The sequence below is a fragment of the Vibrio amylolyticus genome, assembly GCF_023145695.1.
Taxonomy (GTDB): Bacteria; Pseudomonadota; Gammaproteobacteria; order Enterobacterales; family Vibrionaceae; genus Vibrio; species Vibrio amylolyticus.
In genome coordinates this window covers 1-115343 of sequence record NZ_JAJHVV010000009.1, presented here as the reverse complement: position 1 = coordinate 115343, position 115343 = coordinate 1, and the positions used below count along the sequence as shown (strand labels likewise).

General features: G+C 42.4%; 107 protein-coding genes and 3 pseudogenes (1 of these 110 running past the window's edge). 43 read left to right on the top strand and 67 right to left on the bottom strand.

Features of this window, described 5'->3' with window-relative positions; genetic code table 11:
• Window positions 1-276, bottom strand: the start of a protein-coding gene (locus KP803_RS15170) for a serine hydrolase domain-containing protein (RefSeq protein WP_248009806.1). It extends 675 nt beyond the left edge of the window; only the first 276 of its 951 coding nucleotides appear in the window; the start codon lies at window positions 274-276; its stop codon lies beyond the left edge, outside the window.
• A gap of 582 nt (window positions 277-858) precedes the next feature.
• On the bottom strand, window positions 859-1137 hold the full coding sequence (gene ppiC, locus KP803_RS15165) for a peptidylprolyl isomerase PpiC (protein ID WP_248009694.1): 279 nt from the start codon (window positions 1135-1137) through the stop codon (window positions 859-861).
• 193 nt (window positions 1138-1330) lie between these two features.
• On the opposite strand from ppiC, the gene KP803_RS15160 reads away from it, so the two are divergent.
• Entirely contained in the window at window positions 1331-2248 is a 918-nt protein-coding gene (locus KP803_RS15160; protein ID WP_248009693.1) for a chemotaxis protein, read from the top strand.
• A 137-nt stretch (window positions 2249-2385) separates the two neighbouring features.
• On the opposite strand, the gene KP803_RS15155 is transcribed toward KP803_RS15160, so the two are convergent.
• Together KP803_RS15155 and KP803_RS15150 are read right to left on the bottom strand one after the other, a co-directional pair.
• A complete protein-coding gene (locus KP803_RS15155) occupies window positions 2386-2745 on the bottom strand; it encodes an MmcQ/YjbR family DNA-binding protein (RefSeq protein ID WP_248009692.1) in 360 nt (119 codons plus the stop codon).
• A 103-nt stretch (window positions 2746-2848) separates the two neighbouring features.
• Complete coding sequence (locus tag KP803_RS15150; protein WP_248009691.1) at window positions 2849-3334, bottom strand: MarR family winged helix-turn-helix transcriptional regulator; 486 nt, start codon at window positions 3332-3334, stop codon at window positions 2849-2851.
• Window positions 3335-3457: 123 nt separating this feature from the next.
• Here KP803_RS15150 and KP803_RS15145 point away from each other — a divergent pair, with 123 nt between their 5' ends.
• Together KP803_RS15145 and KP803_RS15140 are read left to right on the top strand one after the other, a co-directional pair.
• Window positions 3458-4354 (top strand): EamA family transporter, encoded by an 897-nt coding sequence (locus KP803_RS15145; RefSeq protein ID WP_248009690.1) that lies wholly within the window; start codon window positions 3458-3460, stop codon window positions 4352-4354.
• A gap of 131 nt (window positions 4355-4485) precedes the next feature.
• Window positions 4486-5502, top strand: a complete 1017-nt coding sequence (locus tag KP803_RS15140) for a GGDEF domain-containing protein (protein ID WP_248009805.1) — start codon at window positions 4486-4488, stop codon at window positions 5500-5502.
• A 181-nt stretch (window positions 5503-5683) separates the two neighbouring features.
• On the opposite strand, the gene KP803_RS15135 is transcribed toward KP803_RS15140, so the two are convergent.
• Window positions 5684-6616 carry an exopolyphosphatase gene (locus KP803_RS15135; protein ID WP_248009689.1) on the bottom strand — a complete coding sequence of 311 codons (933 nt, stop codon included), beginning with the start codon at window positions 6614-6616 and terminating at the stop codon, window positions 5684-5686.
• A gap of 185 nt (window positions 6617-6801) precedes the next feature.
• Between KP803_RS15135 and KP803_RS15130 the strand changes: the two genes are divergently transcribed.
• Window positions 6802-7062 carry a putative hemolysin gene (locus tag KP803_RS15130; RefSeq protein ID WP_248009688.1) on the top strand — a complete coding sequence of 87 codons (261 nt, stop codon included), beginning with the start codon at window positions 6802-6804 and terminating at the stop codon, window positions 7060-7062.
• A gap of 13 nt (window positions 7063-7075) precedes the next feature.
• On the opposite strand, the gene KP803_RS15125 is transcribed toward KP803_RS15130, so the two are convergent.
• The 3 genes from KP803_RS15125 to KP803_RS15115 all read right to left on the bottom strand — a co-directional run bounded on the left by KP803_RS15125 (window position 7076) and on the right by KP803_RS15115 (window position 10799).
• A complete protein-coding gene (locus tag KP803_RS15125; protein WP_248009687.1) occupies window positions 7076-7936 on the bottom strand; it encodes a YdcF family protein in 861 nt (286 codons plus the stop codon).
• A 269-nt stretch (window positions 7937-8205) separates the two neighbouring features.
• The gene (gene nfsA / locus KP803_RS15120; RefSeq protein WP_248009686.1) at window positions 8206-8928 is read right to left on the bottom strand and encodes an oxygen-insensitive NADPH nitroreductase; all 723 of its coding nucleotides are present in this window, start codon (window positions 8926-8928) and stop codon (window positions 8206-8208) included.
• A gap of 263 nt (window positions 8929-9191) precedes the next feature.
• A complete protein-coding gene (locus KP803_RS15115; protein WP_248009804.1) occupies window positions 9192-10799 on the bottom strand; it encodes a BCCT family transporter in 1608 nt (535 codons plus the stop codon).
• A gap of 461 nt (window positions 10800-11260) precedes the next feature.
• Between KP803_RS15115 and KP803_RS15110 the strand changes: the two genes are divergently transcribed.
• Both KP803_RS15110 and KP803_RS15105 read left to right on the top strand, forming a co-directional pair.
• Entirely contained in the window at window positions 11261-11755 is a 495-nt protein-coding gene (locus tag KP803_RS15110) for a DUF2867 domain-containing protein (RefSeq protein WP_248009685.1), read from the top strand.
• Between the two features lie 96 nt (window positions 11756-11851).
• Complete coding sequence (locus KP803_RS15105) at window positions 11852-12103, top strand: DUF3297 family protein (RefSeq protein ID WP_248009684.1); 252 nt, start codon at window positions 11852-11854, stop codon at window positions 12101-12103.
• A gap of 73 nt (window positions 12104-12176) precedes the next feature.
• Here KP803_RS15105 and KP803_RS15100 read toward each other — a convergent pair whose 3' ends face one another.
• Entirely contained in the window at window positions 12177-12776 is a 600-nt protein-coding gene (locus tag KP803_RS15100) for a DUF1294 domain-containing protein (protein ID WP_248009683.1), read from the bottom strand.
• A 290-nt stretch (window positions 12777-13066) separates the two neighbouring features.
• On the opposite strand from KP803_RS15100, the gene KP803_RS15095 reads away from it, so the two are divergent.
• Window positions 13067-13378 carry a hypothetical protein gene (locus KP803_RS15095; RefSeq protein WP_248009682.1) on the top strand — a complete coding sequence of 104 codons (312 nt, stop codon included), beginning with the start codon at window positions 13067-13069 and terminating at the stop codon, window positions 13376-13378.
• Between the two features lie 33 nt (window positions 13379-13411).
• Entirely contained in the window at window positions 13412-14098 is a 687-nt protein-coding gene (locus tag KP803_RS15090) for a helix-turn-helix transcriptional regulator (protein ID WP_248009681.1), read from the top strand.
• Window positions 14099-14100: 2 nt separating this feature from the next.
• Here KP803_RS15090 and KP803_RS15085 read toward each other — a convergent pair whose 3' ends face one another.
• A complete protein-coding gene (locus KP803_RS15085) occupies window positions 14101-15198 on the bottom strand; it encodes a hypothetical protein (protein WP_248009680.1) in 1098 nt (365 codons plus the stop codon).
• 511 nt (window positions 15199-15709) lie between these two features.
• On the opposite strand from KP803_RS15085, the pseudogene traF reads away from it, so the two are divergent.
• Window positions 15710-16714, top strand: a pseudogene (gene traF / locus KP803_RS15080) (conjugal transfer protein TraF); the annotation flags it as partial.
• 70 nt (window positions 16715-16784) lie between these two features.
• Here the strand turns inward: traF and yjjG are convergent.
• Entirely contained in the window at window positions 16785-17459 is a 675-nt protein-coding gene (yjjG, locus tag KP803_RS15075) for a pyrimidine 5'-nucleotidase (protein WP_248009679.1), read from the bottom strand.
• A gap of 211 nt (window positions 17460-17670) precedes the next feature.
• On the opposite strand from yjjG, the gene KP803_RS15070 reads away from it, so the two are divergent.
• On the top strand, window positions 17671-18717 hold the full coding sequence (locus KP803_RS15070; protein WP_427916959.1) for a sensor domain-containing diguanylate cyclase: 1047 nt from the start codon (window positions 17671-17673) through the stop codon (window positions 18715-18717).
• Here KP803_RS15070 and KP803_RS15065 read toward each other — a convergent pair.
• The 8 genes from KP803_RS15065 to KP803_RS15030 form a co-directional block, all read right to left on the bottom strand.
• On the bottom strand, window positions 18712-19650 hold the full coding sequence (locus KP803_RS15065) for an AEC family transporter (RefSeq protein WP_248009677.1): 939 nt from the start codon (window positions 19648-19650) through the stop codon (window positions 18712-18714). The genes KP803_RS15070 and KP803_RS15065 overlap by 6 nt on opposite strands.
• A gap of 111 nt (window positions 19651-19761) precedes the next feature.
• Window positions 19762-20535 (bottom strand): DeoR/GlpR family DNA-binding transcription regulator, encoded by a 774-nt coding sequence (locus KP803_RS15060; protein ID WP_248009676.1) that lies wholly within the window; start codon window positions 20533-20535, stop codon window positions 19762-19764.
• A 137-nt stretch (window positions 20536-20672) separates the two neighbouring features.
• Window positions 20673-21695 carry an aldo/keto reductase gene (locus KP803_RS15055; RefSeq protein ID WP_248009675.1) on the bottom strand — a complete coding sequence of 341 codons (1023 nt, stop codon included), beginning with the start codon at window positions 21693-21695 and terminating at the stop codon, window positions 20673-20675.
• Window positions 21696-21744: 49 nt separating this feature from the next.
• Window positions 21745-23745 (bottom strand): substrate-binding domain-containing protein, encoded by a 2001-nt coding sequence (locus KP803_RS15050; protein ID WP_248009674.1) that lies wholly within the window; start codon window positions 23743-23745, stop codon window positions 21745-21747.
• Window positions 23745-25268: a sugar ABC transporter ATP-binding protein gene (locus tag KP803_RS15045; RefSeq protein ID WP_248009673.1), complete on the bottom strand. Its 1524-nt coding sequence runs from the start codon at window positions 25266-25268 to the stop codon at window positions 23745-23747. Before KP803_RS15045 ends, KP803_RS15050 begins: the two co-directional genes overlap by 1 nt.
• Before the next feature lie 9 nt (window positions 25269-25277).
• Window positions 25278-25700, bottom strand: coding sequence for an L-fucose mutarotase (fucU, locus tag KP803_RS15040; RefSeq protein WP_248009672.1), 423 nt, complete (start codon window positions 25698-25700; stop codon window positions 25278-25280).
• Window positions 25701-25712: 12 nt separating this feature from the next.
• Window positions 25713-26567, bottom strand: a complete 855-nt coding sequence (gatY, locus tag KP803_RS15035) for a tagatose-bisphosphate aldolase subunit GatY (protein ID WP_248009671.1) — start codon at window positions 26565-26567, stop codon at window positions 25713-25715.
• On the bottom strand, window positions 26567-27613 hold the full coding sequence (locus KP803_RS15030) for an alcohol dehydrogenase catalytic domain-containing protein (protein WP_248009670.1): 1047 nt from the start codon (window positions 27611-27613) through the stop codon (window positions 26567-26569). Before KP803_RS15030 ends, gatY begins: the two co-directional genes overlap by 1 nt.
• Before the next feature lie 162 nt (window positions 27614-27775).
• Between KP803_RS15030 and xylB the strand changes: the two genes are divergently transcribed.
• Window positions 27776-29263 (top strand): xylulokinase, encoded by a 1488-nt coding sequence (gene xylB / locus KP803_RS15025; RefSeq protein WP_248009669.1) that lies wholly within the window; start codon window positions 27776-27778, stop codon window positions 29261-29263.
• A gap of 146 nt (window positions 29264-29409) precedes the next feature.
• Here xylB and gatZ read toward each other — a convergent pair whose 3' ends face one another.
• The 4 genes from gatZ to KP803_RS15005 form a co-directional block, all read right to left on the bottom strand.
• Window positions 29410-30684 (bottom strand): tagatose-bisphosphate aldolase subunit GatZ, encoded by a 1275-nt coding sequence (gene gatZ, locus KP803_RS15020; RefSeq protein WP_248009668.1) that lies wholly within the window; start codon window positions 30682-30684, stop codon window positions 29410-29412.
• Window positions 30685-31000: 316 nt separating this feature from the next.
• Complete coding sequence (gene secF / locus KP803_RS15015; protein ID WP_248009802.1) at window positions 31001-31921, bottom strand: protein translocase subunit SecF; 921 nt, start codon at window positions 31919-31921, stop codon at window positions 31001-31003.
• A 74-nt stretch (window positions 31922-31995) separates the two neighbouring features.
• Window positions 31996-33867: a protein translocase subunit SecD gene (secD, locus tag KP803_RS15010; RefSeq protein ID WP_248009667.1), complete on the bottom strand. Its 1872-nt coding sequence runs from the start codon at window positions 33865-33867 to the stop codon at window positions 31996-31998.
• 134 nt (window positions 33868-34001) lie between these two features.
• Window positions 34002-34400, bottom strand: coding sequence for a hypothetical protein (locus tag KP803_RS15005; protein ID WP_248009666.1), 399 nt, complete (start codon window positions 34398-34400; stop codon window positions 34002-34004).
• A gap of 343 nt (window positions 34401-34743) precedes the next feature.
• Between KP803_RS15005 and KP803_RS15000 the strand changes: the two genes are divergently transcribed.
• The 5 genes from KP803_RS15000 (at window position 34744) to KP803_RS14980 (ending at window position 38505) form a co-directional block, all read left to right on the top strand.
• Window positions 34744-35376: an HD domain-containing protein gene (locus tag KP803_RS15000; RefSeq protein WP_248009665.1), complete on the top strand. Its 633-nt coding sequence runs from the start codon at window positions 34744-34746 to the stop codon at window positions 35374-35376.
• 240 nt (window positions 35377-35616) lie between these two features.
• Entirely contained in the window at window positions 35617-36399 is a 783-nt protein-coding gene (locus tag KP803_RS14995) for an alpha/beta hydrolase (protein ID WP_248009664.1), read from the top strand.
• Between the two features lie 152 nt (window positions 36400-36551).
• Window positions 36552-37046 carry a P-loop nucleotide/nucleoside kinase family protein gene (locus KP803_RS14990; protein WP_248009663.1) on the top strand — a complete coding sequence of 165 codons (495 nt, stop codon included), beginning with the start codon at window positions 36552-36554 and terminating at the stop codon, window positions 37044-37046.
• Between the two features lie 40 nt (window positions 37047-37086).
• Window positions 37087-37506, top strand: a complete 420-nt coding sequence (locus KP803_RS14985; RefSeq protein WP_248009662.1) for a GFA family protein — start codon at window positions 37087-37089, stop codon at window positions 37504-37506.
• Between the two features lie 54 nt (window positions 37507-37560).
• Window positions 37561-38505, top strand: coding sequence for an alpha/beta hydrolase family protein (locus tag KP803_RS14980; RefSeq protein ID WP_248009661.1), 945 nt, complete (start codon window positions 37561-37563; stop codon window positions 38503-38505).
• A 239-nt stretch (window positions 38506-38744) separates the two neighbouring features.
• On the opposite strand, the gene KP803_RS14975 is transcribed toward KP803_RS14980, so the two are convergent.
• The 3 genes from KP803_RS14975 to KP803_RS14965 all read right to left on the bottom strand — a co-directional run bounded on the left by KP803_RS14975 (window position 38745) and on the right by KP803_RS14965 (window position 43289).
• Window positions 38745-41405 (bottom strand): cellulose-binding domain-containing protein, encoded by a 2661-nt coding sequence (locus KP803_RS14975; protein ID WP_248009660.1) that lies wholly within the window; start codon window positions 41403-41405, stop codon window positions 38745-38747.
• A gap of 480 nt (window positions 41406-41885) precedes the next feature.
• On the bottom strand, window positions 41886-42329 hold the full coding sequence (locus KP803_RS14970; RefSeq protein WP_282437300.1) for a hypothetical protein: 444 nt from the start codon (window positions 42327-42329) through the stop codon (window positions 41886-41888).
• Window positions 42330-42365: 36 nt separating this feature from the next.
• Window positions 42366-43289 carry an arginase family protein gene (locus KP803_RS14965; RefSeq protein WP_248009659.1) on the bottom strand — a complete coding sequence of 308 codons (924 nt, stop codon included), beginning with the start codon at window positions 43287-43289 and terminating at the stop codon, window positions 42366-42368.
• Between the two features lie 136 nt (window positions 43290-43425).
• Between KP803_RS14965 and KP803_RS14960 the strand changes: the two genes are divergently transcribed.
• Window positions 43426-44046 (top strand): 3'-5' exonuclease, encoded by a 621-nt coding sequence (locus tag KP803_RS14960; RefSeq protein WP_248009658.1) that lies wholly within the window; start codon window positions 43426-43428, stop codon window positions 44044-44046.
• Between the two features lie 208 nt (window positions 44047-44254).
• A complete protein-coding gene (locus tag KP803_RS14955; RefSeq protein WP_248009657.1) occupies window positions 44255-45448 on the top strand; it encodes a DEAD/DEAH box helicase in 1194 nt (397 codons plus the stop codon).
• An 87-nt stretch (window positions 45449-45535) separates the two neighbouring features.
• Here the strand turns inward: KP803_RS14955 and KP803_RS14950 are convergent, their stop codons facing one another.
• Window positions 45536-46555, bottom strand: a complete 1020-nt coding sequence (locus tag KP803_RS14950) for a lactonase family protein (protein WP_248009656.1) — start codon at window positions 46553-46555, stop codon at window positions 45536-45538.
• A gap of 845 nt (window positions 46556-47400) precedes the next feature.
• Here KP803_RS14950 and KP803_RS14945 point away from each other — a divergent pair.
• A complete protein-coding gene (locus KP803_RS14945) occupies window positions 47401-47844 on the top strand; it encodes a dCMP deaminase family protein (protein ID WP_248009655.1) in 444 nt (147 codons plus the stop codon).
• Window positions 47845-47944: 100 nt separating this feature from the next.
• Here the strand turns inward: KP803_RS14945 and KP803_RS14940 are convergent, their stop codons facing one another.
• Window positions 47945-50590, bottom strand: a complete 2646-nt coding sequence (locus KP803_RS14940; protein WP_248009654.1) for an ATP-binding protein — start codon at window positions 50588-50590, stop codon at window positions 47945-47947.
• Between the two features lie 204 nt (window positions 50591-50794).
• Here KP803_RS14940 and KP803_RS14935 point away from each other — a divergent pair, with 204 nt between their 5' ends.
• From KP803_RS14935 to KP803_RS14925, 3 genes are all read left to right on the top strand, one after another.
• Window positions 50795-51145, top strand: a complete 351-nt coding sequence (locus KP803_RS14935; RefSeq protein WP_248009653.1) for a hypothetical protein — start codon at window positions 50795-50797, stop codon at window positions 51143-51145.
• 9 nt (window positions 51146-51154) lie between these two features.
• Window positions 51155-52198, top strand: a complete 1044-nt coding sequence (locus KP803_RS14930; RefSeq protein WP_248009652.1) for a sulfate ABC transporter permease — start codon at window positions 51155-51157, stop codon at window positions 52196-52198.
• 385 nt (window positions 52199-52583) lie between these two features.
• Complete coding sequence (locus KP803_RS14925; protein ID WP_248009651.1) at window positions 52584-54035, top strand: glyceraldehyde-3-phosphate dehydrogenase; 1452 nt, start codon at window positions 52584-52586, stop codon at window positions 54033-54035.
• Window positions 54036-54215: 180 nt separating this feature from the next.
• On the opposite strand, the gene KP803_RS14920 is transcribed toward KP803_RS14925, so the two are convergent.
• From KP803_RS14920 to KP803_RS14890, 7 genes are all read right to left on the bottom strand, one after another.
• Entirely contained in the window at window positions 54216-56666 is a 2451-nt protein-coding gene (locus KP803_RS14920) for a family 20 glycosylhydrolase (protein WP_248009650.1), read from the bottom strand.
• Between the two features lie 92 nt (window positions 56667-56758).
• A complete protein-coding gene (locus KP803_RS14915; RefSeq protein ID WP_248009649.1) occupies window positions 56759-57451 on the bottom strand; it encodes an oligogalacturonate-specific porin KdgM family protein in 693 nt (230 codons plus the stop codon).
• A 170-nt stretch (window positions 57452-57621) separates the two neighbouring features.
• Window positions 57622-58251 (bottom strand): bifunctional 4-hydroxy-2-oxoglutarate aldolase/2-dehydro-3-deoxy-phosphogluconate aldolase, encoded by a 630-nt coding sequence (locus KP803_RS14910; protein ID WP_248009648.1) that lies wholly within the window; start codon window positions 58249-58251, stop codon window positions 57622-57624.
• Between the two features lie 88 nt (window positions 58252-58339).
• A complete protein-coding gene (locus tag KP803_RS14905) occupies window positions 58340-59293 on the bottom strand; it encodes a sugar kinase (RefSeq protein WP_248009647.1) in 954 nt (317 codons plus the stop codon).
• A gap of 90 nt (window positions 59294-59383) precedes the next feature.
• Complete coding sequence (locus tag KP803_RS14900) at window positions 59384-60895, bottom strand: sodium:solute symporter family protein (RefSeq protein ID WP_248009646.1); 1512 nt, start codon at window positions 60893-60895, stop codon at window positions 59384-59386.
• Window positions 60896-61102: 207 nt separating this feature from the next.
• Complete coding sequence (locus KP803_RS14895) at window positions 61103-61495, bottom strand: RidA family protein (protein ID WP_017038696.1); 393 nt, start codon at window positions 61493-61495, stop codon at window positions 61103-61105.
• Window positions 61496-61564: 69 nt separating this feature from the next.
• Entirely contained in the window at window positions 61565-63001 is a 1437-nt protein-coding gene (locus KP803_RS14890; protein ID WP_248009645.1) for an N-acyl-D-amino-acid deacylase family protein, read from the bottom strand.
• A gap of 196 nt (window positions 63002-63197) precedes the next feature.
• Between KP803_RS14890 and KP803_RS14885 the strand changes: the two genes are divergently transcribed.
• Entirely contained in the window at window positions 63198-64451 is a 1254-nt protein-coding gene (locus tag KP803_RS14885) for an amino acid deaminase (protein WP_248009644.1), read from the top strand.
• A 79-nt stretch (window positions 64452-64530) separates the two neighbouring features.
• Entirely contained in the window at window positions 64531-65394 is an 864-nt protein-coding gene (locus tag KP803_RS14880; protein ID WP_248009643.1) for a MurR/RpiR family transcriptional regulator, read from the top strand.
• 100 nt (window positions 65395-65494) lie between these two features.
• Here the strand turns inward: KP803_RS14880 and KP803_RS14875 are convergent, their stop codons facing one another.
• Together KP803_RS14875 and hcp are read right to left on the bottom strand one after the other, a co-directional pair.
• Window positions 65495-66538 carry an FAD-binding oxidoreductase gene (locus KP803_RS14875; RefSeq protein ID WP_248009642.1) on the bottom strand — a complete coding sequence of 348 codons (1044 nt, stop codon included), beginning with the start codon at window positions 66536-66538 and terminating at the stop codon, window positions 65495-65497.
• Window positions 66539-66615: 77 nt separating this feature from the next.
• Window positions 66616-68283 carry a hydroxylamine reductase gene (gene hcp, locus KP803_RS14870; protein ID WP_248009641.1) on the bottom strand — a complete coding sequence of 556 codons (1668 nt, stop codon included), beginning with the start codon at window positions 68281-68283 and terminating at the stop codon, window positions 66616-66618.
• Window positions 68284-68576: 293 nt separating this feature from the next.
• On the opposite strand from hcp, the gene KP803_RS14865 reads away from it, so the two are divergent.
• The 3 genes from KP803_RS14865 to KP803_RS14855 all read left to right on the top strand — a co-directional run bounded on the left by KP803_RS14865 (window position 68577) and on the right by KP803_RS14855 (window position 70062).
• Entirely contained in the window at window positions 68577-68834 is a 258-nt protein-coding gene (locus KP803_RS14865) for an FxsA family protein (RefSeq protein ID WP_248009640.1), read from the top strand.
• A 309-nt stretch (window positions 68835-69143) separates the two neighbouring features.
• Complete coding sequence (locus KP803_RS14860; RefSeq protein ID WP_248009639.1) at window positions 69144-69629, top strand: acyl-CoA thioesterase; 486 nt, start codon at window positions 69144-69146, stop codon at window positions 69627-69629.
• Between the two features lie 187 nt (window positions 69630-69816).
• Window positions 69817-70062 (top strand): hypothetical protein, encoded by a 246-nt coding sequence (locus tag KP803_RS14855; RefSeq protein WP_248009638.1) that lies wholly within the window; start codon window positions 69817-69819, stop codon window positions 70060-70062.
• A 399-nt stretch (window positions 70063-70461) separates the two neighbouring features.
• Here the strand turns inward: KP803_RS14855 and malG are convergent, their stop codons facing one another.
• The 3 genes from malG to malE form a co-directional block, all read right to left on the bottom strand.
• Window positions 70462-71352: a maltose ABC transporter permease MalG gene (gene malG, locus KP803_RS14850; RefSeq protein WP_248009637.1), complete on the bottom strand. Its 891-nt coding sequence runs from the start codon at window positions 71350-71352 to the stop codon at window positions 70462-70464.
• Window positions 71353-71363: 11 nt separating this feature from the next.
• Entirely contained in the window at window positions 71364-72938 is a 1575-nt protein-coding gene (gene malF, locus KP803_RS14845; RefSeq protein WP_248009636.1) for a maltose ABC transporter permease MalF, read from the bottom strand.
• Window positions 72939-73020: 82 nt separating this feature from the next.
• Complete coding sequence (gene malE / locus KP803_RS14840) at window positions 73021-74202, bottom strand: maltose/maltodextrin ABC transporter substrate-binding protein MalE (RefSeq protein WP_248009635.1); 1182 nt, start codon at window positions 74200-74202, stop codon at window positions 73021-73023.
• A 784-nt stretch (window positions 74203-74986) separates the two neighbouring features.
• Between malE and malK the strand changes: the two genes are divergently transcribed.
• On the top strand, window positions 74987-76108 hold the full coding sequence (malK, locus tag KP803_RS14835; RefSeq protein ID WP_248009634.1) for a maltose/maltodextrin ABC transporter ATP-binding protein MalK: 1122 nt from the start codon (window positions 74987-74989) through the stop codon (window positions 76106-76108).
• Between the two features lie 117 nt (window positions 76109-76225).
• On the opposite strand, the gene KP803_RS14830 is transcribed toward malK, so the two are convergent.
• Complete coding sequence (locus KP803_RS14830; RefSeq protein WP_248009633.1) at window positions 76226-76759, bottom strand: ATP:cob(I)alamin adenosyltransferase; 534 nt, start codon at window positions 76757-76759, stop codon at window positions 76226-76228.
• A gap of 91 nt (window positions 76760-76850) precedes the next feature.
• Window positions 76851-77411: an aldolase/citrate lyase/malate synthase family protein gene (locus tag KP803_RS14825; protein ID WP_248009632.1), complete on the bottom strand. Its 561-nt coding sequence runs from the start codon at window positions 77409-77411 to the stop codon at window positions 76851-76853.
• Window positions 77412-77654: 243 nt separating this feature from the next.
• Between KP803_RS14825 and KP803_RS14820 the strand changes: the two genes are divergently transcribed.
• The 4 genes from KP803_RS14820 to KP803_RS14805 all read left to right on the top strand — a co-directional run bounded on the left by KP803_RS14820 (window position 77655) and on the right by KP803_RS14805 (window position 82771).
• Window positions 77655-79175 carry a DUF3612 domain-containing protein gene (locus KP803_RS14820; RefSeq protein ID WP_248009631.1) on the top strand — a complete coding sequence of 507 codons (1521 nt, stop codon included), beginning with the start codon at window positions 77655-77657 and terminating at the stop codon, window positions 79173-79175.
• 352 nt (window positions 79176-79527) lie between these two features.
• Window positions 79528-80064 carry a GNAT family N-acetyltransferase gene (locus KP803_RS14815; RefSeq protein ID WP_248009630.1) on the top strand — a complete coding sequence of 179 codons (537 nt, stop codon included), beginning with the start codon at window positions 79528-79530 and terminating at the stop codon, window positions 80062-80064.
• 102 nt (window positions 80065-80166) lie between these two features.
• The gene (locus tag KP803_RS14810; protein ID WP_248009629.1) at window positions 80167-81318 is read left to right on the top strand and encodes a DUF3541 domain-containing protein; all 1152 of its coding nucleotides are present in this window, start codon (window positions 80167-80169) and stop codon (window positions 81316-81318) included.
• A 280-nt stretch (window positions 81319-81598) separates the two neighbouring features.
• Window positions 81599-82771 carry a GGDEF domain-containing protein gene (locus tag KP803_RS14805; RefSeq protein WP_248009628.1) on the top strand — a complete coding sequence of 391 codons (1173 nt, stop codon included), beginning with the start codon at window positions 81599-81601 and terminating at the stop codon, window positions 82769-82771.
• Here KP803_RS14805 and KP803_RS14800 read toward each other — a convergent pair.
• Together KP803_RS14800 and ppnP are read right to left on the bottom strand one after the other, a co-directional pair.
• Window positions 82752-83027: a hypothetical protein gene (locus tag KP803_RS14800; protein WP_248009627.1), complete on the bottom strand. Its 276-nt coding sequence runs from the start codon at window positions 83025-83027 to the stop codon at window positions 82752-82754. The genes KP803_RS14805 and KP803_RS14800 overlap by 20 nt on opposite strands.
• A gap of 266 nt (window positions 83028-83293) precedes the next feature.
• Window positions 83294-83575, bottom strand: a complete 282-nt coding sequence (ppnP, locus tag KP803_RS14795) for a pyrimidine/purine nucleoside phosphorylase (RefSeq protein WP_248009626.1) — start codon at window positions 83573-83575, stop codon at window positions 83294-83296.
• Between the two features lie 362 nt (window positions 83576-83937).
• Between ppnP and KP803_RS14790 the strand changes: the two genes are divergently transcribed.
• Window positions 83938-84384: a DUF2850 domain-containing protein gene (locus KP803_RS14790; protein ID WP_248009800.1), complete on the top strand. Its 447-nt coding sequence runs from the start codon at window positions 83938-83940 to the stop codon at window positions 84382-84384.
• 150 nt (window positions 84385-84534) lie between these two features.
• On the top strand, window positions 84535-85632 hold the full coding sequence (locus KP803_RS14785) for a mechanosensitive ion channel family protein (protein ID WP_248009625.1): 1098 nt from the start codon (window positions 84535-84537) through the stop codon (window positions 85630-85632).
• Window positions 85633-85697: 65 nt separating this feature from the next.
• Here the strand turns inward: KP803_RS14785 and KP803_RS14780 are convergent, their stop codons facing one another.
• Window positions 85698-87434, bottom strand: coding sequence for an Ig-like domain-containing protein (locus KP803_RS14780; protein ID WP_248009624.1), 1737 nt, complete (start codon window positions 87432-87434; stop codon window positions 85698-85700).
• 687 nt (window positions 87435-88121) lie between these two features.
• On the bottom strand, window positions 88122-88325 hold the full coding sequence (locus KP803_RS21940) for a DUF1289 domain-containing protein (RefSeq protein WP_282437298.1): 204 nt from the start codon (window positions 88323-88325) through the stop codon (window positions 88122-88124).
• Window positions 88326-88503: 178 nt separating this feature from the next.
• On the opposite strand from KP803_RS21940, the pseudogene KP803_RS14770 reads away from it, so the two are divergent.
• Window positions 88504-88755: pseudogene (locus KP803_RS14770) on the top strand (hypothetical protein).
• Between the two features lie 279 nt (window positions 88756-89034).
• Here KP803_RS14770 and KP803_RS14765 read toward each other — a convergent pair.
• From KP803_RS14765 to thrS, 6 genes are all read right to left on the bottom strand, one after another.
• Window positions 89035-89343: a YkgJ family cysteine cluster protein gene (locus tag KP803_RS14765; RefSeq protein ID WP_248009623.1), complete on the bottom strand. Its 309-nt coding sequence runs from the start codon at window positions 89341-89343 to the stop codon at window positions 89035-89037.
• A gap of 93 nt (window positions 89344-89436) precedes the next feature.
• Window positions 89437-90129, bottom strand: a complete 693-nt coding sequence (locus KP803_RS14760; protein ID WP_248009622.1) for a pseudouridine synthase — start codon at window positions 90127-90129, stop codon at window positions 89437-89439.
• Between the two features lie 107 nt (window positions 90130-90236).
• A complete protein-coding gene (gene rplT, locus KP803_RS14755; RefSeq protein ID WP_017034714.1) occupies window positions 90237-90590 on the bottom strand; it encodes a 50S ribosomal protein L20 in 354 nt (117 codons plus the stop codon).
• A gap of 40 nt (window positions 90591-90630) precedes the next feature.
• Window positions 90631-90825, bottom strand: coding sequence for a 50S ribosomal protein L35 (gene rpmI / locus KP803_RS14750; RefSeq protein WP_017034715.1), 195 nt, complete (start codon window positions 90823-90825; stop codon window positions 90631-90633).
• 107 nt (window positions 90826-90932) lie between these two features.
• Window positions 90933-91421: a translation initiation factor IF-3 gene (infC, locus tag KP803_RS14745; RefSeq protein ID WP_427916962.1), complete on the bottom strand. Its 489-nt coding sequence runs from the start codon at window positions 91419-91421 to the stop codon at window positions 90933-90935.
• Window positions 91422-91486: 65 nt separating this feature from the next.
• Window positions 91487-93415, bottom strand: coding sequence for a threonine--tRNA ligase (gene thrS, locus KP803_RS14740; RefSeq protein WP_248009621.1), 1929 nt, complete (start codon window positions 93413-93415; stop codon window positions 91487-91489).
• Between the two features lie 506 nt (window positions 93416-93921).
• Here thrS and KP803_RS14735 point away from each other — a divergent pair.
• Entirely contained in the window at window positions 93922-94272 is a 351-nt protein-coding gene (locus KP803_RS14735) for a DUF3316 domain-containing protein (protein ID WP_248009620.1), read from the top strand.
• 66 nt (window positions 94273-94338) lie between these two features.
• On the opposite strand, the gene KP803_RS14730 is transcribed toward KP803_RS14735, so the two are convergent.
• Together KP803_RS14730 and KP803_RS14725 are read right to left on the bottom strand one after the other, a co-directional pair.
• Window positions 94339-94557: a hypothetical protein gene (locus KP803_RS14730; RefSeq protein WP_248009619.1), complete on the bottom strand. Its 219-nt coding sequence runs from the start codon at window positions 94555-94557 to the stop codon at window positions 94339-94341.
• A gap of 236 nt (window positions 94558-94793) precedes the next feature.
• Window positions 94794-95303: an RNA methyltransferase gene (locus KP803_RS14725; protein WP_248009618.1), complete on the bottom strand. Its 510-nt coding sequence runs from the start codon at window positions 95301-95303 to the stop codon at window positions 94794-94796.
• A gap of 316 nt (window positions 95304-95619) precedes the next feature.
• Between KP803_RS14725 and KP803_RS14720 the strand changes: the two genes are divergently transcribed.
• From KP803_RS14720 to KP803_RS14710, 3 genes are all read left to right on the top strand, one after another.
• Entirely contained in the window at window positions 95620-96870 is a 1251-nt protein-coding gene (locus KP803_RS14720) for a hypothetical protein (protein WP_248009617.1), read from the top strand.
• A gap of 150 nt (window positions 96871-97020) precedes the next feature.
• Window positions 97021-97176: a DUF3012 domain-containing protein gene (locus tag KP803_RS14715; RefSeq protein WP_248009616.1), complete on the top strand. Its 156-nt coding sequence runs from the start codon at window positions 97021-97023 to the stop codon at window positions 97174-97176.
• Window positions 97177-97740: 564 nt separating this feature from the next.
• Entirely contained in the window at window positions 97741-98235 is a 495-nt protein-coding gene (locus tag KP803_RS14710; protein WP_248009615.1) for a peptidylprolyl isomerase, read from the top strand.
• 30 nt (window positions 98236-98265) lie between these two features.
• Here KP803_RS14710 and KP803_RS14705 read toward each other — a convergent pair whose 3' ends face one another.
• The 7 genes from KP803_RS14705 to KP803_RS14675 all read right to left on the bottom strand — a co-directional run bounded on the left by KP803_RS14705 (window position 98266) and on the right by KP803_RS14675 (window position 105149).
• Complete coding sequence (locus tag KP803_RS14705) at window positions 98266-99270, bottom strand: substrate-binding domain-containing protein (protein ID WP_248009614.1); 1005 nt, start codon at window positions 99268-99270, stop codon at window positions 98266-98268.
• 67 nt (window positions 99271-99337) lie between these two features.
• On the bottom strand, window positions 99338-100273 hold the full coding sequence (gene rbsK, locus KP803_RS14700; RefSeq protein WP_248009613.1) for a ribokinase: 936 nt from the start codon (window positions 100271-100273) through the stop codon (window positions 99338-99340).
• 211 nt (window positions 100274-100484) lie between these two features.
• Complete coding sequence (gene rbsB / locus KP803_RS14695; RefSeq protein WP_248009612.1) at window positions 100485-101363, bottom strand: ribose ABC transporter substrate-binding protein RbsB; 879 nt, start codon at window positions 101361-101363, stop codon at window positions 100485-100487.
• A 171-nt stretch (window positions 101364-101534) separates the two neighbouring features.
• Complete coding sequence (gene rbsC / locus KP803_RS14690; protein WP_427916958.1) at window positions 101535-102539, bottom strand: ribose ABC transporter permease; 1005 nt, start codon at window positions 102537-102539, stop codon at window positions 101535-101537.
• Window positions 102536-104041 carry a ribose ABC transporter ATP-binding protein RbsA gene (gene rbsA, locus KP803_RS14685; protein WP_248009611.1) on the bottom strand — a complete coding sequence of 502 codons (1506 nt, stop codon included), beginning with the start codon at window positions 104039-104041 and terminating at the stop codon, window positions 102536-102538. The genes rbsC and rbsA overlap by 4 nt, the downstream gene beginning before the upstream one ends.
• A gap of 42 nt (window positions 104042-104083) precedes the next feature.
• Complete coding sequence (rbsD, locus tag KP803_RS14680; protein ID WP_248009610.1) at window positions 104084-104503, bottom strand: D-ribose pyranase; 420 nt, start codon at window positions 104501-104503, stop codon at window positions 104084-104086.
• Window positions 104504-104717: 214 nt separating this feature from the next.
• Complete coding sequence (locus tag KP803_RS14675) at window positions 104718-105149, bottom strand: ribosome recycling factor family protein (protein ID WP_248009609.1); 432 nt, start codon at window positions 105147-105149, stop codon at window positions 104718-104720.
• Between the two features lie 250 nt (window positions 105150-105399).
• Here KP803_RS14675 and KP803_RS14670 point away from each other — a divergent pair, with 250 nt between their 5' ends.
• The 3 genes from KP803_RS14670 (at window position 105400) to KP803_RS14660 (ending at window position 108679) form a co-directional block, all read left to right on the top strand.
• Complete coding sequence (locus KP803_RS14670; RefSeq protein ID WP_248009608.1) at window positions 105400-107346, top strand: alkyl sulfatase dimerization domain-containing protein; 1947 nt, start codon at window positions 105400-105402, stop codon at window positions 107344-107346.
• Between the two features lie 15 nt (window positions 107347-107361).
• Complete coding sequence (locus tag KP803_RS14665; protein ID WP_248009607.1) at window positions 107362-107640, top strand: hypothetical protein; 279 nt, start codon at window positions 107362-107364, stop codon at window positions 107638-107640.
• Window positions 107641-107854: 214 nt separating this feature from the next.
• Complete coding sequence (locus KP803_RS14660; RefSeq protein ID WP_248009606.1) at window positions 107855-108679, top strand: LysR family transcriptional regulator; 825 nt, start codon at window positions 107855-107857, stop codon at window positions 108677-108679.
• A gap of 43 nt (window positions 108680-108722) precedes the next feature.
• Here the strand turns inward: KP803_RS14660 and KP803_RS14655 are convergent, their stop codons facing one another.
• The 5 genes from KP803_RS14655 to KP803_RS14635 all read right to left on the bottom strand — a co-directional run bounded on the left by KP803_RS14655 (window position 108723) and on the right by KP803_RS14635 (window position 113902).
• On the bottom strand, window positions 108723-109376 hold the full coding sequence (locus tag KP803_RS14655; RefSeq protein ID WP_248009605.1) for a DedA family protein: 654 nt from the start codon (window positions 109374-109376) through the stop codon (window positions 108723-108725).
• Between the two features lie 72 nt (window positions 109377-109448).
• Window positions 109449-110540, bottom strand: a complete 1092-nt coding sequence (locus KP803_RS14650; protein WP_248009604.1) for a calcium:cation antiporter — start codon at window positions 110538-110540, stop codon at window positions 109449-109451.
• Entirely contained in the window at window positions 110537-111439 is a 903-nt protein-coding gene (gene secF, locus KP803_RS14645; RefSeq protein WP_248009603.1) for a protein translocase subunit SecF, read from the bottom strand. The genes KP803_RS14650 and secF (KP803_RS14645) overlap by 4 nt, the downstream gene beginning before the upstream one ends.
• Window positions 111440-111441: 2 nt before the next feature.
• The gene (gene secD, locus KP803_RS14640) at window positions 111442-113235 is read right to left on the bottom strand and encodes a protein translocase subunit SecD (protein WP_248009602.1); all 1794 of its coding nucleotides are present in this window, start codon (window positions 113233-113235) and stop codon (window positions 111442-111444) included.
• Between the two features lie 172 nt (window positions 113236-113407).
• Window positions 113408-113902, bottom strand: coding sequence for a hypothetical protein (locus tag KP803_RS14635; RefSeq protein ID WP_248009601.1), 495 nt, complete (start codon window positions 113900-113902; stop codon window positions 113408-113410).
• Between the two features lie 653 nt (window positions 113903-114555).
• Between KP803_RS14635 and KP803_RS14630 the strand changes: the two genes are divergently transcribed.
• Window positions 114556-114918, top strand: coding sequence for a NirD/YgiW/YdeI family stress tolerance protein (locus KP803_RS14630; protein WP_248009600.1), 363 nt, complete (start codon window positions 114556-114558; stop codon window positions 114916-114918).
• A gap of 244 nt (window positions 114919-115162) precedes the next feature.
• Here KP803_RS14630 and KP803_RS14625 read toward each other — a convergent pair.
• Window positions 115163-115279: pseudogene (locus KP803_RS14625) on the bottom strand (putative quorum-sensing-regulated virulence factor); the annotation flags it as partial.
• Window positions 115280-115343 lie beyond the last annotated feature (64 nt).

Genomic DNA, 115343 nt, shown 5'->3' with positions numbered 1-115343 from the left:
AAGCGCATGCTTTATAAGGATATCTGCCTTGGAATCAATGTTGGGGACATTATCATCTTGGTAGTAGTCAAATATAGGAGTATCAACGCTAGCGATGGAGTTTTGATATAATAAATTGCCAATCAGAGTTGCAGTGACTGTCTTCGTTACAGACTTCATATGATGAAATGTATCTGGAGCCGGCGGATATGGGTCTGGCATCGGAGTTCCATCAGGGGAGCTTCTATTCAGATAATATCGTTCGAAAATAAGATTACCATTTCGAACTATTAACATTGATTGAACTTTTTTAGCTGAGTTTTGTGTTACGTTTTTGTGTAACTTGATAAGTTCACTTGGGTTAAAACCTTGTTGTTCCGGTGAACTGACGACCCAATCACTTTGTTTCCCTTCTTGTGTCCAACTGAAAGTCTTTTCATTCAATAAACTCTCATGATAGACATTCAATAGCATAGTTAATGAGGCTGCAACCACCGCCCAACTGAACATATGGATTAATAGTCTGTTTTTTATCATAACGAAATTTAAGTAAGTTCATCGTAGAGGTCAGTACCCCCACGTTAAACCATCGATCAGATTATTTTCGCGAGTCATAACTAAAAAGTTCACCCGCATCCGTTAAATTTAGATTTAGATTTAGATTTAGATAAAGCATGAACGGGGTTAGCACTGCTCGTGCCGAGTATTATGATTAGGGAATAGGATACTAAAAGAGGGTCACTTGATATGCTCAGCATATACTCTCAAATGGCTAGGAGCACAAATAACTCACTCAAGGCAGATCAGAATGCATCTGCCATCGAGTAATATTTAAGGCTCTAGCAATTCATCTCACAATGTGTGTAAAGACTCCAAGCCTTATGTCCTGTAAAGCACTTTCACGACATGCCAGCCAAATTTCGTTTTTACTAAGTGAGGCACGAGTGTTTCACCACTAAAACAAACTTTATCGAATTGAGGCACCATTTGACCTTTGCGAAACTCCCCTAAATCACCGCCTTTTTTACCTGATGGACAGTTAGAGTACTTCTTCGCTAGCGTTTGAAATTTTGCGCCTTTTTTCAGCTGCTTGATAATGTCTTCTGCTTGCTCTTTGTGCTTAACTAAAATGTGAAGCGCTGCTGCGGTACTTGCCATGTTTATTCTCTGCTCTGATATCTAACGACTCAATGCCCGAGATTCTACCTGAACCAAGTGGGATCTTCATCTAACTTGCATACCTTGTCAGATCAATAAATATATTACTCGTAACATTTTCGATACGGTGCGGCATTGATAGCAAGGTAAAATAGGTTAGTATTATTATAGATAGTTTATTTTGAGAGACGTCATGGCTAAAACTCCCAGTAAAGCAAACCAGTCACAAGGTATGCTAATGTTCACCCTTAACGCACAGCAACAACTGTTTGCTATAGGGACTCTAAAGGTAAGGGAAATTGTTCCCTATATGCCGACGACTCAAATACCCTACTCTCACCATCACGTTGTGGGTACAGTGACCATTCGCGATTTGACCGTTCCTGTTATCGACATGGCAGCCGCCATCGGATTTCGACCAATTCAACCTGAAGAGTATGACAGCTGCTACTTAATCGTAACCGACTGTTTGCGCACCATTGTGGCGTTTATGGTTCGCTCTATTGAGAAAATTATTGAATGTAACTGGCGCTCTATTGAATCAGCACCAGAGACGACAGGTAAAGATGTCTTTGTTACAGGAATCACCCGTCACAATGAGCAAATCGTACAGATGCTCGATGTCGAATTACTACTTTCTAAGATTTACCCTCAATATGAATCAGCCAATATTCCAATGCTCACTGATATAGAGCGTGAACGCCTAAAAGTTCTCAACATATTACTTGTTGATGACTCCTCAATTGCCAGAAAGCAACTTTCCGACGCGCTCGATCGAATCAATATTCCTTATCAGATCTGTAAAAATGGATTAGACGCCTTAGAGCTGATGAAAAAACAATCCTCTTCAGACATGGCGATTGATCTTCTCGTGAGTGATATTGAAATGCCAGGACTTGATGGTTATGAGCTTGCTTTTGAAGTACAAAATTCTCCCGATTTAGACAGTGCATACTGTATTTTGCATACTTCACTGTCGAGTGAAATCTGTATTGAACGCGCACACCAAGTCGGCGCTCATGAGGCTCTGGAAAAGTTTAATGCGGGTGAGTTAATTAGCGCCATGCTGAAAGGTGCAAAACATATTGAAGAGAGTAAGCAAACGGCGTAGTGACTAAATTTACTAAGAAGTCACTCCTTCACTGATAGAAATATGCTGAGCTCGTTGCTCAGCATATTTAGTTTTTCATGTCATGTAATGACAACCTAACTCTCTATAGGTAACTCAAACGGGTTAACTTCAAAGGGTTAAACCGACGGATTTAGCATTTCCCTATCTGACTTCTTAAGCTTACTGACCACCAATTGATAAGATCGCTCACAGAGATCTTTGATCATCGACACTTCAACATCATGGCTAAGATCAACGGTTATCCAATGGCGTTTATTCATGTGATAGCCAGGACTAATCCCCGAAAACTGGCTGGCAAGAACTTCTCCATCTTCAGGAGAACACTTTAAGTTAACGGAATAACGGCCGTTTCGCTCACCAAGCAGTGCGAACATCTTCCCTTTGACTTTAAAGACCATTACTTCTGGGCCAAAAGGAAAGTCTTGTTCTGCCGCGACAAACTGCATCAAAAACTCTTCTAACTGGCGACTCTCCATATCTTATTCTTCCTCATCCACTTCTGGGGTGTTAACTATTATCTATGGCATCGACAATCAGTCACATCAACAACTCAAAACACAGCGGCAATGACAAGCAAGATCAAGACTCAAACCGTGCCAGCCAAGTTGTTAACAGCTGATTCATCTGTTTCATTTGAGTCTTAGATAAAGAGTCTACTAATTGAGTCTGAACCGCAACATGCTCAGTCATCATTTCATCAATAAGTACTAGGCCATCTCTGGTTAGCTTTACAAATACACTGCGACGATCTTCTTTACTGTGAGTTCGTTCGATCAAGCCTTTCTTTTCGAGTTTATCTAGACGATTTGTCATCGCACCAGAGGTCAACATCATCGAATCGATCAATTCAGAAGGCGTTAAGCTGAAGGGTTTGCCACTTCGCCTTAGCGTTGCAAGTACATCAAACTCTCCAAGCTTCAGATCATACTGCTTATGTTTGTCAGCCACATGAGTTTCCAAGTGCTTTGAAACACGGAGTAAGCGCCCTAGCATCGCCATTGGTTGAGTATCCAGTTCTGGCTTTTCTTTTGCCCATTGCTCTACAACACGTTCAATTGCATCCATAATTACTCTATCCGTAAAGAAAATTGTTCACCTTAAAAATACCTTAACATAAAGATACTTTACAAGCCGTGATTTTAAGCGTAAATTCCCATAAAAATATCTTAACGTGAAGATAGTTAAATAATGAATATACTTTTAGCAATGATCCCAGCTTTTTTTTGGGGCACAACCTATGCCGTCACGCAGTACACGCTGCCGAACTGGCCTCCCCTGCTGCTAGGTGCTTTGCGAGCGCTTCCTGCAGGTTTATTACTGCTAATGGTTAAGCCAACCTTGCCTAAAAAAGGAGAGTGGCAAGTTCTTTTTAGCCTTGGGCTGATCAACATTGCAACGTTCTTCGGATTAATCTTTGTGATGGCGCTGACGCTTCCCTCTGCTATTTCTGGCGTCGGTATGGTCTCTGTTCCCGTCGTTGCTATGGTGTTTCATTGGCTAGTGGGGAAAAAACGCCCCAATGTTTTTCAGGCATTCTCAGGTATCACTTTAGTCATTTTGGCTTGGCTACTTTTTGATCCAAACTCAATTAGCCTCAACCCCATTGGCTTAGGGGCAATGTTGGCAGCCATCATGTGTATTGTTGTTGGAAGTACCATTACAAAGTCATTGGGTAATAAAATGGATTGGTGGGGAGTATTAACATGGCAGCTCGTGATAGGTGGTGTCATTTTGTCTCTCGCGTCACTATTTCACTTCTTTATCGATTCAACACCGTATATTGATGTATACAACAATTTTAATGGTAATAACTTTGCAGGTTTACTGTGGGTGGTTGGCTTTAACACGGCACTGAGTTATGGCATGTATGTTTGGTTACTACAGAAAATGTCGGTCGTTGATTTCACGTTTGGTAGCATCGCGAATCCTATTGCTGGAATCGTCAGTGGTCTGCTACTAATAGGTGACTCATTTACTACCTATCAATATGCGCTAATGTTTGGCATGATTGTAATGTCTCTACTACCGCAGATTATTATAGCAATTCGACAGGTTAAATCTCCAACCGCAATTAAAGTTGGCTAAAGCTTGATTTTATTGGCTATTCATCGTGATCACAATTGCTAAAATAGGCGGACAGTTTTGAAGCAAACATTCAATTAATCAACTAATCTTAGGTTTATAAGTATTTGTTAGCTATGGCAGCAAAAATAGAAATGACGAGCGACGACTTCAAGAAATCGACTGCAAATTTGAAAAAAGCAGTGCCATTGATGATGAAAAATCACGTTGCTGCAACGCCTGCAAATTATGCAGTATGGTACACCTACGTCGATGAAAGTAACCCTGAACTCAATCAGGAGCTCGACATGCTTGTCGAGAATTATGGCCTGTGCCCTCCAGCAGCTGGAAAAGAGCTGTATAATAATTATGTCGCTGATAAGGCTGAAACGGACCTCACTAATCTTAGAGAAAATATTGAAGTGTTGGTGAACGAAGTTGCCAGTTCAATGACGGATACTCTTTCTGATACTTCCTCATTCTCTCAGTTCATAGACAAAAGCTTTACCGATCTTAGTCGCGTAGAGAAAGAAGGTTTATCGATTGATGAAGTCATGGGGGTCATCCGCCAATTGGTTTCTGAATCTCGAGAGATTCGAAATTCAACTGACTTTTTGAACGGGCAACTCAGTACGGCAACACAAGAAATCTCTCGGCTAAAGTCTCAGCTTGCTGAAGTTCAGCAAGACGCACTGTTTGATAGTCTATCAAGCCTTTACAATCGCAGAGCATTTGATGCAGACCTTTTTTCTCTTTGTCATGCAGAGCAACCTATGTGCCTTATTTTGCTTGATATCGATCACTTTAAGAGCTTTAACGATAACTATGGGCACTTATTTGGCGATACCGTCATTAGGGCGTTAGCGAAAAGGCTACAGACAAGTTGTAGAGAAGGCATAACAGCCTATCGATTTGGCGGAGAAGAGTTTGCTTTAGTTGTACCCAATAAATCTATTAGAATTGCACGACAGTTCGCCGAAACACTTCGTCGAGGCCTTGAAAAGCTCTCAATCAAAGATCGCCGCTCTGGTAAGCAGATTGCGAATATTACCGCTTCATTCGGAGTAGCAGAGTTCCAAAAAGGGGACTCCGTTGAAATGCTGGTTGATCGAACTGATGCACTACTGTACGAAGCAAAGCAACTAGGTAGAAACCGTGTAATGCCACTTTAAGGCCCAATCATCGAACGCCAAATCACCGTGATGTTCCTAGGTGCACTTGAGTCAAAACAGTCAAACTAATAGAGGCACAATACTAGTATATTGTGCCTCTCTAATTTATCGCTGAAGCGTTTATAACGGAACAGTTTATTCCTCAACCATTTATGCCTGAATCCAACGCCTAGTTATAGTGTTAACCATCCCCTGTTATTCTTTCAATCAATTCTTGCTCTACTTCGGTGGCTTTTTCAATGCTAATTTGGCAAGTACCTGCAGCTTTATGCCCACCCCCACCATGTTTGAGCATGAGTTCGCCTACATTGGTTTTTGAGCCTTTATCAAAGATCGATTTACCCGTTGCAAAGACAATGTTCTGCTTTTGAAAGCCCCACATTTTATGGATGGATATATTGCATTGCGGGAAAACGGCATAAATCATGAACCGATTCCCTGCATAGATTGTCTCTTCTTTGGTAAGATCAAGAACAACTAAATTATGATAAACAGTTGCACAGCGAACAATTTGCTCTTTAAACAAGTTTTCATGTTCGCGATACATGCTAACTCGTTCCATCACGTCGGGTAAGTCGAGGATCTCTTCTATCGAATGTGTCTTACAAAAATCAATTAGATCCATCATGAGTTGATAATTCGAGATTCTAAACTCGCGGAAACGACCTAACCCAGTTCTCGCATCCATTAAGAAATTGAGTAAGTTCCACCCTGTTGAGTCAAGCACCTCATCACGAGTAAAGTTCGCAGAGTCCCCTTTATCAACGGCCTCCATCATGTCAAGCCACTCGTTTGGAAACGTCTCAACACCACCGTAATAGTTCCAAACCACACGTGCTGCTGAAGGCGTATCGGGTTCGATAATATGGTTCTTATGTTCACCGGGATTGCGCAGCTTTTCAGAAAGATGGTGATCGAACACTAGGTGCGCATGAGAGACATAAGGAAGATTTGTAACAATATCATTTTCTGTAATAGTTACTTTTCCATCCTGCATATCTTTAGGGTGAACAAACGTAATTTCTTCAATAAGATCAAGCTGTTTTAATAGTACGGCACAGACTAAGCCATCAAAATCACTGCGAGTAACTAAACGAAATTTCTTCACTGACATCCTTGACCCTTACTTGGTATTTTATGTTCCCTTGGTTTCGCATTATTTTTCAAATCAATGCATCATTAAGGTACTACTTGCTTTAATTCTAGACATCTTCAATTTTTTGACAAACTTAACACAATATTTTTTAAAGGTTCTTTTATACTGACTTAAGACATAAAGGTGTTTATTTGGAGAACATAATGAAAAAAACCTATATTTTTGCGAGTTTAGCAGCCGTTGCTGTGCTGGCTGGCTGCTCAAGCGAACCTGATGAATATGAGGTTAAAGAGTATACGTCTATGGCAAATCCAGCTTCAGTTTACTGTGTTCAGCAAGATGGTAAACTCGAAACTGTCACTGAAAATGAGATACGTGTGACTTACTGTGTTCTTTCCGATGAAGAACGAATGGAGCAATGGGAATATTACCGCAATGCTCAAGAACAAGAGAAAGAGAAATAATCGTCGAGAGTCATTATCGCCACCAGCGGGTGTTTAATTCACTTTCTGGATCTAAATAGCGATTCAATAAGGTAAGGTTTGTATCTAGCACTGCGAGATACTCCCTTACCTTTTTTATTGACCTGTTTGGATGAGTCTCTATTACAACGCTCTCCAATGTTGCAATGAGAAGCCTCAATGCTATGTAATCATCATTGCCATTCAGTAACCGTTTTATTTCTTCTAACGCTGATAGAGCTAGCTTATAAGGAACATCTCTAACCAGATCCAAATTACGCGCAAATACCCCAGCAACAACCCCTTCTAAGTAAACCCGATAGGTCGTCAACGACTCTACATACAAAAATAAACTCGCGTTGGGGCCATGATAAGGGTAAGGGACCGCAATATGCTCTTCAAGTTGGTAAGGGATATTAAGTGAGACTCCTAGCGCCAAGCACTTTTTCCACAATACGCCTAACAAACCTTGCTCATCCATAAGCTTCTGAATTTCAAAAATTCGCCCAAGGTGATACTCATTCGAAACAAAAGTGACAGTTAAAACCGTGTCACCATCAACCAAACCACTATCCAATAGAGCTTTAGAACCATGTTGAATATTCTCAACAGTACTTGTCGAATCTTGCTCTAGTACAATTTGGTGCTTAGGAAATATGGAAGTGCTAGATGATGACATAAAGTAGTCAAACATAGCTTGAGATTCAGACAGGGTTTGGCCGTTGGTGGTGCCACCACAAAACAACAATGCAGTATCATTGGGGTTAACATTCGGAAGGTGATTGATGAGCGCATCAACGCGGCTCTTTCCCTCCAAGGTTAATTTGTTCCCTTGTAGGCGCTTTCCCAAAATAATGATAACGTTCTGAATACCCATCAATAATGTCTCTAACTCAATCAGTCATACTCGATAATTTTGCCAGTGTACCAGACACAATCAAACTCTCTTACGTAACTTTAAATTTCTCGAAGTGTTTGCTATTCGAAACGGATATATGGGGGTCTAGGCGCCAGTTAAGTATATTTAAGCGAAAAGCTTATTGGATAGGGTGATAATTATCTGTGAGTAACCCAACTAAAATAAAGGCCCTAACGTTTTATTAGGGCTTTAGAACTTGGCCTAAAGTAGGGGTTAAAGTGATTAAATTAGCGCTTAGCCAACCCTTTCTTATTTAGATAGCTCAACATATGTGGACGAGACTCTCCAGATAGCTTACCTGTCACCTGCTGCGACCAACTCGTTTGCTTTTGGTTACTGCCTCTCGACGAATAGTAGGCTTTCATTGTTTCATCGTACTGTTCAATATCGCCTAAGTTCAACGGTTCATAACTGTTTTCATGCAAAACGATATGAGCAGGTAAACGAGGCTTTAGCTCTGGTGATTGATCAGGTTCGCCTAAACATAAGCCAAACAGTATTGCGGTGTTTTGAGGCAGCGATAATAACTCGTCTACATGCTGAGCATTGTTTCGCAATCCCCCAATATAGACCCCACCTAATCCCATCGACTCAGCCGCCAGTAAGCAATTTTGCGCCATAATTCCGGAGTCAACCGCACCAATTAGCGTCAGTTCTGTAAAGTCAGCTTTCACTTTGGGGTTTATAGCTGCATGTCTTTGATAGTCGATACAAAACACTAAAAATTCTGCTGCACTTTCAACGTACGCTTGATTACCGGCATATTCAGCAAGCAGCGCTCGCTTACTTTTATCGGTCACCCGAATAATCGATACCACTTGCAACAAACTGGATGAAGAGGCGGCAAGCCCTGCCTGTATGATCGTTTCAAGCTGTTTAGGATCGATAGCCCGATCAGTAAACTTACGGATAGAACGATGACTTAAAATGGTCTCAATCGTATTGTTCATAAGCTATATGACGCTCCCTGTAATGCCATTCCCTACTTTGGTTAAAGTTACGATAGCGATATTTTCGGAAAGCGTAAACCACAAGAGTTAAAAATTGAAAATGACACTATAGAAAGCTCAATGAATAGAGGCAGAAAACCGAAAAGACAGCTAGAAATATGATGAGAAAAGAGAGGGGAAATCGTGAGAAAATACCGAATAGCCGCAAACCTGCAGCTATTCGGTCAGTGTTAATTAATACTAACTAGCTTTTATTAACTAGTTTAACTAACTTTATGTTCGCTCATTAAGCCTTTCACTAAGCAGAAACAGCCAAGTAGCAGAATAACGGTAAATGGAAGTCCCGTTGAGATTGCCATTGCCTGAAGTGCACCTAGCCCGCCACCAATAAGTAGAGCAATAGCAACTAACCCTTGAAGGCTACACCAGAATATACGTTGAGGCGTCGGTGCATCGACTTTGCCACCCGCAGAAATGGTATCGATAACCAGCGAACCAGAATCTGACGATGTAATGAAAAAGACAATAACCAAGATGATCGCAATAAACGAAGTGATCTCTGATAACGGTAGAGTATCGAGCATCGCAAACAGTTGCAGTGGTAATTCCGCTTCTGAAATACTATCAAAGCCTTGCTGAACCTTCATGATGGCCGTCGTGCCAAAAGAAGAGAACCATAAAGCACAAGCCAGTGTTGGAACAACCAAAACACACGTCATGAATTCACGAACCGTACGACCGCGAGAAATACGAGCGATGAACATGCCAACGAATGGAGACCAAGATACCCACCACGCCCAGTAGAACACAGTCCAACCTTGGCTAAAGTTTTCATCTTCACGACCAAACGGCATAGATAACGCAGGGAGATCCTTCACGTAATTCGCCATACTTGAAAAGAACCCTGTCGCAATAGCAAGCGTTGGGCCTACAACAACAACGAAAAGCAACAATATTGCAGCGAGTCCCATGTTGAGTTGAGATAAACGTTTAACACCCGCGTCTAAACCTGCACAACAAGAAAGTATCGCCACTGAAATAATAGCGATAATAAGGATGACTTGTGTGGTCGTTGAGTTTTCTATACCAAATAGGAAGTTTAACCCTGCCGCAGCTTGAGCCGCACCAAAACCTAAAGACGTGGCCAAACCAAACAAAGTTGTGATCACGGCAAGGATATCGATGACATGGCCTGTCCAGCCCCAAACTCGTTCACCAAAAATTGGGTAGAAAACCGAACGCATGGTTAACGGTAGGCCTTTATTAAAGGCAAATATCGCTAGGCTCAATGCAAGTACTGCATAAATTGCCCACGCATTTAAGCCCCAGTGGAAGATAGTCGCGGACATGCCTAATGCTTGAGCAGCAGCCATATCACCGCCAGCAGCGCCAATTGGAGCCCAGTCGGTTCGGACACCATCTTCTATTACAATGCCGCCTAGTGCTGCATTATAGTGCCCTAGAGGCTCTGCAACACCGTAAAACATGAGTGCAATACCCATTCCGGCAGCAAATAGCATGGAGATCCAAGCAGAATAGGAGTAGTCAGGGGTCGCTTCTGTACCACCGATGCGAACTTTGCCTAATGGAGAAAGCAAAAGCCCAAAACAAACCAAAATGAATATATTTCCTGCAACTAGGAAAAATGAATCAAATTGGGAAATTACCCAGCTTCGAAGATCAGTAAAAAGAACGCCAGCGCCTTCACCTAGAATAAGAGTAAATAAAACAAATAATACAATGGAGAGAGCGGAGATGAGAAAAACTCGGTTATGGATGTCTAAACCAAATGGGCCGACTTTAAGTGCGATATTATCTTGACCTAATTGATAGTCAGTTGAAATTGCTGATACTTTGCCATCAGGAGACATCATGTCGTTACTAATAAGTAACTCCTTAGTTATTGCCAGAGGGATAAAAGTACTGATTTGTTAGTACTTTTTATGTGATTGCAGCATTATTACTTCAATCACGGTAATCGGTCTAAATTCGTACATTTCACCGCTGTAATAGCTTAATTATTCAATGATATTCATCACCGAACAGAGACAGTACGGAGTTAGAGAATGGCGTCTATTGGCCATCAATACATCACTTTATTTAGTGGTGCTCAAAATTAGCGCGAGAGTCTATATTAGTACCGCCAACATGACTACTCATTAATGGTTAGCAAGTATGAATTGATAACAATGAGTTCTCTAAAATGAGTCATCCTTGTTATTAACCCTCCTATTCAACCCTTTCCATTTATCGTCGTGTTATTGTCTGGACATCACTTTCATCAAGCTTAAGTTCACTCATTAAGAGAACGACTGAAAATAAGGAAATATCAGTGCAGATCCCAAATAATTCCTTGCTGCGAAGCTCTGTCGATGATGCATACTTCAAAGACACCTATTCCATAACCATCGCCAATCGTAATCAAACCGCCTTTGATGTTTATGCAAAAGTTGCTCAGACAACCCCTGCGTGGGTCATCCGATTAATGGCATTACGTAATTGGATCGTCTCTAAAATGGGGCTAAAACATTTAGGGCAGATGAATGACTTTTCGCACGACTTAAAAAGCGAAGACGTTAACCCGGGAGACACCATCGGCATTTTTAACGTAGTTGCTAATTTGGATAATGAGATTGTTCTAGAAGATTGTGATAAGCATTTAGATGTTCGGTTGTCTTTTTTAATTGAACCTTACGGTGAAGAATTAAAGGTTCACGCGACCACCGTTGTCCATGTGCATAATTGGTTTGGCAAGGTTTACATGTTTTTCGTCGCGCCAGTCCATCGGATTATCGTCCCGAGTTCATTGAAGGGTTTAAGTCACTAGGGCATGTTAATCTTGCATTTAGGTCTCTCGACTTCTTGAGCGCAGGCCAACTATTGTCTACAATGGCGCACAATTTCTTAATTATAGATGACGTATATGACTGACACTACATCACGCCCAGACCTACCCGATCACCTTGCAGGCAACCCTCGTAGCCCGCACCATATTGCAGAGTGTTTTGAACACAGAATTGGTATTAAGCTTAACGGTAAAGAGCGTTTCGATGTTGAAGAGTATTGCATCAGTGAAAATTGGGTGAAGATCCCTTCTCCAAAAGCGTTAGACCGCAATGGCCAAGCAATCCTTATCAAATTAAAAGGCACAGTTGAAGCTTTTTACATTGACTAGTTGAAAGACATTTCGAACCTAAAAAGAGCCCTAACAAGGGCTCTTTTTTATGTCATTCAGTAAAGGCTTAGGGTTACATCACCATGACTTGAATTGCGTTGATCAATTCATAGAGTTTTTTCTCACCAACATCGGTAAATGTCCACGCAAACACCAATACGTTCACAACAACAGTTAACCAAAAACCATAAGCAAAATTCACGTTATTGCTTTTATGGCGAAGTAAAGACTGAGCCAACGCCGCCCCTGGCCAGCCGCCACTAACCGCGAAGAGGTGTAATATCGGTTCTGGTATTCGGGTACTGTGTTCAATCGTAGCCGATCGCTCATATAGATAGAGAAGATAGGTAGTAGCGCTAAAAAACGCATAATAGAGTAATGAAATTAAGGGGTAGTTGAGCAACCAAACAGCGGAACATAGTACCGTGGTAAACCAGACAGTAACGGCTAATGAGAAACCAAATATAAGTGGCCGCTCGATTTCCTTGGCAATGAATGCTCCGTGTGCATCTTTAGTTAAGGTAAAATGTACCCGCTCATTGATACGGGGTCGCTGGCTATGCCCTGATAAATCAGAAACATGAAATAGTATACGTGGCGCTTGTTTATCGACCGATATAAAGCCATATCCTTTTATATCGTTCCACTCTGAGATCGTTCCTACAATCGACATAATCCTTTCCTTACAAGTGCTTATCATCACACTTGCCCTTGCCTAAACCATTGACGATTTCAATATCCACGTAGTGCATTCTTCGATGCCTATTAATTGTGGTTATATATTGAACACCAAATAGCTTAGATGTCATACGCAACAATTAGCAAGAACTAGATCACATATAATAAATAAAACACTCCTGACAGGTTCTGACATTCTCGTGCCTTATGATTATTTCGAACGCAGCGAAACGACAAGTCACGTTGCTAAAACGAAAAATCAACTGAAATAAATAAGGACATAACATGTGTCAAGTAATTGAAATGGTAAGCTTTAATCTTCTATCTACTTCTAGTGAACAAGAATTCATTCAAGCTTCAGAAAAGAGCCAAGCTTTTGTTTCTTCTTTACCTGGTTTTTTATATCGTTCACTCAGTCACAATGAAGAAAGTGGTCACTGGACTGACACGGTTTATTGGAAATCAATGGAAGAAGCAAAATCTGCTGGAGAGCAGTTTATGAATTGCCCTGATTGTCAGCCTCTTATGTCACTGATTGACCCTGAATCAGTAGATATGAAGCACCAAGTGATTAAAATGAGTTCATGCCAGGGGTAGGCAGTTAGAGAATAACAATGAATAGGGATGAAAATGAGTAAATCAGAACGATTATTTGAACTACTGACTCTACTACGCTCTAAACGCTTCGCAACCACTGCCGCGGAGCTCGCAGAGACGATGGAAGTCAGTGAACGTACCATTTATCGTGATATTCAATCCCTAATCAGCTCCGGTGTCCCCATACATGGAGAGGCGGGGGTCGGTTATGTACTGCAAGCTGGCTCTCACCTACCACCGCTTATGTTTACAGAAAAAGAGATGATAGCACTTGAACTTGGTATGAGGATGGTCAGAGCGTGGTCAGATGAAGAGCTCGCCAATGCGTCTCGCAGCGCATCGACCAAAATCATGTCTGTGCTACCCGATAAGCTCAAAAAACAAGTCGAAGAATTTCCTATACTAGTACCCGATTATCATATTCAATCGGACACAGCCAAACGTGGTCAACTACTGCGACACGCAACCGATGAACGCCATAAAGTATCGATGCTATATACCGCAGAGAATGGCTCTAAAACTGAACGTATCTTACAGCCACTGGGACAGATATTTTGGGGAAAGAACTGGACGCTCGTCGCTTGGTGTGAACTTAGAGATGATTATCGACATTTTCGTTTGGATAGAATTGAATCTTTAGCTGTATTAGAAGAGGGATTTGAAACCAGTGATTCCAAATCCCTTACTCACTATATTGCTCAATATTCACCGCCAGATTAACCTTACTTTAACGGTAATGGATATAGTCTAATTTGAACATTGTAAGCATCGTTATTTATATCAAATAGTACATTTACAAAGTCATTAATGTTGAAGATCCATGTTTCTTCTGTATAAGTTCGGCAATGTAATGTTTCCATTTCAGCTGACTCGACACTACACGCCAGAGCTTCTAGTTCATCGTCAGTTGCCTTACTACAATCGTAGACTGTCCCGTTGTATTCTATGTCACCTAAATCGTAATCATCCACAATTGAGCAGCAAAACTCCGTACCCTCACAAACATTAACAGCACCATCTAAACAATAATCACCGTCATCCCAATAACAGACTTCGCCTATAAAGCTGAATAATCCTGTAATATTGGTCGCCCCTTTTACGCCTTTGCCTTTCGTCGTGTCTTCCCAACGATTCAGTTCACAGCCACCTTCATCACAGGTTGCAGGGATCAATGCACCCTCATTATCAATAACACCGAGTAGCCAAACCTCATCACTATCACTGTCATTCCCCATAATTGGAATTTCGCGACCTTCTATTGAGAAATCGGGTCCTCCATCATCGGTTGGTTTTCCTAACACTCGCGCATATACCGCGTAACCATCTCGATCTTCGGGTATTCTAACAATAGCATGATCGTTTCCAGTGTAACCGGTACAGCTATCCGTGACTTGTAGTGTTGTTGAATCTAAATCAGGATCGGTTCCACCCGATTTTTTACCCGGGCCTTTTGCTCCCGATTCCATCAATATTTGAATAGAGTCACTACCACGAGGCATATTCACCACATTTCCGTAACTACAGGTGTACTCAACCCCTGCTTCTACTGGACACTCCCCTGGTAAAAACTTATCACCTACAGCCCATGTAGGTGTAACTTCATCATCAAGGTTCAGGTCCGTTACTGACGTCACCTCAATCTCGGTTTCACAATTGTGATCGTCTTTTTTCCCATGAAGCATCAAATTGAAATGCTCTCCACTTGGAAACCCATTACCCAAGTATGTACCATCACTTTTAACAGGCTTTCCCGCAATGCTCTGCCCTGCTACAAGCAAGAATATTAAAGGAAATATCCACACTAATCTTGCGCTACGCATACTGCCCCCTATTACGCTTTTGCGACTACCAAAATGAGTATAGGCACGTAGCACCTAGGCATTAGATTAAGATTCTCGGGAAAGAAGAGACTTAGACCGATTCGTCACAAGCGCATTTTATGGTACGCCTAATGCTAAAAAGCAACACATGGCACTTCATCTAGTTGCCATGCACTTCTATTTGGAACTATATTTTTATACATCAGTTCCAACCCGCCAAAAAAGAACCAAAAAATCACTAAATTCTGACAAAAGCATTTCAAACTGTTTCTGCGCACTCAATTCCAATATACAAATCATTGCAGTATAGATAACATCGCCCCCCACAAAAATACCATTCGGTATAAATATAATTAAGTAGTGGGTTGTAAATGAAAAAGTCAGTATTCATGAGTTTATTTTTGGTTCCTTGTAGCATTAATGAAATGACCGCATTTGATACACGAAGTGTTGGTATGGGGGGGCAGGTGTTGCTTCCGCTAACTTTCTTACATCTAGCTTCCACAACCCGGCTCTAGCAGCAAAGGATCAACAAGATCATGGGTTTGGTTTTATCCTACCGATGGTGGGCGCGCGCGTTCATGATGGCGATGACACCATTGATAAACTTGATAGCTTTATCGATTTAGATGACAAACTACAACTCAACCCAAGCGATCAACAATTACTTCAAGAATGGCGACAAGCTATGCGCTCTTTGGACAAAGGGGTGGTTAATGTTGAAGCTAACGTTGGTATGGCCGTTGCTATTCCAAACAGTGTGTTAAGTACGAATTTCTTCACTAAAGGCCAAGTCTCTGTTGTTTCGGCTATCATGGTAGATCAACGTGACTTGGCGGCAGCTGACCCAACGCAAGATGAGCTCTTTTCAAGCGCTCAGTCTGCAGGAGGAGCAGTCTTGGATATTGGTTTGACTTTCGCTAGAGAAATACAATGGGGAGAGCATGCGTTTCTTCTAGGGTTCTCACCAAAGTTTCAGCAGATCTATGCACTGAATTACGTTGAATCATTAAGCGATATGGAAGATAGTTCATTTGAGTGGGATGAAGATTATACTGAAAAATCCGGATTCAACATGGATTTCGGATTGTCTTATGATCTAACAGATAAAACTAACATTGGTTTTACTGCTCGTAACCTAATTAGTCATGAACTAAGTACGAACGAACTCTATGGCCAATCGGCAACTTTCCTCGTTGAACCCGAGTATGTACTAGGGATTAATTACGATCGAAACTGGGTTCGGCTTGCTGCAGATTTTGATCTAAATAGTAAGCAATATTTGAAAGAGTTTGATTATAAAACTCAGTACGCTCGTTTTGGTGCTGAGCTTGATGCTTGGGGTTGGGCTCAGTTTCGAACCGGCTACATGCATAGCTTGACTGATCACGCTGATGACCTAATTTCGGTAGGGCTTGGCTTTAGACCATGGGGAGTACTTGGTCTTGATATCGCAGCACAAGCAGGAAGTGACAATAATTACGGTGTTTCTGCTCAGTTAGCATTCACCTATTAGTTAATAAATATAGAACTAGCGCCGAATGTAGTTAAGTGAACATTTGGCGCTCTTAAATTCAGGCTCTTTTCTAACTTAAAAGTATATTTTTAAGTTGATGCAATGAGTTCACCGTATAATGTGGCTTAAGTTCTTTAGGAGCAAGGTTATCTGAGGTGTTTAGCCAACAGGTTTCAATACCAAAGTTCAAACCACCTAAGATATCCGAATCAGGGTTATCACCCACCATAAGAACCTTAGATTTACATGGATTCCCCATACGCTCTAATGCATGGGAAAAAATACCCAAATCAGGCTTAGCGATACCCACTTCTTCAGAGATCACTACATGTTCAAAATAATCGGTCATTCCCGTACGCTCTAACCGTATCGCTTGAAGCTCGGTAAAACCGTTGGTAATGATACCCATACGAGCCTTTCCAGACAGCGCTTCCATAAGCTCTTTTGCCCCTGGTAGCAAAGTACAAATATCTGCCATCGCCTCTAGAAATGCAGAATTAAGCTCAGCTGTTGTTGTGTTGAGTTTTTCAGCCCAAGATTCAAAGCGAGTATGCTTTAACTGATGTGCGGTAATATCACCGTTTTGATAATCAACCCAAAGTGGTTTATTTACCTCTTGATAAACAGCGTAATCTTGCTCGGTAAAATCCACTCCCTTACGCGAAAACATCAGCTGCATCCCTTTAAAAGCATCAAAATGAAACAGGGTCTCGTCAGCGTCAAATAATATCCAATCGTACTTCATGGTTACTCCTACTCTTAATCTGAACGCAGTGTAATCATTTTCTATTCTGGTGTAATCAAACTTTTGTGGGGTCTTCCACACAGTTTTTACTTTAGTCTTTTCTTAATCATGCACTTATTGATGCCTTCCTCAATATTGAGAATTGTAAATCTCTCAACTACTCCCTAAACTTTTAGATTGGAGGAGATCAAATCCTAAGCCGTTATAAGAGGTGCCTCAATTGAAACACGACTCACCACAAAGAGAAGCAACCAAACTAGTTAAACACGCTTACTTTCCTCTTGAGTTTTTTGACGAACTCTCTCAAGCAAAAACCTTAGGGGATATTCTTCATAGCACCTCTTATTGGATTAAAGAGATCTTCCAATCTGACCGAGTGAGCGTGGCGTTAAAGCAAGACACTCAATTTTTGTCTCTCTTTGCACTAAGTGGAAACGAAGCCATTCCCCTTGAGCGCCCAATCCCAATAGACAACACTTTAGTTGGCCAAGTATTTATCGACGAAAAACTCGCGATTTGCAATGATACTAGTAACGAGTCTTTATTGGACTGCCAATGGCTATCCGAAGGAGGCTTGCTTTCTTGCATGGATGCGCCGTTAATTAGTGACGGCAAGTGTTTTGGCACTATTAACATAGGACACCACGATAAAGACCACTTCAATGAACAAGACGCTCGAGTGCTATCTAGCCTAGTAAGTTGGATAGCCGCTCAGATCCGCGTACAAAAGCAGATGATTGAAATGGAGAACTTGGCGAATATTGATCCCTTAACCGGAGTTCTAAACCGTCGTGCTTTCATTGAAGCAACGCAGCTTATCAATAGCAAACCAAGAGCGTTTGATAAAAATCATGCCTTGCTCATCATCGATATAGACCTCTTCAAAGATCTAAATGATCAACATGGTCACTTGGCGGGTGACGAGGTTCTCATCGCACTGTCTAAACGAATCCAAAACATCAAGCGAAAACAAGACTTGTTCGCCAGAATCGGCGGAGAAGAATTTGTTTTACTGCTTAGTGATACCACACTCAATGACGCTATAGCATTAGCCGAAAAGCACCGAGCTGCCATTGAAAAAATGATTGTCCAATTCAATAATAAAGAGCTCACAAGTACCGTAAGCATTGGAATTTCAGCCCCAAAAGAGACTGACAATCGCTTTCAAGATGTGATGTCTAGAGCCGATGCTGCACTCTATAAAGCAAAGAACTTAGGTCGAAATCAAGTTTGTTGCTGGGACGACGAAATGTTATAGCAAAAATAAAATCGTTGCAGGGATGACTAATAGCGAGACTAAAAAACTGATTAACCAAGTGGTATTGGCTAGACTTTTATCAAGATCATAAAGCACAGAAGGTAACACTGACATAAACGCAGTAGGCATCACTGCGAGCAGTAAGCAAACTCGAGCAAGATCACCTTGATAAGCTCCCCAAAGATCCAATACAGAGAGCAGTATTGCTACTATCAAAATAGCGCCGAAGGAACGTAGTACAGCAGCGCTAACACCAAGTTTGCACCACTTTTTACCACCACTCACATTGAACGTCATGCCTACTGCAGTGATCATAAGAAAGCTGCTTAACGGCACGGTTACTTTGAGAAAGTCAGCAAAGTTCTGTGGACGAGGTAGTTCAAACTGATTTAATAAGACACCCGCTACCACTGCACACAGAGCCACGATGAAAACAGGATCATTCCAGAACGGCTTTCTACTTGAAACGCTTTGATTTTTTGAATGATTTAGAGCTCTTGTATAAGGGAATGTCCACCCGAAATAGATAAGCTCTTCACACAGTTTAAACAGCGCTAATAGCGCAATGCCATTCTCACCGATAGTCACAAATACAATTAGATTCCCTAGCGCACCTAGGTTATAAAATGCGGTAACGGGCAGTAGTGCACCAAACTGATGATCGTTTAGTTGAAAATATCGACGGCAGATAAACCCCACCACAATACCAACACCAATTACCGCCACGCCAATGAAAGGCAGGTAAATCAGCTGTGCAGTAATGCTTGGTAGCTGCCAGAGTGAACTTAATACACTGAATGGTATAAGAAAATAGAGCGAAAATTTTGAAAGAAGAATACTCGTCGATTGGCTAAGCGTAGGTTTACCTTTTTGAAAAGCCAGCCCCAATAAAAAACCAACAACGACAATAACTAAGGCCCAAGCAATACCCATAACTGCGACAACATCTCATGCGAGGGTAAGCACCTACTCTAGCCTAACAAAGGCGGATCGCTTACCCTATTTCACCAAACTGACAACGACAATAATTTTTCATTATTAGCGTTATACGACAACCACCTTCACACCAGCCGTCTCAAACTTCTGCTTTTGCTCTGATGAAATGCCTGCATCAATAACCAAAGTGTTGATGCGCGAGATATCGAGTACCTTGTTGAAACCAATGCGACCAAGTTTTGATGAATCCACTACCGCAATGACTTTCTGCACACACTTCGCCATAACATCAGTGATGGCAAATCCTTCATTGAACGTTGTGATGCCTTTGTCTGGGTCAATGCCATCAGCACCAACAAACAGTACATCCGCCTGAACACCCTCTAAACACTGAGCGGCTTGATATCCGTGAAGTGATTTTGTTTTAGCTCGGTAGGTACCCCCAACGATGACCAACGTTGTATCTTGAGCTTCCATCAAAGCAGATGATGCAGCCAAATTATTAGTAATAATGGTATAGCCACCTTCACTCGCTAATTGCTCGGCCACCAAGTGAGTGGTGCTTCCGCTATCCATAATGATGGAATCCCCCTTTGAAACCAGACCCGCCGCCGCTTGGGCAATTTTGCTCTTAGAGTCTTTATTCATATCGTAGCGACTATCTAGCTGAACCTCATCATCTTTTTGGGTTAAAGGGAGTGAGTTCATCGATTGAGCTCCACCAAAGAATCGCTTCAGCTTACCTTGCTTCTCAAGACTTTTTAAATCCGCCCGCAGTGTCACTTCAGACGTACTAAATAACGTCGACAGCTCTTTAACTGAGACCTGTTCTTGCCTCTTAAGCAGCTCTAGGATTTTTTCTTTACGCTTTAATGGATTCATTTACCAACCTTACAAACTCAATCATCAAACTTTCGTTTAATTTCGATCTCAAACGATTACAGTTCACTTCAACATGACCTGAAGCAAACTGCAACCTTATTAGGCAAATTCTAACTTTTTAATGACTTAAGTCGTCATCATTTTGTAATGTTACCGTCTAAGTCCCATAGATCTTCCCAGCCTTTTGAACTTTGCCATAAAAATACCTGGCCTTTGATTAATCGATTATCTGCGTCTATTTTCGAAATATCTCGCATCTCCTGAACGGTAAGCGGATTTTCAGTGACACATCTTAAATTCGAAACGTATTCACTCTCTTTAACAGAGAAAGGGATGGGTACATGACCTCGTTGGACCGCCCACTTCAAACAAACAATCGCAGGATGAACGCCCAAACGCTGCGCAGCCCTTACAATCACAGGGTGTTCAGTATCAACCAGATCATTCTCAGTTTTATCACGATCAGGTCTTGATGGAGAGCCAATCGGGCAAAAGCCAACCGGTACTACTTGATTTTCCGTTAGGTAGTCATAAAGATCTTGCTGCTGAAACAGAGGATGACACTCCATCTCGTTTACAGAAGGTAGAATACGAGCATCACGCATTAACAATTCCATTTTAGGAATAGTCATATTTGAAGTGCCAATCGCTTTCACTAGCCCCATATCAACAAGCTGCTCTAACTGGCGCCAAGTGTTCATAAAATCTTCATGAATATAAGGCTTGGCATCCGGACTTCGAGAATCAACATCACAGCCGATTGGATGAAAATTTGGGAACGGCCAGTGCACAAGGTAAAGGTCAAGGTAATCGACTTGTAAATCCGCTAACGTTTTCTTACAGGCATTGATGACATCATCATGCTGATCATTCCAAACTTTAGAGGTTACAAAGAAGGCTTCTCGCGGCAGTTTTAAATCCGCCATTGCGTCACTTAGCACCTTACCAATTTGATCTTCGTTACCGTAGATAGAGGCACAATCTAAAAATCGGTAACCCGCCTTTAAAGCGCCTAATACCGCTTCAGAGACTTCTTCAGGGCCAAATCGATCAGACCCAAATGTGCCCAAACCTATCGCGGGCATAATAGCGCCAGTACGAAGTGTTTTTGTCGGAATTTTATTGATATCGACTGCGTGCTCAAGTGTAGATAAAGACATTGTATTTCTCCCTATGCCCCCTTTGCCTTAACAAAGGGGGAAAATCCATTTAGTAAAGTACGGCTTGTGCCTTGTCACTATCGATATTGTCTTGTGTTACGTACACAACACCCGTATCAATAAACGACTCTGGCTTTTTACCATTTAGAAGTTCAGCAACGGTAACTACACCCATAAAGCCCATGCCATAAGAGGACTGAACGATTGCACCATCAAGTACACCATCACGAATGAATTTTTGAATGTCGGCATTGCCATCAAACGCTACCGCAACGATTTTTCCTGCGTAACCACGCTGTTCAATTGCACGAGCCATACCTACCGCTGTTGGTTCATTAGAGCCAAAGATACCGACAAGGTCTTCATTGGACGCCAATACATCAACCGTTTGGTTTAGCGCTGTCACCATATCTGCATTTGAATAGAACGGGCCAACAACCTCATAGCCTGCGGCTTCAATTGTCTCTTGGAAGCCACCGTCACGGTCAATGGCAGAGCCTGAACCTGCGGTATAGCTCATCATCGCCACTTTACCTTTCTTCCCATCAAGCGCTTTAATCATCTTCAAAGCCGCCAGTTTTCCGGCCGCGCGATTATCGGTAGATAGAAAAGCTTGGTGGTATTTGTCATCATCGTTTAGGCCTGAATCAATCAAAGCAACAGGTACACCACGTTCCCAAGCCGCTTTTAGAGCAGGTACTAACGCATTTGGATCCGTCGGTGCGATAACCATACCCGCTACACCACGGTTTAGTGCGTTTTGAATCATATTCACTTGTTCATCAACCGCGGTCTCCGCTGCTGGCCCTTGGAATGTGATGTTATAGCCATCCAGTCCATTGGCAGCATCTACCGAACCGCCCTTCACGTTTTGCCAGAAGTTTGAGTTTTCTGTTTTAACAACAACTGCAATTTCCTTTTGAGCGGCCGTCGCATCGGCAGACACACCAGCAAAAGTGAATGCAAGTCCCATAGCAGCAAGCGTAGCTAATTTGTTAACTTTCATATTATCTCCATCCTTTTTGGATTTTTTTGTAGTATTTTTTGTAGAGTGTTTAACAGTCGTTGTTCGGTGCATACGATATTGATCATATGCAACAGTAGCGATAATCACGCCCCCAATGACTATTTGTTGAACGAAGAAACTCACTCCGTTCATGTTCAGACCGTTGCGTAATACGCCAATAATGAAAGAGCCGATAACAGCACCAGTTACGGTTCCAACGCCTCCCATTAATGATGTACCCCCCACAACAGCTGATGCGATTGCGTCTAACTCCGCCATAACAGAACCATTCGGTTGTGCTGTGACAAGTCGACTAGCAATAATGACGCCTGCAACTCCGGCAAGCATGCCTGATGCCATATAAGCAGCAGTTTTAACTTTTTGAGTATCAATACCCGATAAGCGAGCAGCTTCTTCATTCGAACCTATTGCATACAGGTAGCGACCTAGACGCATTTTGGTTAGCAAGAATGAAAACGCAGCAACAACTAACAGCATGACGATAACTGGGTATGGAATGCCCGCAAACTTCACAATAGGAAAGCCCGTTGGTCCAATTTCAGCGACTCTAAAGAGTGCACCATTGCCTAAGTAAGAAAATGATTCAGGCATTCCAGAAACTGGCGCTGCATTGGTGATGTACAGTGCGACACCACGAGCAATCATCATCATCCCTAGAGTGGCAATAAAAGGAGGAAGGCGAAGCTTTGAGACACATAGCCCGTTCAGTAGGCCACAAAATGCCCCTGTTGCCACACCCACAGCCATACCAAGTGGCACAGGTAGCCCTGCATTAACCGCTATACCCGCGGTCACGCCAGAAAGCGCCATCACAGAACCAATCGATAAATCTATACCGCCGGTTAAAATCGTTAACATGACACCAATACCAATGATGGTGATGGTCGAGGTTTGTAGGCCAACTGTCATGATGTTATTCATCGTTAGAAAGTGTGGGCTTGAAAAAGAGAAGGCGATGATCAGTGCGAGCAATCCCCCCACCGAAGCCAGTTTCTGTAGCAAAGCTTTATGTTGTTCGCTCATTAGATAGCCTCCTCAAGTAAAGGGAACATATTTTTCACTCCTGTTGCGTACTGCATAATTTCCTCCTGAGACGTATCAGCGGTATTTAGCATCGCTGTCATCTCTCCTTCCTTCATTACAATGACTCTATCGGACATGCCCAATACTTCTGGTAGCTCCGACGAAATCATAATGACGCCGACTCCTTGGCAAGCTAGTTCATCCAACAGTTCATAAATTGCGTACTTCGCACCAACATCAATCCCGCGTGTGGGTTCATCAAAAATCATCACTTTGGCGTCTCTAAACAACCACTTTCCGATCACCACCTTTTGCTGGTTACCACCCGAAAGATTGCCAACAATCTGTTCAACCGTTGGGGTTTTTATCGCCATCTTATCGATATATTGCTTTGCGGCTTCCGTTTCAGATTTCGTTGAAATAATGCCTAAACGACTGCTCACTTTATCCATTGACGCCATGGTCGTATTTTCACGAATCGACATTTTTACTGCGACGCCATTGAGCTTTCTATCTTCAGAGAGATAAGCCACCCCCGCTTTTATTGCATCCGATGGGGTCTTAATTGTCTTTTTCTCACCGTGAACAAAAAGCTCACCATCCGACAGGCGGTCAGCTCCAAACAGTGCTCTTGCAAGCTCTGTTCTTTTCGCTCCGACAAGCCCTGTTATTGCGAGGATTTCACCTTTACGTAAATCGAAATTAAGTGGCTTAAATACCCCAAAGCGAGTGACATTCATTGCCGATAGAATCATCTCATCGGTCACAGCAGCTTTCTTTTCTGGAAAATGATTATCAAGGGTTCGACCCACCATTTTGGCAATGATGTCGTCCATAGAGATCTCATTAAACCTGTGATTAGAGACATATTGACCATCACGAAAGATAGTGATGTGATCACAGATACGCTTAAGTTCATCCATTCGGTGAGAGATATAAACGATCGCCACACCGCGAGATTTTAGCTTCTCAACCAACACAAATAGCGCGTCTATCTCTTTATCCGTTAACGCTGACGTTGGCTCATCCATAATGAGGATCTCGACATCAAAACTGAGTGACTTTGCAATTTCGACCATTTGCTGCTTCGCCACAGATAACGTGTTTACGATGTCCGTAGGTTTGACATCAATATCAAACATATCAAGCAATTTACTCGCCTCATGACGCATGGTTTTATAGTCTACTAATCCATGCTTAAGAGGCTCTCGTGCAAAAAAGATATTTTCAGCCACCGACAAGTGAGGTATTAAATTAAGCTCTTGAAATATCATTGATATTCCTGCTTTTTGTGCGTCTAACACTGAGCTATATTCAATACTATTTCCTTGATAAGTGATATGCCCTTCATCGGCTTTATGTACACCAATCAGTACTTTCATCAGAGTAGATTTACCCGCTCCGTTCTCACCCATTAAGGCATGAACTTCTCCAGCACGAAGCTGAAAATTGACATCTTTTAGAGCTTGCACGCCCGTAAATGCCTTAGAGATTCCACTCATTGTTAATATTGGACTACACATAACTATTCCTTAGTTTGTCGGAGTCACACCTTTCTTGAGAATAAGGTTCCCGTACTTTCTGGTCGTACCCGTTACTACCACACAACTTGCATTTTTTGCTCGCTCATAAAACGCAAATCGCTCAATAAATGAAATCTCAGTACCAGTAGGCAGGCTTTGGGTATATTCATCTATAAGACCTTCCGGATGAACATCATCACCAACGGTTTGCATCATTACCGCTTTATCAACCACATACTGATCCAGTTCGATAAGATCTGTGATTGCGTCAGCTAATGCTGATACTTCGCAGCCTCTGGCTTGCAGAACATTGTTATTAAATGAATGTGCAGGAAAATGAATATCCGACAAGATAACTTCATCTCCGTGGCCCATTTTGGCCAGTATGTATAAGAGCTCAGGCTCTATAATTGGATTAACTGTTTTAAGCATCCTAATTGCTCCTTATAGACGTCCCGCACTGCCACAAATATCAATTTTTTGTCTAATCACTTGTGCCATCGATTTTTTAGCTTCGATGTTATAAACCCTTGGGTCATTTACATTGGGGTCGTTTTCAAACACCGCTTTAAGGGTATTGGCGTAGGCTATTTTCAATTCCGTCGCGACATTGACTTTGGTAATCCCCATCGACACGCAACGAGAAACATCATCGGCCGACACGCCTGACGCACCATGAAGTACCAATGGAATTGACACGACTTTTGCGATTGCAGCTAACCGTTCGAAATCCAATTTTGGTTCACTTTTATAAAGCCCATGAGCAGTACCAATTGCGACAGCCAATGAATCGATACCCGTCTTGCTAGCAAATTCCATCGCTTGCATTGGATCGGTATAAGGCTCATCTACCGATTCAATAATGAGGTCATCTTCCTGACCAACTAATTGCCCTAGCTCCGCCTCAACGCTACAGCCGTAACGATGGCATAACTCAACAACTCGCTTAGTGATAGAAATATTATTAACGAAAGATTCATGTGATCCATCAATCATTACTGAACGAATTCCAGCGCGAATCTTTGTGTCTATGTCATCTATGCTAGTGTGGTGATCAAGATGCAATGCGACCTGCATATCCCTATCCCTTGCAGCTGCACTGACCAAAGCAACTAACTCCGCTGTCCCTGCGTATTGATAAGTGGAGGGGGTACCCGCTAAGATGACAGGAGAGCTCATCTCTTTGGCTGTATCCAAAACGCAATGAACCGATTCAAGGTTATGAATATTGAAAGCAGGGACCGCATAAGCATGTTTTTGAGCATGTTCTAATAAGAACTTTGTGTGTGTAAGGCTCATTATTGTTGGCTCCAATCTAGTAAGATTTTTCCTGATGGGCTTTGACCCTGAAGTTCACTCACTCTTTCCACAAAATTGTTTGGACTGTATAAGCCATCTATTAAAGCGTCAGTTTTAATTAAACCACATGAGAAAAGACTTTCAGCCAGCTCCCACTCTTTACCCGGATAAGGCGCTGAATAGTTCATCCAACTGCCGAATAGCTTCAGTTCTTTACGAAGTATTTGACCAAACTCTTGATGAGACATTGTAAGGTCAGCATGTAACGTACCTATAAGAGCAATAGTCGCTTTTGGTTTGGCTATGCTTATGCACAGTTTTACCGTTTGTGGATTACCGGCCGTCTCTAATAACAGCTGAGGTCCATGGGGCGTATCTATATTATTGGCTAATGCCATTCCCTCTTCTGTACTCGAGTTAATAACAAAGTCAGCCCCCATCGACATCGCTTTTTCTAACTTAGATTGATCAATGTCGATAGCAGTAACACTAACTGCACCCAGTGCTTTTGCTGCTTGTACTGCTAGTAGACCAATCGTACCAACGCCAACGATAACTACGTTTTTCCCTTCACATCCATCAGCCATCAAAATTGGATGAAGGCTAACGGTTAACGGCTCAAAAAATGCGGCATCTTTAGATGTCACTTCATCTACCAGCTTAAAGCAGCACTTGCTTGGAACCTTTACATACTGAGCGTTTCCGCCTTGAATACGCGAACCAATAAAGCTGTAATTTGGACATAAACTGTAGTTGCCTTCATTACACTGTTCACATTCACCACAAGGAATAAGCGGGGCACACGCTATGCGATCTCCAACTTTTAGATCAGCGACTCCTTTTCCTATTTCTATAATCTCCCCCGAGAATTCATGCCCTAGAACGATGGGATAAAAATGAGCCCCATCATAAAAAATACGTGGAAGATCTGATCCACATAATCCAGAGAAGTGCACCTTCACAATTACCGAATTGTCTTCAACTTCCGGCTGTGCGATGTGGGCGACCTCAAGTTTTTTGTTTGATTTAACCGCGATACTTAGCATTCAAACGACCCTTACCCTTAACTTAGTTTCACAAATTTATTTTATCTTTCGATTTCTTACTACTTTATGTACAATACCTTTCGAAAGCCAACGTAATATTACGAAATTTAATGTTGGATCACAAAAACAATCAAATTAGTAACAAATGGATGGAATCAAAGAATGTACATTGGAATAGATTGCGGCACGCAAGGGACCAAGGCAGTCCTGTGGGATGAAGGGCACGTTTTAAATACTGCTTATACACCACATAAACTTGCACAAGACTCGACAGGAAAGAGAGAGCAAGCCCCGCAGGACTGGCTTGATGCGATGTATAACTCAATAAAGCTTGCATTTAAAGGGTTTGAAAATGGCAAGAGATCGGTAAAAGGTATCGGTATTTCTGGGCAACAACATGGATTAGTGCTACTCGATAAAAATGACCAAATCATCTGTGATGCACTGCTTTGGTGTGACACTAGGCCTGAAAATGAACTGAAAGAATTTGAAAGATTTCATAATACTGAAATAAATGAAAGACTCGGAATTCAAGTCCCCGTTGCTTTCACCATCGCAAAATTACTCTGGGTAAAGCGAATTAACCCATCCGCCTTCTCACGCATACACAAAATTATGCTGCCTCATGACTACCTTAATTACTGTTTAACAGGCCGTTATGCTATAGAGTCTGGCGATGCATCAGGAACAGGTTGGTTTAATACCCATACTAAATCAATCGATCATGAGCTACTTTCATATCTCGATTTACCAACAAGTTATCAAACACCTGAAGTGGTTTCATCAGAAGCGGTGTTCGGAACGTTAATGCCTAATATTTGTGCCCGTCTAGGATTAAGCCCAAGCGTTATTGTATCAAGTGGTGGTGGCGATAATATGATGGCAGCCATTGGTACCGGAAATGTAGACCAAGGTATGTTAACGGTTAGCTTAGGTACATCTGGAACCGCCTTCGCTCACACTCATAATCAGGTTGATAGTAGAAGATTTCCGGATCTTAATGCGTTCTGCTCCTCGACTAATGGCTATTTACCACTAGTGAGTACCATGAATGTCACTACTGCGAATAATCAAATTCTTAATTTAATGGGCAAAGGCATTTCAGATTTTGACACATTATTAGACAGCGCTCCTATTGGTTCGCAAGATCTACTCTCGCTCCCTTTTTACAATGGAGCGAGACTTCCCAATGTACCCAGTGCAAAAGGTGCATTGCTGAATATATCCGCATCAAACCTGACACAACAAAACCTAGTTAGGTCAACTGTTGAAGGGGTAACTTATAATCTTGCTCGAGGCATAGATGTGCTAAAACAGTCTGGGGTCGAATTTAACCGTGCTTGCGTTATAGGTGGTGGAGCGAACAGTAGAGTATGGCGCCAAATGATTTCTGATGTAACAAACCTTGAGCTTATTACTCCTCTATCAACAGAAGCAGCAGCTATTGGTGGTGCATTACAAGCCTATTGGGCAAAAGAGAATGATGGGTCCAATAAAATCGACATATCGACAGTCTGTGAAAAATTTGTCGAGTTTGATGAATCCAAAACAATTAGACCGAATCAAAACAATCACATTCAATACAAAGCACTTTCAACTCAATACAACCGTCTTGTCGATAACTACATAGACACTAATTTCCCGAGTTAAGTGAATCCCTTCGTTGGCGAATAGACTAGTCAATAGCGAGACAAATATTAAATAAAAACACCCAATGAATTCGCATTGGGTGTTTTTTAGGTTTTTAATTAGAATGCAGTGACTCGTTAAACAGTGTCGGCATAATTATTTATATTCTAAGCGCACTCACGAGGAACGCAGGCGAAACTATACTGTTCTAACACCTCTTGGATTTTAGAGTAAATGACTTCCATCGGCGTTGCTTTCATCTCTCCTGAGAGTACTTTTCCACACTGTACTGGTAGGTATTGGCTTAATAGGCCCAGCGGAATCTCAACATCGTCAAGGTTACTGATCATTGTATCCAATGCTTTCATAATGCGTTCATCTGCCCAGTAATAACGGATTCTATCCGACAGACTGAAACTCAGTTGAACGCGAGCATCTGAAAAAGTAGTACTGTAGTACTGCTCCCAGTAACGCTTATCATCCATCAATATTTGGCTGATAACATCTTTCGCATGGCTCTGCTTTGCAGCATCAACGAGTTCTTTCTCTATTTCAGCCAGCGCGTAAATGGCCTCTCTCATGGCAAACGTCAGCCAAGGACCCACTTTCAAAATTGCGTAGTGATCGCGTACCAACTGCTGTAGGTTTTCTTTGGTTTGATAGTCTGTTGAATGAGCTTCGTAAATGTACGGCGTTGATTCGATGAACTTTGAAAGTTCTTGAGCTTGCTCTGACTTATAGTGAATGACATTTGAGTGGTCAAATTCAACCGCGGGTTGTACAACTACACCAACAACACGGTCAAGGGCATGGTAAATACCGATCTCTTCAAAAGCTTGTTTATGCGTTTCAATGGTCATGCGCGCCGAGTCTACTTCAGTGACATGAACAGCCTTAATGGCCTCTTTTTCACCACCCGGTACAGGTACTTCCGTACCAATAACATAAGTTAGGGTCTCTTTTAACTCAGGCGATGCAGAAGCCTCTGCTACTTTGGCCAATCTTGCCGCTCTTCGAGCAACTTCCATTGGGTCAAGAGGCTCCGGATCACCAGCACATGACATCGATGTATCAAGGTGAATTTTGCTATAACCTGCTGATACATATGCATCAATCAATGCTTCAGATTTCAGCATTGCCGATTCCGCCGACTCTGATTGCCAGCAATTTGGCCCTAAGTGGTCACCGCCAAGAATAATTCGCTGTTTTGGAAAGCCAATCTTATTAGCCAACTCAAATACAAAGTCTCTGAACTGCGACGGAACCATTCCCGTATAGCCACCGAATTGATTGACCTGGTTTGACGTTGACTCAATAAGAACCTTATTGGTCGATGCCAGCTCAAATCTGAGCGCTGCTTCAATCACCCAAGGATGAGCAGAGCACACTGAACAGATTCCTACATTCCCTTTGCTACCATGAGCCTTAACGATATTTTTCATTCCACCACCTATTCCTTCAATTGATTTCGTTTATTATTGATCGAAGTGAAATGAAATGTAAATACAAACGACAAATAAAAGAAAGAAAACACAATCAAACGAAAGACCAAGAGGGGGGGTAGGAAAAAATAGAAGGAGACAACACTAGGTATGAATGCTCAATTACAGCAGGTAATAGATTAGAAAGCCTGACCAATCATAGACATGCACTGCGACAAAAAATATCACTATGAATGCAAAAAAGAGCCTTATAAATGGCTCTTTTTTTTTAATAGTTTACAATGTAAACCCTATATATATAGCAGGCCGTAGCGCATTAAGGCGCAGTATCAATCTCTACAGGTAAATAATGTATCGGTTGTAGCTTTAACCACTCTGGTAATACTGTACCAATCGAAATCGAAGACCACGTGCCAGATAGAATTCCGATAAACATTGCCGTAGCAAAACCTTCCAAAGCATTGCCCCCCATGAACCAAAGCGCAGAAACAGTAATTAACGTCGTCCCTGAAGTTACCATTGTTCTTGAAAACGTTGCGATGACGGCACTATCAGTCACCTCTGCAGTTGGTTTGTCTTGTTTCGCTACCAGTAGCTCACGAATACGATCTGCAATGATGATTGAGTCATTTAATGAATAACCCAATATTGCCAATACTGCCGCAAAGACCGTAAGGTTAAATTCCATCTGGGTTGCAGCAAAGAATCCAAGCACCAATACCACATCATGCAGCAGTGCAAGCAACGAGCCACTGGCTAATCGCCATTCAAAACGAAAGCATAAGTAAGCCAATATGGTCAACATTGAGATCATTAATGCAAGTCCGCCTTGATTCACTAGATCATCCCCTACTTGGGATCCCACCATGCTGTTACTCATGACTTCGACATTGTTTGAAACTCCACTCAGCAGTTGTTCTATATTCGGTAGTTCAACGCCTGATTGTTCAATGGAAGAATCAGGAATAGGGTAACGAATAACCCAACGTCCCTCTTCACCTGAATGCGTTACTGTCGTTAATTCGCCTAATTCCGGAGCTAATGTATCGACTAACTCTCCGTTAGTCAGACCAAGGTCAACCCTAACTTCAGTCACCATTCCTCCGGTAAAGTCGAGGCCCATATTAAGCCCTTTCATTCCAAGGGCAGCAACGGAGATCACCATTAAGAAAAGAGAAACATAACTGGTGAAGTATCGTATTTTTCGAATGTTCTTTTTAAATGGATTCACTTTCATTGTTTTCCCATTTGTCTCGATATTACTGGTTAAGTCGATATTGCTGTCTGTCTTTATGCTGCGATTAGTCATGTTTAAACCTTTACTTCACGACGAGAATCGCGACCCCAAATTAGATTGATGATAGAGCGTGAAACAAAGACACCTGTAAACATACTGGTCAATAGACCTAGACCGAGAGTTAATGCAAAACCCTGAATAGGGCCGTTACCGATAGAGTAAAGAATCACAGCAGTGATCATGGTGGTAATATTGGCGTCTAATATGGTGCTAAGCGCGCTGCTAAAACCAAGGTCGATGGATTGCGCGAATGTTCTACCTTCTGCGAGCTTATCTCGTATTCTTTCAAATATAAGCACGTTTGTGTCCACCGCCATACCTACGGTTAATACCAGTCCAGCGATTCCGGGCAGAGTAAGGACTGCACCGGGCAATAAGGCGATTAAGCCAAGTAGACAGCCGATGTTGGTGATCAGAGCCGTATTGGCAACCCAGCCCAAGCGTCGATACCACAACGCCATAAAGGTTAAGGTTAACCCCATGCCTAACGCTAACGCAGCAAATCCATTTTTGATATTTTCAGCGCCTAAAGATGCGCCGATGGTACGCTCTTCGACAATCGTCACCGGAGCGGTGAGTGAACCGGCTCTCAGCAACAAAGCCAGCTCTTGTGCTTCAGCCATCGAGCCTGCTCCTGTAATACGGAACTGACTTCCTAGCTGAGACTGAATAGTTGCGACTGAAATGACTTTTTCGCTGCGCTGAGACTCTCCTTTAGCGTTAGTGGTGTACTCGCGATACACCGTTGCCATTGGCTTGCCAATATTGGTGCGAGAGAAATCACTCATGATCTTGCCACCAGCGTGGTCAAGAGAGATGTTTACTTCTGACATCCCCATTTCGTCGATCCCTGCACGGGCATTAACGATGTGCTCACCAGTTAATACAGGGCGTTTCGCTAGCATCACAGGTTGACCGCTTTCATCTTTTAAGATCATCTCAGAACGAGTCATACCATCAGTGGTCGATTTCGCCTGATGGAAAGATAAACTCGCAGTCGCACCGATAACGTTTTTCGCTTGGGTTGGATCTTGTACACCCGGTAGCTCAATACGTATTCCGTGCTCACCCTGACGCTGTACTAATGCTTCAGTAATACCAAGCTCTTCAATACGGTCACGCATTATTTTTAAGTTTTGCTGAATCGTAATGGTTTGAAATTCAGTTCGGTTTTGCGCAGATGGAGAAACCGTTAGGTAGTCTGAGTGGTTCTTTATATCCCAACCGGAGTAATTGGTTTTAATAAATGCACTGGCACTGTTCAATGCCTGTGAAGACGACGTCGATACCTCAAAACCATCGACACCTAGCTTGGTTAGTTTTACACCCCGTAAGCGCTCTAGGCGTAATGAGTCTCTAACTTCTTCCACCATCGTATCGCGTTGCTCTTCAAACGCTTTATCAACATCAACGTTAAGCAGAAACTGGACGCCACCACGTAAATCCAAACCTAACTTAATAGGGTTAAATCCGAATTGTGTAAACCATTTTGGTGCCACTGAAAGGTAAGAGAAGCTAATGCTGTCTTGCTCACTAATCAGGTCGTCTAAAATAATGCGAGCGTTACTTTGATCGGTTTCTGAATCAAACAGCAGAGTGAAGTGATTACCCACTTGCTCTATTTGATTCACGGCAATCCCCTCTCCTTCCAAAAGATGGGTAAATTCAATGACGGAATTAGGTTGATACTCGGATGTTGAGTTCAGTGTTTCTTGTGAAAGAGACAGCTGAATAGAGGGCTGTTCACCATACCAAGTTGGAATAGCACTCAAAGCCAAAATGATGATCGTCGTGATCAATACAAGGTACTTCCACACCGGGTAATGATTGATAAGGCGAGCCGATTTCGCCTTTGGTTTGTTTCTATTTTGGGCGTTGTTTTTCATAAATAAACCGTTCCTTGACCATGAGATCAAGTTATAAAAATAGCGTCGTTAAACATCACCATCGTTAATTGATAACGGGCGAGTTCATCGAAAGAAAATTATTTATTTCTTTTTTGTAAAGAGGGGAAAACGGTTTATGAAAACTGGCTATTTAGAGCGACATAGAGGGCATTAGAATCTTTCCACCCTGAAATGCGATGTTCAGATGCGTGAGCGTCACCGACCCAAGAATCCACATTATAAAGGTTACATAGTAGACGTTTAAAATGAGGAATATGAGCAAGGTTATCAAAGAATTCACTACTCGGTTCATTCACCTCTTCAATAGAGGTCGATGATGGAGACCAGCGGTTGGAATTGATGATAGCGACAACTCTGCCACTGACATCACTCTTTGATAGAGGCTTAGGTGCTGTTGAATTAAAGTCTAGCGATAACGGTTGTTCACTCCACAAGTTAAGGTTGTAAATAACCTCACGATTTTCTAGCTTAGTATCACTTTGTATCAGGCTCGCGAAAGCTTGCGAAGGCAATAGCAGCGCAAGAATTGTTAAGCAAAATATCTTTAAAAAGTGTACAGGCATCAATTAAGTGGCATGAGTAATCAACAGGTGAACATAATAGTTATGAATAGGTTTAGCCACAACTAAAAACATCTAAAATCTTTCGAATATCTCCTTGTAACGTCCTCTATTGCGAAAAGACATAAAGCCTCCTACCGGTATTCCCTCGTTACTCTCATTAACCTAGATAAGATCTTGAGTTACGTACAAAGGTTCCGCAAACTGTTCTTAAGGAAAGAGCAGATCCCTGTTGTTTTGTACGCGTTAAACGTCACACCTCAACATTAAGACAATACGACTCAAGGAGTATTCAGTGTTAGAGAATTTCGAAACTCAGTTTATTGATTTCATACAATCCGAAATGCAGCAGGATTTAGCGCATGACTTAAACCACGTATTAAGAGTCGTAAAAACAGCAAAGGCACTGTGTCAGTCTGAAGCCGCTAAGTTAGAAGTTGTTGTTCCCGCCGCGTATTTACACGACTGCTTTTCCTTTCCCAAAAACCACCCAAATCGTTCTCAAAGCTCAACAATCGCCGCTGAAAAAGCGCTATTATTTTTAGAGCGCATTGAGTACCCAACGAAATATCATGAGGAAATTGAGCACGCTATTATTGCTCATAGTTTTAGCGCGAATATAAAGCCTAAAACAATCGAGGCTCAAATAGTGCAAGACTCAGACAGGCTAGATGCTTTGGGGGCCATAGGCATTGCACGGTGTATTCAAGTCAGTGCAAGTTTGGGGGTAAGCTTATATCACTCTGGAGATCCGTTTTGTCGTCACCGAGAGCCTAACGATAAGCTGAACACTATCGATCATTTTTATACTAAGTTGTTTCGGTTACCCGAGAGCATGCGAACACAGTCGGCAAAAGTTGAAGCCGATAAACGGGTAAACTTCATGAAGGATTATCTACAGCAGTTGGGGGTTGAAATTGGCAGCTAACACACGCTGTAAACATAAAGGGAATGCTATGAACCATGTCATGCTAAACATTTATGGGACGTTAATTCAATCCTATGATTTTGACGAACAATGCTTAGTTGATGCCCGTTTGAAAACACCAAGTTAGAGTACTATATAACTGGACAACGGACCCGAATACTTTGCGAAATCAGCGCACAGTTACCAACCTATATATACGTAGCAATAACAAATGGCGCAGTGACATCGGACATCCAACCTATGAAAATGGCTTTGAATATTTTACTTATTAGTTTTTTCGGTCTCGCTGCGGGGCTATTATCGCTATACTTTTTTCAAGATAAACTGATATACCCAGAACCAAAGCCACCGTTAGAGGTGTCATTACCTGAACATGCGTCACTCGTTAATTTGGGACTTAGTGATGGTTTCCTACTGATGCCTAAATTACGTGAGAGCCAACAAGTACCATTAATGATTTTTACTCATGGTAACGCTGAACTGGCTAGCCATTGGCTTAATAGCTTCAATACAATCATTGAAAATAATATTGCCGTTTTAATTGTCGAGTATCCTGGCTATGGCGGCTCTGTCGAAAAAACAAACTTCCGTACAATAAATAGAACTATGCTTAACGCGTTTGATTTAGTGAGTAACTTACCAGAAATAGATAAAAATAAGATTATTGCTTATGGTCGCTCTATTGGTGGAGGAGCCGCAGCTCTACTCGCCAAACAACGCCCATTATCAGCGTTATGCTTAGAGTCGACCTTTTCATCCCTTCCTAAATTAGTGTCAGATAAAGGGTTACCCGGCTTTCTAGTATCAGACCGTTACGACAATGAAGAGATCATAAAACAGTTAGATATTCCTATCTTTATTTATCACGGGGTTAACGATGCGATAATTCCCATTTCACACGCAGAATCATTGGTAAATTCAAGTGAGAATATTACTTTTTATACGGAAAATTGTGGTCATAATAATTGCCCACGTAAATGGGACGAATTGTTAGCTTTTCTTAAATTAAACGATTTAGACTAGGCGACATCGATTTACCATCACAAATCTCCCCATACTTAGATTTACTCCTTTCAGCGCGCTTTATCACTTATGGCACACTCATTTCACAGTTTACAACAAGCATATAAGGCACAATGCATAACATCCATATTACATAAAAAGGAATGTTGTAAATGGCTAGGCTAATTCTCGTTTGCGGTCCTACTGGCGCTGGTAAAACTACATATTCAATCTCCATTTGTCAGGAAATCGATGCGGTGAAATTCTCAATCGACCCATGGATGCAAACCCTCTTTGCTAAAGATATGACGTCGCTTGAATATTCATGGATGCTAGAACGTGTTGAACGTTGTTATCAGCAAATATGGGAAGTGAGTAAACAAATTCTCTCGTTGGATGGCAATGTAGTACTCGATTTAGGTTTTACAACAAAAGCACAGCGAGAAGTTTTTATTAACAAGGCTAAGAAATTGAATATCAATGCCGAAGTTCATTTCCTTAATGCGCAAGTAGAAATGCGTAAACAACGTGTAGAAAAACGAAATATCGAAAAAGATCCAAATGTCTATTCCTTTGAAGTAACAGACATGATGTTCGATTTTATGGAGCCTAGGTTTGAAGTGCCAGATGATAGCGAGCTAGAACATGGTCGCAAGATTGTCGTCTAGCGAGGCGCCGTTAACCAAGCACTAAGCACAAGGAGTGATCATGGTCATTACAGGTGAGTGTTTCTGTGGAGAGGTAAAGTACCGTATTGATGGAAAACTACACGATGCGGTGTCTTGCCACTGTTCTCGATGCCGTAAGGCATTTAGCTCTCAAGCATCGGCTTACGCAATCGTCGAGCCTAACGAGTTTCAATGGGTATCAGGTGAAGAACGGTTAACCTCGTACGTCGGAAAACATGGATTTGGTCTCCAGTTTTGTCGTACATGTGGTTCAACCCTTTGTGGGATATATGAAGGTACTGTGCATGGCGTGACGCTTGGTTGCGTAAATGGAGAGCCTGAAATAGAACTTGGTAAACACATTTATGTCGGCTCAAAAGCGTCTTGGGAAATCATTGCAGAAGGCGTTCCACAATATGATGAAGCACCACCTATAAAGACCCATTCCGAGAATAATTAGCTGATGCGACTAACAAGAGTGAATTTTAAGAATAAGTGCATTCTAGGACTGTTATTGACCGTTATCACCCTTGCTAGCCATGCTGAAACAATCGTGTTTAAACATGGCAATACTATCTTATCTGGCCAGTATCTTAAGCCGACAGATGATAAAGATACAAAAGGTGTCATTCTTTTCGTTCACGGTGATGGCGCAACCTCTTATGATGCTGAGGGGTACTATAAACTCATCTGGCAACCTCTTAGACAAAATGGGTACGCGATTTTTAGCTGGGACAAACCTGGTGTCGGTCAATCAACCGGAAACTGGCTTGAGCAATCCATGACTGAACGACAGGATGAAGTTCTTGCCGCCATAGAGGTAATTCAAGAGAAGTATGGCTTCAACGCAGACAACACGGGGCTGTTGGGTTTTAGCCAAGCTGGCTGGGTTGTCCCTACTCTTGCTGGATTGCACTCTAAGATTGGCTTCTTTATCGGTATTGGTTTCGCAACTAACTGGGTGGATCAAGGTCGATATTTCACTCGAGTGAAACATACTGTGGCTGGTGGGAATGCCAATCAAATTGAACAGGCAATTTTATCTTATAATCGCGAGATTGATTTTTTGTCTACCTCTCCATCCTATGCCGAATACGTTGACTTTGTTGGTTCACAAACAATGATCAAAGAGCGCTTTCATTTTGTGTTGGATAACGTTCAGTCAGACGCCACTCAAGATTACGAAAGGATAAAAACACCTGGGTTATTGTTATGGGGAGATGATGATCTAAATGTAAATGCCAAGAAAGAATTTGAGAGTTGGAAAACACGACAACATCCACAGATAACGGCCAAGTTAATACCAAACGCTACTCATTCAATGTTGGATTCAGAATTATTCAATACACAAGAGTTCGGCTACAAACAGTGGCTAATGTTGATGTGGTACGAACAACAAGCCCTAGCCGATACATTCATACCAACATTAGTATCTTGGTTAGAAGAACACCATAAATAAAGAAATATCTAGCAAAGTGACTCCAGCTAAAAAGAACACGTTCTTTGATGGCTCCAGTTAATGTTGGCAAATTAACCTCTAGTCTACGCCCTTTCCATCAGTACCGGTGTATTGATATTTCAAGCCTCTCATTAAGCTGAATGCAGTGAAGCTCACTACTGACAAAAAAGGCTCCCTAGTAGATAGGGAGCCTTTACTACTTACAATCAGCGTAACAACAATATTACGCCTTTTCGTTTTTACTGTGGATTAACACCCAGTGTTTGTAAAACAAGTTTAAAGTTATCTTGTCTCTCTTTAACCGCGTGAACCTCACCACTTACCGGACAAGTACTGTCAGGACAGCCTCGGTTAACAATGCCCGAAACCGCATCAATAAACGCTGTGCCTTGCAAGCCACCATCAACATACTTTTTCAGCTCTGTGTGATAGTTCCAGTGCGCATATGGGCCGCCTTCATCATTGTAAGTCTGTACTGATGATACCCAGTAGAATAGACCTGCAATCCATTTGATCTCTCTATTCTCTTCGGAGCTACAAATCAGCCCAGGGTTCGAACAGAAATCAAGATCGGAGTACAGCGGGTTTGTTGGCGGAGCTTCAACCACAACCCCATTGACTGTCGTACCGATAGTCGCAGGATCGACGTGTGAACGTCCCATGAAGTGGTTCAGCGTACCAAAGTTTTGACGACCTGTGGTTTGAATAACACCACGGCCCCACCAACCACAACCTTCCACTGTTCCGGTCGTATCGGTTCCATCCCAGATGAATTTGCCCGCTTTTTGGTCTTCGTAAACTTTACACTCATCACGCTCCCAAACCTGCTTAGACGTATCTACCGTAGTAGGTACCTCATTACAGTGACCATTGTTGGTCCAACGACCGACATTGCCATTCACGAGCAAACCTTTCTCTTCAAACACTGAGTCTGGTGCGGCAAAGATTGGCGCTGGAGCCCCGTACCATTTGGCACTGGTTAATGCGCTCACTTCCATTTTCGGGTTACGAGGACAAGAATATGGGTGGTCGACACCTGTGTTTGGATCCATACCGTAATCTGCGTATTTCTGACCTAACTGGCCACAACTTGCAGTCATAGGATAATCAACAGCAGCACCGTATTTCACTTCTGACCAGTTATTCTCATCACAAGCATTGTATCGAATAGTCTCTTGCATACTTTGAGATAAGAATGCAGCAATCGCGACTTTCGCATACAGCGCATTGGTTGCATCGTCAGCTGTTTCATCAAGTAGCCAGAATGTGTTGCCTGCTACCCCAACGTTATGCATTGAGTTCAAGCCAGCTAAGAAATCCGCCCATTTATACACAGTCGATGGAATCCACTGAGATTGAGGGGTTTCAAACAAGAACGCTTGGTTGTTCATTGCCGATTCTGCTGCCACCAACTCACTGTTTAATGAAGCATTAGTAGTTAACGGACCATTCGTTACACTTTCGCCTACATAATAAAGCGGTACTGTAGCACTTTGATAGCTTGCGATTTTGGCACTTAGATCCGCTGAATCTGTATCGAATGAAAGCGCAAAAATATTGCTGTGTGCCGCTTTACGAATGTTGCTTTCACCGGTGCTATTACCTAGGAAGTAACTCGCTGCTTGAGCGGTAGGAACCGACGATAACAGTGCTGGAGTTTTAAGATAATCCGTCACTTGTTTAACGTATTCCAACGCATAGTGCCATTGGTCAGCGGTTAACGCTGGCGATGTGCTCGACTTGCTGAAAGCAACGAAATCCGCTTTATTCGCCGATGTCGCGCTATATAACTCAAAGGTAGAAAGTAAATCTGAAGTTGCACCAGAGGCTGCATTCCAAACCGCTCTTCTGCCAGAGTGCGTATCGTAAGCAAAATCGCCAATAGTTAGTGCCCAACCAAACGTTGCCTGAGGTGCTAACGTTGAAATAACAAGGTTATGAGCTTGCGCCCAGCCTTGTACATCGTCCGTGAGTGCGTTGATTTCAGTGATATCAATTTGGCTTCCGGTTGCATCTACTGCAGCCAATAGTGCTTGTTTAACCGCAACAGTGCCTAGTGCTTGACCTTTATCAGCCGTGGCTGCATCTAACACATCGCTATTGATGATGACAGACGCTGTACCCGCCGTGTCCACCGCATTAATCAGTGAAACGAACCCATTGGTTAGCTTAGTCATATCTGAGAGATCTTGGCTGTTAGCAGTATTAACCGAAACCGTTGCCGGAACATCGATGGTTGCAGGGCTTGCGACCACAAAATGACTCGGCCAACCATTCACTTCTAGCCTAACTGGATCCATCGGGTTTGGTAATGAAAGGAGTGGCGCTGTTCCCGGTGGCGTACTATCACAATTTACGTGATGTGCCCAACTGCCATCGCTTCCTGGTACTGCTGTTGTCCACCAGTTCGCTTCATAGGCAATATTATCATTAACCATGATATCGCCATTCGTAGCGTGATCACCACGTGTCCAATTTGGGTAAACATTAAAGTCTGCACATACGCCAACACCCGGAGTCGGGTTTGGATCTGGAGTTGGGTCTGGGTCCGGTGTTGGGTCTGGGTCCGGTGTTGGATCTGGATCCGGTGTTGGGTCTGGATCCGGTGTCGGGTCTGGGTCCGGTGTTGGATCTGGATCCGGTGTTGGGTCTGGATCCGGTGTCGGGTCTGGGGCTGTGCCACTAACCAGTTTCCATGGTGAGTCCCATTCATTAGCGTAGTCGTCTGTTGGGCTTTGTCCTGCGTTAACCCACCACTTGGCTTCATAAGTTGCCCCACCTACGGTCACTTGTGTACCGCCAGAATAAGTTTGGGTAGCATCATAAGGCTCAGCAGCAAACAAATGTCCGCTTAAAACGACGCACGCCAATGTGGCGGCTATCTTGTTCATCCTAAACATAATTTCACCTTTCAGTTGATTGTTATTTTGTTCTATTCCACGTTCAAATAAGAGCGAACTACTCATTAGATTAATATTAATTAATTGTTAAAATTAAGTTAGCAGGTATGTGTGTTATTATCAGGTGAAACATCAATAATCATATGTTTATGCGGCAAACTTCACGGCAAAACAGCCTTGTTCTCACAAGTTCGTTACAGTTACAAATTAACAAGTAGTCAATGGACTCATTGTAATCTTCACTATGTGACATTGAGCGTAAACGTTAATGTTTTTTGGAAGTGGCTGTTATTCGAAAGAAGGGTTGATCGTATTTTAATGCTCACCAGATCAACATTAAACCGCGATAAGTAAGCAATATCATTACGAGGGAAAGTGGTCGCTAATGGGAGGGTCGATTAGTTAATTTGTGCTTAATTTGTGCTTAATTTGTGCCATTTATCTCTTAACAAGACAAATGGCATCAGCTCTCCGTAATCATCACTTAGCACGAGTAGGCATCAGTTTTAGATAGGAATGGATCTCGTCGTTCTTGTACTCAACCGCTGAGTAAATGCTGTTTAAACTGCTACCAACAACCAAAAACTGATATCGATTGTCACCCTTGTTGATAGACACGCTGAGCATGCCATCAAGGAGCTCCCACTGCCCTGTAGTATGTAATCGATCAAACAGCTTAAACTCATTCAAAGTGCCATCTTGTGCAAAAAGAACTTCGGTAATGTACCCCTCAGTGCAGGTTTTTATCCATGCAGACTCAATCACTTCTTCATGTGAAATATCAGCCTTACTTTCTTTCCACTTCAGGTACTCATCACGTTGTGCCCATTCAGCTTGCACATCAGCACGCTCAATCGACGGAGACGCAATGCATTCACGATGAAACAACTGTAAGTAGACTTGTTCCTTATTAATATTTTTCATGAGTTATTGCTCTCTTACTATGTATATATTGGCTAACTAGGCGCGAAGTCCCCACGCGGCATCGATAAGCTTGATCATCAACTCTTTCGATACACCGTCTTTATCCAAACTTGGTAAGTACTCAACAAAGTCGGCACCAACAAACTTAGCGCTACGTGAAAGAGTATGCACCAAGGTAATCGCCTCTCGGGCTGTTAGGCCACCAACATTTGGCGTGCCGCAAGCGCGAAAAGTAGCACCATCAAGCGCATCATAATCAAACGATAAATATATTCGGTCATAGTCTCGTTCTAGCTTCGTCATCAGATCATTAAGAACGGTAGAAAAACCGCGCTCGTCGATCTCTTGCATGCTGTGATTGGTTATCCCTAGAGATGAGATCAGTTGGTGCTCGTTAAGCATGAGATCTCTCACAGCCACATAATAGATATCATCAGCAGATAAGGTGATTTCAGTCTCGACGCTCCAATCATGATGAGGATAACGATCCATTAATAATGCGAGTGGTTTCCCGTGTAGATTACTCGCTAAACTATCATTGCAGTCAGCATGAGCGTCAACCCAAACTATCGCGACTTTCTCGTTACGATTTTTTTGATAATGCGTCAGTATGGCTTGAACGGTTCCTAACCCAATTGAATGATCACCACCAATGGTAATAGGCACTCGTCCACTCTCTAAAGTCTGCTCGATACGCGCTTGCAGCTTCTCACAATATAGAGCCAATGCTTGCTCTTTTTTGTCTTGCTCTATTAGGTTGATCACTTCAGGAGAAGCGTCAATATCACCGACGTCTTGTATATCGCGGTTCCACCTAGTATTTCGAACGTGAATCCAATCGGTCAGTCCAATCCAGCTCTGTTCATTCAGCTTTCTTAAACCGTCCACAGTATTCTCTGTTGAAGGGTGACAACCTAATAGGTTAAATGGGGCACCAATAATATCAAATTTCTTTTTCATAACATTGCCTTACCAACTCTTAGGCATTTCAATGTATGGTTTAGCTCACGCTAAGTAAACCCCTAGTTTAAGTGGTGAGAACCTTGCTATAATTCTTACCGAAATTTATATTTTTATTTGCATCGACAGGCGTCTAATGATCCCCACTTCCGCTAAATCTATTATTATTCTCGATTTCGAAACCACAGGCCTATCACCCAATATGGGGGACAGAGCCATAGAGATTGGGGCAGTAAAACTACAAGATGGTCAAGTCGTCGATAGCTTTCAACAGCTGATGAACCCAGGTTTTCGTGTCAGTAGCTTTATTGAGAACTACACTAGCATTACCAACAACATGCTGGCTCAAGCACCCAACAATGCTCAGGTGATGAATGAGTTCTGTGACTTTATTCAAGGCAGTCATTTAGTGGCACACAATGCTTCGTTTGATAAACGTTTCTTGGATGCGGAACTTGAGTTAATTGATCGCACTTACAAAGGTGAATTCGTCTGCTCTTTATTGGTAGCAAGGCGACTCATTCAGGATGCGCCTAGTCATAAATTAGGTGAGTTAGTGAAACATCGCCAGATCGAACATGATGGTGTCTTTCACCGAGCATTAGCCGACTCTGAGATGACCGCAAAGCTTTGGCTTTCAATGATAAACGATGTTGAAGCCGCTACGGGGAGTGAAGCCAGCTTCTCGCTGATGAAAACGATAAGCAAAACGAAAAAAACGGCCGTTGACGCTCTGCTACAAAAAGCCAAACGATAACCAATATTGAAACCGAGCCTAGAATCCTAAATCACGAACCTCGCACGATGAACAATAGACAATAGGCTCATTTCACTGAAAGCACTTGGAATGCCATACCTGCGTGTTACACTGCGCCCCTTAGCGGTTGAGCTATTCTATTACTGAGCGATGATTCGACTTAGTCAGCTCAATTACCTAACCTCATTTACTTATACCGAGACAGTCAATGCCATTTTCTAAATTAGGATTAAGCGATCCACTTCTACAAGCCATCAATGAACTGGGTTATGACAAACCAACCGAGATTCAACAAAAGGCAATTCCGCTTGTTCTGTCGGGCCAAAACCTGATTGCGGCAGCGCAGACCGGTACAGGTAAAACAGCAAGTTTCGTATTACCTATTTTAGAAATGCTCAGCAAAGGTGAAACGCAGCGTAAGAAACGCATTCGTGCATTGATCCTAACGCCAACTCGCGAGCTGGCTATTCAAGTGAATAAGAGCATTACCGAATATGGTAAGCACCTTAACCTTACATCAACCGCTATTTACGGTGGTGTCAGTGAAAAACCTCAAAAGCAGCTGCTTATCGATGGTATCGATGTGCTGGTTGCAACACCCGGTCGTCTTCTGGATCTTTACGGCCAACATGCGGTTCACTTTGAAGAAGTAGAAACGTTTGTTCTTGATGAAGCAGATAGAATGCTCGACATGGGTTTTATTGAAGACATCAATAAAATCATCGCTCGTCTACCTCAAAACATTCAAAATTTATTGTTTTCAGCAACGCTTTCTAATCCTGTTCGCGAACTTGCTAGAACAGCCATTGATCAGCCTGCTGAAATTTCGATTGCGAAACACAGCGCATCGAAAGACAGCATTGAACAGTGGCTAATCACTGTCGATAAAGATAAAAAGTCCGCGCTACTTAGCCACTTGATTCAAGAAAACGATTGGGATCAAGCACTGATCTTTATTGAAACGAAGAAAGGCGCAGCAAAACTTGTTTCTCAACTTGAAAAACGCGGTATTCCAGCGGAATCATTCCACAGTGGTCGTAGCCAAGAAGTACGCTCTCAACTGCTTGCGGACTTCAAAGGTGGCAACATTAAATTCCTAGTTGCAACGGGCGTGGCTGCTCGCGGTATCGATATCGAGAATCTAACCCGCGTGTTGAACTACGATATTCCATTTCCTGCTGATGAATACGTTCACCGTATCGGTCGTACCGGTCGTGCAGGCGCTAAAGGTGAGGCTATCTCGTTTGTATCTAAAGACAACTTCAAGAACCTTTGTATGATTGAGAGCCGTTTGGGTCACTTAATTGAGCGCAGAGAGATTGAAGGGTTTAAACCAAACAAAGAAGTGCCGATTTCTATTTTGAATTATGTTCCTAAGCATAAGCGTGAGCAGAGAGATTAAGCTCAGCTTATAGTCTCGGAATATAAAGAAGCAGAATCAAAAAGAGAGCGACTATTCGCTCTCTTTTACTTCCTACTGGAAAAAACATTAACTCGCCTGAGTCACACAAACTGGTGTTGTTACTGTTAATTTATGGCCACTAAATTTCAGCTTACCTGTTTCTATATCGCGTTTATAACTGACCAATGAATCAGAGTTTTGGTTTGCAGCCACACACCAACGACCATCGTCACTAATCAAAAAGTCTCTAGGGAACTCACCTTCTGTTGAGACTGAATCTAGCCATTTTGGTAGCGCCCCCTCAACTGAGAAAATTGAGATCTGATTTTGATGACGGCACGACACATATAGAAATTGACCATCTGGTGATAGTTTTATCGCTGAAGCCGCCTCACCTTTCTCTTGATCCGGTAGAAGATCAGTTTCATCAACAACAACCCATTCATCATCAATATCTTTAAGCGTTATCAGAGTCTCAGATAACTCACACACGACATACGCTGTTTGCTCAAGTGAATCGAATACCATATGCCTAGGCCCATTACCAGCGGGTATTGAAACACTTTGGACTGGCATTTTATCAAACTCTAATGTCGAGCGATCGTATTGGTAAAAGTGAATCACGTCTGAACCTAAATCAACAACCGCTAATTGATCGCGTGTAGAAAGAAACGTTACCTGATGAGCATGTGGTGATGTCTGCCTGTCAAGGTTAACACTGCTGCCTTCAACGAATAAGTCCGCCACTAACTCCTGCGGCTGACCTGTTGCATCAAGTGTTAGAACATTCACGTTTCCAGAACCATAATGTGCAACCGCAATAAATTGTTGAAGTTTATCTACCGCTAAATGGCATGGTGAATCACCTTTAAGAGCTAGACTATGAACAGAATCGTCCGTTAATGCATGAAGTTGTGGAGGTTTAGATTCACTCACTTCATTCGCTGTATACGTAGTTTGAGGAGTAGCAATAACATAGGATGGATTTTCAGTTTGAAGCGAGACTTGCTTATGCGCCAATTTACCCGTGTGCTGGTTTAACTCAACGCAAAGCATTCCTTCACTCACCTTTAAACCATCGCAATAACAACCGACATTTAAATCCATTTATTCCCTTATTTTTTATTTAGTTAGAAAATAGCTATAGCCTCAGTCTACTATAAACGCTGCCACCTGAAGGGTGAGCTAGCTTCAATAGTTAATGAAATAAAAAGGTTTTGCGATGAAATATTGAGAGTTTATGACAAATTATCTTGTCAGGGTGTCTTATGAAACTGAACGGCAGAATAGAAAAAACCCACTAAGCTTTCGCCTAGTGGGTTTTCTGTTCTTACTTGCAGCAATCCCGCTACTAATGATGCTCCATGCATCTAATCCTTGATAGTACGCTGATTCCTTCAGCACTTTCCTTATCATCGCCTTCCTAGCGGTGTCCTTGGCAATCCAGCCCGTTAGCTATCCTCGCTAACTCTCATTACTCAATCCTGAGTAGTGTCCTTCTCTATCCTTGCTGATTACTCATCCTGAATAACCATATCTTCGTCCTGAAGATGACCAATCCGTGGGTCTTTCCTGTTCCGTGTCTGCTTCCTGCTGACAACATGGTTAGAATACGCTGATGAGATAATGGGAGCAATTGACGTAGTACAAAAATCATCACGCAACAATCAATTAACATATAAAAATACACATAAAAACAATTACTTAAGAAGTATCGCTGTTATTACTGCTCATTTAAAACCCTTAACTCTTACAGCTTTGTAAGAGATCTCTCACACGAGCTACCGCAAATTAAGAAGTTTTCTACTAGAAGTTTAGAATGACCTGATGAAATAAGCACCGATTTGTCATCTATTGAAACGAAAGTCAGCAAATAACAGGGTGATAAGCCGCTGTAAGTCGATATAATGAACTTAGAATATCAAAACAATCTATTTCAATAAGGAACTCCAATGGTCTCAAAATGGTCACAACGCTTTTTTCAGATGGCTGAACTCGTCGGCTCTTGGAGTAAAGATCCCTCAACGCAAGTGGGTGCGGTCATTACCAAGAACAATAGAATTGTTTCTGTCGGGTTTAATGGCTATCCACACGGGATTTCAGACAGCGCCGATACCGACGACCGAGATATGAAGTATTTGAAAACACTGCACGCAGAAGAGAATGCGATTTTATTCGCTAAGCGGGATCTTGATGGTTGTGAAGTATGGGTAACGCACTTCCCTTGTCCTAACTGCGCAGCAAAGATCATTCAAACGGGTATCTCGGCCGTTCATTGCCCAGAGCAAACAGAAGATTTTCTCTCTCGTTGGGGAGACAAGATTAAGATAAGCCAAGATATGTTCTTACAAGCTGGCGTTAAGGTGAATTGGCTTCCGTTAGATTCGCTAAAATAGCGAAACTAAATACACTATTTATCACTCCAAACAATAAAGTCTCGTTCAAGGCACCGACCTTAAACGAGACTTTTAATTTCTGGCTTAGTAACCAAATAGCCTAGGCTAATTTTAATTGAGTAAAGATGTCGAACAATTGCTGTGACTTATACGGTTTTGGTAGATAGGCATCCATTCCCGCTTCGAAACAGCTCGCAATTTCTTCATCAAGGACACTGGCGGTAAGCGCAATAATCGGCATTTTGGTGTCGCTATTACCGACTTCCCACTCTCGAATTTTTTTCGTCGCCGTTAAGCCATCCATAACAGGCATCATGCAATCCATAAGAATCGCAGTAAACTTCTCACCTCTCGCGATTGCTTCTACGGCTTCTAATCCATTACTCGCGATGCTGTACTCCATGCCTATTTTGTCTAGGAAGAAGCTCGCTATTTTTTGATTCATCAGATTATCTTCAACCACCAAGACTCTTTTACTATTGTTGACAGGTTGAGAGGTTAAAACGGAACTCACCACTTTCTTAGCACCTGTACGCCCATCGACGCATTTAGATAGCGTGCTAGCGAACCGACGTCCTAGTACAGGTAAAGTCACGCTTGAGGTAACAAGCGAAGCCAAATCTGGTGAGATCATCAAATGATGCTGGCAAGCGACAACCTCTGCGGATGGGAACTGCTTGCGGAGTACCGATACATCTTGATGGGCACTCGCTTCTCTTGATTTACAATAAAGAATCAGATCATATGGGCTTATATCACTTTGGCACTGCTCTACGTCAGAATAATGATTTAGTTCCACACCGTAGCGCTTACATTCTCGGCTGAGCATATCCACATAATTAGACCCATTAGAGATTAGCAAAGCACGAAGATCAAATTGATCATCGGCCGGCTGAGTCTCTGAAACATCAATAGGGATAGTACAATCAAAACTACTCCCAAGCCCCTTCGTCGAGTCTACCGTTAGGGTACCTTCCATGAGTTCAATGAGCTGACAACATATCGCGAGCCCTAGCCCTGTTCCTCCATATTTACGAGTAATGCTCCCATCTTCTTGGGTAAACGGGTTAAAAATGGTATCGAGCTTCGATTTATCGATACCAACGCCAGTATCAATGACTCTTATTTTGACCCAAGATTGATCATTTTCAGTTTTAAACTCTACTTTTGTTGTAACGAGCCCTTGCTTGGTAAATTTCACGGCATTAGATAGCAGATTCATCAAGATCTGTTTTAGTCTAAATTCATCAACCTTAACTCGATTTGGGATGTTTTCGTCTATATCAATCGCTAATTCAACCAATTGACTCACTGCTTTTCCTGTCATCATGTTGACAGACTCATACACAACTTCGCGTAGGTCCACATCATTAGGTGACAAGACCAAGTTACCTGATTCAATTTTAGACAGATCAAGAATGTCATTTAATAAAATAAGTAGCGACTGAGAGGAGGTATCAATGTCGGCGAGTACATCTCTTTGGCTTGGGTTTAGATGACTCTCAGACAGTATTTCTGTCATCCCAATGATGCCGTTAAGAGGCGTTCGGATTTCATGTGACATATTGGCTAAAAAGGCGCTTTTTGCTCGGTTAGCTGACACCGCCGCCTCTTTAGCTTGAATGAGTTTACACTCATGCTCTTTTTGTTCAGAAATAATTCGGTTCAGCCCGTGTGCAAATCGAGTAAACTCATCATTACCATCTGTCTCAATCCGCTCTACTTTTGACTGCCCAATATCCCCCATGGTAACCAATATTTTTTTAAGCTTGGTATTAATGCGATATAACGTGCTCGTGCCTAAAAAAAACAGGAACAATACACAAACAAGGCCCGCCAAAGAAATCACCAATATATCTCTTTTCGCGGCTTTAATACTCTGTACCAAATTAGAAGAAAGCAAGTCTGTAAACACTGATATCTGCTGATTAACTAAGTTATATCGCTGCTCAATATTATCGATATAACTCTTTAAGTGTTTCGCTGATATTTGATTACTGAGCGCTTGCTCTTTAACCATATTACCTTGAGTAAACTCTTTACGTGCAAATAGTGATACGAGTGACTTTAGCTGCTGGCTATCCGCTCCATTAATAAACTTGTCGAGGTAGAACTGTTGCCGTTCTGAAATTTGAAAGTAATCACTTCTGTACCCCGAATAGGGTAAGTTTTGGTTAGCGATAACTTGAACGAGCCAGGCTTCTTTTTGCATCCAAAAAACAAACCAGTTCAAATCACTAAATACGAGCTCCAATTTATGGATATCAATGGATGAAGCATGACTCTCTGATTTATGTATTTCGCTATTAAGTTCATAAATAACTTCAAAAATCAGGTTACCTAAGTCAACAATCTCTCCCTTATCTACTTTCTTTAAATCATGAATCAGATACTTTAAATCTTCTATTTGGAAGATAATTAAGTTACCACTCTCTACACCATGATGATCATGCTCACTCGTGTGTGCGGTGGTCGCCAATTTGTTTAAGCTAGAATCAATATCACTGTATAAGCGATTAAGAGAAGCATCGTCTGAGTACAAGGTTGACGACAACAATTGATATATCTGGTTACTTACTTTCGTTAGTAACTCAAGAGATTCAATTTTTTCTGTTGTTAATGTGTAGCTATGGAGTCGATGTTGAATCAACCCGATTGACGAATACGAAAACCCCAAAATAATAATCAGTGGCACCAAGCATAATACGATAAGCCTTATCTTTATTGAGTACTTTGTTAGCAACATTGTTTTTATTTTCCTTGATACTGTCACTTTCTAGCCTATGTTTAATAGTAGTAAAGATCCTGTTGCTTATTACAATTTTTGCATATTTTGATTAGATTCAATTTCAAAGGAGTGTTCTTGGGTCGAATGAACTGCAAAGCTTTACTCTGTATAGCTATGCTCTGCATATTTCCCACCTTCTCGATAGCGAGCGAATTTGCAATCGTGTCGTTTAATCACGACTTTCCAACATTAAGAACCAGTCAGGTAAAGATGCTTTATCGAGGACGGCTTACCTCAATAAATGGCGAGCGCGCAAAGCTCGTTGATCTTCCTTCTGGTTCAGATCAACGAGAAGAATTCTACAAAAAAATACTAGGAAAAAACCCATCGCAAATGAATGCTATCTGGGCTCGTCAGAGCTTTTCAGGTAAGGCAACTGCGCCTTTTGAGCTAGGTTCAGAAAACCCGTCAGATATTATTCAATGGCTTAATAAACATAAAAATGGCATCGCTTATTTGCCAATTAACAACGTCACTATTGATATGAATATTCTATATAAAACAGATAATTAGGGCTAGACTATGAGACTTGGTTTGATTTTACTCTTATTGCTTTATGCGCCTTGGGCTACAGCGCAAGTTAACCTTACTGAATCTATTCGTTTGAGTGGGTTTGGTACGGTTTCTGCCACTAAAAGTGACACAAAGACACCGATAATTGGTCAAAGAGAAATATCAGATGAATGGTGTTTTGATTGTGATAGTTCTTTTGGCATCCAGCTTGATGCCGACTTTACTGATCATTGGCGAGCAGCCGCTCAGGTTGTCAAACGTCCTCAAGACGAGTTCTCTAGCCCGGAGCTTGAACAAGCCTTTGTTGAGTATTCAAATAACAATTACCAAGTCAAGGTGGGCAGATTAAGACTACCGCTGTATATGTATTCTGAGGTTTACTATGTGTCCTCCGCATACCCGTGGCTAAGATTACCAATTGATGTTTACTCTTTCGATTTGGGCATTACCCATTTTGATGGTGCAAGACTCGATTGGAACGTTGATCTCTCTAACGAGGTGCAACTAATTATAACCCCGTTTTACACATCCTCATCAGACAGCGTTCAGGATCTTTATGGGTTGGAAAGCCACATAGAGACAGGCCATAGTGGAGGACTTAGCTCTCAAATTTACTTTAATGAGAATGAATTCAAACTTACCTATATACGTACGGATCTTACTTTAACGGCCCCCCAGCCAATTGGCATGAGCCAACGCAATATCGATTTATTCACGCTAGGGATGAGTTACCACTTAGACTTACTTCACTTCCAGACTGAAATCTTATTCGCCGATGATTTTGATGCAAACTGGTATGCAGGGTTCGATTACCTATTAGAAGATTGGCAGCCATATATTCAGTACGGGCAGCAACGTAGTAACTTAAAAAGCGAGTCTTACCTGATTGGAACTAAATACAACATCACACGTCAACTCAACCTAAACGTCGAATGGCAATACATTGAAGGCCGCCAAGACATGATAAATGGCCATTTCACCGAGCTACAAATGATACCACCTTACGAGGACTCAGCACACGTTGTTTCAGTTGGTTTATCATTTACTTTCTAAGTTGAATGCGAGGCCGGGATCACCATTTTAATGAGGCGTATGAATTAGTTGCATGAGAACCGTGCTACAAAACAATATCAGCTCAAATTAAGTCTCTTAATCTGAAAATGTCAATTAGCGATTAGACAGCTAATGTTGGTACTAAACTCCTGAAATACACCCAATCCCAGTCGAATATCTCGTGGTTATTTTTCCTAGCAGAATAACGCATTGCCCTTTACAATCCTGCCCCATAATAATTACAACAGTAATAACTGGCTGCATCTCTTATCAAAGAGAGCAACTAGTTAAGTGCCTATAAAGCACGATGACTCATCATGTCGCCGTGTTTATAGCGTACGTTCCAATAACATAAGCTCAAATAACGAAAAGGTCCCCCATTACCATGCCTTTAGCAAAACAGAACGCCGAGAAGCACCTCCTTGATTGGCAGACTAGCCAAACGATTGCAGAATCGACCTCCCCTTTGTTAGGTCAGCTATATCGAGAGAAAGGGGTTGAAGTTATCCTCTTTGGTAAGACCCTCGTCAATGCAGATACTATCGATATCATCAAGGCTCACCGACTTTCTCGTCATTTCACCGACCAACCTCTGACTCCTCAACAAACGTTCCCTATTATTCAGTGCCTCGCCGCCATGGAATTGTCTCCTAGTCGAATTGATGTTGGTCAACTTGCTCAGCAATACTGGAAAGATCACGACGACACGCATGCTTTGAACGACTTTCTTCATACTGCCCTTTTAAAAGCGATGGACGGTAAGACGATCTCTGAACCACGTGACGTTGTTTTGTATGGTTTTGGTCGCATCGGTCGATTACTCACTCGTTTATTAGTGGAAAAAAGCGGACCGGGTTACCCACTTCGCCTGAGCGCTGTTGTTGTTCGCGGTGGTAAGAAAGGTGACTTAGAAAAACGGGCGAGCTTGTTACGTCGTGACTCTGTTCACGGGCAATTTAATGGCAGCATCATTGTTGATGAAGAGCGCAAAGCCATCATTGCCAACGGCAACTACATTCAGTTTATCTATGCCAATAAGCCTGAAGAAATCAATTACAACGATTACGGCATTAGTAATGCGTTAGTTGTTGATAACACGGGAGCATGGAGAGACACCGAAGGCCTAAGCCAACACCTAGCTTGTGAAGGTGCAGAGAAGGTTCTGCTTACTGCTCCAGGTAAAGATACCATTAAGAACGTTGTCTTTGGCGTAAATGAAAACGACATTCTAGCGGAAGATAAGATCATCTCTGCGGCTAGCTGTACCACAAATGCCATCACTCCGACGTTAAAGGCAATTAACGACAAATACGGCATTATCTCTGGTCATATCGAAACGGTTCACTCATTTACTAATGATCAAAACCTCATCGATAATTTCCACTCAGGTGATCGTCGCGGTCGCAGTGCATCACTGAATATGGTTCTAACGTCTACTGGAGCAGCTAAAGCGGTATCAAAAGCACTGCCAGAGCTGGAAGGTAAGCTAACAGGTAACGCAATTCGCGTACCTACGCCTAACGTATCAATGGCGATTGCTAACCTAAACCTAGAATCAAATACTGACAAAGAAGAACTGAACACTTACTTACGTGAGATGGCCCTTACTTCACCACTATCAGCGCAAATCGATTACACGGACTCTACCGAAGTAGTTTCAAGTGACATCGTAGGCTCTCGCCATGCGGGTATTGTTGATGGCGTTGCAACTATCGCACAAGACAATCGCTGCGTTGTTTACATTTGGTATGACAACGAATTTGGCTACAGCTGTCAGGTGGTTCACTGTATGGAACAGATGATGGGTGTTCGCTACAAGACATACCCTGAAGCATAGAACGACTTATTGAGAGCCCCCGAATTAAGCTCCACAACTACAATAATAAAAAGCCCACGACCTAGTGTTTAAAACACCCCTGGTTTTAAACACTGAGTTTGTGAGCTTGTACTTCTCGTTGATTTGCCGCTAGTACCCGTTTCCGAATTCTAGCGGCTTTTTTGTTACTTTGAATTGTGACTATTTAGTCAAGTGGCGCACTAACGCTTCCGTTGGGCGAACAATCGCTACAATCGCTTCGTCGTAGATTTTTGCAGACTCACTGATCACAGCTAAGTAAGCCTGAGCATCTTCAAGTCGAATCGTCTCACCTTGTTTCGCTTTCTCAATCAGCGTTAAGCCTAAATCAGCAATCAGCTCCGCTTTCTCTGCAATCACAACGCTGTCAACAGACGCGACGTGGTCAGCAAAAATTGGTTTCGATGCTACAGCCGCTTGACGAACATTTTGGTAGTGAGTTTCTAATTCAACTAACGCAGCGCTATTACCTAATGCAAAATCGCTAACCAGTTTTTCCATATCGTAAACCGCGTAGCTTTCTACCACTAACGCATCAACAAAACGGTTCAAACGCTCATGTTGGTTATACAGATCGCCGTGATTTTCAGTCGAAATCCACTTCTCCCAGTTACGAGCATAATATTGCGCAGGTTCAATGTACTTAGCTAATGCCTGTAGAGACTGAATATTTTGACCTTTCGCTAGACGCTTAAGCAGCATATCCGCATCCGCATGATGACGCAGACCCACAGACACTTCTGACCATGTATCCATCACGGCCATACGCTCATACATGCTCTCTTCGTCAGTTAAAGACGCGTCAGACCATAAACGTTCAGCAATCGCGTAGCTACGTGGCCATAGGTACTGCTCTACGGTATGCGTGTCTTTATTTTCTAGCCACATGGTGATTTCGCCACCAAGAATAAGCTCTTTCTCTTTCTCAGTAAGCTCTGCTGGGTAACCACCGTCTGGCTCAGGGATAACACTGCCTTCCATTGCGCTGCTTGCAACAATGTTTGCTGTCGTTGGCCAACGAACATTACCAATAAGCTGGTAACTCCCTTCGCTAAATCCATTTTGATCTAGGTTTAAATTAAACTCGGTATATGACATGAAGTTATCGAAGTACGCGACTAGAGACTTGCCAGGCTGGTACTCTTTAATGAACACCTCTTCACGTGATTTGCCGTTATAATCAACAAATGCGCGAGGCGTACCATCTTTTGCTTCAATGATAGTAAGTAGTCCCTTACGTGGGCCACCTTTAGTACGCGGCTTTTCCCACTGGTAGCTAACAAAGCTCTCACCAGCATGAAGGGAATCATCTACCGTGATCCCTTTTGGAATCGGATCATTTCGGTAGTGGTAGCTCGTTGGTTGAGGCTGATCTAGGTAATAACCTGTCGATAGAATACCTTGGTAACCTTCTTTCGCTGCACGGCCAATACTATCGTGCCCTTGCCAGCTTTGAATAACGATCGATGTTGGCAGATCTTTATGCCAGATTTCGTCCCAACCTGTCATCTTCTTACCGCGTTCTTCTAGCATCTGCTCAACTTTGATGTTGAGGTAAGATTGCAGACCACGTTCGCCATCAATGTTGTTCTCAGCAATGAAGGCTTGGTGCTTTTCACTGTTGATCCATTGAGAGTAGTTTGGCTCATCGCCACCAATGTGGAAGTATTCATCTGGGAATAGAGCAACTACTTCATCAAAGACGTCACCCAACATTTCATACAACTCAGGATTGAGTGGATCCATTAATGGTTCAAATACACCCCACTCGCGCTCTTGTTCATACGATTGGCCTTCACCACCCGACATTAGGCGCGGGTAAGCGTGAGCAACAGCAGAAGAGTGACCAGGTAACGAGACCTCTGGGATCACACGGATACCTAGATTGCGAGCATATTCTACTAAGTAACGAACTTGATCTTTCGTGTAGTAATTACCGTCTGAGCTTTCCGACCATAAGCGAGTCCAAGAATCGGTTTGGATACGAATACCTTGATCATCCCAGAAGTGCCAATGGAACACGTTCATTTTCGCAGAAGCCATCGCATCTAGTTGGCGAATCAGTACGTCAAACTCGATGAAATGACGAGAAGTATCGTATGAAACACCACGCCACTGGAATCGAGGTTCATCAACAATCGTTACCGCTGGGATGTGGTAACCCGTCGACGTTGATTGAACAAGTTGAAGAATCGTCTCAATACCGCGAATAGCACCGTATGGGCTTTCAGAAGAGAGAACAATACGATCGCCGCGAGTAGTAATGCGGTAAGACTCGTCTGATTCGATATTTTGAACTTCTGTCTTCGGAGCACGGTTAATATCAATAACTAAATTGGCTTCTTTTTCGTTCTCAGCCTGCCAATTCAGTGTAGGGACACCCGTTTGTCTTTCAAGACGGTCAATAAATCGTTTTGCCGTATATTCAACACGGTCTGAATTAAAACCTTTAATAAAGACTTTAAATTCGCTATCTACTGTAACCTGACCTTTTTTTAATTCCACAGTTTGTGGATAAGGCATAAGGTTTAAATCTGTATTTGGTGCCATTGCTAATGCCATAGGAGAAACCATTGAGCTTGATATTAATAAAGACAATATCGTTTTTTTCATTTTATTTATTCCTATAATATATAATTTTTACATATTTAATTTAGATACATTGCATTTATAGACTTAAATCACAATTTAAATATTTCATTTATTTAGAAAGAGAAATTCACACCTAAACGGAAACGCCAATCGGTTTTATCATCCTTTGAAGCGATGGTATCGGCATCAACCACTTCCGCGTACGGGCGGATATTTGATTTCCACTTATAAACGGCTTTTACCGTGTGTTCGCGAGCATGAAGATCGCCGGTTGCTAGCTCATTGGTGTGATGCGTGATCTGATCGAAATAAGTAAACGCGTAAGAGATTTGGTAGCTATCTGTGTTGTAGCCAGTCCAGATATCGTAACGGTGACGCTTGGCTGTCTCTTCATTACCGTAATCATTCTCTAACGCTTCGGTTGAGAAGTCATAACGGTAACGACCGTGTACGAACAAGCCGTTGTCAAAGTTGTAGTTCATCTTCAGGTAAGGCATTAAAAAAGTATTCGAGCCTTGAAAGTTCATCACCAAACCTGGGTTGAGCATAAAATTGTCGTTGATCGCGTGCGTATAGTAATGGGTAAACTCGGTATTAATAACGCGAGTCTCATCATAGGCACCAGCCGCATGGCGTACATTGGTTAATGTTTCTAAACCGTAGCCGTTATCAAAGTGGTTACCGATAATAAAACGGCTATTGTATTGATCTGTTGTGCTGCGGTACTCAGTTCGAAAGTCAACATAGCCCGCTGTTGCGGTTAATGGAAGAAGTGCTAATAAGGATACAGGTATTATTTTTTTCATGATTCACTACTTATATAATCAATTTATAATTAAAGTTATTATTATTTAAATACCGTAGATTCCATTTTTTAGACGTGAGTATCCGTACTCAATGAGTATTCATAGTTTGGATATATTTATTAGCCGTACTAATAGAGGTAATTAATACGGCTTAGAATGGATTTATGTGGCTATTTTACTAGCTCAACCGCTTCACGAACTAGGCGGCCAATCTCGTCCCACTGTTCACTTTCGATCAGTGCTGGAGAAACCATCCAAGTACCACCACAACAAACAATGCGGTCAATGCCTAGGTAGTCATTAACGTTGCCTTTTCCAATACCACCTGTCGGCATGAAAGAAACATCAACGTACGGCGCGAGTAAAGACTTCACCATGCTGATGCCACCAGATGCTTCTGCTGGGAAGAACTTAAGGAAGTTTAAACCTAACTCTAGCGCTTGCTCTACTTGGCTTGGGTTATTCACGCCCGGTACGATCGGCATGTTCACTTCTTGACAGTAACGAACGGTATTCGGGTTTAGACCAGGAGACACAACAAATTCTGAACCCGCTTCTTTCGCTAACTCAACTTGCTTTGCGTTAAGTACAGTCCCTGCGCCGATGCACATCTCTGGATAAGCTTCACGCATTTGGCGAATCGCTTCAGCAGCGGCTTCGGTTCTAAATGTCACTTCAGCAACGGGTAAACCGTTTTCAACTAGCACCTTCGCTAGTGGAACCGCGTGCTCAACCTTATTAATTTGAATAACAGGAATTACTTTGAATTGCTTCAGTTGATTAATCATTTCTTGAGACATAAATTTTCCACTAAGTTTTTATTATCTTGTTTACATTGAAAGCAGGTTACTTAATGCCTACTTAACCAGTTTTTTATTTAACTCTTTGTTATCTAACTAAAGCGTCCATTGCAGAGTTAGGGATAATAGCCCCTGGATGTTGAATCACGATAGATGCCATTTGATGGCCAAGCTTTGCTGATTCAGTTGCACTATTGCCCGTTAATCTTGCAGCTAGGTAGCCAGCGGCAAACGAGTCACCAGCAGCACAGGTATCAACAACGTTCGACACTTTTTCAGCAGCAACGTATTGCTCATCTATGCTGTCATTCTGTTTCAGTACAAGCTTACAAGGCTCACAGCCACGTTTAATGACGATCTCTTTACAACCAAGGCGTAAGCAGCGCTGTTCAACACTTTCCGCATCGCCCCAAACCAACAGATCGTCATCTTCAGTGATCAGTGCTATATCGACCAATGGAAGCAGTTTCCCATACCAATATTTTGCATCTTCAATTGACCAAAGTTGCGGGCGATAATTGTTATCAAAGATCAGCCTGCCACCTTGTTGCACAAACCCTTCAATAAGAGTCAAAAGATGCTGACGAGAGACAAGATCTAAAATTGCGAAGCTAATACCGCTAATGTATAACGCATCGATGGACTTAGTTTGCATCTCCGTTTCTAACGCGCTTACCTGCTGTCCACTGAAATAAGATTTCACTGCGGCGTTATCACGCCAATAAAGGAATTGACGCTCACCCGTATCATCGACTTCAACCATATATAGGCCTGGCAGTTTGTCTGTGAACTGTGTGACTAGCGTTGTATCAATACCTTCATCTTGCCACTGTTGAATCATCTCTTTGGACAGTTCATCAACGCCTAACCCTGTTGCGTAAGAAACAGATACAGCTTGGTTGGTAGTAAGACGAGAAAGGTAAAGTGCCGTATTTAATGTGTCGCCGCCGAAGGCTTTACGAATAGGAGAACCACTGAGCTCTACCATGCATTCGCCAAAGAAAGCGATATTGAGTTGTTCAGACGTCGTTTGATTAGCCATCGGGAACCTATATTGTAAGTCGCAGTATAAGAAAAACAGTATTGAAGTAATGAGGCTCAGAGTTGAGCCTCATTTGAGTTGGAAATAGAGTTAGCTATTTTGAACTGCTGGGCGATTTGCCGCAGGGTCGTCCTGAGCTACTTCACCTTTCGTTTCCATCTCCATCATTGCACGCTCATCATCTAGGATAGCTTGTGCCATTTCTGGTGTTACTTGGTTTGCAGGTGTCGCTAGAGCAACAATCACACCAGCAACTAGAGCTGTTAAGCAAGATGGAATCACTGGGTTACCCCAGAAGGCTGTTAGGTCAGCACTCATCATCACAGCGAAAGAAGCGATAGAAGCACCAGCTAGTGTAGCAATCGCGCCCTGCCAGTTATAACGGCTCCAGAATTTACCCAACATGCCACAAACAAACATGCCTGACATTACCGTTGAAATCATCTTAGTGATGTAGCCAATGATATCATTTGACGTTAGAGCGAACAGTAGAGCGAAACCAATCACCACAACTAACGCTAAGCGAGAGTAGTTAAGCATAGACTCTTTGTTTGGTACGCGGCCTGTGAACATCACGTAAACATCACGAAGTAAGATAGATACACCAGCAATGGCATCAGAACTTGCGCTCGACATCGTTGCAGATAGACCCGCGATAAGAACAATCATACCAACGCCTACAGGCAATACTGTTGCTGCAATGTAAGGGAACGAGAAGTTCGGGTTTTCTAGTGTTGGGTCAATCGCATGAGCAGCCATACCGATTACGGCTGGGATGATTGAGAAGAATAAGTAAAGTACACCAGACGCTACGAATGAACGGCGGATCGTCGATACATCTTTACCAGAGTAGATACGTTGACGGAATGATGGCGTTGCAAGTACACCGACACCGATAACCACCGCTAGAGATACTGCTGGAATGATACCGAGTTTTTCAATTGCCAAGAAGCTTGTTGCCGCTGGGTCCATTGCTTCGTATAGGTTGTCTAGTCCACCAATGTGATTAACAGACATTACTGCCATCAGGATAAAGCCTGCGAAAAGAATCACGGCTTGAATAGTATCAGTCCATACAACTGCAGTGTAACCACCGATCACAACGTAAATGGTAAATGCAGCCGCGATAATGATTTTCGCTAGATTGAGGTCGATATCTGCAATCCACGCTAGGTACATGCCGCCACCTAGAATGTGAGCACCCAACCAACCGATTGACGCGATAAAGATAAGCAGACCAACAACGTTTTTAACGATTCTGTTAGCACCAACGTAGTAAGCCAGCTCTTCACTCATGGTCATGAAGTTAAGCTTACGTACAGGAGCAAACCAAAGTGCTAGCAATAGGATACCGATTGCGCCACCGATACCGTATAAAGCACCTGCCCAGCCATTTGCATATCCAAAGCCGACTGCGCCCATACTTGAGCCAGTACCAACCATGGTTGCCACAGTAGTACCTAATACTAGGAACATAGGTAGGCCACGGCCACCTAATAAGAAATCTTCACCTGACTTTTGGTTTCGAGATACAAACCAACCTAGCCAAATAAGGAAACAAACATAAAGGCCAAAGCCTGTTAGGAATAACGTACTATCCATTGCGCAGATCTCCAATATATGAATTTAATAATTCATCTATTATTTTTAATAACATAATCACTTGATAGGTTATATTTAATAATTCGTTTGTGATTATATTTGTAGGGTTCTAGATATTAGGTCCACATTAATTTCAGTACATCTATTTGTGCACAGTTTAATTAAAGTCGATCCTAATATCTATATTGGATCTTTATTTACGTGTTATTACGCACGATCTTTACGGTAGCAGGTAACGTCAACTTCAACTTTAACGTCAACAACCAAATCACATACCATACAGATACGAGCAGGTGGGTTAGCACCAAAGAACTCTTTAAAAACTTTGTTAAATGATTGAAAATAACGAGAATCTGTTAGTACTACTTTAACGTGCATAACGTCTTCTAGCTCATAACCACACTCGGTCATGATATCAACACAGTTTTGAATCGCTAAGCGAGACTGATCAATAATACCGCCTTCAACGACTTCGCCATCTGTCATCGGTGTTTGACCTGATACGTACAAGAAACCACCAGCTTCGGTTGCTCTTGCAAACGGTAAGTGTTGACCACCTGTACCAGTACCACCTTCTACACCATAACGTTTGATTGACATTTTCTTACTCCAGTTCAAATAATCAAATTGATTTATTTTAGTTAAATTAATATTGGATATGTATTTGGCTTATTTATTATTAAATATAAATACACCAGAACGTTTACTCTGCACTGCCCCTTTATAATATGACAGCTCTCCATTTACAAAAACGTATTCTATACCTTGTGAAGCTGATATAGGATTTTCAAAAGTTGCTGTATCTTTAACCGTATTTGGATTAAATATCACCAAATCAGCGTAAGCCCCTTCTTTAATAATTCCACGATGCGCTAAGTTGTAGCGTTTTGCCGAAAGCCCTGTCATTTTATGAATCGCTTCAGACATGGAAAATAACTTCTCTTCACGGCTGTAATGACCTAACACTTTCGGGAACGTGCCCCACAAGCGCGGGTGTGGATGTGGATCGTTCGGTAAACCATCAGACCCCACCATAGTAAGCTTGTATTTTAATACGCGTTTCACATCGTTCTCATCCATGCAGTGGTAAACCGCGCCCGCTGGTTGTAACGCTTTTGCAGCGTCCATCAGCGGTAAGTTCATTTCACTCGCGATGTCACCCAGCATCTTACCTGCGTGCTGTGGCAAGGCTTCAGACCACGTAATGAAAATATCAATTTCATCAGTCACTTGCTTCAAATCAAGCGTTGATGAGCTCGCTGAATACGGGTAACAATCACACGAGACATCTTGGTGCTTGGACGCCGTTTCTAGGTGATCAATCACCTCAACTGTTCTACCCCAATTACCAGCGCCTGCACATTTTAGGTGTGAGATAACAACAGGAACGCGAGCGTGTTTTCCAGTTTCGAACGCTTCGTCCATCGCACTGATAATTTCTTCAAATTCAGTACGCATGTGAGTCGTGTAGATGCCACCATGTTCAGCAAGAACCTCAGACAATTGCATGACTTCATTTGCCGTGGCTTGTCTAGCACTCGCATAAGCAAGACCAGAACTTAAACCTAATGCACCTTGTTCCATCGCTTTGGTTAACGACGATTGCATCTGCGCTATTTCACCATCAGTAGCGGTTCTATCTAAGCGGTCCATCACTTGGTTACGAAGTGTAGTATGGCCGACAAGCGCCGCTACGTTTACAGCAGGCTTGGCTTTTTCCACCGCTTCGGCATACGCCATAAAAGATGGATATTTAAAATCTTTCTGTTCACCAAGAAGGTTCATTGGATCAGGCGGTGCAGTTTCTAATACTGCTGGAGAGGCACTGATTCCACAGTTACCTACAATAACAGTGGTAACACCTTGGCTAATTTTTGGTAAGCACTCTGGGTAGCGGATAACGTTGGTGTCGTCATGGGTATGTACGTCGATAAAACCCGGAGCCAATGCAAGCCCATGACCTTCGATAACATGTTGGCACTCTTCTAAATCAAGCTTGCCAATTTTCTCAATGCGGTTATCGCGGATTGCAACATCAGCAAAAAACGCCTCTTCACCAGAGCCATCGAACACCTCTATATTTTTTATGATGGTATCGAATAACATTATTTACTCTCTCAATCCTCATTTCTACTGTGGTTATCTTAATATTCTCCACGAATTATTCAGTGATAAAACACACAAAAACAAACTCAATGTTTGATAGTTTCTAACATTAAAAGTATCATGATTGCATTCAAACAAACAAAAACAACAACTTAGGCAATGTTAGTTTGCTTTAATCTCTGGAGAAACAATAATAATGAATGATAGAAACTATCAAAAAGACCTACTTGGACTCGCTCATCTCGGCCAAAAAGGGCGCGCTGTAACGTTAGAAGAGAACATGCAATACAGCCTGATTAAGGAAGACATTTCGTTGCCTGTAGCGGTTGTGAAACAATCGTCACTACAAAACAACCTTCAGTGGATGCAACGTTTCGCTGACCACCATCATGTTCAGCTGGCGCCACACAGTAAAACGTCAATGACGCCTGATTTTATTCAGCAGCAATTAGAAAATGGTGCTTGGGGAGTTACCGTCGCTACCCCTATTCAAGCAGAGGTAGCCGCATTAGCGGGTGCCAAGAACATCATCATGGCCAACCAGTTGGTTGGTAAAGCGAACATGGCACTCGTTGCGAATCTAATTGAACAATTTGATGTCGACTTCTATTGCTGCGCCGATTCGATGATCAACCTCGATCAACTGGATAGCTTCTTCGCTCAAACTAGCCATACACTTAATGTTCTATTAGAACGTGGCGTGCAAGGTGGACGTTGCGGTTGCCGTAGCGGCGAAGAGTTACTGGAACTCGCTGATGCTATGCAAGGAATGTCATCATTAAAGTTAGCGGGTATCGAAGTCTATGAAGGGGTCATTCAAGGCCCAAACCAAGAGCAGCTGATTCGTGAGTTTTTGAACGACACACTCGCGTTGGTTCAAACACTGTCAAATGACAACTTAATCAATGACAAGCCGATCATCACAGGAGCCGGTTCCGCTTGGTATGACGTGGTTGCAGAATGTTTTTCAAACCTAACCCACGCGACCGCAATCATTCGCCCAGGCTGCTACGCCATTCACGACACGGGTATCTATCTTGATGCGCAAAGCAAAGTAATGAGCCGTGCTCAAGCGAACAGTGGTTACGCTTGTGAGCTCGGGGGCGATCTTGAATCTTCATTAGAGATTTGGGCGTATGTCATTTCAAGACCAGAGCCAACGAAAGCGATCGTTGGTATGGGTAAACGTGATGTGGCGTTTGATGCGGGCTTGCCTATCGCAGAACGGGCTTACAGTAACGGTAAGCCAATTTCAGTCGCCGGTATCACCTCAACGGACGTGATGGATCAGCACACCTTCATTGAAGTTGACGCTGAAAACGATATTCAAGTGGGTGACATGATTGCCTTCTCTACTTCCCACCCTTGCTTAACGTTTGATAAATGGCGTCATATTGCGGTTTGTGATGATGAATTTATGGTCACTCACTGGGTTGAAACTTGCTTTTAATTGGCATGTTTTATCAATACTGATATAAACATCGAAGAACGATATCTACAGCAAGATATCAAATAGAAGGACGGTAATTTTGACTCTTGAAGTAGATATTGTTTCTCAGATCACCGAGCGTTTTAGTGCGCTACGTGATGCCGAGAAAAAAGTCGCTAAGCTAATCATGGATGACATTAATCTCGCTGCCAATGCGAGCATTACTGAGCTAGCAGAAAACGCACAGGTGAGCGAAGCAACGATCACCCGCTTTGCTAAGGCGATAGGTTGCAGCAACGTGCGAGATATGAAATTCAAATTAGCACAGTCGCTTACTATTGGTCAGCGATTCATCTTGGAGCCGCCCGATCAAACGGGTTACCAAGGTGTCTATGAATCTATAAAACAGTCATTGGACATCAATCGAAGCTTAATCAATGAGCAAGATATTGAGACAGCGATTACTTGGCTCCACGAAGCAAGACAGATTGTATCAATTGGTATGGGCGGCGGTTCAACCATAGCCTCTCAAGAGCTACAACACCGTCTATTCCGATTCGGCTACGCCGTTGTTGCTTACAACGATGGCATGCTCGCTCAAATGGTGGCCGCAACCGCCGATAAGAGTGATGTGTTTGTGATCATTTCTGCCACCGGTTATACGCCTGTTTTGGTAGAAACAGCCCAGCTTATCAAGAAATACGGCATGAAAGTGATTGCGATTACCCCCGTAAATACCCCCCTAGCCCAAAGCGCTGATCTGGTTCTACCCATTCAACACGACGAGACGGACTTCATCTATAAACCCTCGGCTTCTCGCTATGCGATGCTGGCTTTGGTGGATGTGATATCTCTTGAATTGGCCGTCGCTCATAAACGTAGCTCTAGAGACAAACTAAGACGACTTAAGATGGCGTTAGACTCCCATCGAGGCGGCTTGGAGCGTCAACCACTCGGCGATTAGTCTTTCTAATGATTAAGCCACTCCGTTAGCAACCCTCTACAGGACAGCAAACTGTGGCTTTCATTTTCTACGCTATATTTTCAATCACTAATAGGGCTACTTAGCTAAGGGCAATTTCCACATCACCGCTAACTTTGCTTGAACACGCTAGAACAAAGCCTTGTTCAATCTCTTCAGGCGTTAACGTTTCAGTGCTGCTCGAGGTGATACTTCCCTTCGTCACCTTACATTTGCATGATCCGCAGATTCCGCTCCGACAAGCGGCAATAACTGGCACGCCACCTTTTTCGAGCGCATCAATCAACGTACTGTCGCTTTCGGCTTCTACTTCAACACCAAAGCTCGGTACCATTATTTTGACAACGTCACCTTGAGAGCCTTCCACGGCGTTGTTGCTGTCCTTTTCCGACGGCGTAAAGCTCTCTTGAAAGAACTGGCTCATATCAAAGTTCATCTCTTTAAGATAAGACTCAATATCTTCCATAAATCCAACAGGGCCACAAAGGTATACCGTACTACTGACGATACCGGGAGCTAAGCGTTCGAGCCAAGATTTATCCAAATAACCTTGGGGATAATCCGTGCCTTTACTGTCATTAAGCAGTAACTTGAAATTAAAGTTACTATGTTGTCGGTCTAGCTCTTTTAACTCGTGAAAGTATATTGTTTCTAGTCGATTGTTAGCGGTGTGAATGAAGTCTATGTCTACGTCTTTCTCGTTTTCAAGCCAGTGTTGCGCCATAGCCATGACAGGGGTAATTCCGCACCCAGCACTGATTAACGTCACCTTTTTCGTAGCAGTTGGGGGACAATCTATGCAGTTAAATGCACCAGCGGGCTTTAATGCACTCACCTGATCGCCTTCATCAAGGTGATCAACAATATAGTTCGACATTAACCCTTGGTTCACGCGTTTAACGGTCAGTTTTAATCTTGGTTGTCCGGCTAATGAACTGATCGAGTAAGCACGATAATCCAATTTTTCAGGCATATTAATACCCAAAGTAATAAATTGACCAGGCTTAAAATCAAATACCATATCCTCGTGACGAGAGCCGAGTTCTACGCTGACGGTATCTGCGGTTTCCTGCCATTTTTTTAAACAGGTGAGTTCCACTGACTCACTATTAGACCAAGCTTGCATAAGCTTTGTACTCTCTATAAATAATGGGATAAAAGGAGAAAAGCCCCATTAATGTGGGGCTTAAATAAGGTAAGGAACTACGCGTTAACTTCTAAGATTGTTGCCAAATCTTCTTCAGGGGAAGAGATAGAGCGCATATCAAACTGATCTTGAATGATCTTTAAAAGATTATCAGTTAAGAACGCTGGCGCTGTAGGGCCTGTGTAGATACCTTTCACCCCAAGGGCAAACAAGGTTAATAAGATGACAATCGCTTTTTGCTCGAACCAAGAAAGAACCAGCGTCAATGGTAACTCGTTAATACCGCAATCAAACTCATCCGCTAAAGCCAGAGCCAGTTGAATCGCTGAATAGGCATCGTTACATTGACCAACATCTAATAAACGTGGGATTCCGTTGATGTCACCAAATTGGTTCTTGTTAAAGCGGAACTTACCGCAAGCAAGCGTCAAAATAAGCGTGTCATCCGGTGCTTGGCTAGTGAAGTCGGTGTAGTAGCTACGCTCAGACTTATCACCATCACAGCCCCCCACAAGGAAGAAGTGTTTAATATTACCTTCTTTCACTTGCTCAATAACCGCAGGAGCTGCAGCCATTAGTGCATTACGACCAAAACCAACCGTGATGTTCTGTTCAATTTCGTTTTGAGTAAAACCAGGCTGAGCCAATGCACATTCAATCACCTTAGAGAAATCATCACCTTCCAAGTGAGCCACACCTGGCCAACCAACAATGCTACGTGTGAATAGACGATCTCGGTACTGGCCAACGTCAGGGTTAAGAAGACAGTTAGAAGTCATCACAATCGCGCCGGGGAAGTTGGCAAACTCTTTTTGCTGATTCTGCCAAGCACTTCCGTAGTTACCCGCTAAGTGAGGGTATTTGTTTAATTCTGGATAACCGTGAGCGGGCAACATTTCACCATTGGTGTAAACATTAATGCCCTTTCCTTCCGTTTGCTGAAGTATCTTCTCTAAGTCATGGAGATCATGACCTGACACTAAAATACAGTGACCTTTTACTGTCTTCACGTTTACACTTGTTGGCTCAGGGTGACCGAAGGTTTGAGTTTCCCCTTTGTCCAACATCTCCATCACTTTGTAGTTCATCAGACCAATCTTCATTGATGTATCTAAAAGCAGTTGAAGATCCGTCGGATCAGTACCAAGTAGTGCCATGATTTCATGGTATTCAGCTTGAATTTCTGTGTCTGTTTGACCAAGAACTAAAGCGTGTTCCATATAAGCAGCCGCGCCTTTTAGCCCATAAAGACACAATAAACGCAGACCAATGACATCTTCATGCAGTGATTCATGACCTCGGTTTACAGCAGCTAAAGGCGCTAGTGCTAACAGTGAGTCAACATCGGTTGGAAGATTGAATTTGGCTGCTGTTGATTGCTCTGGGATGACAAAGCCAGTTGCGATTGAAGCTGCTTGTACCTTTTGTTCTAAACGCTTTTTAAACGCTTGAGATTGCTGGGAAAACTCTACAATACGTTCAGGATCGAAGTTCACATTGGTTAAGGTTGCGAAAAAGGCTTTTGGTGCCCACTCATCCACCTCAATATCAATAACACCACAAGATCGCCCTACGTTAGCCCAAAAAGAGACCCCTTGTAGCGAATGCACTAACACATCTTGTAGGTCGGATACATCCGACGTTTTACCACACATACCTTGAGTGTAAGAACACCCTTTAGAGACAGGCGTTTGAATTGTTTGTTCACATTGAATACAGAACATTTAAGGCTCCAGTGTTGTTAGATTGCTTACTTGCTTATTAATTCTCTAACCAGTGCTGAACACTCGTTAGTTTTTAAATTGCTCTCGCCCTATAGAGCATTAAGCGTGCCAAAACTATTACTCAGCAAATACAATTACTTATAAAAACCACACGATAATAAAGGTCAATATGACTCTCCTTAAGATAGCCAGTAAACTACACATAAGTGTCTTAATGACTCCACTCCATATTCATGTTTTGTTCATCTTTAGACCGTTAAACTGATGTCGTTAATTAAGAGGTAATAGAAGATATGAATAGATTAATAGTAAGCACACTCGCGGTAATCACTGGCTTTTTCACTCTTGTGTTTGCATTGGTAATGGCTATTCCATTAACTATCGTTGCATTGATTACAGGTAAGCGCCTTCAAAAACAGATGCAAAATCAAATGAATAACGGCCACTTCAATATGAATGGTCAGCCTCAATACGCCAATATGAATTCTGCTATGGATAACAATGCGAATACCATTGATGGTGAATATGAAGAAGTAAACCGCAAGTCGTAACTAACTCCATCCAACAGCTTCCCCCGAGCGATTGGATGTTTGAATGAATATAGATTCCCCCTAAAAGAGCTTGATCATTACTTATTCACGGTAATGTTCAGGCTCTTTTTCATGTTCTATCCATCTGAAAAAGTCACCTTCCCTATTGTGTTGTTATTACGCCAAATAGGCTTTAGTACACTACGCTTAATCTTAAGTCAGGCTTTAAAAGCCAAATGAAATTGAATATGTTACAGTTTGTTAACTTATTGTTTTCCTGAGTTCAGGTTAATAAGCAGTGAAAGACATATAACAATAAAGGATTGAACTATGAGCAGTGGAAAAAGAGAAGTAACATTGCGATTTTTAGCTGAGCCGAGTGATGTTAATTTTGGTGGTAAGGTTCATGGCGGCGCTGCTATGAAATGGATTGATTTAGCTGCCTATGCGTGTTCAGCAGCCTGGAGTGGTAAGTACTGTATTACGGCCTATGCCGGTGGAATTCGTTTTGTTGCCCCTATTCATGTAGGTAACTTAGTTGAGGTCAGTGCTAAGGTGATATACACAGGCCGTAGTTCTATGCATATTGCCATTGATGTGCAAGCAAGTGATCCTAAAGAGCTGAATAACCGCCTAACGACTCACTGTATCGTTATCATGGTAGCCGTTGATGAGAACGGCAATTCAACTCAGGTTCCTGAGTGGGTGCCCACCACAGAAGAAGATATTCACCTTAGAGATTCAGCCATTCGCTTGATGAATATGCGTAAAGAGATTGGTGAAGAGATGGAAGCACACGTTAAGTATTTAAAATAACGCTTACCGTATTATCGTCGTTCAAATGCCATAAAACCATATTAAACAGCCCAAATTCATTCGTGTTATTGATGACTTGGGCTTTGTTTTTCAATTATTTGTCAATAATCTTAACTGTCATTTTTCTTTCATCTTAATTTGCTTTAATTCGCTTTCAATATTGGATAGGCGATGAAAAGGAAACCGCTTGAACCTTAAAAAAACCACATTAAGTGAATCTACCATTAATAACCTAAAAGCGGTCGAGTATCAGTGGGTTCGAACAATGTACGTTGAAGGCTATAAAGACGCTGAGATTAATCATTACATCCAAGCTTGCTTTGGTGGTGATGCTACCTTTGCGGATCTGTTTAGAAAAGTGGCTTTAAAACAAGAGAGTATCTATATTCTGCTTCAATATTTAGGCTGTGCTCCTTCTAGCCGCGAACTATAAACGTTCCCCTTTCCCAACAGAGTGTTTCATCAATCACAGTTGAATGTAACTCATCCTTCTATTACATATTCATTTTGACGATCACTCGCAAGGCACTATCCGAAGGCTGTTCTGTTTGCTGCAGCACCCTATACTCATTCACACTGTTCATTTGTATCCTTTTATCTTTCATGAATGTACAGCTCTAAAGACTTACTCAAGTTTTAGATATAAAAAAACCCAAGCAATGCTAGGGTTTTGGTTACAAAAACTGTTAGTGAAAATTATGTAAGGAATCTAGCTAACAGCCAGCTATGCGTAACGCCAGAATTGCTCTTAGTCTTAACGGATCGGCGGCCAAACCTAAAATGTTAAGCTAATGAACAAATGGGCGGCCCTTTAGGGTCGCCCTTATCGTTATTATCCTTTCACACCGCCAGCTGTAAGTCCTCCGACAAGCCAACGCTGCGCAAGTAAAAATACGATAGTGATAGGTAATGCAGAAAGTACTGCTGCTGCCGCAAAGTCACCCCATAGATAGTTCTGAGGGTACAAATACTGCTGCATTCCAACCGCTAGTGTGTACGAGTTTACATCAGAAAGTAACAATGATGCTACCGGAACTTCACCGACGACCATAATAAATGACAAAATAAACACAACTGCCAAGATTGGAACAGAAAGTGGCAATAATACCAATCTAAAGGCTTGCCAAGGCGTTGCACCATCAAGTGCGGCCGCTTCTTCTAATGAATTATCAATTGATTCAAAGTAACCTTTGATTGTCCAAACATGCAACGCTATCCCGCCAAGATAAGAGAAAATCAATCCTCCGTGCGTGTTCAAGCCAAGAAACGGAATATACTGCCCAAGTTTGTCAAACAACGCATAGATAGCTACTAAAGCCAGTACAGCTGGGAACATTTGAAAGATCATCATCGCTTTCAAAATAGTGTTCTTACCTTTAAAGCGCATTCTTGCAAACGCGTAGGCAGACGTTGTTGAGAGCGATACGACGAGTACAGACGTAATACCCGCCACTTTTACTGAGTTCCATAACCAGGTTAATACAGGGAACGGAGGCGGTGTCACCGAGCCATCGGCATGGGTCACACTGAATCCAAGCGCCAACTTCCAGTGCTCTAATGAAGGATTTTCTGGAATCAAGCTACCTGTCGCGAAGTTACCTTCTCGAAACGAAATCGCGATGACCATTAACAGTGGAAAGATTATGAGCGACAAAAACACCCAGAGAGCGATGTGTGTTGCCCATACACGATATTTTAAGGATTTACCTTGTACCATTGCCATTATTATTATCCTTAATCTTGAGAAAGCTTCGTGAAGCGTAAGTTAAGTAATGCCAATCCACCAACGAGTAGGAAGATCAGTGTTGCGATTGCACTTGCCAAACCAAAGTCTTGACCACCTGCGCCTTCAAACGCGATGCGGTAGGTATAACTTACTAATAGATCGGTATAACCTGCTGGTTCAGAAGTCCCTATCATATTTGGACCGCCCTGAGTTAATAGCTGAATCATAACAAAGTTATTAAAGTTGAACGCGAAAGCGGCAATCAGTAGCGGCGTTAACGGCTTAATCATCAGTGGTAAGGTTACTTTGGTAAAATTATGAATAAAGTTCGCACCATCAATAGCAGAAGCTTCGTATAGATCCTCTGGAATCGCCTTCAGTAGCCCCATACACAGAATCATCATATAAGGGAACCCAAGCCATGTATTAACGATAAGTACCATGGTTTTCGCAAGGAGTGGATCTGAGAACCACGCAGGGCTGATACCAAATAGAGATTGCAGCACCACATTGATTTCACCAAAGCTTTGGTTAAATAAGCCTTTAAATATCAGAATCGAAATAAAAGCGGGTACCGCATACGGAAGGATAAGCAACACGCGATAAATTGCGCGACCTTTTAACGCTTCCCATTGAACAATACTGGCAAGAATAAGACCGATGATAAGTGTTGCGATCACCGTAATAACAGAGAAGACAATGGTCCAAATAAAGATGCTGATAAACGGTTCTTTAATGCCATCATCTTTCCAAATTCGTTCGAAGTTATGGGTGCCTATATCAACAATGAACCCCGGAGAGACGGTAGAACCCACAAAGCTGCCTGCTTCATCAACTGGCTGATAGAAACCAACGTCCATATTTGGTCGGAACAGTTCGCCAGTCTCGTTATTGACTAATAATTCGCCATCATCTTGAAGCGTATAAAGAGGAACAACGGCAGCGAATTTTCTTAATCCACTCATGCGTATGTCTTCACCACTTGGCAGGTGTAGATCAACACCACTCAAAGCAGTTCGATTTTGAATTATCGCTCTGATCTGTTCTTTTTCGCCGTCAACTGACTCTGCGACAGATAGATCCATATCAGTAACCGATAACGACGCTAGATTGAAAGTATCAGTGACTAATAACTGTTCACCTTTTTCAACCGCAATTTGATGTCCATTCTCTGTTTTATACAGACTGAATGGATAGCTCTCGCCACTCTGATAAGTTCTATCAAGTAGAACACTCTGGGCTCGCTCAAAAGAGAGTTGGTTTTTTGCGCTGTAGTTGGTGAATGCTAACCCTACGGTATAAACCAGAGGGAAAATAATAAATAAGATCATTCCGGCAATACCCGGATAGATATAACGATGCGCGTACGTCTTTTTACTGCCAAAAATATACAGTGCTAGTGCTGTGAGAATGACGGTTAAAAGTGCAAACGCGGTTTCACCACGAGAATACATGAGAATGGTGGCATAACCATTAACGAGACCGACTGACCCTAAAAGTGCCCATTTAATGAAGACACTCTTGCTGGTCGGTAAACTCGTTGTTGCTGATGTCATTGCATCTGTACCTTGAACTGACTGCATAGAGGAACCTGCTAGCGATAAAAATAGAGAATAAAAATAGAAATGAAGGAGAGGTTACCCTCTCCTTTAATGGTGGAACTTATTATCGTGTCATCTGTTTCTCAGCATCAGACAGTGCTTCATCTACAGTCTGACGGCCATCAACGATATTGATGATAGCGTTCTTAGCGCCCTCCCAGAATGCGTTCATTTGTGGGATATTTGGCATGATTTCGCCATTCATTGCGTTGTCCATTGTCGCCGCAATACGCTTATCTGAGTCAAGCTCACGTTGGAATGAGTTAAGCGCTACCGCACCTAGTGGCTTGTCATCATTCACTTTACGCAAACCATCGTTCGTTAGTAGGTAGTTCTCTAGGAACTCAACCGCTAGGTCTTTGTTTGGTGATGCCGTGCTGATACCAGCAGTTAAAACACCGACGAATGGTTTAGACGCTTGACCATTAAACTTAGGGAGCGTTGTCACACCGTAGTTAATACCAGACGTTTCAATGTTACCCCATGCCCATGGGCCATTGATTGTCATCGCCGTTTGGCCTTGGTTAAATGCAGACTCAGAAACTGAGTAATCCATATCTGGAGAGATTACGCCTTTATCAACCAGAGACTTAACAAAGTTCATTGAACCTTTAACGCCGTCTGTTGCGATACCTGCATCTTTAACGTTGTAGCCTTCAGCACCATACTTAAATGCGTAACCGCCATCAGCAGCCATTAGTGGCCACGTGAAGTAGGGTTCTTTTAGGTTCCACATGATTGCAGACTTGCCATCTTTAGCAAGTTTCTTGTTTAGCTCTTCAACTTCTTCCCATGTTTTAGGCGGGTTAGGAACTAAATCTTTGTTGTAAATTAGAGATAACGATTCAATTGCAACTGGGTAACCAATGACTTTACCGTTGTATTTTACCGCGTCCCAAGCAAAGTCTACGATGCCATCTTTGATCTCTTTAGAAGGGTTGATCTCAGCCAGTAGACCCGATTCAGCGTAACCACCAAAACGATCGTGTGCCCAAAATACGATATCAGGACCATCACCCGTTGCTGCTACTTGAGGGAAGCGAGCTTCTAGACCATCAGGGTGAGCAACTGTGACTTTAATACCCGTCTCTTCTTCAAACTTCTTACCTACTTCAGCAAGTCCGTTATAACCTTTATCACCGTTAATCCAGATAGTTAGTTGACCTTCATCGATAGCAGCGTGCGCACCAAAAGAGCCAAGAGCAACTAATGTACTTAGCGCTACAGTGCTTAGGGCATTTTTCATGTCTATATCCTTTTTATTTTTGTGTTGTAGGGCTTACCAAGAGGTTTGCCGTATTTCGACATACATAGTGTTAGAAAAAACACTCTAGCTCATCCTCCCACTCCCTACGCCCTTGCTATTATGGCGCATTTTCGTGATCCTTAACGACTCACTATGGTGTACGCTGTCACAAAATAGAGACTTTATGTGATCATTCTCACTAACATCACTCATATTTATTTGAGATAGATCGTCTTCTTGATTTCTACTCCCTCCAAGCCTCCTCCTTTTCTACTCCCCCCAGACAAAATTTACCTAGGAGGATGCACTAGAGCACCAAAACGAAGAGACTTACATCATCCAAGAGTGGATAGTAAGAACCCTTTCCAGATGTTTAGCAAAACTGAGCTCTGGTTTACAACACCGAATTGGTTTCCAGTTATTTAGAGGGATGTTCACATTTTGTTCTTGATTACATAGGTATTCACTTTATGTCTATATCAAGAGCGGGAAACATCGTTATTAACGGGGGATGGCAACCGATTATTGGTTTTGATGGGTGATGGTACGCTTAGTGTGAAGAAACACGATGGGATAGTGACATACTCAACATCGAGTTATATTTTTATCTAAACAATAGTAGCGTCCTCACCCTTTTTTCTTGCTCTAGTACCTATTTTGGTTCAAGGTGATCGAATCTCAACTCTAGGTACACCACCTAACCAAATTACAATGATTATTGCCTAGCGACCCTACTCTGGCTTAGGCAATAACGAATAAATATGATTGATCGAGGACGAGCTGGATGACGAATGTCACGTTAAAAAATGTAAGTAAAGCGTATGGCGATGTATTGATATCTAAAAACGTTGATCTAGAAATACAAGAGGGAGAGTTCGTCGTATTTGTTGGGCCATCTGGCTGCGGTAAATCTACACTCCTTCGCTGTATCGCGGGCTTAGAAGATATCACCTCAGGTGACTTATACATCGGCAACGAACGTATGAATGACATAGAACCGTCCAAACGTGGTGTCGGTATGGTGTTTCAGTCCTATGCGCTCTACCCGCACTTAAATCTCTTCGATAACATGTCTTTTGGCCTAAAGCTGGCAAAAGCCGATAAAAAAGAAATCGATCAACGCGTTGAGCACGCTGCCGATATCTTACAGCTTACTCATCTTCTGGATCGTCAACCTAAAGCCCTCTCTGGTGGGCAACGTCAGCGTGTTGCCATTGGCCGAACATTAGTATCGCAGCCAAACGTATTTTTACTCGATGAACCCCTATCAAACTTAGATGCTGCGCTTCGAGTTCAGATGCGTTCTCAAATCACTAAGCTTCAACGTAAACTCGGCTGTACCATGATCTATGTAACGCACGATCAAGTTGAAGCGATGACGATGGCCGATAAAATTGTGGTGCTTGATGATGGTTATGTCTCTCAAGTAGGTAAACCTTTAGAGCTATACCATTACCCTCAAAACCGATTTGTTGCCGGCTTCATCGGCTCACCAAAGATGAACTTCATGAGTGTCTTCATCGATGAGGTAGAATCTCATCAAGTAAAAGTGCAGCTTTCAAATGGGATGTCGTTCTGGATTCCGGTTGACGGTACAACCGTTAATCGCGGTGATCGCATGTCACTAGGGGTTCGTCCTGAACATCTATTAACAGCCTGCGATGGTGATGCGACGATTGAAGGCGAAGTGATGATCGTTGAAAAACTCGGAAATGAAACACAAGTGTACCTTAACCTAGAAGGTGCAGATGCGGATGTGAATTATCGCCAACCAGATACGCTTGCCGTTGAAGTGGGAGATAAACTAGAGATTGGTATTCCTGCTCATCGTTGCCATCTATTCCATAGTAATGGCGATGCATGTCGTCGTCTACACCAAGAAGCCGGTGTCGACCTTCCTCAGTAAGAGACACAACTTAAATCATTAATTATTCATCCCCTATTGGTCATCTCGACCATAGGGGATTTTTCGTTTCCATCGGATTCCATGATACGGCGTCTTGGCTAACCCAAAATATAAGACCTATTTAGGTATTGAGTAGCTTTTACTGACAAACTCAACTTCTTTCACTTGTAAGCGATAGTTAGTATAGGATGCCAATGTATACATCACGTTGGCGAGGAGATTGGCATAACGGAATAAGCAAGGATCAGGGCTTTTCTTACCTGAATGCTCAATAGCGACCAACGCTCTCACCACTTTCTTTGCATTAGTTCGACATACATGAAGTTCACTTGCAATGCGATCCCCGCCCGGTAATACAAACCCTTTAAACCCGCCATCTAACAGAGTACGTAGATGGTTATAGTCATCATAGAGTTCGTCAAATTCTACTTCCGTAATGGCCTGTTTGCCACGTACAGAGCCATTTAAATGATAAACATTCGGCTGTAGACGCTGCAAAACATCTCGGCTTACCTCATCTAGATTCAGAGTCAGCACTAAGCCGATACGGCTGCACAGTTCATCAGTAATGATCTCAAAATCACAGATAGGACTGTCTTCATAAATAAATGGGTAACAGATTTCGCCGTCGGCTTTACTCACTGGCTTCACACGCTTTCCTTAGACAAATAAAAACGCCCACTTATCAGTGAGCGCTTACTAAATAATTAGAAAATAATTTAGCTTTTAAACAATGGCTTAATTAAATATTGTAGCAATATTCCAACGTGTAGTCTTCACCACTTTTCGCGGTATATTCTTTGTCTTCACTGCACGCACTTGGTTTACCTTTTTCGTCGCCTTGAACTAAGCTTACCCAATGACGCATTGCCACCATTTCTTGAGTAAAGTTGGTACACGTCTCTAATTGAATATCATCAATATCAACTAGCTCAACACAACCCGTTCCTTTGTGACAACCAAAGGACACGTCTACGTGGCTGCCATTGCCATCTTTAAACAGAATAGAAGAGGGATCTTCTTTCTCGCCAGTGTAGGCTACAAAGTTTCTATTATTTTTCAACCCACTGTGCGACCCATCTTTGAAGTACGCAACCATATGACGGTAATCAATCATATACCCACTTACCTCTTGATGTGAACCATGCTCAAGAGGAAAAAGCTTATCGAGAAGCTGCTTCGCTTTCACTTGTTTCTCATTTTGCTGTTTTGCGCTGATAGTCTCTACGGCAAAGACAGCTTCAGCGATAAACGGTTTATTGTTTGTAGTGGTCTCTTTTTTATCGAATCTAAGCATATTCATAGTCTTTCCCTCTGTGTGGTCAATCAAGTTTGGACACCGTTTGTTGAGCAGTTCAGTGTTATCTCTTGTTAACGATTTTTAGCGACCAAATTTGATTGCTACTACCAAATAAAATTCATTTAGAGCAAATATTCAAAATTTACTTAACTTTCTCGGTAAATATGTGACATTGCTTACTTGGAAGATTAGCGAATTTTTGACTACAATTTCACAACAAAAATTTTACAATGTGAATTTTACAAAATGTCTCTATCAAAAAGCTTAGTTCGCCAGTCCCATTTCTTAGGTACTAAGATTAGAAACCTGAGAAAACGCAACCACTTAACTATGGAGGATCTCTCTGCGAGATGCATTCGTGTTAACCCTGAGTACGCACCCTCTGTTTCTTACCTCTCGATGATAGAGCGGGGAAAACGTGTCCCTAGTGTTGATATGCTTGAAGTCATTGCCGAAGTTTTTCAAAAAGATCCTCGTTGGTTCCTCGATGATGAGCCCGAACAAAGTGCTATTACACCGGATAAAGGAAATCGCGGCGGTATCAGCGGTATGGCACTGGAGCCCAGTTTTCTTTTTTCGAACGATATTTTACAAATTGCCATCCCAGAAATGCTTTCACAAACAGGGATTACCGGAAGACAGTTTGCGCACCTCTTGATACGTGCTCATCAAGAGAGTAATCAAAATCACTTTCCTCATCTTGAGCGAGCAGCAGAAGAGGTTGGTTTAAAAAGACTGAACCTTGCTATTGAAGATTTGATTGATATTGCCAAAAGCTTAGGAGTAAGGATTCGTTGGATCAGCCGCACACCTCAAGATGTCGTCGATGAGCTAGGCGTAAGCGCTAAGCAACTCGTTACTTCTTTTTTTGAATCACCGAGCACCATCTACCTCAATGAGATACTGAGAGATTACCCGACTAGGCTTAAGTACGATTTAGCTGTGTATATTGGGCACTGTATTTTACACCGCAAAGAAGGGCTTAAGAGTGTCCTTTCCGTCGGTCATACTAACAGCTGGGAGGATACCTCAAGCCCTGCTAACCCAACATCAGAGTTGAACTCTCAGGATATTTTACAAGCCTGGCGTGATTTTGAATCAAGCTTCTTTGCTGGCGCTTTACTTTGCCCTAAAGTGCCTTTTAGGCAACTGTTAGACCGCAGCGGCTATGAAATTGATGTGCACCAAAAAGCAGGGGTCTCACCGTCAGTCGCAATGCGCAGAATGACCGTGGTTTCTCCTTACCCACACTGGCACTATTTTGATGCTTACGGACAAAATAAGCTGAAAGCAGTTTATCGAGGAAACGGCATTCCGCTTCCGTGGGGAAATATGCGGAAGGTCAATGATCCTTGCCAACATTGGGCCGTATTTAGAAGACTCTCAGAACCTAAGAGCCACAGCTCCGCTCAGATTTCGATCCTAAATGTTGGCGATGAACCTAGAATCTACTGCTGTGAATCAGTCAACATGACTGACCCTGCTGGAAACAACCGCGTATTGTGTGCAGGAATAGACCTCAACCCTGCCATTGATGCACAAGGTGGTGACTCTCGCTCAATCGCTGAAGATCTAAAATCATTATGTGTATCGCAAGGCGGAAGCGCTGCAATACCCAACCACATTCGAAAAGAGTTTACGACGATCGCAAAGATCTTGAACATCAACTGGATTGAAAGAGGGATAGAGTCAGACGCTAGAGTCATTTGTTCTCGCGGTGCAGTATGCCCACGTAAACCGAGTTGTTATCACCAGTGTGAAGGATAAAGGCAGAAACTAGACTTTGGAAAGAAAAAAGCCAATCCCAAAAATCGAGGGGATTGGCTATATATATTTGTGAACAAATCTCGTGTTCACTAACAACGTCAGTTGGCTAGGTGACCCTCGGCTTAAGAAGGGTCAATATAGATAAAGCAACTAGTGTGCCAACTTTTAAATTGTAGAAAACAGCGTCATATGGCGACATTATAACCAGTTTCACGCAAACTTAGTGCATAGATAAGTTGCAAAATGCAAAACCGTTGCATTTTGCAAGTGCCAAAGTGCAAATTCCAAGTCTAATCCTACAAGCGACACTTTGTTTTACCAATTACGTGCTAAAGTTGAAAGGAACCCTCTATTGAGATCCGAAGTGACGCCATTCAAGTTAGCTCTACTCTCCTTAAATGATAAACAAGCGCTATTGGAGTTTGAAAAAACGAATCAATCTTGGTTTGAAGCTTATATACCTGCAAGAGAGAATGGCTTTTACACTCAAACGGGTATAACTAAACACATCAATGAATGCCTCGACTTTCACGGAGCAAACGAGATGCTCCCCATGCTGATAAAAAGTCGCGACAATCATCTATTAGGGCGTATTAACTTACATAGTATCGACCTCAATAAGCGAACTGCTCACCTCGGTTATCGAATTGCTCAAACGGCAACTGGACAAGGGATCACGACTCTTGCAACGAAAGAAATATCAGCGTTATGTGAAAGCAACTACCAGCTAAAAACGATCATTGCCTTAACCGCTAGCGATAATCTGGCATCACAGAAAGTACTTATTCGTAACGCCTTCGATCAAATCCGTACTCGCAGCAATTACATGCGACTAAACGGTCAGCTAATTCACTGCATCGAATACCATAAATCTATTCACTACTCTTAGGCTCTATTGACAATTTGTCACTAAACTTTGACATTATGCTTACAGCCATCAATAAAACGGCTGGTAAATTATAAGATTAAAGAAAAACCCGAAAGGCTCACTATGTACAAATTGAAAGGACTCAATCGCATCGTTGTCACCACAGCGATTCTTAGTAGCATGGTTGCCATTCGCTCTGTCAACGCTGACTCCATAGAGCTTAAACCAATCAGCAATGAGCCCAATTCCCCTACTACCAATTCCCCAACGAATAGCTATCAAGCCTCCGCAGAGATCCTGAAACACACGTATGAAACACAACTGTATACATTATCTGCGTTTAAAGAGGGGCATTATGGCCTACGTATGTATCGACAAACGTTGGATAAAAAATACGAAGCCGCTATATGGAGTGACATGGCTAGAGTCGCTAGCAGACTGAATTCATTTTCGGCGGAGATAAATACACCAGAAGAGATCCTCATCTACTCAGAAAAGCGTCTATCTGGTTATAGAGAACAAAAAGATGAGCGTAGTGTTCGCCGTTATACTACAACAATTCATCACCCTGAATATCTTTACTTAGCCGTCGACCTACTTGGCTCTATGGCTCGAGCGAATGAGTACGGGCTAAAACACCGAGAAGATGAAAAGCTTCGACAAGTCTTACGCCGCTACGATTTCAAGGAATATGTCACTAGCCCTGAGATGGTAAAAGCATGGGCAGCGCAACTGGCCAACCAAGTCTACTGGCTACGACAGCTGGAAGAGCAAGACGTGGTTAAAGAATTCACGGATACGTTTAAAGCCACCTACCCAGATAGTCAGGATAAAGCCTTATCTACCCAGCAGTTTGGAAACAAAGTCTACGGAATGACGCACATTATTTTTGCAGACTCTCAGTATTATCAAGTTCCCGTTAGAGAAAACGACCATCAGTGGATCTACGACTATTTCCGACAAAACATCGATACCATTTTATTACGGGCTAAAGAAGACATTATTGCGGAAGTCGGTATTAGTTTTTTACTTGCGGGGCTAGATGACGACCCGGTTGTAGAGAAGACTCGCCATGCTATTCAAAATGCCATCAACCTTGAAAGGGGGATGATACCCTCGGCTACAGGTGGATTTGGGTTGAGCTATGGAGAGCATCGAAACCTGCTTGCGATCATGCTCTTAGATTGGCAATCAACAAATAAAGCGCCAGTGTTTGGAAAACACAATAGCGTATTTAATGACATTCCATTTGGTCTTGAAGCTAAGCTTCCTTAAAGTTATGTATCCCTATATCTAGACCCTATTAAACTTCATCCTCCCTCAAATCAGGGTTAGGCGTAAGATTTTGACCAAGCCACTAACTTCCAATTCACTCTTTTTATTCTCAGCACAACAGGAGGTATTCATCAAATAAATACAAAATCAGATGGCAATCACAAGATCAATTCATGTTTGTGATAACAGTCACGTTTAGATTCTGTCTAACTGCTTCAAATTTTTATATTTCACCTAAGCTTTAATCGAGAGGTTGTGAAATTAGGAATTGTGAAGAGTAATGCCCCAATTAGTAGGACGACATTTAGAGGAAATGGCTAATATACGCTCGTCGAGAAAGCGTAGAATCGTCCTCATCTCCTCAATTGTTGTTGGGATTCTTCTAGCCTACTATTCCATGGTTCACTTTAGTCACAGTCACTATTCTTTCGGTTTGTTTAACTTATGCTGTTTACTGGCTGTCATACTCAATGTTAGTCACCTGTCCAAACAGCCGAAATCAAATTACTCTGAAATTATTTTAAGTGGAGTCTTACTTCTACAAGCCCTTGTACAACTGCTTTATGGGGAGAATATTATTAGCCAAATTCTATGGCTATTCCCTATTCTTGCCGCGATCATCTTCATTAATGAGTTTAAGATTGGGCTTCTATTGAGCAGCTCTTTCTATCTAATTATTCTATTTTCAGTGAACTTTCCAGGTAACACCCTAATACCTAGAGAATTTCCTACTGACCGGCTCTTGTTCAGTTTATTTTCTATCTTATTAATCTGTAACATTTCTTCTTACTATTACGCAAAGGCTGTTAATTATATCCAAAGTCTCTATAAGGAAGGGATCGAAGATCTGGCCTATATGGATCAGCTCACTGGCCTTGCTAACCGCTGGAGTTTTGAAAACTGGGCCAGCGACAAGCTTGCGCACCCTCCAGAAAATGGCACATTAACCGCACTAATTTTTATTGATATTGATGATTTTAAGAGTATTAATGATGCGTATGGACATGATGTGGGTGATAGAGTTTTACAACACTTTGCTCGTCGTTTGAAAAACAATATTCGCAACAAAGATAGAAAGACTAACAAGCACGACTACTCTATAGCTCGTTTTGCCGGTGATGAGTTTGTCATTCTTTTATATGATGTAAAAACAAAAAATGACTTGAATGGAATACTTGATAGGGTGTGTGAAATATTTACTGACAACTACAAAACAGAGCAACGCATCAACACCTTAACCGTTAGTGTTGGAGCTGCTTTATTTCCTAATGACGCAACAACTTTACCTGAACTGACTCGTTGTGCTGACAAAGCTATGTATACCGCGAAACATCGAGGTAAAAACCAGTATTGCTATTACCACGATGACCCAAAAGACAATCAAGTAGGTAGTAATATAAATAATGATAACAAAGTGACTCAACTCAAAAAGACTAGCCTGCCATATACATAGCCCATAGGCTAATTGCGGCAACGACGATTAGCCAAATAACATATCTAGCGTTATTGCGTTCACCTTTCTTTGTTTTAATCACTTGCCTACTTGCAGCGGCACGTGCGGCAGAAACGATAGTGGGTTTCTTTTCGTATTGCTCACGTCTTTGTTGGGCTTTATTCGCGACATCCGTAAAACGCTGTCTCTGTTCCGTCGTCAGCTCTTTACTTGGATCGTAACGTTGAGCGTCTGAATGTTTTGGTACAACAGCCATAATCTCCCCCTATAAAGCTGAATGAAACTACTCTCATACACTAAGTATAGTGTAGTAAGTCAATATTCAAACAACTTGAATTAGCTCATATAATTCAATATTTATCTTTAAGATTAGGCAATTTTCTCGCCAAGTTAACATCTAAATTCGCGTAAATTATTTCCGATATACCTCAATAGACTCCCAACGAAGGAGAGTCATCGAAGAGAAATCTATTGAGTTTCTTAACTGATAAACAATACTTTAGACGCTCAAAATCCGCAAGGCTATAGATACTCACACAAGTAAGCAGTAGGAGTTGATACTTTCACATCAAATGAAGAGTCACCAATGACATCAAAAGCCTCACCTGAAGAAAACGTCACCCAGTCTGTGTCATCAGATCGCTTGATCGCTAATGCCCCTTTGACTACGGTCATCTTTTCCGGAGCCGCGGTACCGAACGTATAGCTTCCAATCGCCATTACACCAACACTGCTTTTCTCATTATCGAGTGAAAAGCCCAACGACTTTACGTTACCTTCGAAATACTCATTTACGTCGATCATTCCTACGTCCCTATAATCATTAATAATTACTCAAGATACTACCCATTTCTCTTGAACACTTTATGTTTTAACTAATTCTAGACTTTATCTCAAGCAGGTTTTAAACGTCTTTTCAATTCGTTGAAACAATTGTCTCGATAACATGCCATCACACCAATGAATAAACTCAACCTAAAAGTGGTTTTCAATCTATTATTTAACTAGTTCTTTTGGGCTAAAGATCATATTTTGCCATGCATCGTTTGATTGATATTGAAATATGGTACAACCTAACTTTTCACTAGACTCTAAGCAGGTATGGCATGGCAGTAGTAAAAGGGAAACGGTCAACAAAGACAACTCCTAAAAAAAAGCAACAGCCCATGTTCAGCCGAGAACAACTGGTTAAAACAGCATTGATATCGGTCTTAACGGTATTAGGCTTGTCTTTTGCTTCTCTCACCTACTTTAGTTATCAAGAGTACGTAAACCCAAAGCATGTTTATGGCAGTTGGATTGAGATTGGCACCCCTAGCTATGACACCGATGTTCTCGTTCTTTCTGCTGAGGGAGTATTTCGCAATAAACGATTGATCTCTACAATGTTTGAGTTTGACGGCAAGCAAATTAACCTACAGACAGGGAAAGGCGAGTTCATTTATCAATTAGCCGGAACACCAAATTCTCCTCAGATTAAGCGTATCCATCCAAGTGGGCCCGTTAAGCGATTCATTAAAAAAGGTTACGAGCACACTGTAGATACAGGAAGTGCAGGTGCAGGTAAAAACCGTAGAGCAGCTTTATCCGAACATTTTAATAAAAGTAAATAAATTTGATTATCAATACAAAAAGCAAGTGAGGTGAAACTCACACTCTTCTTCGAACAAGTTAACTAATATTGTATAATTTAATTGTTTGATTTTTAAAACCTTAAGATCGTTTTATAATCATTACAGACTTTATCAATATAGACGCTATCTATGGACAACCTTATCAGCCGAGTGCAGCTTCTTGCACAAACATTACTGCAAAGTGAAGGAAACAGTATTTACTTCATTACTGCTGCGAGTTTAGTCGCGTGGGTTGCTTGGCGTATTATTTACTCCCGTTTAGAGCTTCTTACCGAAAAAACCTCTTTTCAATGGGATAACCTTACTTTAAGTGCTCTTAAAACACCTGTCAGTACCTTTATCTGGTGTTGGCCTGCCACCATTTCTCTTAGCGTTTTTCTTCAAGAGCACTTTGACAGTCAGCTTAATTGGCTGCATACGCTGAAACTCATACTCATTATTAGTATATTCGTATGGATAACACTCAGACTTATTCATAACGTAGAAATATACGTACTAAACCAAAAGAAACGTGACGAAACAACGGTTCAGGCGATAGCCAAGGTTGCACGACTCTTCTTTGTCACCATCGGTTTACTCACAAGTATGCAAGCCTTTGGTTTAAGTTTATCGGGACTACTAACCTTCGGTGGTGTCGGTGGTTTGATCGTTGGTTTAGCCGCTAAAGATTTACTATCAAATTTCTTTGGTGGCATGATGATCTATTTCGACCGTCCCTTTAAAGTAGGTGACTGGATACGTTCACCTGATCGTCAAATTGAAGGAACCGTTGAAAGAATTGGTTGGCGCATGACCATTATTCGAACCTTTGATAAACGACCTTTGTATGTTCCAAATTCAGTGTTCAGTAGCATCGTCGTTGAGAACCCTTCGCGAATGCTTAACCGTCGAATTAAAGAAGATATTGGTATTCGCTATAAAGACAGCAAAAGCCTTGAGTTAATCGTTGAAGAGATTAAATCGATGCTGCAAAACCATCCTGATATCGATAACACTCAAACACTAATCGTTAATTTCAACGGGTTTGGTTCATCTTCTCTTGATTTGATGGTGTATACCTTCACTAAAACAGTCAACTGGATTCGTTTTCACGAGGTGAAACAAGATGTGTTGATGCAAATTTTGGCCATTGTTCATAAACATGACGCTGATATCGCGTACCCAACTCAAACCCTCAGAGTTGATCCTGACTATGCTGGCGTCAGTGACCTAGCGATAAAGCAGTAATGAGTTACAAATGGAGCCATACACCATTAGATGTACGGCTCTTAAGCATTCAGTAAAAACTTAAATTACTCTACTGTTACGCTAATCGGCTGATCGCTGATCGTATTATCAAAAACCGCATGTATTTCCGCCGTTCCAGTGCCTTTGGCAACGATGAAACCAGTGTTACGATCGACGGTAACGACTGAAGGATTACTGCTAGTCCAAGCAGATCGATTAGTCACGTTCTCATAATCTGTATATGAATAGAATACCGTTGCAACTGCTTGTACCGAGTTACCGATATTCATTACTGGCATAGCGGGAGCTATATCCAGTGCTAATATATTAGAATCACTTACGTAAAGCAGCATCGTTGCACTTCTGACACCATCAAGTGTTACATAAATGCTCGAAAAGCCCGCTTTTAAGCCTGTAGCTAAACCACTATTATCTATTGCTAAGGTCGTTGGCATCCCTACGTTCCAAGTCACAATATCAGTAATCTCTTCGGTAGTACCATCGCTATAGTGTGCGATTGCACTAAGTTGTTTAGTTTTTCCTGTTTGCAGATTTTGAGAGGTGGTACCTATCGTGATTTCGACCACATCACTAATACCAACATTTAATGTTACCGGCTTACCTTCAAAACCATCTAGCGTTGCAAAGATCTGGGTTTCACCTTCAATAAGGCCTGTAGCTGTTCCTTTTGATGAAATGTTCGCAACCGTTTCATTCGTACTCACCCAACCCACTAGGTCTGTGACATTTTCACTTGTGCCATCCAAATAGAACACTCGTGACATATAGTTACGATTTTCACCTACTGCTACCGTAGCGTTGTCTGGAGATACCCATAGATCAGCGATCGTGTCATGAACATTATCACCTACAACACTCAATGCACCAGGGTCACTGTGTTGACCGCCAAGTGAAGCGGAAACTTCGGTCTTACCATGTTTCAGTCCTGTAGCGGTACCATTCGAAACGATATCAGCAACCGAAGGTTCACTGCTATGCCAAGTCACTTCATCCGTGACATCACGTAAATCACCATTGGTAAAGCCTGCGACAGCGCGATAGTTAAACGTGTCATTCACACTAATAGTCGCACTACCATTTGATATAACTACACCGACAACGTCAGTATCTGTAGCAACTTGCTCTTCTGTAGCAATATGAGGTATGACATTATCGCTAATGATCCCTGCAAGACTCGCAGAAATGCCACTCTCTCCAGAAGCGATCGAGAATGCAAAGCCTTCATCATTAATTACAGTGCTACTGCTATTAGAACTAGACCAATCCACAAGGTCAGTAACATTTGCAGAGGTTCCATCAACGTAAATGGCTTGAGCTGTGTATTGCTGCATTGCACCTTTTTCGTATTGAGCACCATTTGCCATAACCGTCAAAGAAGTCAGAGGCAAATGGTTAACTTCTAAAGTTACCGTATTAGATTTCACTGCATTTAGCTTTGAATTCACCGTAACAAGCCCATTCGCATGGCTCGGTATGGTAATTTTTCCATTCTCATGAATAACGGCTTGATCATCAACATACCATTGTACGTTCTCTGTTAAGTCGCTCGTAGAACCATCGCTGAAACTACCTGTAGAAATAACCGCTAAGTTTGCCCCCGGGTTCACAACTGTTTTTTTTGTCCCTTTCAGGAGACTATTCGCATCAACCGCAACCTCTATAGACTCTAAAGCTGGGGTTAAAGGAGAGCTCTGGCTGGTCGCTTCATCAGAATTACAACCCGTTAATACCATCATAAAACCCGCGATTATCGCCGTCGCTTTAATACGTAAACCATTCATTAAAATTATCACCTTTGTTATATGTTAGACCCACTCATTACACAACGGTTATACTAATGGTTAGCTTAATTTCTTATCAAAGAGCCAAATAGATTAGGGCTAAATTATTATAAATATTCATCACCATACATTTTAAAAGTAAATAGAAACAAGCAATACATATGATTAATAAATCGGTTTGACACAGGTTTGACTTATAGGTTGTTTTTTAATTTAAACAGATAGCTGGCTAAATATAGATAACACGAATTAATTGTAATTTTCTGGCTCAAAATCACCTAAAAAAGAGCTACTCCTGAAAGATAGGTAAAACTTTCGAACCAAGATCAACGAATCGCAATAATTACTCAATTTTTAGAATTTCGGGGCTATTTTTCATACATGACGTCGTTAAATTCTGACTAACGCTCAAGATAACTAGCGTTATACCAGTAAGTTAGGGGTCACTCCACTTTCACACATGCTCGATTAGGAGCCGCCCTCTGTAAACCAGTTATCTTAAAGTTAATTCATTGCATCACCGTTTTTCAAATCAGTCATCTAAATAGTGACAAATACAATCCTATTTCGAGCTTCGCTAACTAATTTGAGGGTTGATTCAGCTTGGCTAAATACTTTCTGTACTTGGCTCTCGATATCGAAATAATAACGAGCGCACTAACTTAGGTAATACGACTCAATATTGAGTTATCTAATCTTCCTCTTATTACACTCATTAATTATTTTAAATTTTTGAGTCATTGACAGTGAGTTCCAGGCAAGTATCTCTTCCAATGTACGATAGCAGCCCATGCAAACATCATCATCATTTAAACAGCAGTGACGAATGCAAGGCGATTCTATTCTCCCTTGCTTTGAACTTGATTTGATTATCGGTTTAGGTCTATTCATTTCAGTCTCCCGCTACTCAGAAGTTAGATGTAGTTAGCAGGATTGTCTAAATCAGAAGCATAATAGAGCAACAGTAAATAACCCCCTTTAGCCATCGGTATCAAAAGAAAAGCAGTTAGAATGATCGCTTTAATCTGATGAGCCAAATGATGACAAAAAGCTAGATCGTATTACGGCAATGCAACAAATTATCGATGCCGTAATAAAAGAATTTCTGCTTTATCAATCTGATACCTTCCAATGTGGTTTTGATAACAGCTGTGTCGGCTGCCCCAGCAAGTTGATGGAATTGGTCGATGATGAGCTCTTCTACTGGTAACACCAAGTTGACCAAAAGATTCCACCGACTTTTGATGAACTCTATCGTTTTGGGAAGCTATGTAAGAACGCTCGACGCGAATTGATAAGGAATAGTCGAATCACCGCTTAATAGCTGAGACACGGTTCATCGGCCCCTGTCCCTACTCGTGATATACCATCCCAGCATCAAAAATAGCTATTAGCGCCTCTATATCCTTATCACAATAAGCGCTTGCATAGCTTTCCAATGTTGCAATGATTTCGGTTTCTTCAGACATGCTCTATTGCTCCTTTTAACAAAAGAAGTGTAAACGCTGATGTCGAAAAGTAGATTTGATTGAAACAAATAAATTTAAAAAGGAAGGGGAATTGGATAGACCTAAAGGGTATTTTAATGATTGAGATTAATCTATTTTCCTAAAATAGCTTCTCGTTCATCGCGACACTCATACGATCCCATTTCAAACTCTCGACAAATCAAAGGGCGGTTTTCGTAAATCGTGCACATCAACGTCTCACGATCGACTGCTGAGCACCAGCCATCATCAAGTCTAAGCATGGTCTCACCACCCCACTGATCATACGCGATATGATGCTCTGGTACGCCTGTATCAGTAAGAATGACGACTTCTAACCGGCAGCAGCAAGCTTCGCAGTTTGAACACAGTACCTCAGGCTCTTGCTCTTCTTGAGTTATATTCTTTATTGGTATAGTCATAGCGGTCTTAAAGGTCGTTATCTATCGTTAACTCGATGGCGGCATACTACTCTAATATAGCAACTTTATCGAAGATCATTTTTATTATGATAACTATTCTGTTGTAAAGAATTGCACTTCACTAGGAGATAAATAACGCCACTCTCCAGATCTTACATCTAACGTTACCTCACCAATTTTTTCTCTGTGAAGCGAAACGACTCGGTTCCCTACCGCCGCGAACATTCGCTTTACTTGGTGGAACTTACCTTCTGTGATGGTTAACAACACCTCTTTAGATGTTATGACTTCTAGCTCTGCTGGGTGCGTTAAGTTTTGTTCGCCTTGCAATTGGATTCCTGTGGCGAATTCATCGGCAACACCTTCTCTTAGAGCGCGAGATAATCCCACTCGATAAACCTTACTGCACTTTTTGTCTGGATGAGTAATATTGAATGACCAACGTCCATCATCCGTAATCAATACAAGCCCTGTCGTATCAGCATCCAGCCTACCTGCTATATGTAATTCAGACTTTCGTTCGATAGCTAAGTGATTAAACAAAGATGGATAAACTTCATCAACATTAGAACAGACCGTACCCGATGGTTTATTCATAAGGATATGCCGAAATGGTCTTGGCTTTAGCAGACTCCCTTTCCAAGTAATGTCATTATTTTCATGTACCTGCGTGGCCTCATCACATACGGAAACACCATTGACGACAACTTCTCCGCTATGGATGCACTCAATCGCTTCGCTCTTGGTTAGCTCTGTACTTTTACAAACAAATCTATCTAAACGCATTTCGTCTTACACCCACTGAAATCACCCAACATTGGCCTAATCACCAAATTAGAGACAATAAAAAAGGAGAGCCGAAGCTCTCCTTTTTCGTAACCAGAAACTGCTAATTAAAGAGCAGCTTTTGCTTTTCCAACTAGTACTGCAAATGCAGCTTTGTCGAATACAGCGATATCAGCAAGGATCTTACGATCGATTTCGATAGACGCTTTCTTAAGACCGTTGATGAAACGGCTGTAAGACAGACCATTTTGACGAGACGCAGCGTTGATACGAGCAATCCAAAGTTGACGGAATTGACGTTTCTTGTTGCGACGGTCACGGTATGCGTATTGACCAGCTTTTGTAACTGCTTGGAAAGCTACGCGGTAAACACGTGAACGTGCTCCGTAGTAACCTTTAGCTTGTTTAAGAACTTTCTTATGACGTGCACGAGCTTGTACACCACGTTTTACGCGAGGCATTATGCTTCTCCTAAATAAACGATAATTAAACTAAAAAGAATTAAGCGTATGGCAACATACGTAGAACTGCAGCCACTTCACATTTAGGAAGGATTGCATTTGGACGTAGTTGACGCTTGTTCTTAGTAGTACGCTTAGTCAGGATGTGACGTTTACCAGCGTGCTTAAACTTAATACCACCAGCAGTTTTCTTGAAACGCTTAGCAGCACCTTTGTTGGATTTCATCTTAGTCATGATGAATAACTCCGCATTGTTGAGTAGTTAATAACATAGTAATTAGGGCGAACAAAACACATCCACTGAAACAGCAGATGCATTTTAGTTACTTGTAAGGCCTTTAATTACTTCTTCTTCGGCGCCAATACCATAATCATCTGGCGACCTTCTATTCTCGTTGGGAAAGATTCGACTACTGCAAATTCTTCAGTATCCGCTTTCAAACGATTAAGAACGTCAACACCGATGCTTTGGTGGGCCATTTCACGGCCACGGAAGCGAATTGTTACCTTCACTTTGTTGCCGTCTTCTAGGAAACCAGTCAGGTTGCGTAGTTTTACCTGATAGTCACCAATATCAGTTCCAGGGCGGAATTTAATTTCCTTAATCTGGACCTGCTTTTGCTTCTTCTTCTGCTCTTTCGCAGCTTTGCTCTTCTCGAAGAGGAACTTACCGTAGTCCATCACTCGACAGACAGGCGGCTCGGCGTTAGGGCTGATCTCTACGAGATCCATACCAGCTTCATTAGCAGCTTCAAGTGCTTCAGCAATTGATACTACACCAACAGCTTCGCCGTCAGCGCCAGTTAGACGAACTTCACGAACGCCACGAATGTCACCGTTTAAACGGTGCTGGTTTTGCTTGGCCGGTTGTTGGCCACGTCTTCCGCCTTTAATAGCTATTCCTCCAGATTGAGCTTACGGCTTGAAACTTCGGCTTGGATGTATGAAATAAAATCATCCACTTTAAACTTGCCTAAGTCCTTGCCTTTACGAGTACGAACTGCGATTTCGCCGGCTTCCATTTCCTGGTCACCACAAACCAACATGAACGGTACACGTTTCAAAGTATGTTCGCGGATTTTAAAGCCTATCTTCTCATTTCTCAAGTCCGCTTTTACTCTAAATCCACTTTTTTGCAGTTTTTTTGTAATTTCTTGCACATATTCGGCTTGTTTGTCAGTAATACCCATGACAACCGCTTGTTCTGGCGCTAACCAAGTTGGGAAAAAGCCAGCGTACTCTTCAATAAGAATACCAATGAAACGCTCAAGAGAACCTAAAATTGCACGGTGAATCATAACTGGCGTATGACGCTCATTATCTTCACCCACATAAGTTGCACCTAGACGCTCAGGTAGAGCAAAATCTAGCTGAACTGTACCACATTGCCATGCACGGTCTAAACAGTCATGCAGTGTGAACTCAATTTTCGGTCCGTAGAATGCACCCTCACCTTCTTGGATGTCGTAAGCGATATCCATAGATTCTAAGGCAAGCTTCAGATCCGCTTCCGCGCGATCCCACATTTCATCAGAGCCAACACGCTGTTCAGGGCGAGTAGACAGTTTCACAACAATGTTTTCAAAACCAAACGTTGTGTAAGTATCGTAAACCATCTCAATACACGCTTTCACTTCTTGCTGTACTTGTTCTTCAGTACAGAATACGTGTGCGTCATCTTGAGTAAAGCCACGTACACGCATGATTCCGTGTAGAGCGCCTGATGGTTCGTTACGGTGACATGAGCCGAACTCAGCCATACGTAGTGGTAAGTCACGGTACGATTTTAGGCCTTGGTTGAAGATCTGAACATGACCTGGGCAGTTCATTGGCTTGATTGCGTATTCACGGTTTTCAGAGCTTGTTGTGAACATCGCTTCAGCGTATTTGTCCCAGTGACCAGAACGTTCCCAAAGAACACGATCCATCATTAATGGACCTTTTACTTCTTGGTAATCGTATTCTGTTAGCTTCTCACGGATAAAGACTTCTAGATCACGAAAAATAGACCAACCGTTGTGATGCCAGAATACCATACCCGGTGCTTCTTGCTGCATGTGAAAAAGGTCTAAGTGCTTACCAATTTTACGGTGGTCACGCTTAGCAGCTTCTTCAAGACGTGTTAGGTGCGCCTTAAGAGCTTTCTTGTCGTGGAAAGCCGTACCGTAGATACGTTGAAGCATCTTGTTATCGCTGTTACCACGCCAGTAAGCACCTGCTACGTTAAGTAGAGTGAAGTGCTGACAGAAACCCATATGTGGTACGTGAGGGCCACGACACATATCGATATATTCTTCATGGTGGTAAAGACCTGGACGATCGTCTTTTGAAACATTCTCATCCAAGATTTCCATCTTGTAGTTTTCACCGCGTGCTTCAAACGCATCGCGTGCTTCCTGCCAGCTTACCGTCTTTTTAACAACTTGATATTTAGTTTTCGCAAGCTCTTTCATACGCTTTTCAATCTTATCCAGATCGTCTTGCGTTAAAGAGTGCTCTAAATCGATGTCGTAGTAGAAGCCATTGTCGATGGTTGGACCGATCGCCATTTTCGCTTCTGGGAAAAGTTGCTTAACTGCGTGACCAAGAAGGTGAGCGCAAGAGTGACGAACGATTTCTAAACCATCGATTTCATCTTTCGCTGTGATGATTTCAAGGCTAGCATCATTTTCAATAAGGTCACACGCGTCAACACGATTTCCATCAACACGACCAGCAATCGTTGCTTTCGCAAGGCCAGGACCGATTGATAGAGCGACATCTAGAGTTGATACAGGGTTGTCAAATGGGCGCTGACTGCCGTCAGGAAGAGTAATAATAGGCATTATTTGTCCTTTACAGTGGTGTTGCATACCAAGCAACACATGTTCAGTAATATGTTTCGTCTTTAACAAAACATGTCTAAATTAGGGTTCGTTATTTATGTCGATACAAACACGAATGTACCTAAAAAAATACGAACGCGCATTGTAACTCAAAGAGATAAAATAACAATCCATGTCACAATCTTATCCTCTTAAGATATCCTAGCGTCCGTACATAAATCCGTGTGTATACGTCAATCGAGATATACATTTCGTGTATATCATTTCACCAGTGAGTCAATCACTACTGAACTCTGATACCGCGAGCATACTCTGCTGTCCTTATGTTGACATTTCTCTCTTTTCATACATGGAACCAACAAGAGCCCCATTTATGTCAAGAAACCGCTTACTAAAACTAGGATTAACCTTACTTCCCTTGACTGACTCCTTACAAGGCAACAAGTAATATCGATTTTGCCAACTCATTGGTCATTGCCATAGACGCAATTAATCTCAGGAGAATTATGATGAAAAATGCAATCCTATTTACAATCGCTATGATGGTTAGCTCAACCACCTTTGCCGGCGTCAATACACGAACCTCTGAAGCGTCATTGAAAACGGGCGCTTATGCTACGCCAGAGCAAGCGTACAGCGCAGGCTATGATCTTATGGACCAGTTCAACGAGATGCCGACAAATCAGTTGCTGAAAGAGTTACCGATTAATGAAAACAATGTTCAATACCCAAGCGTGAAAGTAACGGGGTCGAAGGTAACGGTAGAAGAGTTTTCTAAAAAACGTGGTGAAATTCAATATCGTGCCGTTGTCGAAGTGGACTATCAATATAAGTATCGAGAAAGCCGCAATAGCTAATAAAGGTAGCTAAGCAAAAGCAATAGATCGATAAAAAACGCCAGATAGATATCCGGCGTTTTTTAGTTAACTATCTTGACCGCTTTTTTTCTGCTCTTTTTCATGGTTGTACCCCATGGTTCGAAGATGATCACCATGAATGGTGTTTTTCATTAACTCCCAGAGCACAGCTAAAAATCGCTTATGGGCTTCATGATGACGGATATATTTCATATGGATGAAAATGTAAACCGCAACGAATACAAAGAAAGTCATCGCTATGCCACACGCCTCATACAAACTCATACTATTCAAATTAATAACCTCATAAACATTTTAATTAACTAGTCTCCTAAGCAGTGGTTCCTCAATTAAATCATTCAAGCCAAAAACACGGTTACCGTTGTATTATCAACTCCAAAACCAATGTTCTACGCACACTAGCTTGGCCTTGAACAAGACTCAACCATTAAGTAATTAACAGAGTGTTGTGATGCACAGGCGAACCGCTATTTTTAATAATCGACTAGTATTACAAGCGCCTATTTCTTTACGATAAGGTGATTGCGATTGTCACGGCTAGATTTAATTAACGCTTCACTGGTATCGATCGTTGAGGATTTAGCAAGGCGATCATAAAGCAAGACATTTACTGATGCCGCTAAGTTCATGCAGCCGACAGTTGGAACGTAAACAACATAGTCAGCTCGGTCAGCGACATCTTGAGAAATGGAACCATCTTCAGGGCCAAAAATATAAATCGCATTATCTGGGTGTTTAAACTCAGGTAACGGCGTTGCTCCCTCAGCAAAATCAACACAGACAATACGGGTTTCATCAGGAAGACCCTCTAAAAAAGAATCTACGCCTTTTAATGGAATCTTGCTAGATACGTTCTTAGTATCCGTTTGAAATTTATACGCTTTTTCGTAGCGTTGCCCAGTATAAAGCACTTCATCAGCTTGGTAACACCCTGCTGCACGCATAACCGCACCAACATTTGATGGGCTTTTCGGGTTGGTCAATCCAATAGTTACACGGGAGTTTTTCATGAAAGTTCTCTATAAAGTGCAGCTCACGATAAACATAACGCGATGAATATCAATACAGCTAAAAAATGAGGCGGCATTTTAGCAAAAGGGGCTATGAAGCGAAAGATGAAGAGTAAAGCCTGATTTTTCATCTAACTAAATACTTCAATACGACTTTTCGTTTTTGACGATTCATTGACTTTAAAAGGATAAATTGCGTACCACATTGATTTACTGAAAAAATACACAACGATACATTTACAAGCTATGCAAATAGGTCAAACTAAAGGTTAGTAACAATTCTAACATTTTTGCAATAAACCTTTTGGGGAAACGGATGCGCCTAAAAATACTGAAAAGAAGAATCAAAGACACACTGTTTGGAAAAACTTCAAATACCGCAATGGACGTGCAGTTATTAGAAATGGCTGATGCTCGTATGGGCGCTATGTATATGCTTGCCAACACCGATATGAATAAGGTGTCCGCTTTTTCCAACGGACACCTATTTGACAATTTTGTGATTGGCGCAGAACCGCTCAGTGATCTTAAATCCGTTTCAATGGGGTTATTAAACAAAACTGATGCGATGGCAAAACTGCAACAGTCTAAAGTGGGTAAATCGGTGGGCAAAGCCGTTACCGTTGTAGGAGAAGCCACATCCGCAGTGATTGCCAAGGTAAAGCAGATCATCTCTGAATTCTTTCGAATGTTAGTCAGTAAAGTCAAAATGGTTTATGGCGATGCTTTATATGGCGCAGAGTGGTTTGCTGAATTTGGCACGTGGTTAACCGCGGAGTTTGCTGGAAACTTCTCGAGTTTTATTCCAGGTTGGGGATATGTGCAAAGTGCGTCAGATATCTATTCAGGGGTAAAACAAGCAGCGTTCAAATCACGTGACCTTGTCACTCAGTATTACGCAGGTCGAGGGGTTGAGCTACTCGGTGGACATCCAAGTATTATTGCTAATGCACTCGCTAGACACTCCGCTTCAGGTCTATTGGGAGGATTGAAAAATGCTGCTGTTGGCGTAACGAAGATTGGCTTAGAAGCTGCGGGCGACGCGTTTGCAGGAGCGGGAGTACTCGTGAGTGTAATAAGTGGGCTGTTTGAACGAATCGTGAAACTGGTCGATTACATGGTTCAGCGATCATTAGTTGGTAAAGTCTTGAAGCGAGCCAAAACAGAATGGGTCAATAAAGACTCAATGTCGAGTTTAGTCAAAGATCATAAACGTTTCTCAGAATGGTTCCAAAGTGCGGTCATCACTACCCCTATTATCGCAGCACTGGTAATGGGAAGCGGATTTGTTGCTCACCCCTATAAATTCATACAACTTCTCACGCCTAACCTTACCGTGGTATCCCAAGGTGAATTTGATAAAGGGGTGATCTACATAGAAAAGCTCAAGTCCCTCTCGACTGGCTACGTTCAAGAATATATTGACGGTTATTCTGTTTCATTTACCAGTTCAGACGGCGTCGTAAACGCTAGACTTAAGGAACTGTCAGAAGGCAAAGGTATATTGGATGGATATGAAGTCTCAGTCTCGAACGCCGCACCACCTCTAACTCGAAGTAGTGTGTAGTGGAATAAAATTAAAAGTGAGCCTACTCGGTTATTTTTAATAGGATGTTCACCGCTATTTACTTGTCACACGTTCACGAGCATCCTATAGAACAAATGGCGCGGTAGACAATCTAGCGCCAAATTATAGACAATACGAAAAGGACATCAAATGAGACGAATTGCGCTGTTACTATTCCTCACGACCCAACTAATGGCTTGTACCGAAGTAGGTAGTGAAGCTTGGTGTGAAGATATGGATGCAAAACCTAAAGGTGATTGGACCGCAAATGAAGCCGGTGACTATGCCAAGCATTGTGTATTTTAGTACGGTCACTTGATCATCTGACATACCGAAAAGTACCAATAAAAATGGACCCTCATAGGTCCATTTTTATTCCTTGGCTATATGGACTACACATTAGGTTGATAAATCAAAGCCCTTAGCTATTCCAACTTTTGCTCTAACTAGCGAGCTTTCTTATTCGCATTACGTGAACCGTCTGAAACCGAAACAACACTTTTACTAATTTCATTAACCATCAAAGACGGCTCCCCCACTACCGTTTAGGTTTCCCCTTGTATTGCTTCAATAGAATAGGCAATTTCTTGGGTCGCGGATATGGTGCAATCGGCTAAGGTTCGAGCTTCATCCGCTACAACCGCAACCGCAATCGCCCTTCTCACTTCTCACTTCTCACTTCTCACTTCTCACTTCTCACTTCTCACTTCTCACTTCTCACTTCTCACTTCTCACTTCTCACTTCTCACTTCTCTAGCAGACTCAATCTCAATAGTCGCGCTCAATGCAAGAAGACGTTCTTTAAAAAGAAGTTTGTCACTTACTTAAAACACTACGTATAATCAGAACAAAATGACCATGTGAAAAATTATGATTACGTTACACACAAACCTCGGTGATATTTCTATTGAATTGGATATTGCTACTGCCCCTGTCAGTGCTAAAAACTTCTTAAGGTACTGCCAAGACGGTTTCTATAACGGCACAATATTCCATCGCGTTATTAAAGGCTTTATGATCCAAGGTGGAGGTTATACTGAAAAACTTGAAGAGAAATCGACTCGAATTCCGATTGTAAATGAAGCTAATCGAGGATTAAGAAACCTCACAGGAACGATAGCAATGGCGCGGACTGATGCTCCTCATTCCGCAGCAGCAGAGTTTTTCATTAACCTTGCCGACAATGATTTCCTTGATCATACGGCAACAACAAATAAAGGTTGGGGTTACGCGGTATTTGGTCGAGTAACCGCTGGCATGGAAGTGGTTAAGAATATTGCTGAGAAAGAGACCGCATCACGCAACGGTAATGATGACGTGCCTTGTGAAACGATCATCATTGAAAACGTATCGATCAAAGAGTAGTCGAGGGTTTACAAAAATAATAAAGGAGCGTTAAGAGAGTACCTTAACGCTTTTTCGCACCACCAACGTTGGCTCTAGCTGAACCACAATCGCTTCACTACTCTTCTCTTCCAGCTTTTGTAGTAATGTGTCTACCGCTGCTTTTCCTAAACGGTATTTCGGCTGATGGATAGTCGTTAACGAAGGCGTCATAAACTTCGAAATATGGATGTCATCATATCCAATAATGGAAACGTCTTGGGGAATATTAACACCACTTTCATTAGCCGCGTTAATCGCTCCCATCGCCATCATATCATTGCAAGCAAATATCGCACTTGGCAGTGTGCCTTTAGCATTCATAGCATTGAACGCTTCATAGCCTCCATCGCATTCAAAATCCGCTTCTACAATCCAATTAGGGTTTATATCAATCCCTGCTTCATTCAGCGCGCGTTTATAACCTTCATAGCGCATCTGAGCTTGATGTCGAATTAGCGGCCCTGTAATACAGCCAATTTCTTTATGACCCGACTCAATCAAGTATTGCGCCGCCATGTAACCGCCGCGTAATGAGTTATCCTGAATCTTATCGCTAGTGAACAGCATCGGCCCCCAATCCATTACAACCACAGGTATATCAGGGTAACGCTCAAATATATCAATACGCTTCCCTTCAAGGGTTGAGCACATCAAAATTACGCCATCTACACGCTTTTGTAATAAGGTACTGATCGACGCCTGCATGCGCTCATTATCGCCCTCAGTATTACATAGAATGAGGTTGTAGCCTTTTTGGTAACAGCTGCGTTCAACGCCTTTTACGACCTCGCCAAAAAATGGATTTGTAGAGGTCGTTACTAGCATACCAATGGTTTTGGTTCTGTTCATTTTCAAGCTACGAGCAAGCGCTGAAGGCGCATAGTTCAGCTCGTTCGCCGCTTTATTGACACGCTCTGAAATCTCTTCGCTCACATAACGGGATTTATTGATAACATGGCTAACCGTGGACGTTGATACGCCCGCAACCCTTGCAATGTCTTTCATTGTTGCCATGTTATATTTCCTTATGTATGTTGCGAAAATCACAAAGCGATGCCATTAAGCGGCATCGTCTGGGAAGCTATATTCTCTCGGCAAGAAAAGCGTCCACTTCTTCTCGAGTTGGTATCGATGTTTGAGCACCAAAGCGAGTAACTGAGATAGCTGCAGCTGCATGAGCAAACTTAATCGCTGATTCTAAAGGCATATCCTCTAATAAACCAGTCACCAATGCACCATTAAAGGTATCTCCGGCAGCAGTTGTATCGGTCACATCCACTTTAAAGCCAGGAACAAGAACACCACGCCCACTGCCTTGTTCACAAGAGCGGCTGAGCCAAACGCCTTTAGCACCTAACGTGATCATCACGATTTCGATGCCTTTGTTATGTAGAACATTCGACGCTTCTTGAGCTGATTCATTATCCGTTACCGTGACGCCCGTTAATACTTCCGCCTCGGTTTCATTCGGAGTAATCACATCAACACACGCTAACAGACTTTCAGGTAATTCACGCGCAGGTGCAGGATTCAAAATAACGCTTGTGCCATTTTCCTTTGCAACGAGTGCCGCTTTTTCAATACCATCAAGCGGCGTTTCTAATTGAGTCAGTAGGTACGTTGCCTGACGAATACTGTCTAGATCGGCTTCAATTGCGTCAGCGTTTAACTTAGCGTTAGCTTCAGCTGAAATACAGATACTGTTCTCACCACTGTCCGATACTTGAATCATCGCGATGCCCGTTGGGCAATTAGGCTGCATTTTCACACCCTTGATATTCATACCATCGAGTTTGAAACTTTCACGAATGTTGATACCAAATGCGTCGTCTCCAACACAAGCAATAAAGCCTATATCAGCGTTGAGTCTTGCTGCTGCAACCGCTTGATTTGCCCCTTTACCACCTGGAATTACTTGATAGCTTCTACCGTGAAGCGTCTCGCCCGGGCGAGGAAATGAAGGTACTTGAAGAACATGGTCAGCGTTTACACTACCCAATACCACTAACTGATTCATACGACATCCTCGGTTCTCTAGAACCTTATTAAGAGAAATAAAACTTCAGTGAGAGTTCACTGAAAAACTGATGTTTGTATGTTCTGCCTATTCACGGGAACTAAATAAAGAGCACATAAACATCACTTTTCTTAGCTTTTTGCTCTCCCCGACATTGACTCAAATGGGGGACACGAGGAGAGCAAAAATTAAAATATTAAGGTGTAATTTATTACTTGGTTACAACTTTAAGCGGCACAGGGATGTACTCTTCAACTGTGTTGCCTTTAAGAACGTTAACCGCTGTTTCAATGCCAAGGGCACCGATAAGATCTGGCTGCTGTGCAACAGTTGCCGCTAGTAATCCACGATTAACCGCAGCGATACCATCGTCGGTGCCATCAAATCCAACGATCATAACGTCTTTGCCTGATGCTTGAACCGCGCGAAGCGCACCCAGAGCCATCTCATCGTTTTGAGCAAATACCGCTTGTACATCAGGGTTAGCAGCCAGTAAGTTTTCCATTACGTTTAGACCTTTTGTACGATCAAAGTCAGCAGGTTGGCTTGCCATTAACTCCATCTCGCTGCCTTTAACCGCGTTCATGAAGCCTTCACCACGTTCGCGCGCCGCTGACGTACCAGCGATACCTTCAAGTTGGATAACTTTCGCTTTTTCACCGACCTTTTCCATGATGAAGTGACCCGCTAGCTCACCACCAACCACGTTGTCAGAAGCAATGTGGCTTGCAACATCGCCACGGCTTGCACCACGGTCCAACGTTAGTACTGGGATATTAGAACGGTTAGCAATACGAATTGCATTTGATACCGCATCTGAATCGGTTGGGTTGATAAGAATTGCTTTCACGCCGCGAACCGTTAAATCTTCAACGTTTGATAACTCTTTACTTGGATCATTTTGTGAATCCAAAACAATCAGCTCGTACCCAAGCTCTTTCGCTTTCGCTTCAGCACCGTCTTTCATGGTTACAAAGAAAGGGTTGTTTAGAGTAGAAAGTACAATCGCCATTGTATCTTGTGCGTGCGCTGACACAGAGATAGTCGAAGAAAGTAATGCAGCAGAAATTAGAGTAGCAAGTTTTTTCATTGTAATAGTCCTTTGTGTAGGGTGAACCAAGTTAACAGGGTTTCCAAATATATGGCGTTCCTGTTACTTGGCCCGTTGTTCGTATTTTTGACTAAACCCGTTTAGTCGAATACGTATTTAGTATGTGTAGCGTTGTGTTTGGTTCTATCTTGTAAACTTTTTAATCAAGCGTTACTTATTTTTGTTATCCACCAGCACGGCAAGCAGAATAACCACTGCTTTGGCAATCATCTGGTAGTAAGAAGAGACATCGAGCAGGTTCAGCGCATTGTTTAGGAATCCGATGATGAGTGCACCGATCAGAGTTCCCATTATTCTGCCTTTGCCGCCCATTAGGCTTGTACCACCTAAAACAACGGCCGCAATCGCATCAAGCTCATACCCCATACCTGCGGTCGGTTGTGCTGATGAAAGTCGAGAAGTAATGATGATCCCAGCGACGGCAGCAAGCATGCCACAGATGGCGTAAACACCAATTTTCACTCGGTCTACATTGATACCAGAAAGACGAGCTGCTGATTCGTTACCGCCCACCGCGTAGATATAACGGCCAAATCGAGTGTGATTAAGTAAGTACCATACCGCGGCAAATACAAACACCATTAACCAGACCGGAACCGGGATTCCTAAAGTGTAACCCGTACCAAACCAAGCAAAGGTATCAGCGGTATCAGTGAAGCCCGTTGAGATTGGACGACCATCGGTATATACCATGGTCACACCGCGTAGCAGAGTCATGGTTACCAGCGTTGCAATAAAAGCTTGAACCTTACCTTTAGCAATAATAATTCCGCTGATAGCACCTAAAGCCGCACCCGCTAAAAGTGACGTTGGAATGGCGATCATGACTGGAACTTCCAGCCCAATCATTGTCGCAGCAAATGCACCACACAGCGCTAAGACCGAACCAACACTTAAATCAATGCCAGCCGTTAAAATGACCAGGGTCATCCCCACCGCTATGATGGCGTTTACAGATGTCTGACGAAGAATATTAAGAATGTTGTCGACAGTAAAAAAGTTAGGGTTCAAGAATGAAACCACAACAATCAAGAACAACAAGGCGATTAGCGATTTTTGTTCAATCAACCACTCTTTCGTAAAGAGCTTCTTGCTGCTGTCCTGCGCCGTTTTAGTCATAGCGTTTGCCGCCTTATTGGTTGCATTAGCACTCATGCTGCTTCCTCTTCAATTTTTTTACCTACTGCACAAGCGAGTAGTTTCTCTTGGTCTGCATCTTTCACATCAAACTCACCGCTGACGCGACCTTCATGCATAACCATAATACGGTCACTCATGCCCAGTACTTCTGGCATTTCTGAAGAGACTAAAATAATGCTCATCCCTTCTGATTTAAATTTGTTGATCAACTGATAAATCTCTTTCTTCGCACCGACATCAACACCACGTGTCGGCTCATCAAGAATCAGAACCTTTGGTCGTGTCATCAGCCCTTTCGCAATCGCAACCTTCTGTTGATTACCACCAGAAAGGTTGCCAATGATTTGGTCACGAGTGGGAGTTTTTATGTTGAAAAGACGAATAAAGTCTTCAACCGCAACAACTTCATCTTTGTGCTGAATTTGACCGTTCTTGGTCAGTTTATCGAGCGCGCATAAGGACATATTCTCTTTAACAGAGAGACCTAACACTAAGCCATCACCCTTACGATCCTCTGAGATGTAAGCAATGCCATTCGCCAGTGCGTCTTGCGGGCTAACCGGATTCACAGTTTTATTGTCGAGATTAATCTCGCCACGCTCGCTTGGTAGCGCACCAAAGATCACTTTCATCAGCTCAGTACGCCCTGCACCCATAAGGCCCGATACACCGAGAATTTCACCGCGTTGAAGTGTGAAACTCACATCGTGAACGCCTGACCCTGTTAACCCTGAGACTTCAAGGCAAACCTCGCCATGCTCAACGTCTACTCTTGGGTATTGGTCTTCTAGCTTACGACCCACCATCATTTCGATCAGACCATCTTCATCGGTTTCAGCAACGGTGCATTCACCAATAAATTTGCCATCACGCAACACGGTAATGTCATCACAGATTTCAAAGATTTCTTTTAATCGGTGAGAGATGTAAACAACGCCACACCCTTGATCGCGTAGCTCGTTAATCACTTTAAACAGCGACTCTGTTTCCGTATCAGTCAGAGCATCAGTAGGCTCATCCATGATGATCACTTTAGACTCAAACGACAGTGCTTTAGCAATCTCCACCATCTGCTGCTCACCCAGACTTAAATCACCAAGCAGTGTGCTAGAGCTGTGTTTTACATTCAGGCGAGCCAGTAACTTGTCGGCTTCGTGGTACATTTTCTGCCACTGAATACGACCGAGTGGGCTTGTAAACTCACGACCTAGAAAAATATTTTCGGCAATCGTCAGCTCTGGAATCAGGTTCAATTCTTGGTGGATAATGCTGATACCCGCTTGCTGTGAGTCTCGCGGGCCTTTAAACGCTGTTGGCTTACCTTGATAGTGAATATCACCGCCATCTAATGAATAGATCCCGGTCAGTACTTTCATTAAGGTCGATTTACCCGCGCCGTTTTCTCCCATCAATGCCATAACACGGCCTGAGTACACATTGAGGCTCGCTTTATCGAGTGCTTTAACACCCGGAAACGCTTTTTCCATCGCGTTTAACTGTAAAATTGCTTGAGTCATATCATCTCCTCAATAAAGAATCGGATGCGTTAAAGCGCTTTGTTAAAAAACAACGCCAGCTTGAAAGATGACGTTCGCGTAAGGCGTGCACTCACCCGTACGTACCACTGCGCGGCTGTCTTGCGTACGGACTTTAAATTCTTCATGTGAAACATACTGAATGGCAATCGACTTACCGCTACGTTCTTCATCCGCCTTTAATTCACTAAGCAACGCTTGATGGCATTCTGGGCTAACTGTTACAAACTCTTCCGCGATGATGACACCCTCAATTTGAGACTCAGACAACATCACACTAACCGTTTCTAGAAAGCTTGGTACGCCGTGAGTAAGCGCCAAATCAATTCGTGTTACTTCATCGGGAATCGGCAATCCTGCATCGCAAATCGTGATCTCATCGGTATGACCCAATGTCGCGACAAGGTAAGAGAGGTCAGCATTAATCAGCGTACTTTTTTTCATTCTTTGACCTTAGTTAGGGTTCGTTAAAATCTCCATCGAAACGTATCGATATCGAAATAAAATCACCCATCGATACGTTTCGATGAATCATAGTGAACGGTTTAAATTTTGCCAAGAGGAGAAAATCAATGTGTGATTTTGATCTTTGAAATGAATGGAAGAGACTTAAAAAGAGTGATTACCATCACTGATGAATCTATCAATATACGACGAATTATAGAATTTCCGCATCAAATCTGGCCCTTCTTGCTTGCGACATTGAACAATCAGTGAGTCGCATTAACTCCGTTAAAGTGACATTAGGTTGCTCGGTAATAATGCGTTCTAGCTTAGCCTCCACGCTTTCTCGAGGTACGTTCAAATCACGCAAAGACTCCTCAAGCTTTTTGACTAGGTAGCCAAACGATTCATCTTCCTGTTGTTGAATCGCTTCGTGGAACTGAATCAGACCATCTGGCAAACCTATTAGTTGCCAATGGCGAGAACGACGCACTCGTTTAAGCTCGCAATGAAATTCAAGCGCAAGGGCTTTCGCCTGCTTAACTCGCTCACCACCGATTCGATGAATAAGAGAAGGCAAAGGTAGGGTGAGTGGGGTTTCTTTCATTCGGTTTAGGGGGCGTGTTAATGATGTAACGTTAACCATATCAGCTCTTGTTTTACTCGACACCCTTTAGTTTATATTTTCACAGCCCTACTCCGAAACATCATCGACATGAGCCACCAAATCATAAGTAATGCTTATGTTAAATGAAAGTACCAGCCTCTACCTACCTTACTTTCATTGAACAATAATACCGCTATCGCGTTAACGGAAATAATGCTTAACAATGCCAAAAAGGATAATGCCTGAAGGGATTTGGCTCGTACCTACATTATTACTGACTGAGGTCATTATGAAAGTATCACTTATTAGTACCGTTGTTGCGGCTGCCCTACTTAGCCCTTTCACTATTGCATCAACTTCTACCGATGCACTAGAAACTAGCGCCTTTAGTAATACCCAAATCGACCGATTCGCCGATTCGGAAATTACCATTCCGTACCTATCGCACCATTACTACCTAGGTGAAGACAGCAAGGCGACACATTTCTGGCACGGTGAAGATGATGGACGTATCTCTTTCAAAGCGACAGGTGGTAATGATGCGGTCGTCGCACTCGGCTCAGACTATATCCACCCAGACCTTAATGCCCATTCTCAGAAGTTTGAGAAGGGTATCTATACGATTGGGGATAACATCTACCAACTTTGGGGTTATGGCCTAACAACGCCAGTTATCATTAATGGTGATGATGGACTAATCGTACTCGACCCTATGGAATCAGCTGATAAAATGCGTGATGCCATTGCTGTATTCCGTGCTGAGACAGGCATTGATAAAGAAATCACAGGTATCGTTTACTCACACTGGCACATGGACCACTTCGGTGGTGTACGTGGTTTAGATAACATCTCTGAAGACGTTAAAATCATCGTTCACGATACTTTCATGAATAACGTCATTGCTAACACCATGGGCGGATTAGGCCCAGCGATTGGTTTCCGTGTTGATTACTCTTTAGGGACACTCATCCCAGCCGATGAAAAAGGTCGTATTAATGGCGGACTTGGCCCAGATTTCTTAGTCAAAGAGCTCACTCTCATTACGCCAAATACCGAAGTGGAAGGTCACTGGGGTACACTCGATATCGAAATCTCGGGTGTTAAGATGCATGTCGCACACATTCCATCTGAATCTGCTGATGAGATCATTGTCTACCTACCAGAAGAGAACATTCTTTGGGGTGCAGAAGTCGTTCAAGGTGAATCATTCCCGAACCTACACACTATCCGAGGCACTCGCTACCGTGACCCACAGAACTGGTATCCAGGTATTGATGTTCTGCGTGGGTTTGATGCCGACATCTACTTAGGTGCGCACAATCGCCCTATCAACGGCGCGGAACATGTTGCAGATACACTAACGGCTTACCGCGATGCTATCCAATTCACCTATGACCAATCTATCAAAGCCATCAACAATGGCTCGACAGGTGAAGATCTTATCCGTGATATTAAGCTGCCAGAGCACTTACAAGGCCATCCATTCCTTGGTGATTTTTATGGCTCTATCCGTCACGCAACAAAGCAAGTATTTACAGGCGAACTGGGTTGGTTTGATGGTGACCCTACAACGCTTAACCCAGTACACTCAAGCGACGCGTCTACCCGCTACGTAGAGATGGTCGGTGGCAAAGAGAATATGATGAAATTTGCTATCGATGCCGCCAATTCTGGTGACTACCAATGGGCAGCCGAACTCGCCACTCATGCTATTCGCGTTGACTTCGATGACATGGCTCCACGTAAGTTTAAAGCAGAGATGATGCGTGAACTGGCGTACATGGAAACGAATAATAACTGGCGCAACTGGTACTTAACTGCGGCTGTTGAGCTTGACGGTACGATAGACCGTTCATTGAAGTTCCCAATGTCTGCTCCTGACCTGTTTAACACATACAGTGAAGGTCAACTTGTTGGGGCGATGCGCTTCAACCTAAATGCAGAAAAAACAGCAAACGACCACTACACTCTCGCGTTTAACTTTGGTGGTGATAATCAACACGCATTAGAAATTCGTCGCGGAGTCGCTCAGTTCCATGAAGGTTTCTCTGGTGATGCAAAAGCAACTATTAACCTCTCTCGTGAACTGTTCATCGGTATTCTACTCGGTCAAGTTGATTTCGTTGAGTCCGTACAAGCTGGGCTAATCACAGTTGATGGTGATGCTTCGACGGTTCCTGCGTTCTTCGGTGCACTTGATACACCGACCAACGAACCTATCTTGGTTACTCGTTAATTCTTGGAGGAAAGTATGAAGAAGTTATTAATATCTCTTCTCGCGATGCTGTCCATCTCTGCGGTTGCTTGTGACGCTGATGGCATCATACATGTACCAACAGTCGATGCAGATGCTTTCCTTTTAGCATTAAATTCAGCGCCAATAGTGGATGTGTACGATTATTCGTTTGATGATTTAAAATTGGCATCGACGACTGACTATAGTGCCTCTTGGTTTAACGACCTTGGTGAGTTTTGCCACTACCATGGCACTCTCGAAGCATGCCATCCAATGCCTAAGCGCCTGAAATAGTACCTCGTCTCTTTTTACAACGACGTTCTAATGTTAAGCCAGTAACCTTTGTTACTGGCTTTTTCTAACAAAGAGAATATTACTTTTCAATGCGGCTCAACCAAAATTGGATAGCATTATTATCAACATCACAACAGACCTAGATATCATCCAATTGAGTAATTGAATCAATGGCGTATAGTCTCTAATAACGGTCTCTACTTTTTGGGCGACGATGGATTACAACTTAATCAAACCTTTTTTGGTGGTTTTTCGAACCTGCAGCTACACGAAAGCGGCGGCTGAGCTTGATGTTTCACAGCCCGCTATTTCTCAATCGATCAAGCGCTTGGAGCAGCAACTTGGTAAGCCTTTGTTCGTCCGCCAAGGCCGAGGGGTTCAAGCAACCAGTTACGCGACTCAACTAGCCCATCGCTTGAGTGAGCCTTTCGATTCAATAGATGATGCTTTTCATCAACCCGAAACATTCACTGTCTATTCTCAAGAGCACTATGTGTACACGCTACTTGATATTCCTGATATCGAGTTAGTCGAGTGCCCGGTATCTCAAACTCAAATATTTGATGATCTAAGAAGTCAGAAAGTAGCGTTAGCAATTGACCTGTGCCCTATCGAGGACCCCGCGTTTATTTCTGAGCCCATTGATGATCGAGTGGTGATCGTTGCTACCAGTGATCACCCTAGAATTCAAGGGACTATTACTGAACAACAGTATTACCAAGAAAAGCACGTTACGGTGATAGCCAAAAGACTGGGCGTCGATATCTTCACTTTATTGGCGGACAATCCTAAGCCGCGACAAGTTTTATACTCAGCTAGCTCACCAATGAGCCAACTGATCATGGCCTCTAACTCCGACGGCCTCGCTGTTACCACGGAAAGAGCATCAAAGATCCTAGCCAAGAAATTAGGATTGCAGCTACTAACGCCCCCCATGGCTCTGAATATGACGCCATTTAGTATGATTTACCACAAAAGAAACCTACATAATGAGCAACATAAAATCATGCGTAATAAGATCATGAACCGATTAAACTGATCACTTTTATTCGACTCTTAGCACCAAATCTGCTTTATACTAGCTACTCAACGGCACTTTCTTGGCGCGACTTTATCACCCGATAAATAATGCCAATCACCGCAATGACCATCAGTATCAAACTCATGGCTAAAGTACTCTTAGTAAGCAAAGCCTGGTACTCACTCATCAATGGATTAATCATCACCATTTTTCCTATCACCAATAGCACTAAGCACCAGATCAATGAACTGGATAGGCTGATAATCAAAGTGCGCCATGGGCTCAATTTGGAAACTCCCATCAACATTGGGGTCAAAACGCGAACAAAAGGGATAAAGCGAGAGATAAACAGCGATAAGAAACCATAGTTGTCTAAGAGTAACTTAGCTCTAGGTAGCGAGTCTTCCGGCAAAATTCGCTCTAAAAAAGGAACAAATTTCGTTTTATGTAAAAATCGACCTTGAAAGTACGCACACATACTTCCAAACGACGCAGCAAGGCACAACAGAGCCAATGCAGGATAGAAGCCAAACACACTTAAACCAATCATCCCACCCACAAAGAGCACTAAACTGTCGCCAGGGAAAGGTAGGAACACGAAGCTCGACTCAATAAACAGAATCAGAGCCAATACCAATAGAAACCACTTTAGGGTACTAATTTGCTGAAGCGTGTCAAAATCCTGATGCCAGATGGCAACTAACATTTCTTGCATAGATATAAATCCCATTTAGTAAAAAAGCGTACATAGCGAATCACTCCACTATGTACGCTGTTGGTTATCCGATTAATCGAACATCAAAATCACGTAGGCGAAAAATAAGATGAGGTGAGTCGCGCCATTTAATGAATTGGTCCTGCCCCTATTGAAACTGACACAGGCCATGAGCAGAGTCATGCCGAGCAGTATCATTTCTGGTGGCTCGAGACCCAGATGTACCGGTTCGTTGATCATGTGAGAGATCATCAATACTGCAGGAACCGTCAGCGCGATAGTTGCTAACACAGACCCAAAGAAAAGGTTCATTGCGCGTTGCAGTTGATTATTCAATGCGGCTTTCGCCGCCCCCACAGCTTCTGGTGCTAAGATCAAGAAGGCGACAATAAGCCCACCTAGCGCAGGAGGTGCACCCCACATTTCAATGGTGCCGTTAATCGGAATCGCCAAGCTTTTAGCCAGTAATATCACCACCAACAGATAACCAACAAGCAGCAAGGAATGGTATAAATTACTGCCTAACGGGCCATGAAACTCGTGCTCATCTTGATGATCTTCATCCATAAAGTACTTGGTATGACTTTTGGTTTGGATAAAAAGAAAAACCGAGTACAGACCGATAGAAGCAATCACTAATGTCCAAGTTAACGATGCCGACATAGCGCCAACATCGTTTGAACTGGTAAAGCTTGGCAGCACTAAACAAAGTAGTGACAAAGGGATGATCGCGACTAAATACGACTGCAATCCATCGACGTTGTATTTTTGAGTGTGGTATTTCAGGCCACCGATCAACAAGGTGATACCCACTAAGCCATTAAACACCGTCATCACTACCGCAAACATCGTGTCTCTAGCCAGAACAGGGTTAGACTCGCCCGTAATCATCACCGAAGAGATCATGACAACCTCTAATGAGATGACCGCTAAAGTTAAAATCAAAGTGCCATAGGGATCACCCAGCTTTATCGCCAGTGCATCTGAGTGGCGAACCACAGCAAAAATGGCCGACATCACCACAACGAATATAGCAATACTCGCCGCGATCCCAAGAGGAGATCCCATATCAGAAGCAAGCACATCATTTCCACCCAGTTTGAACACGATAACGGTTATCATGCCTAGAAACAGAATGAACTCATTTTTTATGAACGACTTCATGGACTGGCTTCCTCTTCAGTTATCTCTTTAGGTTGATAATGCGAAGGGCTTAGTTTCAGCATCTGTGGCAGCGTAACGCCAATTGAAATAGACGACCAAGTACCACTCACTATTCCGACACACAGCGCAATCGCAAACCCTTCAAGTGAAGCACCACCTAAAAGCCATAAACAAGAAACGGTGACAAATGTGGTGCCAGAAGTCACCAAGGTACGTGATAGCGTTGCTTTCACCGCATCGTTAATCAAATGACTTGTTTTGCCGTTAGGGTTACCCCTTAAGAGCTCTCTTGCTCTGTCCGCAATGATGATGGAGTCGTTTAGTGAATAGCCCAATACCGCGAGCACAGCAGCAAGAACCGTCAGGTTGAATTCCAACTGAAGCAGTGCAAATAAACCCAGTACCACCACAATGTCGTAAACCAAGGCGACGAGTGCACCGAGAGCCAGTCGCCACTCAAATCGATAGCTCAAATAGAGCATGGTTAAAACAAAACAGGCGATGATGGCGAGACCGCCCTGCTCTACCATGTCTTGGCCAACTTGGGGGCCAACGACACTGCTGTTGAGTACCTGAACCGTATTACTTATTGAGGTGAATACGTCTTGAATAGGGGCCGTCACCTCATCAATCGGAGTGTAACGGACAGTCCAACGCCCTTCCTCTCCAGAACTAATGAGCTGTACATCTTGCTGTAACGATTCATTTAGGTACTCACTAATTGCCACGGCTGATAATTCACTATCAACCACCACTTCAGCAACCACGCCGCCAGTAAAATCTAACCCCCAGTTAAACCCTTTTACTCCAATCATTAAGACTGAGAAGCTAAAGAGTAATACCGATACCAAAGACATATAGCTGCGAATACGTGTAAATAATGTATGAGATTTGATCATGATTATACCCTCACATCACGACGCTTATCGCGTCCCCAAATTAGATTAATAATGGCGCGAGATGCAAAGATCCCCGTGAACATACTAGTGAGTAGCCCTAAGCCTAGCGTAAGGGCAAAGCCTTGAATCGGCCCATTACCAATTGAGTAAAGTGCGATGGCAACAATCATGGTGGTTAGGTTCGCATCAAGAATCGAAGCAAACGCCGAATCAAAGCCTCGGTCAATCGATTGAGCGAACGTCCTCCCCTCCTTCATTTTGTCTTTGATACGTTCAAAAATAAGCACATTGGTATCAACTGCCATCCCAACCGTTAAGACAAGGCCTGCAATACCAGGAAGAGTTAATACCGCGCCAGGTAGCAAAGCAATTAAACCAACGAGTACGACTAAGTTCGTCACCAACGCACAGTTCGCAACCCAACCTAATTTACGGTACCAAAGTGCAATAAAAGTCAGTGTTAAGCCTAAGCCTAGTGCTAACGCCGAGAACCCATTTTTTACGTTTTCAGCTCCGAGCGTTGGCCCTATCGTGCGTTCTTCAATAATCGTCACGGGGGCTGTTAACGAGCCTGCACGAAGCAGAAGTGCGAGCTCTTGAGCATCTTGCATACTGCCAGCGCCAGTAATTCTAAAACGATTACCGAGTTGAGATTGAATGGTTGCAACACTGATCACATTGCTTATCTGCTGGCTTTGTCCGCTCGCATCTCGGCTGTATTCGCTATATACGGTTGCCATTGGGTTACCGATGTTCGCTCGTGAGAACTGAGACATCTTTCGACCACCAGCAGAATCTAATGAGATATTCACTTCTGCTGCGCCCATCTCACCAACGCCTGCTCGCGCATCGATAATATGTTCACCACCCAAAATAGCGCGTCGACCGACTAAGACTTGATTGCCATCGTTGTCTAATAAACGCAGTGCATTGGAATTAGCGGTGTTAGGAACAGAATGGAACGCCAATGACGCCGTTGCGCCAATCACATCTTTTGCTGACGCAGGGTCTTGAACACCGGGCAGCTCAATACGAATTCGGTTTTCACCCTGACGCTGAACCAGCGCTTCAGTAATCCCTAACTGCTCTATTCTGCTACGCATGATTTGAAGGTTTTGCTGCACAGTCAAATTACGCAGAGTTACTCTTTCATCACTTGACTGACTTACCGAAAGTACATTACCTGAACGGCTCACACTCCAACTTGGGTAACTGCTGCTTAAAAGGCGTCTAACCGTTTGTACATCATCTGCATTTCGAAGCGTAATCGTCACTTGGTCATTGTGTTGACGACCACGACTGGAGCGCACCTCGGCACGAACATCATCGATCAAGGTTTGGCGGTGTGCTTGATAGACCGGCTCCATATCCACTTCAAGAAGAAACTGAACACCACCACGAAGATCGAGCCCAAGCTTTATCGGAGAAAAACCTAAGTCCGTCATCCAAAGAGGTGCGGCCGCTTCCATAGCGAGAGCGACTGTCGCGTCGTCACCCACTAACTGATTCACTTGTTCTCTTGCCTGGCTTTGCTGACTTTGATCTTTTAAAACAACAACAGTGCGATCGCCCTGCTGCTCAATGTTTAAAATGTCGATATCCACTTGATTTAATGTGTCTGCAATAGCAGTGGCGTCGAAGCCTTGATGATTACGGCTACTGATATGCAGCGCAGCATTTTCGCCATACCATGAAGGTATAGCGCTAAGGGTCATAACCAACACACTGACAACGAGAACAACGTATTTCCAGCCAGAGTATCGATTAATAATTTGAGCATTTTTTGATTTATTCATATACAACTCTATCTCTCAATAGATTCATTGATAAAGTTTGAATGATGTAAAAAGTGGACTGAGGGACAGGAAATCCTCAGTTCAGAATGAACTACATCATTTAAACCATAGTAGAAGCAGAACAATACATTCTAATAATGTATTCGTTTGCCTAACAAATGAGATTGTGAGCTTATGAATGTTTAGAGTGGCGCTGTGAATAGATCAGGTTGCTTTCTTTCCAACCAGATAGGCGAGAGCTTGACGAAACTTGGCTCGTCCAATGGAAAGCGACATTAGGAATAACAATACTGCTTTTAGCGAGTTCAAGCAGAGGTGGTGGGGAAAATGCAACTAACAGAAAGTACTCAGGCTCAACATTATGGCCTACGCAGTTGTCGTCACTAACGATACGGCGAGTTGATGAGAGAAAGTGTGGGATCTCATTATCAAAGAGTGTGAAGCCATCATCCTCGAAACCGTCTGTTTCTGGCGTCGACTTTTCTGTTCGTTCATCAATACTCTGCGTAACATCGTATTGATTCACTGAGGTTTCATTCAACGAGATTTGATTCGTGCTTAAAGCGGCATCAATACTATTTATTTGCGTATAAGCTCCCGCCATCACTATGTTTGAACATAGCAATAAAGTCAGCATCGCAAATAAATGGGAAATACGCTTGAGCAACTAATATAACCTGTATGAATTTAATCGATGGTTATCATAGCAAGATAAATGACAATAAAAACGACAAACCTGATTGCAAAATGTAAACAAATCCTACTAAAAATAAATAATCAAACGATATCAGCATGTTATAAACCGTTCTCATTTCAAAGGCTAAAAGTTAGCGTAACAATTGGATATTTTCGAATTAGATATGTTTGTAGTCTATTCACTTCAACGTTCGCTCCTACACTTTTTCTTTTTCAGATAGCCCTCGCAGCCTAGCTCTATCGAATATTACTCAATTAGTCACTGTAGTTCGGGAAACAACTCTGATTTAGTGTCACTTGTTATCTTCAACTGCACTAGCCTTACTTCTTTGAATTTTTATACAGAATAGTCTGACATCTCAAGTTTCTGCCCATAAATCATTACTTAGCGAAAAGCGGGTGCCAAAGAGCAAGCTCCCTAGAAAAAGAGATTACTTTCGTAAAAAGTAAAATTATTAGATTAAGATAACTTATTAAGAGAATAGGATTATAATTTTTCTGGGTATTGTTACCCCATATATTTTTAACATGAATGAATTGTGAACGTGACTTTCATCCTATATTAATATCACCTCCGGCATAGTACCCCCCATCAAAACAGACTATGACTATTTAAAGGTTCTTATGAAAAACGCACTTATTGCTACCACATTGGTACTGACTTCAGGTTTCGCTACAGCAAATACTTTGCCAACAACGGGGGGATTTAATGGCCCTACCGCTGGAGCACCAGTTACGGTTGCTCAAGTTTTAGAGGCAAAAGACGATACTCAAGTTCAGATGACAGGTAACATTGTGCACTCTTTAGGAGATGATGAATATGAGTTTACTGATGGTAAAAACACGATTGTTATCGATGTAGAAGACGAAGCTTGGGCAGGTCTAACGATTTCTCCAAATGATAAAATAACGATTATGGGAAGCGTCGATAAAGATAGCTGGGAAAAAGCAACGGTTGATGTTGATAAAATTACCATTGCTGGCTAAGAGCTAGTAAAAATATCAGCATCTTAAACAATAACTTAAAGGAGCTCACTATATAGCTCCTTTAAGGTTTATATTGATGAGAAATAGAAGGCGTATAGTGAATACTTCAATCAATGTATTTTCTCTCATACTACGAGCAAAAATTTCAATACCATAAAAAGTAGATGGGAGTGGTTCTAAACAATCTGACTCCTTCCATTAGAACGCGTCGAATCGATCGGTAGCATGGAGATCTCTAAAGAAATCACATCCGTTTTAAAGGTTTGTCGACACTGTTTAATCCTTCGATTTTTAGTAATAGGCATAACTTGAGCAAGTCACCTAACTCACCAGAGGGGAAACCCTTTTTATCGAGCCATAAAGTACCATCTCCCTTGATAAAAGAGGTGTAGTGAACAAGCATGTGCCTCACTCCTTTAGCTCAC

What these genes read in the sequence shown, in the direction of transcription:
- KP803_RS14810 (WP_248009629.1), top strand. Translation starts at nt 80,167, where the DNA reads ATGTACAAATTGAAAGGACTCAATCGCATCGTTGTCACCACAGCGATT.
- KP803_RS14720 (WP_248009617.1), top strand. Translation starts at nt 95,620, where the DNA reads ATGCGCCTAAAAATACTGAAAAGAAGAATCAAAGACACACTGTTTGGA.
- thrS (WP_248009621.1), bottom strand. Translation starts at nt 93,415, where the DNA reads ATGCCTATTATTACTCTTCCTGACGGCAGTCAGCGCCCATTTGACAAC.
- KP803_RS14920 (WP_248009650.1), bottom strand. Translation starts at nt 56,666, where the DNA reads ATGAAAAAAACGATATTGTCTTTATTAATATCAAGCTCAATGGTTTCT.
- KP803_RS14790 (WP_248009800.1), top strand. Translation starts at nt 83,938, where the DNA reads ATGTTCAGCCGAGAACAACTGGTTAAAACAGCATTGATATCGGTCTTA.
- ppiC (WP_248009694.1), bottom strand. Translation starts at nt 1,137, where the DNA reads ATGGCAAGTACCGCAGCAGCGCTTCACATTTTAGTTAAGCACAAAGAG.
- KP803_RS15135 (WP_248009689.1), bottom strand. Translation starts at nt 6,616, where the DNA reads ATGTCAGTGAAGAAATTTCGTTTAGTTACTCGCAGTGATTTTGATGGC.
- KP803_RS14670 (WP_248009608.1), top strand. Translation starts at nt 105,400, where the DNA reads ATGAAAGTATCACTTATTAGTACCGTTGTTGCGGCTGCCCTACTTAGC.
- KP803_RS15140 (WP_248009805.1), top strand. Translation starts at nt 4,486, where the DNA reads ATGACGAGCGACGACTTCAAGAAATCGACTGCAAATTTGAAAAAAGCA.
- KP803_RS15115 (WP_248009804.1), bottom strand. Translation starts at nt 10,799, where the DNA reads ATGTCTCCTGATGGCAAAGTATCAGCAATTTCAACTGACTATCAATTA.
- KP803_RS14705 (WP_248009614.1), bottom strand. Translation starts at nt 99,270, where the DNA reads ATGGCAACAATGAAAGACATTGCAAGGGTTGCGGGCGTATCAACGTCC.
- KP803_RS14780 (WP_248009624.1), bottom strand. Translation starts at nt 87,434, where the DNA reads ATGAATGGTTTACGTATTAAAGCGACGGCGATAATCGCGGGTTTTATG.
- KP803_RS14715 (WP_248009616.1), top strand. Translation starts at nt 97,021, where the DNA reads ATGAGACGAATTGCGCTGTTACTATTCCTCACGACCCAACTAATGGCT.
- KP803_RS14910 (WP_248009648.1), bottom strand. Translation starts at nt 58,251, where the DNA reads ATGTCTCAAGAAATGATTAATCAACTGAAGCAATTCAAAGTAATTCCT.
- KP803_RS15125 (WP_248009687.1), bottom strand. Translation starts at nt 7,936, where the DNA reads ATGGGTATTCAGAACGTTATCATTATTTTGGGAAAGCGCCTACAAGGG.
- KP803_RS14805 (WP_248009628.1), top strand. Translation starts at nt 81,599, where the DNA reads ATGCCCCAATTAGTAGGACGACATTTAGAGGAAATGGCTAATATACGC.
- KP803_RS15055 (WP_248009675.1), bottom strand. Translation starts at nt 21,695, where the DNA reads ATGTCTTTATCTACACTTGAGCACGCAGTCGATATCAATAAAATTCCG.
- KP803_RS14655 (WP_248009605.1), bottom strand. Translation starts at nt 109,376, where the DNA reads ATGCAAGAAATGTTAGTTGCCATCTGGCATCAGGATTTTGACACGCTT.
- KP803_RS15145 (WP_248009690.1), top strand. Translation starts at nt 3,458, where the DNA reads ATGAATATACTTTTAGCAATGATCCCAGCTTTTTTTTGGGGCACAACC.
- KP803_RS15060 (WP_248009676.1), bottom strand. Translation starts at nt 20,535, where the DNA reads ATGAATCCATTAAAGCGTAAAGAAAAAATCCTAGAGCTGCTTAAGAGG.
- KP803_RS15160 (WP_248009693.1), top strand. Translation starts at nt 1,331, where the DNA reads ATGGCTAAAACTCCCAGTAAAGCAAACCAGTCACAAGGTATGCTAATG.
- secF (WP_248009802.1), bottom strand. Translation starts at nt 31,921, where the DNA reads ATGAAAGTGAATCCATTTAAAAAGAACATTCGAAAAATACGATACTTC.
- rbsC (WP_427916958.1), bottom strand. Translation starts at nt 102,539, where the DNA reads ATGAGTGCTAATGCAACCAATAAGGCGGCAAACGCTATGACTAAAACG.
- KP803_RS14950 (WP_248009656.1), bottom strand. Translation starts at nt 46,555, where the DNA reads ATGGATTTAAATGTCGGTTGTTATTGCGATGGTTTAAAGGTGAGTGAA.
- KP803_RS14825 (WP_248009632.1), bottom strand. Translation starts at nt 77,411, where the DNA reads ATGAATATGCTTAGATTCGATAAAAAAGAGACCACTACAAACAATAAA.
- KP803_RS21940 (WP_282437298.1), bottom strand. Translation starts at nt 88,325, where the DNA reads ATGAATAGACCTAAACCGATAATCAAATCAAGTTCAAAGCAAGGGAGA.
- KP803_RS15065 (WP_248009677.1), bottom strand. Translation starts at nt 19,650, where the DNA reads ATGGGTATTGCTTGGGCCTTAGTTATTGTCGTTGTTGGTTTTTTATTG.
- xylB (WP_248009669.1), top strand. Translation starts at nt 27,776, where the DNA reads ATGTACATTGGAATAGATTGCGGCACGCAAGGGACCAAGGCAGTCCTG.
- KP803_RS14860 (WP_248009639.1), top strand. Translation starts at nt 69,144, where the DNA reads ATGAGCAGTGGAAAAAGAGAAGTAACATTGCGATTTTTAGCTGAGCCG.
- KP803_RS14945 (WP_248009655.1), top strand. Translation starts at nt 47,401, where the DNA reads ATGGTCTCAAAATGGTCACAACGCTTTTTTCAGATGGCTGAACTCGTC.
- KP803_RS14905 (WP_248009647.1), bottom strand. Translation starts at nt 59,293, where the DNA reads ATGGCTAATCAAACGACGTCTGAACAACTCAATATCGCTTTCTTTGGC.
- KP803_RS14630 (WP_248009600.1), top strand. Translation starts at nt 114,556, where the DNA reads ATGAAAAACGCACTTATTGCTACCACATTGGTACTGACTTCAGGTTTC.
- malF (WP_248009636.1), bottom strand. Translation starts at nt 72,938, where the DNA reads ATGCAGTCAGTTCAAGGTACAGATGCAATGACATCAGCAACAACGAGT.
- rbsB (WP_248009612.1), bottom strand. Translation starts at nt 101,363, where the DNA reads ATGAAAAAACTTGCTACTCTAATTTCTGCTGCATTACTTTCTTCGACT.
- gatY (WP_248009671.1), bottom strand. Translation starts at nt 26,567, where the DNA reads ATGAGCCTTACACACACAAAGTTCTTATTAGAACATGCTCAAAAACAT.
- secD (WP_248009667.1), bottom strand. Translation starts at nt 33,867, where the DNA reads ATGAAAAACAACGCCCAAAATAGAAACAAACCAAAGGCGAAATCGGCT.
- KP803_RS14725 (WP_248009618.1), bottom strand. Translation starts at nt 95,303, where the DNA reads ATGAAAAACTCCCGTGTAACTATTGGATTGACCAACCCGAAAAGCCCA.
- KP803_RS15105 (WP_248009684.1), top strand. Translation starts at nt 11,852, where the DNA reads ATGACTGACACTACATCACGCCCAGACCTACCCGATCACCTTGCAGGC.
- KP803_RS14785 (WP_248009625.1), top strand. Translation starts at nt 84,535, where the DNA reads ATGGACAACCTTATCAGCCGAGTGCAGCTTCTTGCACAAACATTACTG.
- KP803_RS14800 (WP_248009627.1), bottom strand. Translation starts at nt 83,027, where the DNA reads ATGGCTGTTGTACCAAAACATTCAGACGCTCAACGTTACGATCCAAGT.
- yjjG (WP_248009679.1), bottom strand. Translation starts at nt 17,459, where the DNA reads ATGAAGTACGATTGGATATTATTTGACGCTGACGAGACCCTGTTTCAT.
- rbsA (WP_248009611.1), bottom strand. Translation starts at nt 104,041, where the DNA reads ATGACTCAAGCAATTTTACAGTTAAACGCGATGGAAAAAGCGTTTCCG.
- KP803_RS14875 (WP_248009642.1), bottom strand. Translation starts at nt 66,538, where the DNA reads ATGCAAGCTTGGTCTAATAGTGAGTCAGTGGAACTCACCTGTTTAAAA.
- KP803_RS14930 (WP_248009652.1), top strand. Translation starts at nt 51,155, where the DNA reads ATGAGACTTGGTTTGATTTTACTCTTATTGCTTTATGCGCCTTGGGCT.
- secF (WP_248009603.1), bottom strand. Translation starts at nt 111,439, where the DNA reads ATGATCAAATCTCATACATTATTTACACGTATTCGCAGCTATATGTCT.
- KP803_RS14955 (WP_248009657.1), top strand. Translation starts at nt 44,255, where the DNA reads ATGCCATTTTCTAAATTAGGATTAAGCGATCCACTTCTACAAGCCATC.
- malK (WP_248009634.1), top strand. Translation starts at nt 74,987, where the DNA reads ATGACGAATGTCACGTTAAAAAATGTAAGTAAAGCGTATGGCGATGTA.
- KP803_RS14675 (WP_248009609.1), bottom strand. Translation starts at nt 105,149, where the DNA reads ATGGTTAACGTTACATCATTAACACGCCCCCTAAACCGAATGAAAGAA.
- KP803_RS14710 (WP_248009615.1), top strand. Translation starts at nt 97,741, where the DNA reads ATGATTACGTTACACACAAACCTCGGTGATATTTCTATTGAATTGGAT.
- KP803_RS14865 (WP_248009640.1), top strand. Translation starts at nt 68,577, where the DNA reads ATGAATAGATTAATAGTAAGCACACTCGCGGTAATCACTGGCTTTTTC.
- KP803_RS14915 (WP_248009649.1), bottom strand. Translation starts at nt 57,451, where the DNA reads ATGAAAAAAATAATACCTGTATCCTTATTAGCACTTCTTCCATTAACC.
- KP803_RS15045 (WP_248009673.1), bottom strand. Translation starts at nt 25,268, where the DNA reads ATGTGTAGTCCAATATTAACAATGAGTGGAATCTCTAAGGCATTTACG.
- KP803_RS14925 (WP_248009651.1), top strand. Translation starts at nt 52,584, where the DNA reads ATGCCTTTAGCAAAACAGAACGCCGAGAAGCACCTCCTTGATTGGCAG.
- KP803_RS14960 (WP_248009658.1), top strand. Translation starts at nt 43,426, where the DNA reads ATGATCCCCACTTCCGCTAAATCTATTATTATTCTCGATTTCGAAACC.
- KP803_RS15085 (WP_248009680.1), bottom strand. Translation starts at nt 15,198, where the DNA reads ATGCGTAGCGCAAGATTAGTGTGGATATTTCCTTTAATATTCTTGCTT.
- KP803_RS14900 (WP_248009646.1), bottom strand. Translation starts at nt 60,895, where the DNA reads ATGGATAGTACGTTATTCCTAACAGGCTTTGGCCTTTATGTTTGTTTC.
- rbsK (WP_248009613.1), bottom strand. Translation starts at nt 100,273, where the DNA reads ATGAATCAGTTAGTGGTATTGGGTAGTGTAAACGCTGACCATGTTCTT.
- malE (WP_248009635.1), bottom strand. Translation starts at nt 74,202, where the DNA reads ATGAAAAATGCCCTAAGCACTGTAGCGCTAAGTACATTAGTTGCTCTT.
- fucU (WP_248009672.1), bottom strand. Translation starts at nt 25,700, where the DNA reads ATGCTTAAAACAGTTAATCCAATTATAGAGCCTGAGCTCTTATACATA.
- KP803_RS14940 (WP_248009654.1), bottom strand. Translation starts at nt 50,590, where the DNA reads ATGTTGCTAACAAAGTACTCAATAAAGATAAGGCTTATCGTATTATGC.
- KP803_RS14965 (WP_248009659.1), bottom strand. Translation starts at nt 43,289, where the DNA reads ATGAAAAAGAAATTTGATATTATTGGTGCCCCATTTAACCTATTAGGT.
- ppnP (WP_248009626.1), bottom strand. Translation starts at nt 83,575, where the DNA reads ATGATCGACGTAAATGAGTATTTCGAAGGTAACGTAAAGTCGTTGGGC.
- KP803_RS15030 (WP_248009670.1), bottom strand. Translation starts at nt 27,613, where the DNA reads ATGCTAAGTATCGCGGTTAAATCAAACAAAAAACTTGAGGTCGCCCAC.
- rplT (WP_017034714.1), bottom strand. Translation starts at nt 90,590, where the DNA reads ATGCCTCGCGTAAAACGTGGTGTACAAGCTCGTGCACGTCATAAGAAA.
- KP803_RS14890 (WP_248009645.1), bottom strand. Translation starts at nt 63,001, where the DNA reads ATGTTATTCGATACCATCATAAAAAATATAGAGGTGTTCGATGGCTCT.
- KP803_RS15050 (WP_248009674.1), bottom strand. Translation starts at nt 23,745, where the DNA reads ATGAGCGAACAACATAAAGCTTTGCTACAGAAACTGGCTTCGGTGGGG.
- nfsA (WP_248009686.1), bottom strand. Translation starts at nt 8,928, where the DNA reads ATGAACAATACGATTGAGACCATTTTAAGTCATCGTTCTATCCGTAAG.
- KP803_RS14975 (WP_248009660.1), bottom strand. Translation starts at nt 41,405, where the DNA reads ATGTTTAGGATGAACAAGATAGCCGCCACATTGGCGTGCGTCGTTTTA.
- KP803_RS14730 (WP_248009619.1), bottom strand. Translation starts at nt 94,557, where the DNA reads ATGAGTTTGTATGAGGCGTGTGGCATAGCGATGACTTTCTTTGTATTC.
- rpmI (WP_017034715.1), bottom strand. Translation starts at nt 90,825, where the DNA reads ATGACTAAGATGAAATCCAACAAAGGTGCTGCTAAGCGTTTCAAGAAA.
- hcp (WP_248009641.1), bottom strand. Translation starts at nt 68,283, where the DNA reads ATGTTCTGTATTCAATGTGAACAAACAATTCAAACGCCTGTCTCTAAA.
- KP803_RS15095 (WP_248009682.1), top strand. Translation starts at nt 13,067, where the DNA reads ATGTGTCAAGTAATTGAAATGGTAAGCTTTAATCTTCTATCTACTTCT.
- KP803_RS14765 (WP_248009623.1), bottom strand. Translation starts at nt 89,343, where the DNA reads ATGACTATACCAATAAAGAATATAACTCAAGAAGAGCAAGAGCCTGAG.
- KP803_RS14970 (WP_282437300.1), bottom strand. Translation starts at nt 42,329, where the DNA reads ATGAAAAATATTAATAAGGAACAAGTCTACTTACAGTTGTTTCATCGT.
- KP803_RS15155 (WP_248009692.1), bottom strand. Translation starts at nt 2,745, where the DNA reads ATGGAGAGTCGCCAGTTAGAAGAGTTTTTGATGCAGTTTGTCGCGGCA.
- gatZ (WP_248009668.1), bottom strand. Translation starts at nt 30,684, where the DNA reads ATGAAAAATATCGTTAAGGCTCATGGTAGCAAAGGGAATGTAGGAATC.
- KP803_RS14660 (WP_248009606.1), top strand. Translation starts at nt 107,855, where the DNA reads ATGGATTACAACTTAATCAAACCTTTTTTGGTGGTTTTTCGAACCTGC.
- KP803_RS14990 (WP_248009663.1), top strand. Translation starts at nt 36,552, where the DNA reads ATGGCTAGGCTAATTCTCGTTTGCGGTCCTACTGGCGCTGGTAAAACT.
- KP803_RS14995 (WP_248009664.1), top strand. Translation starts at nt 35,617, where the DNA reads ATGAAAATGGCTTTGAATATTTTACTTATTAGTTTTTTCGGTCTCGCT.
- KP803_RS14885 (WP_248009644.1), top strand. Translation starts at nt 63,198, where the DNA reads ATGAATGATAGAAACTATCAAAAAGACCTACTTGGACTCGCTCATCTC.
- rbsD (WP_248009610.1), bottom strand. Translation starts at nt 104,503, where the DNA reads ATGAAAAAAAGTACGCTGATTAATGCTGACCTCTCTTACCTTGTCGCG.
- malG (WP_248009637.1), bottom strand. Translation starts at nt 71,352, where the DNA reads ATGGCAATGGTACAAGGTAAATCCTTAAAATATCGTGTATGGGCAACA.
- KP803_RS14895 (WP_017038696.1), bottom strand. Translation starts at nt 61,495, where the DNA reads ATGTCAATCAAACGTTATGGTGTAGAAGGTGGTACTGGTACAGGTGGT.
- KP803_RS14985 (WP_248009662.1), top strand. Translation starts at nt 37,087, where the DNA reads ATGGTCATTACAGGTGAGTGTTTCTGTGGAGAGGTAAAGTACCGTATT.
- KP803_RS14665 (WP_248009607.1), top strand. Translation starts at nt 107,362, where the DNA reads ATGAAGAAGTTATTAATATCTCTTCTCGCGATGCTGTCCATCTCTGCG.
- KP803_RS15130 (WP_248009688.1), top strand. Translation starts at nt 6,802, where the DNA reads ATGAAAAAAACCTATATTTTTGCGAGTTTAGCAGCCGTTGCTGTGCTG.
- KP803_RS15090 (WP_248009681.1), top strand. Translation starts at nt 13,412, where the DNA reads ATGAGTAAATCAGAACGATTATTTGAACTACTGACTCTACTACGCTCT.
- KP803_RS14650 (WP_248009604.1), bottom strand. Translation starts at nt 110,540, where the DNA reads ATGAAGTCGTTCATAAAAAATGAGTTCATTCTGTTTCTAGGCATGATA.
- KP803_RS14820 (WP_248009631.1), top strand. Translation starts at nt 77,655, where the DNA reads ATGTCTCTATCAAAAAGCTTAGTTCGCCAGTCCCATTTCTTAGGTACT.
- KP803_RS15150 (WP_248009691.1), bottom strand. Translation starts at nt 3,334, where the DNA reads ATGGATGCAATTGAACGTGTTGTAGAGCAATGGGCAAAAGAAAAGCCA.
- secD (WP_248009602.1), bottom strand. Translation starts at nt 113,235, where the DNA reads ATGAATAAATCAAAAAATGCTCAAATTATTAATCGATACTCTGGCTGG.
- KP803_RS15100 (WP_248009683.1), bottom strand. Translation starts at nt 12,776, where the DNA reads ATGTCGATTGTAGGAACGATCTCAGAGTGGAACGATATAAAAGGATAT.
- KP803_RS14735 (WP_248009620.1), top strand. Translation starts at nt 93,922, where the DNA reads ATGATGAAAAATGCAATCCTATTTACAATCGCTATGATGGTTAGCTCA.
- KP803_RS14760 (WP_248009622.1), bottom strand. Translation starts at nt 90,129, where the DNA reads ATGCGTTTAGATAGATTTGTTTGTAAAAGTACAGAGCTAACCAAGAGC.